Annotated in this window: 108 protein-coding genes and 1 pseudogene (1 of these 109 cut by a window edge); 63 read left to right on the forward strand and 46 right to left on the reverse strand. The window is 70.7% G+C overall.

Annotation, left to right across the window (positions count from 1 at the left end; all coding sequences use genetic code 11):
• Positions 1-254: the 5' end (the start) of a helix-turn-helix domain-containing protein gene (locus AB0L91_RS27265; protein ID WP_357349873.1), read on the reverse strand. The gene continues 295 nt to the left of window position 1, outside the view; only the first 254 of its 549 coding nucleotides appear in the window; its start codon is at positions 252-254; its stop codon lies off the left edge, out of view.
• 200 nt (positions 255-454) lie between these two features.
• Here AB0L91_RS27265 and AB0L91_RS27270 point away from each other — a divergent pair, with 200 nt between their 5' ends.
• The 4 genes from AB0L91_RS27270 to AB0L91_RS27285 all read left to right on the forward strand — a co-directional run bounded on the left by AB0L91_RS27270 (position 455) and on the right by AB0L91_RS27285 (position 4,603).
• Complete coding sequence (locus AB0L91_RS27270; protein WP_365014872.1) at positions 455-1,693, forward strand: cytochrome P450; 1,239 nt, start codon at positions 455-457, stop codon at positions 1,691-1,693.
• 440 nt (positions 1,694-2,133) lie between these two features.
• A complete protein-coding gene (locus tag AB0L91_RS27275) occupies positions 2,134-2,850 on the forward strand; it encodes an N-acetylmuramoyl-L-alanine amidase (protein WP_365014875.1) in 717 nt (238 codons plus the stop codon).
• A gap of 445 nt (positions 2,851-3,295) precedes the next feature.
• A complete protein-coding gene (locus AB0L91_RS27280; RefSeq protein WP_365014878.1) occupies positions 3,296-4,090 on the forward strand; it encodes a carbohydrate-binding protein in 795 nt (264 codons plus the stop codon).
• 120 nt (positions 4,091-4,210) lie between these two features.
• Positions 4,211-4,603: a hypothetical protein gene (locus AB0L91_RS27285; protein ID WP_365014881.1), complete on the forward strand. Its 393-nt coding sequence runs from the start codon at positions 4,211-4,213 to the stop codon at positions 4,601-4,603.
• A gap of 54 nt (positions 4,604-4,657) precedes the next feature.
• On the opposite strand, the gene AB0L91_RS27290 is transcribed toward AB0L91_RS27285, so the two are convergent.
• Entirely contained in the window at positions 4,658-7,240 is a 2,583-nt protein-coding gene (locus AB0L91_RS27290) for an ATP-dependent Clp protease ATP-binding subunit (protein ID WP_365014884.1), read from the reverse strand.
• Between the two features lie 312 nt (positions 7,241-7,552).
• Between AB0L91_RS27290 and AB0L91_RS27295 the strand changes: the two genes are divergently transcribed.
• The gene (locus AB0L91_RS27295; RefSeq protein WP_365014886.1) at positions 7,553-9,619 is read left to right on the forward strand and encodes an AMP-binding protein; all 2,067 of its coding nucleotides are present in this window, start codon (positions 7,553-7,555) and stop codon (positions 9,617-9,619) included.
• On the opposite strand, the gene AB0L91_RS27300 is transcribed toward AB0L91_RS27295, so the two are convergent.
• The 4 genes from AB0L91_RS27300 to pruA all read right to left on the reverse strand — a co-directional run bounded on the left by AB0L91_RS27300 (position 9,602) and on the right by pruA (position 14,359).
• Entirely contained in the window at positions 9,602-10,213 is a 612-nt protein-coding gene (locus tag AB0L91_RS27300; RefSeq protein WP_365014888.1) for a helix-turn-helix domain-containing protein, read from the reverse strand. The genes AB0L91_RS27295 and AB0L91_RS27300 overlap by 18 nt on opposite strands.
• A gap of 34 nt (positions 10,214-10,247) precedes the next feature.
• Positions 10,248-11,675 carry an amino acid permease gene (locus AB0L91_RS27305; protein WP_357349855.1) on the reverse strand — a complete coding sequence of 476 codons (1,428 nt, stop codon included), beginning with the start codon at positions 11,673-11,675 and terminating at the stop codon, positions 10,248-10,250.
• A gap of 72 nt (positions 11,676-11,747) precedes the next feature.
• On the reverse strand, positions 11,748-12,707 hold the full coding sequence (locus AB0L91_RS27310; RefSeq protein ID WP_365014891.1) for a proline dehydrogenase family protein: 960 nt from the start codon (positions 12,705-12,707) through the stop codon (positions 11,748-11,750).
• Entirely contained in the window at positions 12,707-14,359 is a 1,653-nt protein-coding gene (pruA, locus tag AB0L91_RS27315; protein ID WP_365014893.1) for an L-glutamate gamma-semialdehyde dehydrogenase, read from the reverse strand. Before pruA ends, AB0L91_RS27310 begins: the two co-directional genes overlap by 1 nt.
• A gap of 132 nt (positions 14,360-14,491) precedes the next feature.
• Here pruA and AB0L91_RS27320 point away from each other — a divergent pair, with 132 nt between their 5' ends.
• Together AB0L91_RS27320 and AB0L91_RS27325 are read left to right on the forward strand one after the other, a co-directional pair.
• Positions 14,492-16,114 carry a helix-turn-helix domain-containing protein gene (locus AB0L91_RS27320; protein ID WP_365014895.1) on the forward strand — a complete coding sequence of 541 codons (1,623 nt, stop codon included), beginning with the start codon at positions 14,492-14,494 and terminating at the stop codon, positions 16,112-16,114.
• 225 nt (positions 16,115-16,339) lie between these two features.
• Complete coding sequence (locus tag AB0L91_RS27325; protein ID WP_365015296.1) at positions 16,340-18,241, forward strand: alkyl sulfatase dimerization domain-containing protein; 1,902 nt, start codon at positions 16,340-16,342, stop codon at positions 18,239-18,241.
• A 4-nt stretch (positions 18,242-18,245) separates the two neighbouring features.
• On the opposite strand, the gene AB0L91_RS27330 is transcribed toward AB0L91_RS27325, so the two are convergent.
• Positions 18,246-18,608: a cupin domain-containing protein gene (locus AB0L91_RS27330; RefSeq protein WP_355281977.1), complete on the reverse strand. Its 363-nt coding sequence runs from the start codon at positions 18,606-18,608 to the stop codon at positions 18,246-18,248.
• A gap of 216 nt (positions 18,609-18,824) precedes the next feature.
• Between AB0L91_RS27330 and AB0L91_RS27335 the strand changes: the two genes are divergently transcribed.
• Complete coding sequence (locus tag AB0L91_RS27335) at positions 18,825-20,243, forward strand: O-antigen ligase family protein (RefSeq protein WP_365014897.1); 1,419 nt, start codon at positions 18,825-18,827, stop codon at positions 20,241-20,243.
• Between the two features lie 33 nt (positions 20,244-20,276).
• On the opposite strand, the gene AB0L91_RS27340 is transcribed toward AB0L91_RS27335, so the two are convergent.
• Positions 20,277-21,077 carry a VOC family protein gene (locus AB0L91_RS27340; protein WP_365014899.1) on the reverse strand — a complete coding sequence of 267 codons (801 nt, stop codon included), beginning with the start codon at positions 21,075-21,077 and terminating at the stop codon, positions 20,277-20,279.
• A gap of 254 nt (positions 21,078-21,331) precedes the next feature.
• Between AB0L91_RS27340 and AB0L91_RS27345 the strand changes: the two genes are divergently transcribed.
• Positions 21,332-23,371, forward strand: a complete 2,040-nt coding sequence (locus tag AB0L91_RS27345; RefSeq protein ID WP_365014902.1) for a CocE/NonD family hydrolase — start codon at positions 21,332-21,334, stop codon at positions 23,369-23,371.
• A gap of 122 nt (positions 23,372-23,493) precedes the next feature.
• On the forward strand, positions 23,494-23,976 hold the full coding sequence (locus tag AB0L91_RS27350; RefSeq protein ID WP_365015298.1) for a gluconokinase: 483 nt from the start codon (positions 23,494-23,496) through the stop codon (positions 23,974-23,976).
• On the opposite strand, the gene AB0L91_RS27355 is transcribed toward AB0L91_RS27350, so the two are convergent.
• Both AB0L91_RS27355 and AB0L91_RS27360 read right to left on the reverse strand, forming a co-directional pair.
• Positions 23,967-24,713, reverse strand: coding sequence for a M50 family metallopeptidase (locus tag AB0L91_RS27355; RefSeq protein ID WP_357349841.1), 747 nt, complete (start codon positions 24,711-24,713; stop codon positions 23,967-23,969). The two genes, AB0L91_RS27350 and AB0L91_RS27355, sit on opposite strands and share 10 nt — an antisense overlap.
• A 9-nt stretch (positions 24,714-24,722) precedes the next feature.
• The gene (locus tag AB0L91_RS27360) at positions 24,723-25,328 is read right to left on the reverse strand and encodes a pyridoxamine 5'-phosphate oxidase family protein (RefSeq protein WP_365014907.1); all 606 of its coding nucleotides are present in this window, start codon (positions 25,326-25,328) and stop codon (positions 24,723-24,725) included.
• Between the two features lie 133 nt (positions 25,329-25,461).
• Between AB0L91_RS27360 and AB0L91_RS27365 the strand changes: the two genes are divergently transcribed.
• A complete protein-coding gene (locus tag AB0L91_RS27365) occupies positions 25,462-26,289 on the forward strand; it encodes an NADPH-dependent oxidoreductase (RefSeq protein ID WP_365014909.1) in 828 nt (275 codons plus the stop codon).
• 12 nt (positions 26,290-26,301) lie between these two features.
• Here the strand turns inward: AB0L91_RS27365 and AB0L91_RS27370 are convergent, their stop codons facing one another.
• Positions 26,302-27,294, reverse strand: a complete 993-nt coding sequence (locus AB0L91_RS27370) for an LLM class flavin-dependent oxidoreductase (RefSeq protein ID WP_365014910.1) — start codon at positions 27,292-27,294, stop codon at positions 26,302-26,304.
• 146 nt (positions 27,295-27,440) lie between these two features.
• Between AB0L91_RS27370 and AB0L91_RS27375 the strand changes: the two genes are divergently transcribed.
• Positions 27,441-28,856, forward strand: coding sequence for an amino acid permease (locus AB0L91_RS27375; RefSeq protein WP_365014912.1), 1,416 nt, complete (start codon positions 27,441-27,443; stop codon positions 28,854-28,856).
• A 134-nt stretch (positions 28,857-28,990) separates the two neighbouring features.
• Positions 28,991-29,998, forward strand: coding sequence for a hypothetical protein (locus AB0L91_RS27380; protein ID WP_365014914.1), 1,008 nt, complete (start codon positions 28,991-28,993; stop codon positions 29,996-29,998).
• 4 nt (positions 29,999-30,002) lie between these two features.
• Here AB0L91_RS27380 and AB0L91_RS27385 read toward each other — a convergent pair whose 3' ends face one another.
• The 3 genes from AB0L91_RS27385 to AB0L91_RS27395 form a co-directional block, all read right to left on the reverse strand.
• On the reverse strand, positions 30,003-30,794 hold the full coding sequence (locus AB0L91_RS27385) for a class I SAM-dependent methyltransferase (RefSeq protein WP_365014917.1): 792 nt from the start codon (positions 30,792-30,794) through the stop codon (positions 30,003-30,005).
• A gap of 194 nt (positions 30,795-30,988) precedes the next feature.
• Positions 30,989-32,422 carry an MDR family MFS transporter gene (locus AB0L91_RS27390; protein WP_365015300.1) on the reverse strand — a complete coding sequence of 478 codons (1,434 nt, stop codon included), beginning with the start codon at positions 32,420-32,422 and terminating at the stop codon, positions 30,989-30,991.
• Between the two features lie 88 nt (positions 32,423-32,510).
• A complete protein-coding gene (locus AB0L91_RS27395) occupies positions 32,511-33,260 on the reverse strand; it encodes an IclR family transcriptional regulator (RefSeq protein ID WP_355282009.1) in 750 nt (249 codons plus the stop codon).
• A 215-nt stretch (positions 33,261-33,475) separates the two neighbouring features.
• On the opposite strand from AB0L91_RS27395, the gene AB0L91_RS27400 reads away from it, so the two are divergent.
• Genes AB0L91_RS27400 through AB0L91_RS27435 form a run of 8 tightly spaced genes read left to right on the forward strand, consistent with a single transcriptional unit; the run spans position 33,476 to position 41,053 of the window.
• Complete coding sequence (locus AB0L91_RS27400; RefSeq protein ID WP_365014920.1) at positions 33,476-34,513, forward strand: NrtA/SsuA/CpmA family ABC transporter substrate-binding protein; 1,038 nt, start codon at positions 33,476-33,478, stop codon at positions 34,511-34,513.
• Position 34,514: 1 nt separating this feature from the next.
• Positions 34,515-35,330 carry an ABC transporter permease gene (locus tag AB0L91_RS27405; RefSeq protein WP_355282015.1) on the forward strand — a complete coding sequence of 272 codons (816 nt, stop codon included), beginning with the start codon at positions 34,515-34,517 and terminating at the stop codon, positions 35,328-35,330.
• Positions 35,327-36,091, forward strand: coding sequence for an ATP-binding cassette domain-containing protein (locus AB0L91_RS27410; protein ID WP_357349825.1), 765 nt, complete (start codon positions 35,327-35,329; stop codon positions 36,089-36,091). The genes AB0L91_RS27405 and AB0L91_RS27410 overlap by 4 nt, the downstream gene beginning before the upstream one ends.
• Positions 36,088-37,113: an ABC transporter substrate-binding protein gene (locus AB0L91_RS27415; RefSeq protein ID WP_365014924.1), complete on the forward strand. Its 1,026-nt coding sequence runs from the start codon at positions 36,088-36,090 to the stop codon at positions 37,111-37,113. Before AB0L91_RS27410 ends, AB0L91_RS27415 begins: the two co-directional genes overlap by 4 nt.
• Entirely contained in the window at positions 37,110-38,210 is a 1,101-nt protein-coding gene (locus AB0L91_RS27420; RefSeq protein WP_365014927.1) for an LLM class flavin-dependent oxidoreductase, read from the forward strand. Before AB0L91_RS27415 ends, AB0L91_RS27420 begins: the two co-directional genes overlap by 4 nt.
• Positions 38,207-39,376 carry an LLM class flavin-dependent oxidoreductase gene (locus tag AB0L91_RS27425; RefSeq protein WP_365014930.1) on the forward strand — a complete coding sequence of 390 codons (1,170 nt, stop codon included), beginning with the start codon at positions 38,207-38,209 and terminating at the stop codon, positions 39,374-39,376. The genes AB0L91_RS27420 and AB0L91_RS27425 overlap by 4 nt, the downstream gene beginning before the upstream one ends.
• Before the next feature lie 16 nt (positions 39,377-39,392).
• The gene (locus AB0L91_RS27430) at positions 39,393-40,112 is read left to right on the forward strand and encodes a class II aldolase/adducin family protein (protein WP_365014933.1); all 720 of its coding nucleotides are present in this window, start codon (positions 39,393-39,395) and stop codon (positions 40,110-40,112) included.
• Positions 40,109-41,053, forward strand: coding sequence for an ABC transporter substrate-binding protein (locus AB0L91_RS27435; protein WP_365014935.1), 945 nt, complete (start codon positions 40,109-40,111; stop codon positions 41,051-41,053). The genes AB0L91_RS27430 and AB0L91_RS27435 overlap by 4 nt, the downstream gene beginning before the upstream one ends.
• Positions 41,054-41,109: 56 nt before the next feature.
• Here AB0L91_RS27435 and AB0L91_RS27440 read toward each other — a convergent pair whose 3' ends face one another.
• Positions 41,110-41,658: a hypothetical protein gene (locus tag AB0L91_RS27440; RefSeq protein WP_365014937.1), complete on the reverse strand. Its 549-nt coding sequence runs from the start codon at positions 41,656-41,658 to the stop codon at positions 41,110-41,112.
• Positions 41,659-41,766: 108 nt separating this feature from the next.
• Here AB0L91_RS27440 and AB0L91_RS27445 point away from each other — a divergent pair, with 108 nt between their 5' ends.
• Positions 41,767-42,915: a histidine kinase gene (locus AB0L91_RS27445; RefSeq protein WP_365014940.1), complete on the forward strand. Its 1,149-nt coding sequence runs from the start codon at positions 41,767-41,769 to the stop codon at positions 42,913-42,915.
• Positions 42,912-43,556, forward strand: a complete 645-nt coding sequence (locus tag AB0L91_RS27450; protein WP_365014942.1) for a response regulator transcription factor — start codon at positions 42,912-42,914, stop codon at positions 43,554-43,556. The genes AB0L91_RS27445 and AB0L91_RS27450 overlap by 4 nt, the downstream gene beginning before the upstream one ends.
• Before the next feature lie 65 nt (positions 43,557-43,621).
• On the opposite strand, the gene AB0L91_RS27455 is transcribed toward AB0L91_RS27450, so the two are convergent.
• Positions 43,622-43,768: a hypothetical protein gene (locus AB0L91_RS27455; RefSeq protein ID WP_365014945.1), complete on the reverse strand. Its 147-nt coding sequence runs from the start codon at positions 43,766-43,768 to the stop codon at positions 43,622-43,624.
• A gap of 278 nt (positions 43,769-44,046) precedes the next feature.
• On the opposite strand from AB0L91_RS27455, the gene AB0L91_RS27460 reads away from it, so the two are divergent.
• The 6 genes from AB0L91_RS27460 to AB0L91_RS27485 all read left to right on the forward strand — a co-directional run bounded on the left by AB0L91_RS27460 (position 44,047) and on the right by AB0L91_RS27485 (position 47,613).
• Complete coding sequence (locus AB0L91_RS27460) at positions 44,047-44,328, forward strand: hypothetical protein (protein ID WP_218717450.1); 282 nt, start codon at positions 44,047-44,049, stop codon at positions 44,326-44,328.
• A 41-nt stretch (positions 44,329-44,369) separates the two neighbouring features.
• Positions 44,370-44,966, forward strand: a complete 597-nt coding sequence (locus AB0L91_RS27465) for an NAD-dependent epimerase/dehydratase family protein (protein ID WP_365014948.1) — start codon at positions 44,370-44,372, stop codon at positions 44,964-44,966.
• Positions 44,967-45,019: 53 nt separating this feature from the next.
• A complete protein-coding gene (gene cynR, locus AB0L91_RS27470) occupies positions 45,020-45,904 on the forward strand; it encodes a transcriptional regulator CynR (RefSeq protein ID WP_365014953.1) in 885 nt (294 codons plus the stop codon).
• A 111-nt stretch (positions 45,905-46,015) separates the two neighbouring features.
• Positions 46,016-46,609: a carbonic anhydrase gene (locus AB0L91_RS27475; RefSeq protein ID WP_365014956.1), complete on the forward strand. Its 594-nt coding sequence runs from the start codon at positions 46,016-46,018 to the stop codon at positions 46,607-46,609.
• Positions 46,610-46,634: 25 nt separating this feature from the next.
• Entirely contained in the window at positions 46,635-47,105 is a 471-nt protein-coding gene (gene cynS, locus AB0L91_RS27480; protein ID WP_365014957.1) for a cyanase, read from the forward strand.
• Positions 47,106-47,112: 7 nt separating this feature from the next.
• The gene (locus tag AB0L91_RS27485) at positions 47,113-47,613 is read left to right on the forward strand and encodes a nucleoside deaminase (RefSeq protein WP_365014960.1); all 501 of its coding nucleotides are present in this window, start codon (positions 47,113-47,115) and stop codon (positions 47,611-47,613) included.
• On the opposite strand, the gene AB0L91_RS27490 is transcribed toward AB0L91_RS27485, so the two are convergent.
• Positions 47,614-48,159: an ester cyclase gene (locus tag AB0L91_RS27490; protein WP_365014962.1), complete on the reverse strand. Its 546-nt coding sequence runs from the start codon at positions 48,157-48,159 to the stop codon at positions 47,614-47,616.
• Positions 48,160-48,230: 71 nt separating this feature from the next.
• Here AB0L91_RS27490 and AB0L91_RS27495 point away from each other — a divergent pair, with 71 nt between their 5' ends.
• Positions 48,231-48,866 (forward strand): helix-turn-helix domain-containing protein, encoded by a 636-nt coding sequence (locus AB0L91_RS27495; protein ID WP_365014963.1) that lies wholly within the window; start codon positions 48,231-48,233, stop codon positions 48,864-48,866.
• Here the strand turns inward: AB0L91_RS27495 and AB0L91_RS27500 are convergent.
• From AB0L91_RS27500 to AB0L91_RS27535, 8 genes are all read right to left on the reverse strand, one after another.
• Positions 48,859-50,112: a serine hydrolase gene (locus AB0L91_RS27500; RefSeq protein WP_365014966.1), complete on the reverse strand. Its 1,254-nt coding sequence runs from the start codon at positions 50,110-50,112 to the stop codon at positions 48,859-48,861. The genes AB0L91_RS27495 and AB0L91_RS27500 overlap by 8 nt on opposite strands.
• 270 nt (positions 50,113-50,382) lie before the next feature.
• Positions 50,383-53,115 (reverse strand): fumarate reductase/succinate dehydrogenase flavoprotein subunit, encoded by a 2,733-nt coding sequence (locus AB0L91_RS27505; protein ID WP_365014968.1) that lies wholly within the window; start codon positions 53,113-53,115, stop codon positions 50,383-50,385.
• A complete protein-coding gene (locus AB0L91_RS27510) occupies positions 53,112-53,855 on the reverse strand; it encodes an ABC transporter ATP-binding protein (RefSeq protein ID WP_365014970.1) in 744 nt (247 codons plus the stop codon). The genes AB0L91_RS27505 and AB0L91_RS27510 overlap by 4 nt, the downstream gene beginning before the upstream one ends.
• Positions 53,852-54,721, reverse strand: coding sequence for an ABC transporter permease (locus AB0L91_RS27515; protein WP_365014973.1), 870 nt, complete (start codon positions 54,719-54,721; stop codon positions 53,852-53,854). Before AB0L91_RS27515 ends, AB0L91_RS27510 begins: the two co-directional genes overlap by 4 nt.
• Entirely contained in the window at positions 54,718-56,148 is a 1,431-nt protein-coding gene (locus AB0L91_RS27520) for an ABC transporter substrate-binding protein (RefSeq protein ID WP_365014976.1), read from the reverse strand. The genes AB0L91_RS27515 and AB0L91_RS27520 overlap by 4 nt, the downstream gene beginning before the upstream one ends.
• A gap of 17 nt (positions 56,149-56,165) precedes the next feature.
• Positions 56,166-56,393 carry a ferredoxin family protein gene (locus AB0L91_RS27525; RefSeq protein ID WP_019046727.1) on the reverse strand — a complete coding sequence of 76 codons (228 nt, stop codon included), beginning with the start codon at positions 56,391-56,393 and terminating at the stop codon, positions 56,166-56,168.
• Complete coding sequence (locus AB0L91_RS27530; protein WP_365014979.1) at positions 56,394-57,170, reverse strand: GntR family transcriptional regulator; 777 nt, start codon at positions 57,168-57,170, stop codon at positions 56,394-56,396.
• 198 nt (positions 57,171-57,368) lie between these two features.
• On the reverse strand, positions 57,369-58,043 hold the full coding sequence (locus tag AB0L91_RS27535) for a PaaI family thioesterase (protein ID WP_355282074.1): 675 nt from the start codon (positions 58,041-58,043) through the stop codon (positions 57,369-57,371).
• Between the two features lie 192 nt (positions 58,044-58,235).
• Here AB0L91_RS27535 and AB0L91_RS27540 point away from each other — a divergent pair, with 192 nt between their 5' ends.
• On the forward strand, positions 58,236-58,892 hold the full coding sequence (locus AB0L91_RS27540) for an HAD family phosphatase (protein WP_365014983.1): 657 nt from the start codon (positions 58,236-58,238) through the stop codon (positions 58,890-58,892).
• 6 nt (positions 58,893-58,898) lie between these two features.
• On the opposite strand, the gene AB0L91_RS27545 is transcribed toward AB0L91_RS27540, so the two are convergent.
• Positions 58,899-59,423, reverse strand: a complete 525-nt coding sequence (locus tag AB0L91_RS27545) for a DinB family protein (protein ID WP_365014986.1) — start codon at positions 59,421-59,423, stop codon at positions 58,899-58,901.
• A 111-nt stretch (positions 59,424-59,534) separates the two neighbouring features.
• On the opposite strand from AB0L91_RS27545, the gene AB0L91_RS27550 reads away from it, so the two are divergent.
• Entirely contained in the window at positions 59,535-60,008 is a 474-nt protein-coding gene (locus tag AB0L91_RS27550; RefSeq protein WP_355282081.1) for a hypothetical protein, read from the forward strand.
• Here AB0L91_RS27550 and AB0L91_RS27555 read toward each other — a convergent pair.
• The 3 genes from AB0L91_RS27555 to AB0L91_RS27565 form a co-directional block, all read right to left on the reverse strand.
• A complete protein-coding gene (locus tag AB0L91_RS27555) occupies positions 60,005-60,265 on the reverse strand; it encodes a hypothetical protein (RefSeq protein WP_365014989.1) in 261 nt (86 codons plus the stop codon). The genes AB0L91_RS27550 and AB0L91_RS27555 overlap by 4 nt on opposite strands.
• Positions 60,266-60,326: 61 nt before the next feature.
• A complete protein-coding gene (locus AB0L91_RS27560; RefSeq protein WP_365014991.1) occupies positions 60,327-61,112 on the reverse strand; it encodes an ATP-binding cassette domain-containing protein in 786 nt (261 codons plus the stop codon).
• A complete protein-coding gene (locus AB0L91_RS27565; protein WP_365014993.1) occupies positions 61,109-61,780 on the reverse strand; it encodes an FCD domain-containing protein in 672 nt (223 codons plus the stop codon). The genes AB0L91_RS27560 and AB0L91_RS27565 overlap by 4 nt, the downstream gene beginning before the upstream one ends.
• A gap of 177 nt (positions 61,781-61,957) precedes the next feature.
• Between AB0L91_RS27565 and AB0L91_RS27570 the strand changes: the two genes are divergently transcribed.
• Entirely contained in the window at positions 61,958-63,703 is a 1,746-nt protein-coding gene (locus AB0L91_RS27570) for a 2-isopropylmalate synthase (protein ID WP_365014996.1), read from the forward strand.
• Between the two features lie 46 nt (positions 63,704-63,749).
• Here the strand turns inward: AB0L91_RS27570 and AB0L91_RS27575 are convergent, their stop codons facing one another.
• Complete coding sequence (locus AB0L91_RS27575; protein WP_365014999.1) at positions 63,750-64,757, reverse strand: putative sulfate exporter family transporter; 1,008 nt, start codon at positions 64,755-64,757, stop codon at positions 63,750-63,752.
• Between the two features lie 96 nt (positions 64,758-64,853).
• On the opposite strand from AB0L91_RS27575, the gene AB0L91_RS27580 reads away from it, so the two are divergent.
• The 12 genes and pseudogenes from AB0L91_RS27580 to AB0L91_RS27635 all read left to right on the forward strand — a co-directional run bounded on the left by AB0L91_RS27580 (position 64,854) and on the right by AB0L91_RS27635 (position 76,813).
• Positions 64,854-65,459, forward strand: coding sequence for a YdcF family protein (locus AB0L91_RS27580; protein ID WP_365015002.1), 606 nt, complete (start codon positions 64,854-64,856; stop codon positions 65,457-65,459).
• A 36-nt stretch (positions 65,460-65,495) separates the two neighbouring features.
• Positions 65,496-66,479 carry a LysR substrate-binding domain-containing protein gene (locus AB0L91_RS27585; RefSeq protein ID WP_365015005.1) on the forward strand — a complete coding sequence of 328 codons (984 nt, stop codon included), beginning with the start codon at positions 65,496-65,498 and terminating at the stop codon, positions 66,477-66,479.
• Between the two features lie 66 nt (positions 66,480-66,545).
• On the forward strand, positions 66,546-67,361 hold the full coding sequence (locus AB0L91_RS27590; protein WP_365015009.1) for a GntR family transcriptional regulator: 816 nt from the start codon (positions 66,546-66,548) through the stop codon (positions 67,359-67,361).
• 5 nt (positions 67,362-67,366) lie between these two features.
• Positions 67,367-70,032 (forward strand): annotated as a pseudogene (locus AB0L91_RS27595) (fumarate reductase/succinate dehydrogenase flavoprotein subunit).
• Complete coding sequence (locus AB0L91_RS27600; protein WP_355282102.1) at positions 70,032-70,259, forward strand: ferredoxin family protein; 228 nt, start codon at positions 70,032-70,034, stop codon at positions 70,257-70,259. The pseudogene AB0L91_RS27595 and the gene AB0L91_RS27600 overlap by 1 nt, the downstream one beginning before the upstream one ends.
• Positions 70,260-70,279: 20 nt before the next feature.
• Entirely contained in the window at positions 70,280-71,701 is a 1,422-nt protein-coding gene (locus AB0L91_RS27605) for an ABC transporter substrate-binding protein (protein ID WP_365015012.1), read from the forward strand.
• A gap of 29 nt (positions 71,702-71,730) precedes the next feature.
• A complete protein-coding gene (locus AB0L91_RS27610) occupies positions 71,731-72,594 on the forward strand; it encodes an ABC transporter permease (protein WP_365015015.1) in 864 nt (287 codons plus the stop codon).
• The gene (locus AB0L91_RS27615; RefSeq protein ID WP_365015017.1) at positions 72,591-73,346 is read left to right on the forward strand and encodes an ABC transporter ATP-binding protein; all 756 of its coding nucleotides are present in this window, start codon (positions 72,591-72,593) and stop codon (positions 73,344-73,346) included. Before AB0L91_RS27610 ends, AB0L91_RS27615 begins: the two co-directional genes overlap by 4 nt.
• Positions 73,343-73,678, forward strand: coding sequence for a ferredoxin (fdxA, locus tag AB0L91_RS27620; RefSeq protein WP_355282112.1), 336 nt, complete (start codon positions 73,343-73,345; stop codon positions 73,676-73,678). The genes AB0L91_RS27615 and fdxA overlap by 4 nt, the downstream gene beginning before the upstream one ends.
• Positions 73,675-75,030 (forward strand): FAD-dependent oxidoreductase, encoded by a 1,356-nt coding sequence (locus AB0L91_RS27625; RefSeq protein ID WP_365015020.1) that lies wholly within the window; start codon positions 73,675-73,677, stop codon positions 75,028-75,030. The genes fdxA and AB0L91_RS27625 overlap by 4 nt, the downstream gene beginning before the upstream one ends.
• Complete coding sequence (locus AB0L91_RS27630) at positions 75,027-75,875, forward strand: Mrp/NBP35 family ATP-binding protein (protein ID WP_365015022.1); 849 nt, start codon at positions 75,027-75,029, stop codon at positions 75,873-75,875. The genes AB0L91_RS27625 and AB0L91_RS27630 overlap by 4 nt, the downstream gene beginning before the upstream one ends.
• A 104-nt stretch (positions 75,876-75,979) precedes the next feature.
• Positions 75,980-76,813 (forward strand): IclR family transcriptional regulator, encoded by an 834-nt coding sequence (locus tag AB0L91_RS27635; protein WP_355284814.1) that lies wholly within the window; start codon positions 75,980-75,982, stop codon positions 76,811-76,813.
• A gap of 7 nt (positions 76,814-76,820) precedes the next feature.
• Here the strand turns inward: AB0L91_RS27635 and AB0L91_RS27640 are convergent, their stop codons facing one another.
• The gene (locus AB0L91_RS27640; RefSeq protein ID WP_365015025.1) at positions 76,821-78,506 is read right to left on the reverse strand and encodes an FAD-binding dehydrogenase; all 1,686 of its coding nucleotides are present in this window, start codon (positions 78,504-78,506) and stop codon (positions 76,821-76,823) included.
• 95 nt (positions 78,507-78,601) lie between these two features.
• On the opposite strand from AB0L91_RS27640, the gene AB0L91_RS27645 reads away from it, so the two are divergent.
• A complete protein-coding gene (locus tag AB0L91_RS27645) occupies positions 78,602-78,817 on the forward strand; it encodes a hypothetical protein (RefSeq protein ID WP_218716198.1) in 216 nt (71 codons plus the stop codon).
• Positions 78,818-79,088: 271 nt separating this feature from the next.
• The gene (locus AB0L91_RS27650; protein ID WP_355284819.1) at positions 79,089-79,661 is read left to right on the forward strand and encodes a cutinase family protein; all 573 of its coding nucleotides are present in this window, start codon (positions 79,089-79,091) and stop codon (positions 79,659-79,661) included.
• Positions 79,662-79,680: 19 nt separating this feature from the next.
• Here AB0L91_RS27650 and AB0L91_RS27655 read toward each other — a convergent pair whose 3' ends face one another.
• Positions 79,681-80,283 (reverse strand): TetR family transcriptional regulator, encoded by a 603-nt coding sequence (locus AB0L91_RS27655; protein ID WP_365015029.1) that lies wholly within the window; start codon positions 80,281-80,283, stop codon positions 79,681-79,683.
• A gap of 142 nt (positions 80,284-80,425) precedes the next feature.
• Here AB0L91_RS27655 and AB0L91_RS27660 point away from each other — a divergent pair, with 142 nt between their 5' ends.
• The 4 genes from AB0L91_RS27660 to AB0L91_RS27675 are packed head-to-tail and all read left to right on the forward strand — an operon-like array spanning position 80,426 to position 83,188.
• Entirely contained in the window at positions 80,426-81,652 is a 1,227-nt protein-coding gene (locus tag AB0L91_RS27660) for an alkane 1-monooxygenase (protein ID WP_365015032.1), read from the forward strand.
• Complete coding sequence (locus AB0L91_RS27665; RefSeq protein ID WP_355284827.1) at positions 81,652-81,828, forward strand: rubredoxin; 177 nt, start codon at positions 81,652-81,654, stop codon at positions 81,826-81,828. Before AB0L91_RS27660 ends, AB0L91_RS27665 begins: the two co-directional genes overlap by 1 nt.
• Positions 81,825-82,007, forward strand: coding sequence for a rubredoxin (locus AB0L91_RS27670; RefSeq protein WP_019046747.1), 183 nt, complete (start codon positions 81,825-81,827; stop codon positions 82,005-82,007). Before AB0L91_RS27665 ends, AB0L91_RS27670 begins: the two co-directional genes overlap by 4 nt.
• Positions 82,004-83,188, forward strand: a complete 1,185-nt coding sequence (locus tag AB0L91_RS27675; protein ID WP_365015037.1) for an FAD-dependent oxidoreductase — start codon at positions 82,004-82,006, stop codon at positions 83,186-83,188. The genes AB0L91_RS27670 and AB0L91_RS27675 overlap by 4 nt, the downstream gene beginning before the upstream one ends.
• A gap of 77 nt (positions 83,189-83,265) precedes the next feature.
• Here AB0L91_RS27675 and AB0L91_RS27680 read toward each other — a convergent pair whose 3' ends face one another.
• From AB0L91_RS27680 to AB0L91_RS27695, 4 genes are all read right to left on the reverse strand, one after another.
• A complete protein-coding gene (locus AB0L91_RS27680) occupies positions 83,266-85,290 on the reverse strand; it encodes an SDR family oxidoreductase (RefSeq protein WP_365015040.1) in 2,025 nt (674 codons plus the stop codon).
• 278 nt (positions 85,291-85,568) lie between these two features.
• Entirely contained in the window at positions 85,569-86,672 is a 1,104-nt protein-coding gene (locus tag AB0L91_RS27685) for a glycosyltransferase (RefSeq protein ID WP_365015042.1), read from the reverse strand.
• Positions 86,669-88,000, reverse strand: coding sequence for a glutamate-1-semialdehyde 2,1-aminomutase (locus AB0L91_RS27690; RefSeq protein WP_365015044.1), 1,332 nt, complete (start codon positions 87,998-88,000; stop codon positions 86,669-86,671). Before AB0L91_RS27690 ends, AB0L91_RS27685 begins: the two co-directional genes overlap by 4 nt.
• Positions 88,001-88,057: 57 nt before the next feature.
• A complete protein-coding gene (locus tag AB0L91_RS27695; RefSeq protein WP_365015047.1) occupies positions 88,058-89,050 on the reverse strand; it encodes a hypothetical protein in 993 nt (330 codons plus the stop codon).
• Between the two features lie 302 nt (positions 89,051-89,352).
• On the opposite strand from AB0L91_RS27695, the gene AB0L91_RS27700 reads away from it, so the two are divergent.
• From AB0L91_RS27700 to AB0L91_RS27725, 6 genes are read left to right on the forward strand one after another with little or no spacing between them, the layout of a single operon-like run.
• Positions 89,353-90,198, forward strand: coding sequence for a glycosyltransferase (locus tag AB0L91_RS27700; protein WP_365015049.1), 846 nt, complete (start codon positions 89,353-89,355; stop codon positions 90,196-90,198).
• Between the two features lie 4 nt (positions 90,199-90,202).
• Complete coding sequence (locus tag AB0L91_RS27705) at positions 90,203-91,561, forward strand: O-antigen ligase family protein (RefSeq protein ID WP_365015052.1); 1,359 nt, start codon at positions 90,203-90,205, stop codon at positions 91,559-91,561.
• Entirely contained in the window at positions 91,558-92,628 is a 1,071-nt protein-coding gene (locus AB0L91_RS27710) for a glycosyltransferase family 1 protein (protein ID WP_365015055.1), read from the forward strand. The genes AB0L91_RS27705 and AB0L91_RS27710 overlap by 4 nt, the downstream gene beginning before the upstream one ends.
• Positions 92,625-94,223: an oligosaccharide flippase family protein gene (locus tag AB0L91_RS27715; RefSeq protein WP_365015057.1), complete on the forward strand. Its 1,599-nt coding sequence runs from the start codon at positions 92,625-92,627 to the stop codon at positions 94,221-94,223. Before AB0L91_RS27710 ends, AB0L91_RS27715 begins: the two co-directional genes overlap by 4 nt.
• On the forward strand, positions 94,207-95,202 hold the full coding sequence (locus AB0L91_RS27720) for a beta-xylosidase (protein ID WP_365015060.1): 996 nt from the start codon (positions 94,207-94,209) through the stop codon (positions 95,200-95,202). The genes AB0L91_RS27715 and AB0L91_RS27720 overlap by 17 nt, the downstream gene beginning before the upstream one ends.
• Positions 95,189-96,307, forward strand: coding sequence for a glycosyltransferase family 4 protein (locus AB0L91_RS27725; protein WP_365015063.1), 1,119 nt, complete (start codon positions 95,189-95,191; stop codon positions 96,305-96,307). Before AB0L91_RS27720 ends, AB0L91_RS27725 begins: the two co-directional genes overlap by 14 nt.
• Here AB0L91_RS27725 and AB0L91_RS27730 read toward each other — a convergent pair.
• Together AB0L91_RS27730 and AB0L91_RS27735 are read right to left on the reverse strand one after the other, a co-directional pair.
• A complete protein-coding gene (locus AB0L91_RS27730) occupies positions 96,283-96,903 on the reverse strand; it encodes an MspA family porin (RefSeq protein ID WP_365015066.1) in 621 nt (206 codons plus the stop codon). The genes AB0L91_RS27725 and AB0L91_RS27730 overlap by 25 nt on opposite strands.
• Positions 96,904-97,068: 165 nt before the next feature.
• Positions 97,069-98,187, reverse strand: a complete 1,119-nt coding sequence (locus tag AB0L91_RS27735; protein WP_365015068.1) for a methyltransferase domain-containing protein — start codon at positions 98,185-98,187, stop codon at positions 97,069-97,071.
• A 14-nt stretch (positions 98,188-98,201) separates the two neighbouring features.
• Here AB0L91_RS27735 and rfbC point away from each other — a divergent pair, with 14 nt between their 5' ends.
• The gene (rfbC, locus tag AB0L91_RS27740; RefSeq protein ID WP_365015070.1) at positions 98,202-98,765 is read left to right on the forward strand and encodes a dTDP-4-dehydrorhamnose 3,5-epimerase; all 564 of its coding nucleotides are present in this window, start codon (positions 98,202-98,204) and stop codon (positions 98,763-98,765) included.
• On the opposite strand, the gene AB0L91_RS27745 is transcribed toward rfbC, so the two are convergent.
• The 4 genes from AB0L91_RS27745 to AB0L91_RS27760 are packed head-to-tail and all read right to left on the reverse strand — an operon-like array spanning position 98,743 to position 102,441.
• Entirely contained in the window at positions 98,743-99,777 is a 1,035-nt protein-coding gene (locus tag AB0L91_RS27745) for an SDR family oxidoreductase (RefSeq protein WP_365015302.1), read from the reverse strand. The genes rfbC and AB0L91_RS27745 overlap by 23 nt on opposite strands.
• Positions 99,778-99,779: 2 nt before the next feature.
• Positions 99,780-100,430, reverse strand: coding sequence for a PIG-L family deacetylase (locus tag AB0L91_RS27750; RefSeq protein ID WP_357350737.1), 651 nt, complete (start codon positions 100,428-100,430; stop codon positions 99,780-99,782).
• Positions 100,427-101,203 (reverse strand): glucose-1-phosphate cytidylyltransferase, encoded by a 777-nt coding sequence (locus AB0L91_RS27755; protein WP_365015074.1) that lies wholly within the window; start codon positions 101,201-101,203, stop codon positions 100,427-100,429. The genes AB0L91_RS27750 and AB0L91_RS27755 overlap by 4 nt, the downstream gene beginning before the upstream one ends.
• The gene (locus AB0L91_RS27760; protein ID WP_365015077.1) at positions 101,200-102,441 is read right to left on the reverse strand and encodes a class I SAM-dependent methyltransferase; all 1,242 of its coding nucleotides are present in this window, start codon (positions 102,439-102,441) and stop codon (positions 101,200-101,202) included. The genes AB0L91_RS27755 and AB0L91_RS27760 overlap by 4 nt, the downstream gene beginning before the upstream one ends.
• 480 nt (positions 102,442-102,921) lie before the next feature.
• Between AB0L91_RS27760 and AB0L91_RS27765 the strand changes: the two genes are divergently transcribed.
• Positions 102,922-104,415 (forward strand): sugar transferase, encoded by a 1,494-nt coding sequence (locus AB0L91_RS27765; RefSeq protein ID WP_357350731.1) that lies wholly within the window; start codon positions 102,922-102,924, stop codon positions 104,413-104,415.
• Positions 104,416-104,457: 42 nt separating this feature from the next.
• Here the strand turns inward: AB0L91_RS27765 and AB0L91_RS27770 are convergent, their stop codons facing one another.
• Genes AB0L91_RS27770 through AB0L91_RS27780 form a run of 3 tightly spaced genes read right to left on the reverse strand, consistent with a single transcriptional unit; the run spans position 104,458 to position 107,675 of the window.
• Entirely contained in the window at positions 104,458-106,089 is a 1,632-nt protein-coding gene (locus AB0L91_RS27770) for an ABC transporter permease (protein WP_365015080.1), read from the reverse strand.
• On the reverse strand, positions 106,086-107,024 hold the full coding sequence (locus AB0L91_RS27775; protein WP_365015083.1) for an ABC transporter ATP-binding protein: 939 nt from the start codon (positions 107,022-107,024) through the stop codon (positions 106,086-106,088). Before AB0L91_RS27775 ends, AB0L91_RS27770 begins: the two co-directional genes overlap by 4 nt.
• Before the next feature lie 3 nt (positions 107,025-107,027).
• On the reverse strand, positions 107,028-107,675 hold the full coding sequence (locus tag AB0L91_RS27780) for a TetR family transcriptional regulator (protein WP_357350725.1): 648 nt from the start codon (positions 107,673-107,675) through the stop codon (positions 107,028-107,030).
• Positions 107,676-107,793: 118 nt separating this feature from the next.
• Between AB0L91_RS27780 and AB0L91_RS27785 the strand changes: the two genes are divergently transcribed.
• The 4 genes from AB0L91_RS27785 to AB0L91_RS27800 all read left to right on the forward strand — a co-directional run bounded on the left by AB0L91_RS27785 (position 107,794) and on the right by AB0L91_RS27800 (position 112,528).
• Entirely contained in the window at positions 107,794-108,375 is a 582-nt protein-coding gene (locus AB0L91_RS27785; RefSeq protein ID WP_357350723.1) for a TetR family transcriptional regulator, read from the forward strand.
• Positions 108,372-109,550, forward strand: coding sequence for an NADH:flavin oxidoreductase (locus AB0L91_RS27790; RefSeq protein WP_357350721.1), 1,179 nt, complete (start codon positions 108,372-108,374; stop codon positions 109,548-109,550). Before AB0L91_RS27785 ends, AB0L91_RS27790 begins: the two co-directional genes overlap by 4 nt.
• Complete coding sequence (locus AB0L91_RS27795) at positions 109,547-110,521, forward strand: NAD-dependent epimerase/dehydratase family protein (protein WP_365015086.1); 975 nt, start codon at positions 109,547-109,549, stop codon at positions 110,519-110,521. Before AB0L91_RS27790 ends, AB0L91_RS27795 begins: the two co-directional genes overlap by 4 nt.
• 75 nt (positions 110,522-110,596) lie before the next feature.
• Complete coding sequence (locus tag AB0L91_RS27800) at positions 110,597-112,528, forward strand: acyl-CoA dehydrogenase (RefSeq protein ID WP_365015089.1); 1,932 nt, start codon at positions 110,597-110,599, stop codon at positions 112,526-112,528.
• Here the strand turns inward: AB0L91_RS27800 and AB0L91_RS27805 are convergent.
• Entirely contained in the window at positions 112,525-113,130 is a 606-nt protein-coding gene (locus AB0L91_RS27805) for a phosphatase PAP2 family protein (RefSeq protein WP_365015092.1), read from the reverse strand. The genes AB0L91_RS27800 and AB0L91_RS27805 overlap by 4 nt on opposite strands.
• Position 113,131 lies beyond the last annotated feature (1 nt).

Here is a 113,131-nt window from a genome sequence, read left to right on the forward strand (position 1 = left end):
GGGACCTGAGCGACCGCGGCCTCGACGCGCGCGGCGACGGTGCCCGCCGCCCGGACCATGACCGCGCGGACCAGGCGTGGCTTCCCGCCGACGTGGCGGTACATCGTGGCGCGCGAGCAGCCCGCCGCCGCGGCGATGTCGTCGGCGGTGACCGCGTCGATGCCGCGGTCGAGGAACAGGGTGAGCGCGGCACGTTCGATCCGGTCGATCGCGACCGCGCGGCGGTCGCCGCCCGCCAGCCAGTCGGTGCTCATCCTGGTCTCCTTCGGCGTCTCGATGTGAGACGGTTTCGGCAATCTGTCTACCTCATTCCTCCCAGGCAGAACCTCATTTTCGGGAATCGTCTGCTGCTCGGCTCTTGAGACCATCTGTCTCATCACGAGACGGTTGTTGACCCTCTCGTCACCCCGGGGGACCGTGAGCGCCGACAACCTGATCAGGAAAGGCGGCGACGATGACCACGGACCTCGGGGCGATCGATCTCTTCGACGCGGCAGTACTCGACGACCCGTACCCGCTCTACGCGGCGCTGCGCGAGCACGCGCCGGTGTATCGGGTGCCCGGCACCGACTTCTTCCTGGTCGCGTCGTGGGCCGCCGTCACCGAGGCGACCGCGCGGACCCAGGACTTCTCCTCGCATCTGACCGCCGTGCTCGTCGCCCAGCCGGGCGCGGCGCCGGTCACCTTCGACCTCGATGCCACCGGGCAGGCCGTGCACGTGCTCGCGACCGCGGACGGCGCGGTGCATGCCGCGCATCGCGGCGTCGTCGGCCCCGCCCTGGCCAAGCGGGTCCGGACGCTGGGGCCGGTGGTCACCGAGCTCACCGAACAGCTGTGGGCGGAGGAACTCGACGGTGACCGGATCGACTGGGCGAGCGGCATGGCCGACCGGCTGCCACTGGCGCTGATCGCCGAACTCGTCGGATTCCCCCGCGCCGACGTGCCGCGATTGCTGGCCTTGGCCTACGACTCCACCGAGATGCTGGGCGGCGTCGTCGCCGACGGCCGAATGACCGACCTCGTCACCTCGGCCGCCGAACTGGCCCACTACGCCTACCTCGCGGTGAACGCGGCGATCGCACGGGCCGACGCGCCGGAGGTTCCGGAGGCGCTGATCGATGTGCTCGCCGCAGCCGTGGCGGCGGGCCGGATCGACGAACAGCAGGCCGTGCTGATCGTGGTCCAGCTGATCGGTGCGGGCGGCGAGTCGACCGCGGGCCTGATCGCCTCGGCGGCCCGCCTGCTGGCCACCGACCTGGACCTGCAGGACACCCTGCGCGACCGCCCCGGGCTGATCCCCGCCTTCCTGGACGAGGCCCTGCGGGTGGAATCGCCCTTCCGCGGACACCATCGGCACGTCGTCGCCGACACCGAACTGGCGGGAGTGGCCCTGCCCGCGGGCAGCCACCTGCTCCTGCTGTGGGGCGCAGCCAATCGCGATCCGGCCATGTTCGCGACGCCGGACGTCGTCGACCCGGCCCGCCCACGCGGCCGCGCGCACGCGGCCTTCGGCGCGGGCGCGCACTTCTGCATCGGCTCCGCCCTGGCCCGGCTCGAAGCCACCGCCGCCATCACCCTGCTGCTCGAACGCACCGAACGGTTCACCCTGGTCGAGGGCGCGCCACCACGCTGGGTACCGAGCCTGTTCGTCCGCCGACACGCGAGCTTGCCGCTGCGGGTGGTCCTCCGCTGATGGACCGGTCACCCGTAGCGGGTGATCCAGTGCAGCACCCGCCCGGACGCACGGCGACGGCCGGGCACTACGCCGGGTCCCTGCAGCGGAGGGCGGGCATGACGCCGGGTGCCCGGCGTGGCGGCGGCTGGGTGGGTGTCCGGGCCGGCTGTCGCCGTGGCGGGCGGGCGGGTGCTGCGCTGGATAGCCCTGCGACGGTGGGTGGGCCGGGTGTGCCGTGATGGGCGGGCGGGGCTGCGCCGGATGCCCCGCAACAGAGGGCGGGTGCAACGCCGGATGTCCGTGGTGGAGGTGACCGGTGTCCGGCGATAGCGGTGTGGCACGGTGGCGGGGTGCGCACCACGCTTCTCCTGCCTGTCTGCCTGCTCCCTGCCACCATGCTGTTCGCCGGGTGCACCACCACCCCGGGGCCCACGGCTGCTCCGGCGACAGTGGAGTCCGTGACGAAATCCGTCTCCGCTCAGGCGGTTCCATCCGCCTCGCCGGTGTCGTCGGTCGTACCGCCGGTCGCGGGCCGGACGGTCGTCCTCGATCCCGGGCACAACGGCGGCAATGCCGCGCACCTCGCGCAGATCGACGCGCGGGTGCCCGATGGTCGGGGTGGTGTCAAGGCGTGCAACACCACCGGGACCGCTGCGGCGAGTGGGTACACCGAGCACGAGTTCACCTGGGATGTCACCCAGCGGGTGCGCGACGCGCTCGTCGCCCGGGGCGTGCGGGTGATCCTGACCCGCGACGACGACACCGGCGTCGGACCGTGTGTCGACCGGCGCGCGGCGATCGGTAACGACGCGGTGGCCGACGCGGTGGTCTCCATCCACGCCGACGGCAATACCGGCGCGGGCGCGCACGGTTTCCACATCGCCTACTCGGACCCGCCGCTGAATCCGGTGCAGGCCGACGCGGGCGTGCGACTGGCGACCGCCCTGCGGGACGCGATGGTGCGCGGTGGCGCGGTGCCGTCCACCTATGTCGGCGCGGCCGGGCTCGACCCGCGGGCCGACCTCGCCGGTCTCAATCTCGCGCAGCGTCCGTCCGCCCTGGTCGAATGCGGCAACATGCGCTCCGATATCGACGCCGAACTCATCGAGACACCGGCGGGCCGGGCCCGCTACGCCGAACTCATCACCGCCGGGATCCTGGCCTTCCTCGGCTGAGCCGGACGAATTTCGAGGAAGTCGCGCAACGTTCGCCGGTCCCGTTCGGCGGTGCAGCGTGCTGCTCTCGGTAAGCGTCCTTGTTGTCAACTGGATGTCATTCCGGCAACATTCGGCAAACATCCGGAAACCCCGGAGCTGGACTGTTAGCCGACTGCTTGCCGCTGATGCGAACCGGTTGGTTCGAAACTCGGAACATTCGTCGTATTCGCACCGTGTGAACAACGGTGGCGAATACCGGTGAGTAGCCGTATTTTTCGCTATTCCGATGCTTGACGGGTGATCTTCGCCGCCCTACTGTCCCTGTCACAGTTCGATATCGAAGTGTTCGTGACATCGCTCGAAATGTTTCCCCCCGGATGGCACGCCGGCCCCTGCCGTCCTCCGTGTGCGTTTCCTAGGAGTATTGATAGTGCGAAGCCGAATTCTGTCCGTCGCCGGAGCCATGGCCCTGACACCCCTCGTCACCCTGCTGGTCCCCGCCGTGAACGCCGAAGCCCACGGCTGGGTCGCCGGACCGGCCAGCAGGCAGGAACAATGTGCCCGCGGACTCGTTTCCTGCGGTGCGGTGAAATACGAACCGCAGAGTGTCGAAGGTCCGAAAGGGCTGAAGAATTGCAGCGCGAACAAATATCCCGAACTCGACGACGACAGTCTCGGCTGGGTTCCCCAGAAAGTCTCCGGGCGCACCACCTTCACCTGGAAGAACACCGCCAATCACCGCACCCTGAATTGGGAATACTTCCTCGGAGACACCCGGATCGCGGTGATCGACGGCCGCAACGAGCAGCCGCCCATGGAGGTCAGCCACACCCTCGACCTGTCGCAGTATTCCGGCCGCCAGAAATTGCGCGCGGTCTGGAATATCGGTGATACCGCGGCCGCCTTCTACAGCTGCGTCGACCTCGAGATCGGCGGCGGTGGTGGCGGAACGCCGACCACGACCACCCCGAAACCGACCACGACCACGCCGCCCGCCACCACGACGAAACCCCCGACGACGACCCCGCCCGCCACGACGACCACACCCCCGGCCACCACGACACCGCCCGCTACGACCACCCATCAGCACCCGACCACCACGGCCCCGGCCGCGTCGGCGTGGCGGCAGGGCGCCACCTACGCGATCGGTGACAAGGTCACCTACCAGGGCGTCACCTACAGCTGCAGGCAGGCGCACACCGTGCACGACCCGAATTGGACGCCGCCGAACACCCCCGCGCTCTGGTCGCGCATATAGCGGCCCGGGCCGGGAAACGTTTCGTGTGTTCTCCCACCATCGGTCACGCGATGGGGTGAGGATTGACCTCGACTCGCCGGCCTCGCGTTCGGCCGGCCCCGCAGCACAAGGACGTGAGATATGAGTGACAGGAAATTAGCCTTCGCCATCGCGGCCACCGGGACAGCGTTGCTGGCCATGACGGTCGGTTCCCCGTCCGCCTCGGCGGTGGTCTCGCAATTGACGGTCGATCCCGGACTCAGCTTCGGGCTGGCAACCAATTACGGCACCGGCTGCACCCATCATCTGGTGGCCCGGCTCAGCGTCGACCTCGAACCTGTCTCCTTCTACGACAACGGCGTGCTGCTGGCCGTGGTCGTTCCGCTCGACGGCACCGCCAGCATCGACTGGATCCCGGCCGGCGGCGGTCCGCACAGCCTGGCGGCCCTGCAGGGCGGGGTCGGCCGCGGCGCCGACGTGCACGTCGGCAAGGGCTACCGCTTCGGGGAATCCTGCGTGGTCACCGGCGGCTGACCCGCGACACCGACGATGGCCCGGTCCGCACGGACCGGGCCATCGTCGTCTCCGCTACTTCTTCGACGAGGCGAGCTTCTTGTCCCCGCCCTTCTTCGCCGACTTCTTGGCGGGCTTCGCGGCCTGCTGCTTCGGGGCCGATCCGTTGGTATCCGCGGTGTTCGCCGGGGCCTGGGCGGTGACGACGAGATCGTCACCGGCGGTGTCGACCAGCACCGTCGCCCCCGGATCCATCCCGCCGTCGAGCAGCAGCCGCGAGATCCGGTTGTCGAGCTCCTTCTGCACCGTGCGCCGCAGCGGCCGGGCGCCGAACTCGGGCTGGAACCCGCGATCGCCCAGCCAGTCCACCGCCGAGTCGCTGATCTCGAGCCCGATGTCCTGGGCCGCGAGCATGCGCCGGGTCTTGTCCAGGATCAGGTTCACGATCCGTTCCAGCTGCGTCTTGTCCAGCCGATGGAACACGATCTGCTCGTCGATGCGGTTGAGGAACTCGGGCCGGAAGTGCCCGCGCAGCCGCTCTTCGAGCTCGGGCACGATCGAATCCAGATCGCCCTTGGGTGCCTTCAGGATCAGGTCGGAGCCGATGTTGGAGGTCATGATCACGATGGTGTTCTTGAAATCGACGGTGCGGCCCTTGGAATCGGTGACCCGGCCGTCGTCGAGCAGTTGCAGCAGCACGTTGAACACATCGGGGTGCGCCTTCTCGACCTCGTCGAACAGGATCACCGAGTACGGCTGCCTGCGCACCTTGTCGGTGAGCTGGGCGGCGTCGTCGTAGCCGACGTATCCGGGCGGCGCGCCGACGAGCCGGGAGACCGTGTGCTTCTCCTGGAACTCGCTCATGTCGAACCGGATCAGCCGGTCCTCGTCGCCGAAGACGGCCTCCGCCAGGGCTTTCGCGAGTTCGGTCTTGCCGACACCGGTCGGGCCGAGGAACAGGAACGAGCCGATCGGCCGGTTCGGATCCTTGAGCCCGGCCCTGGCCCGGCGCACCGCCTCGGCCACCGCGACGATCGCCTCGTCCTGCCCGATCACCCGCTTGTGCAGGACGTCCTCGAGCTGGAGCAGGCGCTGCTTCTCCTCGGCGGTCAGGTCGGCGACGGGGATGCCGGTCTGCCGGGAGATCACCTCGGCGATGTCGACGACCGCCACCTCGGGCTCGCCGGAGCGGACCCCGGATTCCTCGAGCTCCTCCTCCTTGGCCGCGATATCGGCCTTGATGGCGTTGGCCTTCTCGTAGTCCTCGTTGTCGACGGCGGCGTCCTTCTCCCGGTACAGCCGCGCGATCGCCTCGTCCCTGGCCTTCACCTCCGGATCGGGGGTGCCCGAGCGCAGCCGGACCCGCGCGCCCGCCTGGTCGATCAGATCGATCGCCTTGTCGGGCATGAACCGATCGGTGATGTAGCGGTCGGAGAGCTGGGCCGCCGCGACCAGCGACTCGTCGGAGTAGCGCACCTGGTGGTGCTCCTCGTAGACGTCGGCCAGGCCGCGCAGGATCTCGATGGTGTCCTCGACCGAGGGCTCCGACACCATCACCGGCTGGAACCGGCGCTCCAGCGCCGCGTCCTTCTCGATGTACTTGCGGTATTCGTCGATGGTGGTCGCGCCAACGACGTGCAGTTCACCGCGGGCGAGCGCTGGCTTGAGCAGATTGCCCGCGTCCATCGAGCCCTCGCCGCCGCCACCGGCGCCGACGATGGTGTGCAGTTCGTCGATGAAGACGATCAGTTCGTCCTTGTGCGCGCGGACCTCGTCGAGGATCTTGGTGAGCCGCTCCTCGAACTCGCCGCGATACTTGCTGCCCGCCACCAGCGTCCCGACATCGAGCGCGATGACCCGGCGGTCGGCGAGCGTGGACGGCACATCGTTGTTGACGATCCGCTGCGCCAGGCCCTCCACGATGGCGGTCTTGCCGACACCGGGGTCACCGATCAGCACCGGATTGTTCTTGCGCCGCCGCGAGAGGATCTCGATCGTCTGCTCGATCTCCTCGGCCCGCCCGACCACCGGGTCGACGAGACCTTCGCGGGCCTCCGCGGTGAGATCGCGGCCGTACTCGTCCAGCGTCGGCGTGTCGGTCTGCTGCTGCCGCTTGGTGGGCGCGCCCGTGGTGGCTGGACCCGAGGAGTTGCCGCTCTGGGTGGCGGCGATGCCAGCCATCAGCGCCTGCGCGGCCACCGAGTCCGGAAGCGAGGCGATACCGAGCAGGATGTGCTCGGGGCCGATGTAGCTGCTGCCGGACTGGGCGGCCTGGCGCTGGGCGGCGCGCAGCGCCATCTTGGTGCCGGGGCTCAGGGTGATGTCGGCGAGTTCGTTCTCGCTGGGCGAACCGGTGTCGAGGAAGTCCTGCATCTGCTCGGCAACCTGGTCGGGGTCGAGGCTGAGCTCGGCGACGATGCTGCGGCCCGGCTCGGATTCGGTGGCGGCGTAGAGCAGATGCTCGGGCGTGATCTCCGGATTGCCCCATTCCTGGGCCGCCTCGCGCGCCGAACCGATGAGCAACTTGGCATTGTCGGTCATCAGTCTGCCCAGGTCGATGCGCTGCACGGGGGGCTTGGCCGACATCCCGGGGCCGAAGAATCGCTGGAAGATGTCATCGAACGAGTTCATCGAACTACCTGGCCAGCTGGCTGTCATGTCCACACCTCTTCGCTCGTCGTGCCGCTCGCGCGGCGACTCATGCAGATCGGGTCGGTACTGCTAGCAATACTTCGGCATCCTCGGATGGGGTGCAAGCGATTGGACAGTTTCACATCTGCAATGTCGTGGGGTGTGGCGCGCAAACCAAAGTCCGGCCGAAGCGGCCCGAAACCACCGGTTTTGTCTGATTCTTGATCGAGGAACGGCACGGGCGGGTAGCGTGGCGACCCGCGCGGCGGTATCGACCGTGGCGCCCATTTTTGCCCGCCGACCGACTGGTCGAACAGGCCGACGGGAAGAGCACGGAGTTTGGTCACCGACGTCATCGATGTCACCGCGGATTTCACGATCTCGCGTCAATCACTGTGGGACGTCCTGCTGGACCCCCAGAGCTATCCGCGGATGTTCACCGGCATCGGCAGCTGCGAACGGGTCGAGCGCCCCGACGGTTCGGTGGTCTGGCAGGTGCGGGTCGGCTCGGCGAGCGCGGGGATCGAGACCCACGAGTTCGTGCTCGAGATCGGGCGCTGGTACGAGAGTTTCGAGCTGCGCAGCTCCGCGCTGGGCAGTTTCGCCGCGATCCGCCTGCGCGGTGACGAGCAGCGCACCCGCCTCGACATCACCCTGTTCGCCGCGGCCAGGGTGCACCCGATGCTCGGCGCGCGCAGCAACTCCGCGGTCACCGACTGGGTGAAGGCCGGACTGCGCCGCACCGCCGACATCATCGCGGGCACCAGATCCTCGATCGTGATCAACGCCGAGCGCTCGGTGGTGCGCCGCAATACCGGGGTGGTGCGCAGCATCGCGGCCACCGGGCTGATGCGCCCGGAACCCGTCTCGATCGTGAAACAGCTTCGCTCCCTGGCGAAGTGGGGCTTCAACCTGGCCGGCGGCTACGCCGCGGGCGCCGCGCACACGCCGACGCGCCTCGCGGTGATCGGTCCGCACGGCACACGCACCTTCGCCGAGGTCGACGAAAGGTCCACCGCGCTGGCCGGGGCGATGTACTCCCTCGGCCTGCGCGCGGGTGACGCGATCGGCCTGCTCGCGCGCAATCACGCGGGCATGGTCGAAACCATGGTCGCGGCGGGCAAACTCGGTGTCGACGTGGCCCTGCTCAACGCCGGGCTGTCGGGGCGGCGGATCGAGGAGATCGTGCAGCGGCACCGCCTCAGCGCGGTCTACGTCGACGGGCAGCTGGAGACCCTGATCCGCTACCTGCACAGCGACGTGCCCCGGTTCACCACCGACGACCAGCCGCCGGACCCGGAACGCACCACCATCGACGGCCTGATCACCTTGGCGCAGAACGATTTTCCGGTGCCCGCCCATCCCGGCAGGCTGATCGTGCTCACTTCCGGAACCAGCGGCTCACCGAAGGGCGCGCGCCGCCCGCACCCCAAGGGCTTCGGCACCATCGCGGCCCTGCTCTCGCGGATCCCGATGCGGGTCGAGGAGGTCGTACTCATCCCGGCGCCGCTGTTCCACACCTGGGGCCTGGCCGGGTTGCAGCTGAGCACGGCCCTGCGCGCGACCGTGGTGCTGACCGACGGCTTCGACGCGCTCGCCTGCCTGCGCGCGATCGTCGAGCACCGGATCACCACGCTGATCGTCGTCCCGACGATGGTCGAGCGGCTGCTCGACGTGCCCGACGAGGTGCGCGCGAGCTTCGATCTGTCCAGCCTGCGTCACGTCGTCAGCTGCGGCGCGCCGCTGGCCGGGGCCACCGTGCTGCGCTTCCTCGACACCTTCGGCGACGTGCTCTACAACGTGTACGGCTCGACCGAGGTGTCCTGGGCCAGCGTCGCCACGCCCGCCGACCTGCGGGTCTCGCCGACCACGGCGGGCCGCCCGCCGCTGGGCACCCGGGTGGCCGTGCTCGGTCCCGACCTGCGCCCGGTGCCGGTCGGCGCGACCGGGCACATCTTCGTCGCCAACCACATGCTCTTCGACGGCTATGTCAACGCCGCGCCGCCGGAGGAGGCCGACGGCATGCTCGACACCGGCGATCTCGGCTATCTCGACGCCGCGGGCCGGTTGTTCGTCGCGGGCCGCGACGACGAGATGATCATCTCCGGTGGCGAGAACGTCTTCCCGCGGCCGGTCGAGGAGGCGCTGGCCCATCTGCCGCAGATCACCGAGGTGGCCGTGGTCGGCGTGCCCGATCGGGAGTTCGGGCAGCGGCTGGCCGCGTTCGTGGTGAAACGCGAAGGGGCGGGCCTGGATTCGGACATGGTCCGGACCTACATCCGCAACCGGCTCAGCCGCTTCTCGGTCCCGCGCGATGTCACCTTCCTGTCCGCGCTGCCGCGCGGGGAGACCGGCAAGATCCTCAAGCGGGTGCTGGTGCGCCCGGAGTCAGCCCTGAGCGAGTAGCCGCCGCAGCGCCCGCTCGATCGCGGCCGCGGCCTGTTCGCGCGAGCGGCCGCGCCGATCCCGCAGGTGGTGGTGGGCGGGCCAGGCCAGCGCGCCCTCGACCAGGTCGAGCAGTTCGTCGTCACCGGCCAGTTCGGGAGCGAACAGGGCCGCCAGGGTGTCGCGGATACGGTCGTCGGTGCGCCGCATCCGCGCGTCGATCTCGGCGACGGAGCGGGATTCCTGCAGACCGGGCAGGCGCGGGGACCGCTGGAGGTCGAAGACGGCCGAGCTCTGCCGGACCGCCAGGGTGATCCGCTCCGCCAGCGGCAGGGTGGGATCGGGGGTGACCAGGCAGGCCTCGACCGTCGCCGACTGGCGCTCGACCGCGGCGACGAGCAGGGCCTCCCGATCGGCGAAGTGCACGAAGATACTGCGCTCGGAGGTGCCTGCCCTGGCGGCGATCGTGCGCGTGGTCGGCGCGAAATCGCCGTCGGTGAGGGCGGCGAGGAGCCCGTCGATGATGGCCTCGCGGGTCTTCTCCGGATCGCGGCGCCGTCGCGGCGGGCGCGCGGTGTGCTCGCCCGTCGCCGCGGTCTCGTGCCCTGAACTCATCGGCCCATCACAGCACAGACCGCCCGCCCCCGGGTCACTCGCTCGGCGGCACCGCCGTCCGGTTCATCACCGAATGCGTGCGCGAGTAGCCGAAGTAGACGATCAGACCCACCACCAGCCACGCCAGGAACCGCAGCCAGGTCTCCCACGGCAGCGAGTAGATCAGGTAGGCCGAGAACCCGATGCCGACCAGCGGGATCACCGGCATGAACGGCAGCCGGAACGAGCGCGGCGCGTCGGGCCTGGTGCGGCGCAACACGATCACCGCGACGCACACCACGATGAAGGCCATCAGGATGCCGATGTTGGTGAGCTCGGCGACGGTGTTGATCGGCAGCACGCCGGCCAGGATCGCCGCGCCGACGCCGACGATCCAGGTCACCCTGGTCGGCACCTTGCGGGTCGGGTGGGTCTTGGCGAACCACGCGGGCAGCAGCCCGTCGCGGCTCATCGCGAACCACACCCGGGTGACGCCGAGCATGAACGTCAGCACCACGGTGACGATGCCGACGATCGCGCCGACGGCGATGATGTTGGCGACGCCCGGCATCCCGACCGCCTCGAACGCGGTGGAGAACCCGCTGGTCGGGCTGATCTCGGTGTACTTCTGCATACCGGTGAGCACCAGTGTGGCCAGCACGTAGAGCACCATGGCGATGGCCAGGGAGTAGATGATCGCCTTGGGCAGGTGCTTGCGCCCGTCGACGGATTCCTCGGCCGCGGTGCTCATGGCGTCGTAGCCGAACACGGCGAAGAACACCGTCGCGGCGCCCGTCCACACCGCGCCGACGCCGAACGGGAAGTACGGGTCGTAGTTGGCGCTGTCGATGTGGAACACGCCGAGCACGACGATGAGCACCACCAGCGCGACCTTGATCCCGACCGCGACGGTCTCGAACCGGCCGACGCTGCCGATCCCGCGCGAGAGCACCCACGCGGTGCCCAGGCAGAACAGCACGGCGAACAGGTCGACGACCCGCCCGTCGCCGGTGTCGGGCGCGCCGAGCATCCACTCGGGCAGGGTCAGGCCGATCTGGTCGAGCAGGAACCCGAAGTAGCCGGACACACCGATCGCGACCACCGCCGCCACGGCGATGTACTCCAGCAGCAGGTCCCAGCCGATGAACCAGCCCGCCAGCTCACCGAGCGAGACGTAGCCGTAGGTGTAGGCCGATCCCGCCTTGGGCACCATTCCCGCGAACTCGGCGTAACACAGCGCCGCCGCCGCGCTGGCCACACCGGCGATCAGGAACGAGATCAAGACCGCGGGACCGGTGACCGAGTGGGCGACCGACCCGGCCAGGGTGAAGATGCCCGCGCCGATGATGCCGCCGACGCCGATCGCGGTCAGCTGCCACAGCCCGAGCGATTTGGCGAGCCGCTCGTCGCTCGGGATCTCGTCCTCGACCTCGACGAGGGGTTTGCGGCGCAGCATCTGGGCGCGCAACTCTGCGAAAGACATTCGCGTTCCTTCCGTCGACGCACACCAGTACACCGCCACGTCGGGGCCGCGGGCGCCGAGAGTGAATATTGTTCAGCGCCCGCCGACCAGCGCGCGCAGGAAGAACCCCAGGTTGGCGGGCCGTTCGGCCAGCCTGCGCATGAAATATCCGTACCACTGGTCACCGTAGGGGACATAGACCCGAACGTGGTTGCCCGCGTCGGCGAGTCGCTGCTGTTCGTCGGCGCGGATGCCGAACAGCATCTGGAACTCGTACTCCTCGGTCTTGCGTTGCGCCGACTGCACCGCGACCCCGGCGGCGGCGAGCACCGCCGGGTCGTGCGAGGCGATCATCGGGTACCCCGCGCCCGCGGTCAGGATCGCCAGGCAGCGCAGATAGGAGGCGTCGACCTCGGCGCGGTCGCGGAAGGCCACCGACTCGGGTTCGTCGTAGGCGCCCTTGCACAACCGGATCCGCGAGCCGGGACCGGCCAGCGCGCGGCAGTCGTCCTCGGTGCGGCGCAGGTAGGCCTGCAGGACGGTGCCGAGCCACGGGTAGTCGGCGCGCAGCTCGCGCACGATCTCGAGGGTCGAGTCGGTGGTGGTGTGGTCCTCGGCGTCGACGGTGACCCACAGGCCCGCGGCCTCGGCGGCCGCGCAGATCCGGTGCGCGTGCTCGCGGGCGATGGCGTGTCCGTCGCGGGGCAGGGCCTGGCCCAGCGCCGACAGTTTCACCGACACCTCCAGCGGCCGCACGGCGCCCGCCGCCACCTCGGCCTGGGGGAGCCGGCCGAGCGCGGCGACGAGTGTGCGGTACTGGGCGACGGTCGATTCCGCGCTCGCCAGATCGGTGGTGTCCTCGCCGAGATAGTCGACGCTGACGAAACGGCCGGAGCGCAGCAGGGTTTCGGCCGCGCGCACCGCCTGGTCGACGGTGGTGCCCGCGACGAAGCGGGCCACCACGTCCCGGCTGACCGGCAGCCGGGTGATGGCGCGTTCCAGTCGCGGCGAGCGGGCGGCGGCGAGCAGGGTCGAGCGCAGGACGGCGGACATCAGCGGACCTCCGGGTCGGGTGCCTGATGGGGATAGCGGTGCTCGGTCGGCGGGGTGAAGGTTTCCTTGATGGTGCGCGCGGAGGTCCAGCGCAGCAGATTCTGCGCCGAGCCCGCCTTGTCGTTGGTGCCCGAGGCGCGCCCGCCGCCGAACGGCTGCTGGCCGACGACGGCGCCGGACGGTTTGTCGTTGATGTAGAAGTTGCCCGCGGCGAAGGTGAGCCGGTCGGTGGCGGCGGTGATCGCGGCCCGGTCCTCGGCGATGATGGAGCCGGTCAGACCGTAGGCGCTGCCCCGGTCGACGAGATCCATGGCGGCGGTGAAAGCGTCGGGGACGCGGTCGTCGTAGACGTGCACGGCCAGGATCGGGCCGAAGTACTCGGTGCGGAAGATCTCGTCGGCGGGATCGTCACCGACGACGACGGTCGGTTCGACGAACCAGCCGACGCTGTCGTCGCTGTGGCCCCCGGCCACCACGGTCAGCCCGGGCGTCGCCTTGGCCCGCTCCAGCGCGGCGGTGTTGCGGTCGAAGGCGCGTCGATCGATCAGTGCCCCACCGAAATTGGTGAAGTCGGCGACGTCGCCGTAGCGCAGCGCGGCGGTCCGCTCGATCAGGTCCTCCGACATCGCCGCCCACACCGAGCGCGGGACGAACGCGCGCGAGGTGGCCGAGCACTTCTGCCCCTGGTAGTCGAACGCGCCGCGCAGCAGGGCGGTGGTGAGGACCGCGGGGTCGGCCGAGGGGTGGGCCAGCACGAAGTCCTTGCCGCCGGTCTCACCGACGAGCCGCGGGTAGGTGCGGTACCGGTCGATCCGCTGCGCCACCTCGCGCCACAGGTGCTGGAAGGTGGCCGTCGAGCCGGTGAAGTGCACGCCCGCCAGTCGTGGATCGGCGAGGACGACCTCCGAGATCGCCGGTCCCGCACCGTGGACGAGATTGATCACCCCGGCGGGCAGTCCCGCCGCCTCGAGCAGCCGCATCGTCAGGTAGGCGGCGACGGCCTGGGTGCGCGCGGGTTTCCACACCACGGTGTTGCCCATCAGCGCGGGCGCGGTCGGCAGGTTGCCCGCGATGGCGGTGAAGTTGAACGGCGTGACCGCGTAGACGAAACCCTCCAGCGACCGGTACTGCATCCGGTTCCACACCCCGGGCGCGGAGATCGGCTGTTCGGCCAGGATGCGGCGGGCGAAGGAGACATTGAAGCGCCAGAAATCGACGAGTTCGCACGGCGCGTCGATCTCGGCCTGGTAGGCGGACTTGGACTGGCCGAGCATGGTCGCGGCCGCGATCGTCTCGCGCCAGGGTCCCGCCAGCAGATCCGCGGCGCGCAGGAAGATCGCGGCGCGATCGTCGAACGACATCGCCTGCCAGGCCGGTGCCGCCGCGGTGGCCGCCTCGACCGCGGCGGTGGCCTCGGCGGCGGTCGCGTCGTGCAGGGTGCCGAGGACGGCGGCGTGCCGGTGCGGCTGGACGACGTCGACGGCCGGGCCGTCGCCGGGCACGTGGCGGCCGCCGATGACGTGCTGGATGTCGGTGGGTGTCGCGGACAGATCGGCGAGGGCGGTGCGCAGCCGGGCACGCTCCGGGGTCCCCGGGGCGAAGCTGCCGACCGGTTCGTTGACCGGCGGCGGAGTGGTCGCGATGGCGTCCATGAGGGCGGCTCCTGCGTCGAGTGGTGGCGGGATGTGACGTAGTCAACACCGGGTGTCACGCGGCATAATCGGCTGATCGGACGAAGAACAGCGCAAGGGTTCATCCGATCGGACAAAGCCGGGAGGTCTGTGATGCCGGACGACGCCACGACGCTGGGCGAGCTGATCGCCGCCCTCGACCACACCGTCGCCACGCTGGTCGACGCGCCGGCGGGGGAGTCGGTGCCGCTGCGCTCGGTCGCGCTCGCCGAGCCCGCCGACCTGCCCGACCAGCTCGAGACCGAGGGGGCGCTGCCGACGGTGTATCTGCTGGTCGGTGTCGATGCCGAGGCGACCGTGCGCTGGCTGCGGGGCGTGGGCGCCCGCGATCCCGGCCAGCGCCCTCGCGTGCTGATGACCAAGAGCGCCAACGACTCGCCCGCCGTGCGGGCCGCGGCGTCGGCGGCCGGGCTGGCGCTGGTGCACGTGCACCGGCAGGCCCGCTGGGACCAGGTGTTCGCGCTGGTGCGCCGGATGCTGGCACGCTCGCCCGGCCAGCGCGCCGCGGCCGACGAGCACGACCTGCTCGCCCCCGACACCGACCTGTTCGGCCTCGCGCAGGTGGTCGCCAAGGAGACCGGCGGCATGGTGTCCATCGAGGACCCGCAGTCGCATGTGCTGGCCTACTCCGCCTCCGACGCCTCCGCCGACCAGTTGCGCATCCGGTCCATCCTCGGTCGCGAAGGACCGGGCGACTACCTGCGGATCCTGCGTGACTGGGGGGTCTTCGACCGGGTGTGGCGCAGCGACGAGGTCGTCGACGTGCCCGAACATCCCGAACTCGACATCCGGCGCAGGCTGGTGGTCGGCATCCGGCGCGGTACCCCCGAGCGGGTGCTCGGCACCATCTGGCTCCAGCAGGGCGATCGCCCGCTGCGGCCGGACGCGGCGCAGGTGCTGCGTGGCGCGTCGGCGGTCGCGGCGCGGATCATCGCGCGCGGGCTGGACGCGCCGTCGACCGAGGCCCTGCTGGTGCGCCGGTTGTTCGGCGCCCACGGCGACGGTGTCGACGTTCCGTCCGTCGCCGCCGCGCTACACCTGCCGACCGCGGGTCCCGCCGCGGTGATCGGCTTCGCCCCGGTCGGCCCGGTCGCCGACCTCACCGCCTCCAGCGGCCTGATCCGCTTGCACGCCAGCGCCTTTCGCGACGACTCGGTGACCGAGGCGATCGGTGACCGGGTGTACGTGCTGCTGCCGTCCTATCACTCCGAGCGTGGCGTCGGCTCCTGGCTGCGCAAGCTCGTCGCGCAGCTGGAACAGGCGCGCGGGCTGGTGGTGCGCGCGGCCGTCGCGGCGCCGGTGGCGGGGCTGACGGCCGTCGCGGGTGCCCGCGCCGAAGTCGATCGTGTGCTGGACAGCCCGGCGGCCGCGGCGTCGGGCAGCCGGGTCGCCACCCTGGCCGAGGCCAGGACGGCCGTGCTGCTGGCCGAGATCGTCGAGCTGGTCCGGGACCGGCCGCATCTGCACGATCCCCGGCTGGCCGTGCTCGACGCCTACGACCGCGAACACGCCGCCGAGCTGCGCGGCTCGGTGCTGGCCTATCTGCGGGCGCACGGTGAGGTGAGCGCCGCGGCGGCCGCGCTGCGCGTGCATCCGAACACGCTGCGCTACCGGCTGCGCCGGGCCGAGGCCGTGCTCGGGATCGACCTGGCCGACCCCGCCGACCGGCTGCTGCTCGAGATCCAGCTGGCCGCTGTGCCGATTGCTCAGTCGTAACTCAGTTATTGCAGTTATGCTGCAATAGCGACGCCGGTCGCACCGCTCGTGCGGCGGGGAAGTGATCACCTGAGTGAGGATGTAGTGGTGGACGGGACGAACACGGATCGGTTCGAGGTGTCGCGCCGCGGCATGCTCGGCGTCGGAGCCGGGGCGGCCGCCGCGCTGGCCGTCGGCCTCACCGTCACCGGCTGTGGCGACGACAGCGGCGAGGTCAGCCCGTCGATGACGCAGACCGACCCGACGAAGTCCGTCGCCGACGCCAATCGCGCGCTGACCGACACCCTGCCCTTCGGCGACACCGCCGATTTCGCCGACGCCGATCGCGGCTGGATCGCCTCGCTCGAGCCGGGCAAGGTCACCGACGCGGCGGGAAAGGTGGTGTGGGACAACGACTCCTACGAGTTCCTCGCCGGTGCCTGTCCGCAATCGGTGAACCCGAGCCTGTGGCGGCAGTCCCAGCTCACCGTCAAGCAGGGGCTCTACGAGATCGCGCCCGGCTATTACCAGATCCGCGGCCTCGACCTGTCGAACATGACCCTGATCGAGGGCGACACCGGCGTCGTGGTGATCGACCCGCTCGTCTCCGCCGAAACCGCGGCGGCGGGCCTGGCGCTGTATCGCAAGCACCGCGGTGACCGGCCGGTGACCGGCCTGATCTACACGCACTCCCACGTCGACCACTTCGGCGGCAGCTACGGCGTCCTCGCCCCGCAGGACGTCGCGGCGGGGCGCTGCCCGGTGCTCGCGCCGGCCGGCTTCCTGGAACACGCGGTCGCCGAGAACATCTACACCGGTACGGCGATGGCCCGCCGCGCCGCCTACATGTACGGCGCCGCCCTACCGCGCGGACCGAAGGGCCAGATCGGCTCGGGTCTGGGCCAGACCACCTCGACCGGAACGGTCAGCCTCATCCCGCCCACCCGCGACATCACCCACACCGATCAGACCGAGACGGTCGACGGCGTGCGGATGGTCTTCCAGCTCACGCCGGGCACCGAGGCACCCGCGGAGATGAACCTCTACTTCCCCGACCGCCGCATCCTGTGCATGGCCGAGAACGCCACGCACACCATGCACAACATCGTCACCCTGCGCGGCGCGCTGGTCCGTGACCCGCACGTCTGGGCGAAGTACCTCACCGATTCGATCAACCGCTACGGCCGCCGCAGCGAGCTGGTGTTCTCCTCGCACCACTGGCCGATCTGGGGCACCGACCGGATCGTGGAATTCCTGTCCCTGCAACGCGATCTGTACGCCTACCTCAACGATCAGACGCTGCGGCTGCTGAACAAGGGCTACGTCGGCGCCGAGATCGCCGAGATGATGACGATGCCGCCCGCGCTCACCGCCGCCTGGTCGACGCACGGCTACTACGGCTCGGTCAGCCACAACGTGAAGGCCGTCTACCAGCGCTACATGGGCTGGTTCGACGGCAACCCGGCCCACCTCTGGGAGCATCCGCCGGTGGAGAACGCCCGCCGTCACGTCGACGCCATGGGCGGCACCGCCGCGGTGCTCCAGCAGGCGCAGCGGGCCTACGACGCCGCGGACTTCCGCTGGGCGGTGCAGCTGCTGAACTACGCGATCTTCGCCGATCCCGACAACGGCACCGCGAAAGCCCTGCAGGCGAGCGCGTTCGAACAGCTGGCCTACGGCGCCGAGAACGCCACCTGGCGCAATTTCTACCTCAGCGGCGCCTACGAACTGCGCAACGGCTCCTTCGGCACCCCGACCGCGGCGAATTCGGCGGCGCTGGCGGCGGCGCTGAGCGTGGAGCAGGTGTTCGACGCGATGGCGCTGCGCATCGACGGGCCCAAGGCCTGGGACGTCCGGACCACCAGCGACTGGCGGATCAGCGACGAGGGCAACCGGACCCACCGCGTGGAACTGCGCAACGGCGTGCTCGTGCACTACGACCGGTTCCCCGGCGACGACCTGCCCGCGCCGGATGCCACCCTCACCCTGACCAGGCCCGTGCTGATCCGCAGCCTGGCCGGCGGCGGCGATCTGAAGAAGGAAGTGCTCAGCGGCGACATCATCATCGAGGGCGACATCACCGCGCTGGCGAAGCTGCCCGGCCTGATCGACAAGCCGGACCCGAACTTCGCCATCGTGACGCCGTAAGCGGTTACCGCTTGGCGTAGTCGGCGACGCCCTGCCAATCGAGCATCACGCAGGCTTCGTCGCCGACCACCCAGGCGTCGTGACCGGGCGGCACCACCATCAGGTCGCCCGGCCCGAACTCCTGCTGCTCGCCGTCGTCCATCACCACCACCATCCGCCCCGACAGGCAGTAGCCCATGTGCGGTGCCTGACAGCTCTCGGTCCCCGCGATCGGCTTGACGTGCAGCGACCAGCGCCAGCCCGGTTCGAACACGGCCCGGCCCACCGGTCCGCTGTCGAGATTCACGAGATCGAGCTTGCCCTTGTCCTGCTCGAAGGGCCTGGTTTCCTCGGGTGCGTCGAAATTCTTGCGCGTCAGGGCGGACATCATCGGCTCCTGGGTCGTCGGAGGTGGCCGACGGGTCGGGTCCACCGGGCGCGTGTGCGCGCTCGGCCCACGACGGCAGCCACCGCACAGTCAATGGTTCGCCGGTGGGGGACCGTTCGCAAGCGAAACGTCGGTTCAGCTGACCCGGCGTCAACTGTCATCCGGACAACGCCTGTCCGTGGCCGTCCCGAAACTCCGGTGCGGGACACCTGACGGATGAGTTATCCCCGCGCCGCGGCCGACGTCGCGCGGCCCGCCCCGCGCGCGGCCCCGCACGTCGTCGCCGCGCGCGCGACCGCGCTGCTGTGCCTGGCGGCGATCGCACTCGAATGCGTCGCCGACATCCTGCCCGACGAACCGATCACCTGGATCGTGACCCCGACCCGGCTGGTCGTCCTCGTCGGGCTGCTGGCGGTGGCGCTGACCGGCGAATCCCGGTTCCGCACCGCGTTCGACCTGCCGATCGCGCTGCTGCTCGTCGCCTCGGCGGTGGCCAATCAGCTGGCGGGACAACCGTGGTCGTCGTGGCGCGGCCTGCTCACCGTGGTGGCGGTCTACTACCTGGCGGTCGGTGTGCGCCGGGTGGTGCCCGACTCCTGGCCCGCGATCGCCCTGCTCGCGCTGGCCTGCACCACGATCGCGAGCATCGTCGCGTTGCAGCAGATCGTGCAGGAGACCCCGACGGGCTTCTGTCGTGGCGCGATCGACGGATCCGCCGACATCTGCGGTCCCGACACCATGATCCGCGCGGTCGGCACCTTCGCGAACCCGAATCTGCTGGCCGCCTACCTGGTGCTGCTGCTGCCGGTGGCCGCCGCGGGCGCCGCCTCGCTGGCGGACATGCGGTCGCGGCTGGTCGCCGGCGGATTGGTCGTGCTGGGGTACCTGGGGGTGCTGCTCACCGGATCGCGTGGCGGGGTGATCGCGGCGATCGCGGGGCTGGCGGTGTACGTCTTCCTGCGGCGGTTGCGGCCCGGCAGGCACGCGACGACCGATCGCTGGGTTCCGTGGATGATCCCGCTCGGCGCCGCGCTCGTCGCCGGGCCGGTCCTGGTCGCCCTCGTGACCCGCGGGAAGGTCGGCGTGCGGGCGGACGTGTGGACGGCCGCGGCGCGGCTGGCCGCCGACCGTCCGCAGGGTGTCGGACCGGCCCGCGCCGGCGCCCACCTCACCGCGGCGGTCGACAGCACGGAGCAGTTCCAGCACGCGCACAACCTGTGGTTGAACTTCGCGGTCGAGGCCGGCGTCGGCGGGCTGCTGGCGATGCTGGCGATCACCGTCGTCGGTACCTGGACGGCCGTGACGGCGAGCGCCGCCGGATCGATGACGGCGCCCGCCACGGCGGCCGGACTGTGCGGTTTCCTGGTGATCAGCCTCGGCGACCATCCCGCCAACACCCAGCGGATCGCGTTCGCGGCGGCCGCGATCGCCGCCGTCCTCGTCACCGACGAGACCCGGCGACGACAGGCGCAACCGGCGATCGACGCGCAGCCCTGGCGCGCGGTGTCGCTGTTCGACGAGACGATGCCGCTGCCCCGCGACATCACCCGGACACTGCCGAGAGCCCGTGCGCCCGAACCGAACCGGGGACGCGCGGGCCCGGGGTTCGTGCCCACTCCCCGTGGCACCTGGTGACCACGGCGGGCGACGCGGTCCCGGTCTCCGGCCTCAGGAACCGGTGGGGACCTCACCCACGGCCTCGGCGGGATCGATGACGCCGAACACCTCGCCCTGGGGTGCCTGCACGATGCCCATCCGCCCGAACGGGCTGTCGTCGGGGCCCATGATCACCTTCGCGCCCAGCTCGGTGGCCTTGGCCAGGGCGGCGTCGGCACCGTCGACCTGGATCCAGGTGAGCCAGTAGGTGGGAGTGCCCAGCGCGGACGCGTCCATCACTCCACCGATGGTGTGCGTCTCGCCGGGCAGCGCGAAGGTGGAGTAGACGAAGTTCTCGCCGTCACCGATCTCGGTGTAGTGCCAGCCGAACACCGTGTTGTAGAAGTCGTGCGCCTGGTCGTAGCCGCCGGTGTGCAGTTCGTTCCAGCAGTAGGCGCCGTGCTGGTTGTAGACCCCGGCGCCGGTGTGCGCCTTGGCTTCCCAGACGCCGAACACCCCGCCGGTCGGATCGGCGCCGATGAACATGCGGCCCACGTCGAGCACGTCGAACGGCGGCATGAACACCTGCCCACCCGCCTTGCTCACCTTCTCGGCGATCTCGTCGGCGCGCGCGGCCGCGAAATAGGTGGTCCACGCCGAGGGCATCGGCATCCCGTCGGGCTTCGGTCCGATCCCGGCGGCGGGCCTGCCGTCGAGCATGGCCATCAGATACCCGCCCGCCTCCGCCGGGCTGTCCTGGATGTCCCAGCCGAACAGCGCGCTGTAGAAGTCGCGGGCGGCGGTGGTGTCGTCGACCTGACAGTCGATCCAGCAGGGCGTGCCCTGCGGCCAAGCTTCGTCACGTGTGGGCATGTCGAACGTCCTCCTCGGCGATGGATGGAAGCCGGCCGGATCCGCGCCGGCGGGTGTCAGTCAACCACCGGCCACCGACAGTCGCGAGGACCCCGCGGCGCGCTGAACTGGAACAACACGTCTTCACTGCGACAGTCCGAGCGGGCCGACGCTGGCCGCCTCAGGTCGTTACCCCTGTTACAGTTTCCGCGCTCGATCGTGCGGCGGCTAGGTCAACAGTGGAGACGAACGAACCGGTCGGGGAGCGACACACAATGGCAGTGAGAGGTTCCGAACGCGGGCTCGTCCGGATGCTGGTGACGATCCTCGCGGTGACGGTCGTGCTCGGATGTGGCGGCGGACCGGCGGCGGGTGAGCCGGCCGAACCGCCCGCGGCGCGCTGGACGGCCCTGCACGACGGGCCTGCCGCCTACCCGGAGGTGCGGGTGGAGCGCGGCACGCAGATCACCATGAGCGACGGTGTCGTGCTCAAGGCCGACATCTACCGGCCCGCGAACGCGGCGGGCGAGATCGAACAGCGGCCGCTGCCCACGATCGTCAGCCTGACGCCCTACTCGAAGTTGATGACGGGCCTGATCGAATCCGCCGCCGCCATCCCCGGCCTGCAGACCACCGCCGTCGACATCGTGCGCAGGCTGAACCTGTCAGCCACCCCGATCAGCGGGTTCGGCGACCTGATGCAGGCGCTCGACGGCGGCATGATCCAGACCATGCTCGGTGTCGACCGCAAGCTGATCAGCAGCGGATACACCGTCGTCGTCGCGGACGTGCGCGGAACCGGGCTGTCGCAAGGCAAATGGGACACCCTCGGCGCGCGCGAACAACTCGACACCCGCGAGGTGATCGACTGGGCGGCGCAGCAGCCGTGGTCGAACGGGCGGATCGGCATGAGCGGCGGCTCCTACTCCGGCATCAACCAGCTGCGCGCGGCCGAGAACGCGCCCGCCGCGCTGCAGGCCATCTTCCCGGTGGAACCGGGCAGCGACCTGATGCGCGATGTGGTCGCGCCCGGCGGCGGCGTCGGCACCACCTTCCTGCCGCTGTGGCTGAACTCGGTGAACCAGCTCAAGCTCGTGCCGGATGTGGCCTCGATGGCCGACGGCACCTTCGACTGGACCTGGTTCCACGATCGCCTCGCCGATCCGACCACCAATTTCGACCTGCTCGCCCAGTCGCTGCTCACCCCGTCGCTGTCGAACATGCCGCCCGCGCTCGACGGCGCCCTCGACGACACCTCCGCGTTCCGCGAGGCGATCATGGGGCATCCGGAGCAGGTCACCGTGCCGACGTTCGTCTACGGCGGCTGGCACGACATCTTCGCCAACAGCGCGACCAAACTCTACGAGCAGATCCCGCTGCCCGCGGGCCGCAAGCAGCTCGTCGTCGGCGACACCTATCACGCCAATCCCGGTGCGGGAACCGGTGTTCCGGGTGCGCCGCCGCGCTTGGACGTGCTGCAGCGGGCATGGTTCGACAAGTGGCTCAAGGACATCGACAGCGGCGTGGACGGTTTCGGCCCGGTGACGGTGAAACAGCAGGGCGGTAGCTGGATCACGCTGCCGGAGTTCCCGATGCCGGGCGTCACGCACCGCCGCGTCTATTTCTCGGCGGCGCCCAGCGGCAGCACCGAGGACAGCCTGCACGACGGATCGCTCAGTGCCACCGGGCCGACGGGCACCGAGAACCTCACCGTCGCACCGGGTCTGAGCACGATGTGCTCCCGCGACGCCGCCCAGGGCTCGGCCGGGATGGCCGCGGCACTGGACACCTGCGCGAAGGACTCCCGGATCGCCGAACGCAACGCGCTCACCTTCACCAGTGCCCCGCTCACCGAGCAGACGGTGATCTCGGGCCCGATCAACGTGCGGCTCAACACGGTGCACGACACCACCGACGGGTTCTGGAACGTCACCGTCAACGATGTGGCGCCCGACGGCACCTCGACCGTGCTGACCACCGGCCAGCTCACCACGTCGATGCGCGCCATCGACGAACGGCGCAGCGCCCGCTCGGTCAACGGCGATCTCACCGCACCGTTCAATCCGCTCACCGTCGATCATCTGCTGCCTGTGGTGCCGGGCGCACCCACCGATCTCGACGTCGCTGTCATCCCGACCCAGGCGGTCCTGGCGCCCGGACACCGCTTGCGCATCGATGTCTACGCGGGCAACGCGCCCAAGGCGCTGCCGTTCCGGCCGATGCTGAACGCCAGCGGGATGGAACCCCAGCACCTGCGGCTGGACCCGGCCGCGCCGAGCTTCGTCAACCTGCCCACCGACCGTCCCATTCCCTGAGCCTGCGCCGGAATCGATCACCGGTTCGGCGTTTCCCTGACCCGGTTCCGGCCCGGTGTGTGAGCCTGGAGGGCAGTGGCTCGGACGAGGAGGTCGGTGTGGTGCAACCCGTCATCGTGGTGATGGGCGTGTCCGGGTGTGGCAAGACGACCGTCGGCGCGCTCACGGCCGAACGGCTGGGGGTGCCCTATGCCGAGGGTGACGACTTCCACCCCATCGCCAATATCGAGAAGATGGCGGCGGGCATCCCGCTGACCGACGAGGACCGCGCCCCGTGGCTCGATATCGTCGCGGGCTGGCTGGGCGAGCATCAGGAATCCGGTGGGGTCGCCGCGTGCTCGGCGCTGCGTCGCGCCTATCGGGACCGGCTGCGCCGTGGCGCGCCGAACACCTACTTCGTGCACCTGGCCGCGGGCCGCGAGGAACTGCTGCGCCGGATGACCGGCAGGCTCGGTCACTTCATGCCGACAGCCCTGCTCGACTCCCAGCTGGACACGCTGGAACCGCTACAGCCCGACGAAGCGGGCATCACCCTGAACGCGCTCGAACCGCCGACCCTCCTCGTCACCGAGGCCGTCGCGGCCTGGCACGCCGCTCACCGCTGAAGCAGCGGGTGCAGCTGCTGCACCGGCGCCAGCAGCAGCGCCCCGCCGACGACCAGCGCGGCCAGACACAGGACGGTGAAGAGCCCCACCCACAGCAGGGCGGGCAGATGGGTGAGCCGGGCCAGCTGGTCGGCGTCGGAGGCGGTGTGGCCGGGCTGCCTGCGGCGGCTGCGCTGCAGTTCGATCACCGGGCGGACCGCCGCGGCCAGCAGGAACCAGGCGGCCAGATACGCGAACGCGGCCTGCATCTGGTCGGTGCCGAACCAGGACACCCCGAACACCAGCGCGCCGAGCACGGCGACGGTCAGCAGTCCGTAGATGTTGCGGACCTTGATCAGGACGGCGGCCAGCATCAGCAGGGTCGCCCACAGCATCAGCGTCACCCGGCCCGAGCCGAGCAGCGCCGCGTAGCCGAGCCCGAGCAGCGCGGGCGCCGGGTAGCCCGCGGCCGCGGTGAGGATCATGCCGGGACCGGTCGGCTTCCCGCTGGACACGGTCAGGCCCGAGGTGTCGGTGTGCAGGGTGATCGCGTGCAGCCTGCGGCCGGTGAGCAGGGCGACCAGCGCGTGCCCGCCCTCGTGCGCCACGGTGACCGCGGCCCTGGTGAGCCGCCACAGCGGCCGGTAACCGACCAGGACGAGTGCGACGGCGGCGGTGGCCAGCACCAGCCACCAGGCGGGCGCGGGTTGGGTGGCGAGGAGACGGTCGAGCAGCGAGCTGGCGGATCCGGTGTTCACCGCCGCACTTTAGCCGTCCACGGCGTGCGGCGTGCGTTCCCGCGTGACCTGGGACGGCAGCGGGTGATCCGGTTCCAGCGCGGGCAGTCCGTCGATGCTGGTGGCGTTGTCACCGGCGATCCGGCGGGCGAAATCGGCGTCGGTGCGGCGCGCGTGGGCCTCGTCCAGGATGGACCGTTCCTCGACCAGTTCCAGGTAGGGCACCGACCAGCCGCACGAGTCGGCGATCCGGTCCACCGCAATCACGACGATCGCCCGGATACCCGGGTGCTCGGTGCCGAATCGTGCACGCAGTGTGTCGAATTCGGCCGAGTCGGGCCGGACGATCCGGCCGGTGCCGAACAGTCGAAGGATGCGGGCGGTGCGGGCGAACGAACAGAACATGACGGTGATCCGCCCGTTGTCGCGCAGGTGCGCGATCGTCTCCGCGCCGCTGCCGAACAGGTCCAGGTAGGCGACGGTGTGCTCGTCGAGCACGGCGAAGGTGTCGCGGTAGCCCTTGGGGGAGACGTTGACGTGGCCGCCGTCGGAGGGCGCGGTGCCGACGAAGAAGATCGGCTGCTCGCCGATGAAGGCCCGTAACCTGTCGTCGATCCGGTCGAAGATCTTGCCCATGACGCGCTCCCTCGTCCCACCCGTCGGCGGGCTCCCCCTCCCTACTGTATCGATCGGCCGTCCCGGGACCTCCGTTCGGTTCACGGTGAGGGTTACCGCAGACGCGCCGGGCCGGTGCGGCGACGATGGCGGGATGACGCAGACCGCCCCCAGCCCCGTCCACCTCGTGCAGCAGCGCTACGCCGATCCGGCGACCGAGGTTCCCGAACAGTGGAACCAGGTGCTGGAGGTGCTGCACGGCCACAAATCGGTGCGCCGGTACCTGCCAGATCCGGTGTCGCCCGCGACGATCCGGCTGCTGGTCTCGGCCGCGCAGTCCGCGGCGACCTCGTCGAACCTGCAGGTGTGGAGCGTCGTGGAGGTGCGCGATCCGGCGCGCAAGGCCCGCCTGGCCGAGATCGCGGGCGGTCAGGAGCACATCGTGCAGGCCCCGGTACTGCTGGTGTGGACGGCCGACTTCGCCCGGCTGCGTCAGCTCGCCGACGATCGCGGGGTGCCGCTCGAGGGCGCCGACTATCTCGAATCCAGCTACGTCGGTTTCGTCGACGCGGCGCTCGCGGCGCAGAACGCGGTGGTCGCCGCCGAATCCCTCGGGCTCGGCACCGTCTACATCGGCGCGCTGCGCAACGATCCCGAGCGGGTGGCCGCCGAACTGGGGCTGCCCGACCACGTCTTCGCCGTGTTCGGCCTGGTCGTCGGCCATCCCGACCCGGCGGAGGGCACCCGGGTGAAGCCGCGCCTGCCGCAGGCCGCCGTGCTGCACCAGGAGACCTACGACCTGGCCGGTCAGCGCGCGGCGATCGACGCCTACGAGGAGCGCATCGGCGAGATCTACTCCGACCAGGGTCTGCCGTTCTCGTGGACCGAACGGGTGCTGGCCCGGCTCGCCACGGTGGCCTCGCTCAACGGCCGCCACCGGCTCCGGGAGTCGTTGCGCACCAGGGGATTCCGGCTGCTCTGAGCCGATTCGGGCTCAGCCGTTGATCGCCTTGCTGCTCAGCTCGAGCGAACGGATCCTGGCGTCGATGTCGTAGACCAGGGTGTTGAGCATGAGCTCGTCGGGCGCGGTGGCGGCGAGCAGTGCGGCGGCCTGCGCGCGCACCGTGTCCGGCGAGCCCTGGAGCTGACCGGCCTTGCGCTGCTCGGCGAAGCGGCGCTCCGCGTCGCTGCCGGGGAAGGCCGCGGCCTGTTCCGGGGTCGCCAGCGCCTGCGGGCGGCCCGCGCGCAGCTGGGCGAAGGCGAGATCGCGGGGCGCGGCGAGCCGGTCGGCCTCGGCGTCGGTGTCGGCGCAGATCGCCGAGGCGGCCACGATGGTGTACGGCTCGCTCAACGTGTCCGAGGGCCGGAAGTTGTCGCGATAGAGCGCGAGGGCCGGGGCCGTGTTCTCCGGGGCGATGTGATGGGCGAACGCGAACGGCAGTCCGAGCACCGCGGCGACCTGGGCGCTGTAGCCGCTCGAGCCGAGCAGCCACACCGCCGGTTCGGCGCCGTGGCCGGGACTGGCGACGATGCCCTCGGCGTCGGCGCCGCGGAAGAACCCGATCAGCGCGGTGAGCTCGCGCGGGAACGATTCGCCACCGAGTCCCTCGGCGCTGCGGCGCAGGGCGCGCGCGGTCACCGGATCGGTGCCGGGCGCGCGGCCGATGCCCAGATCGATCCGGCCGGGATGCAATGCCTCGAGCGTGCCGAACTGCTCGGCCACCACCAGCGGCGGATGGTTGGGCAGCATCACCCCGCCCGAGCCGACCCGGATACGCGAGGTCGAGGCGGCCAGATGGGCCAGCACCACCGCGGGCGCCGAACTGGCGATGCCGGGCATGTTGTGGTGCTCGGCCACCCAGAATCGGCGAAAGCCCAGTTCCTCCGCGTGCTGGGCCAGCCGCGTCGTCGCGTGCAGGGCCTCGCCCGCGCTCACGTCGGCTTGTACCGGCGCCAGATCCAGAACCGACAGCGTGACCGCGCTCATGAGCCTCCTCGACAGTGATCCGACCCCCGCAAGAGGCAACCCGGGCGGGACGGCGGGTATTTCCGCGCCCCGGTGGTGGTGACCGGTGCCACGGTTGCCGGGCGGTAGCGTGCAGGACTGATCGACGCGACGGAAGGACACGATCCATGTCAGCTGACGGCCCCGGGCTATCCACCGCAGCCGTGCAGGCGCCCGCTCCGACGACCGAATCGGAGGGCTACGCGCGCGGCCTGAGCCCGCGCACCATCCAGATGATCGCCATCGGCGGCGCGATCGGTACCGGCCTGTTCTACGGCTCCGGCGCCGCGATCGAGCAGGCCGGGCCGTCGTTGATCCTGGCCTATCTGGCCGCGGGCCTGGCCATCTTCGTCATCATGCGCGCGCTCGGTGAGTTGCTGACCTATCGGCCGGTGTCGGGCAGCTTCGCCGAATACGCGCACGAATTCCTCGGCCGCTTCGCCGGTTTCGCGACCGGCTGGTCGTACTGGGCGGTGTGGGTGTCGACCTGCATGGCCGAGATCACCGTCGCGGGCAAATACGTGCAGTACTGGTTCGACATCCCGCAGTGGGTGACCGCGCTGGTGGTGCTGGCGGTGCTGTTCGCCGCGAACCTGATCTCGGTGCGGATCTTCGGTGAGGGCGAGTTCTGGTTCTCCGCCATCAAGGTCACCGCGATCCTGGCGATGATCCTGATCGGCATCGGCGTGCTGGTGTTCGGCTTCGGCCACGCCACGAACCCGACCGTGACCAACCTGTGGGCCGACGGCGGCGTGTTCCCGCACGGCTTCGGGCAGACCCTGCTGGTGCTGCAGATCGTCGTGTTCGCCTACGTGGGTGTCGAACTGGTGGGCGTGACGGCGGGGGAGGCCCGCGATCCGAAGGCCACGCTGCGCAAGGCGATCAACACCCTGCCGTTCCGCATCGGCCTGTTCTATGTCGGCGCGCTCGTGGTGATCATGTCGGTGGCGAGCTGGCGTACCTTCCACGCGGGCCGCAGTCCGTTCGTCGAGGTGTTCGAGCAGATCGGCATTCCCGCCGCCGCGGGCATCATCAACTTCGTGCTGCTCACCGCGGCGCTGTCGTCGTGCAACTCCGGCATCTACTCCACCGGGCGGATGCTGCGCAGCCTCGCGCTGCGGGACGAGGCGCCGGGCGGTTTCGCGAAGCTGAGCAAGCAGTCGGTGCCCTTCACCGGCATCTGCGCCTCGGCGGCGGCGATGGTGATCGGTGTCGTGGTCAACCTGGTCTCGCCGGACAAGGCGTTCGCCTACATCACCTCGGTCAGTACCGTCGGCATCATCGTGGTGTGGGGCGTGATCCTGGTGTGCCACCTGAAGTATCGCGCCAAGGTGCGGGCCGGCGAGCTGCCCGCCAGTGACTACCGGCTGCCCGGCGCGCCCGTGACCACCTGGGCCGCACTGGGCTTCCTCGGTCTGGTCGTGGTGCTGCTGCTGTGGACCGACGGCGGGCGCACCGCGCTGGTGGTCGGGGCGGTCTGGGCGGCGCTGGTGTGCCTGGGCTACTACGCCTTCGGCCGCCGCGGCGTCGCGCACACCGGCTGACCGCGACCCCCTGTTTGCTGGAAAGCCGCTGGCAGACAAGCGTTTTCTGTCATACCCCACCGGTATCGTCGAAGGGTCACACAAACGAGCCCGGGGCGAGTGTGGCCGGGCGGTGCGAGAACGGGGGCACGGGGATGAGTGACGACGACCGGGGCGATCTGCAGCCACCGAGCAGGCATGGGACCACCTGGCGGGAATCGGAATACCGGGTCCTGGCCGACGATCTGCGCGCGGGGGCCGACCTGGCGCGCACCGCGAAGACGGTGGGGCGCACCGAATCCGCGGTGCGCGCGGCCCTGCGCAACTTCGTGCCACCCGAGGACCGGGTGCCGACCGCCGAGCGGGAACGCTGGATTCGCGGTCGGCTGGTGGCCGAGCCGGAATGGGATTGGTGGGCGGTGGTGGTCGATCAGCACCGCCGCACCCGCAGTGGACTGTGGTTCACCCGCCACGAACACTGTGCCCGGATCGGCTGGCGCCGGCGCACGCCGATGACGGCGCTGGCCCAGGAACTGGGCACCTCGGAGCTGTCGGCCGCCGAACTGCTGCGCGCGCTCGGACTGGTCGCGAGCATCGAGGAGGCGGCCGATCAGCTGGGCGCGACACCGGGACTGGCCCTGGCCAAACGGGTCTCGGCCCGCCGCGACGACGCGGTCGGCGCCCGCTGGATCCTGGTGATCGACGGCGCGGCGGGCACCACCCGCTCCCGCAACGCCCCGATCCGCAGACAGGTCTCCCTGCACGAGACCCGCGCGGCCGCCGAGGCCGAACGCGACCGGGTCCTGGCCTGGCACACGCGCGTCGGCGCGGGCGAACCGGAAGCGCCGGTGTGGTGGACCATCGCCGAACGCGGGCTCGGCGCGACCACCGGGCACACCCGCTGCGGCACCTTCGACCCCGCGGCGGCCGCCGGTGGCCCGGTCCGGGCCGAGGCGCTCGCGGTCGGCGACGTCATCCGCGTCGGCGTCCCCGACGGTGGCTTCCTGCAGGACCGGATCACCGCGATCGCGCAGGCGGGCGCGGGTGCCCCGATCGTCGTCGACCTCGCGCCCGTGGCGAATTCGCGGGTGCGGCGGGTCGTCGAGTTCGCCCCGGGCGAGGTCGTCGATGTGGTGCGTGGCCTGGCGGAACGCGCGAGCTGACCGCTCAGTGCCGAGGTGATTCGCGCGGCACGGCCCGGATCACCTCGGTGCGCAACGGGAAGTCGAACTCGCCCTCCGCGGTCGCCGGGGTCACGCGCAGGTAGGCCCGGATGCGGTCGAGCAGAGCCGTTCGCTGCTCCGTCGGGATCACCACGGTGTGCGAATGGGTGCCGATGGTGGTCACCAGCGATTCCGCGGTGCGGCGCTGGCTGTGTGGGAACTCGGCTTTCTCGAACGCCGCGAACAACGGGTGCGCGGGCAGCTTCTCCTCCTCGTCGGAGGGGGTGAACGACACCTCCGAGCGGGAGACGCGCTGGAGTCCGGCCACCCACTCGGCGCTGGTGTCGTCGGTGTTCCAGAACGCCGCGAACACCCCGCCGGGTCGCAGGACCCGGGCGATCTCCGGGAACGCCCGTTCCTGGTCGAACCAGTGGAACGCCTGCCCGGCGACCACCGCGTCGACCGACGCGTCGGGCAGCGGAATCGCTTCGGCCGCACCGGAAAGCGCTGTGACCGAGGGATACCGCCGCACCAGTTCGGCGAGCATCGCCGCATCGGGTTCGACGGCGATCGCCTCGGCTCCGACCGCCAGCACGCCGTCGGTCAGCTTGCCTGTGCCCGCACCGAGGTCGAGCACGGTCACCTCCGTCCGGCCGATCGGCGCCAACGCCCACCGGATCGCGGCCGCCGGATAGTCCGGCCGATGCTCGGCATACACCGCGGCCTGTGCCCCGAACGAATTCGCCCGGTTCGCGCGCCGCGCCGCCGGATCCGCCGAATCCCCGATTCCCCACACGATCTCGACCCTACCGACACCTCAGGCGGTGCAGCACAGATCCGCCGGTGGCGGAGTGGGATCGAACCCGACCGGCCGCGATCCCGGACGAGCGGCGGTGCGCGCCGGGAAGGCGATCGGCGATGGGCCGGTGCCTGCCGTCTCGGCCGCAGGAGTTGGGCGGTACGGCCGAGTGCCCCTGCGGTGTAGCGAAATCAGTCGATCGGGGTGGTGGAAGCGGGCGCGGGGCGTGCGCCGGGCATGGTGGCCGCGGCGGCGAACAGCACGATCGACATGGCCAGCAGCGTGACGAACACCAGGTGGATCGCGTCGGCGAGTTCACCGGGATCCGGGCGGTCGACCGCGCTCACCTGCGCGTTCACGATCGCGCCGAACACGGCGACGCCGACCGCGCTGCCGATCGAGCGGGCGAACATGGTCGCCGAGGTGACGACGCCGCGTTCGGACCAGGCCGCGTCGGTCTGGGCGGCGATCAGGGTCGGATTGGCCACCAGGCCCATGCCCGCGCCGATGAGGAAACAGGCGCACGCCAGCTGCCACGGACTGGCCTGATCGCCGATCGGCAACAGCGCCACGCAGCCGACGACGGCGATCGCGCTGCCGATCAGCGCCGTCGTCCGGAAGCCGAGGCGCAGGTAGAACCGGCCCGCCTGGGACGCGGTGATCGGCCAGCCGATCGTCAAGGCGCCGACGGTGAGTCCGGCCAGGGTGGCGGTGGTGCCGAGCACGCCCTGGGCGAAGGTCGGCACGTACGAGGTGAGCCCGAGCACGATCGCGCCGATCAGCATCGAGACCGCGCTCGCCGCGACCACCACCCGGCGGGTGAAGATCCACAGCGGCAGAATCGGATTCGCGGTGCGGTGCTCGGCGAACCCGAAGACGACCAGCACCACGGCGCTGCCGACGAACAGGGCCAGGCTCGTGGGAGAGTTCCACGCCCACGCTTGACCGCCCTCGAGCAGCGCGAGGATCAGCGCGCCCGCACCGAGGGTGAGCAGGGCCGCGCCGAGGTAGTCGACCTGCCCGCGCGCCCGGCGCGGGGCCGTCTCGGTGAAGTTGCGCAGCAGCATCACCCCGGCCAGCGCCGCCAGCGGCAGGTTCACCAGGAAGATCCAGCGCCAGCTGGCGAAATCGGCGAAGGCGCCACCGACCAGCGGACCGAGCACCGCCGATCCGGCCCACACCCCGGCCAGATAGCCCTGCACCTTGGCTCGCTCGGGCAGCGTGTACAGATCGGACGCGATGACCATCGTCATCGGCTGGATCGCGCCCGCGCCGATGCCCTGGATCGCCCGGAACACGATCAGCGCCACCATGCTCGTCGCGAGCCCGCACAGCAGCGAGCCCAGCGCGAACACCACGATCCCGAACAGGATCACCGGCTTGCGCCCGACGGTATCGGCGATCTTGCCGTAGATCGGCACCGTCACGGCCTGGGTGAGCAGATAGATCGAGAACAACCAGGGGAACAGCGCGAAGCCACCCAGATCGGCGGTGATGGTCAGCACGCCGGTGGCGATGATCGTCGAATCCAGCGCGACCAGGCTCGTCGACATCATCAGCGAGGCCAGGATCGCGCCGCGGTCGGAGCGCAGCCCCACCGCGGGACGTGCGGTATCGGTCGCCACCAGGGCTCCCTTCATGAGCTCAACTAAACAAATACAAAGTATCGTCCCAGGAATTCGGGCGGACCCGAACGGGTACGGGGGAGTGGGGTCAGTCCGCGGCGGCGAAGGTGGCGGCGATATCGGCCGCGGTGACCTTGGCGAGTTCGACGAAGAACGGCACCCGCTCGTCGATCATCAGCGTGACCGGGCCGCGCAGGCCGAGCGCGAAGCGGCACCGGCCCTGCGGGTCGAGGATGGGCAGACCGATGGTGCGGAATCCCGGATCGAGCTCTCGATCGTTGAACGCGTATCCCCGTGCCCGGGTCGCGACCAGTTCCGCACGCATCTCCGCGGCGTTCGACACGGATCGCTCGGTGCCCTCTTCGTAAGGGAGGGAACGCAATTCGTCGTCATCGACCTCGGACCAGGCCAGCAGCGCCTTGCCGAGGGCGCTCGCGTGCAGCGGCAGGCGTACGCCCTGCAATTCGTGCCCGTCGCTCTCGCGCCAGCGGCTGGTGCCGAGCAGGACGGCGTGGATGCCGTGGCGGGTGGCGACCGAACCGGTGGCGCCGGTGGTCGCCGCCAGCTGCTCGAGATACGGCTCGGCGAGATAGATCTTGTGCTGGCGGTAGGCGATCTGCCCGTACTCGGCCAGCGCGCCGCCCATCCGGTAGCGGCTGGATTCGGCGTCCTTCTCCAGGAATCCGGCCTGCACCAGGGCGCCGAGCAGCCGGTGGGTGGTGCTCACCGCCAGGCCCTGGGCGCGCGCGACCTCGGAGACGCCCCGTTCCTCGCCCCCGCGGAAGCAATCGAGTACCGACAGGGCCCGGGTCACGGTCTGCACGCTGGAGGTCTCCACGGAGCCGACGGTAACACAGCGTGACGCGCGCGAACCGTGTCCGCTTTCCGTTATTCGGAAAGTGCATGCGGGTTTGTCGCGGAAAGCGGCCATAGATTGCGGGATCGGCGGCTGTCAAGCTTTCCGATCCCTGGAAAGACATACCTCGTTCGGTGCCGTGTCCGCTCCTACGCTGCGAAAGCACCACCCGCCCTTCCCCGAACACAGGAGCCCCGATGTCCCGCAGGCTGCCGGCCTTCTCGAGGATCGCGCTCGCGATCGTCCCCGTCGTCGCCCTCGTCGCGGCGTGTGGCTCCGGTTCCACGCCCGAACCGGGCGCGCAGCCCTCGTTCGTTCTCAAGGTCACCGATCCGGGCAACACCGGACCGCTCGCGGTCGGCAAGCGCGACGGCACCTTCGACGCGGCGCTGGCTCCGCTCGGCGCGAAGATCCAATGGGTCACCACCACACCGGGTTTCAGCTCCATGCTGAAACTGTTCAACACCGAGGAACTCGACGTCTCCGGTGCCGCATTCAGCCCCGTCGTCGGCGCGCTGTCCAAGGACGTCGGCGTGAAGATCGTCGCCGTGGCCGACCCCGCCGGTCAGGATCAGAGCGGCATCGTCGTCACGCCCGAGTCCGGGGTGACCTCCGTGGCCGGACTGGTGGGCAAGCGGATCGCGGTGAATCCCGCGGGCAAGGGCGAGTACATCACCCTGAAAGCCCTCGCCCAGGCGGGAATCCCGGCCGACAAGGTGACCAGGGTCCCGCTGCAGCAGAAGGACGCCGCCTCGGCCTTCGCCACCGGCAAGGTCGACGCCTGGGCCTCGTTCCTGGTGCCCTACCAGGAGGCCAAGGCCGCGGGCGCGCGCGAGATCGTCACCGAGAAGGCGATCGGCTCGCACGACAACACCGTCGTTGTGTTCCGTACCGAGGTCCTCGACCAGCGGCCCGACGTCGCCGCCAAGTACCTCGAAGTCCTGCAGGGACTCACCGCGAAACAGAAGGCCGCGCCCGCCGACTTCGAGAACGTCTTCGAGAAGACCGGTCCGCGCGCGCTGACCGGCGATCGCCTCGCCGACGCCATCCGGGTCGGCGGTGAGGTCACCGTGCCGCGCCTGCCCGCCGAATCCGACGCCACCGACCTGGCCGACGTGGTGAACACCTTCGCCGACAACGGTGTGATCAGCCGCCGCATCGCCGCCGCCGACATCTTCTACGACCTGCGCTCCAAGCTCAGCCCGGAGCAGCTGGCCGCACTGAAGGAAAAGTGACATGACCACCCTCGAACTGGCGCCGCCGCGGGCCCGGGTCACCGGACAGCGCCCCCGCTGGCTGTCCCTCGGCCTGCGCGCCGCGCTGCCCGCGGCCATCGTGGCGGCCTGGTGGGGTGGCTCGGCGAGCGGCGCGATCTCACCCCGGGTGATCGCGAGCCCCGGCGCGGTCTGGGCGGCGTTTCTGGAACTGCTCGACAGCGGCCAGCTGGTCGACTTCGCACTGGCCTCCTTCGGCCGGGCCGCCGCCGGCGTCGCCATCGGCGTCTCGGTGGGCCTGGTGCTCGGGCTGCTGTCGGGGCTGTCCAGCCTCGGCGAGGAACTCGTCGACTCGACCATGCAGATCGTGCGGGCGGTGCCGTTCCTCGCGCTGGTGCCGCTGTTCATCTCCTGGTTCGGCATCGACGAGCTGTACAAGGTGCTGCTCATCGCGGTGGCGACCACGGCGCCGATGTACGCCTACACCTATCTCGGGGTGCGCAATGTCGACCGCAAGATGGTCGAGGCCGCCCGCAGTTTCGGGCTCACCGGCACCCGGCTGATCGCCGAGGTGATCGTGCCCGCCGCGCTGCCCGGCATCCTGATGGCGCTGCGGATCTGCCTGTCGATCAGCATCACCGGCCTCATCGCCGCCGAACAGGTCGGCACCCAGCAGGGCGTCGGCTATCTGGTGACGCTGGCCCAGGAATACAACCGCACCGACTACATGGTGCTGTGCGTCGTGCTCTACGCCCTGCTCGGCCTGGTGTTCGACGCGCTCGTACGGCTCGCGGAACGCTACGCGATGCCCTGGCGGAAGCAGGTGGCGATCCGATGACCACGACAGCGGCCGCGCCCGTCGAGACGACAGTCGAACCGCAGGCACCGGTGGCGGTCTCGATCACCGGACTGCGCAAGGCCTTCGGCGACAAGACGGTGCTCGACGGCGTCGACCTGACCATCCGGCGCGGCGAGTTCGTCGTGCTGCTCGGCCCGAGCGGCACCGGCAAGACCACACTGCTGCGCCTGCTCACCGGCCTGGAAGTGCCCGATGCCGGCGAGGTGCTGGTCCCGCCCCGGCGCACCACGGTCTATCAGGAACCCCGGCTGATCCCGTCGAAGCGGGTGCTGGCCAATGTGCTCGTCGGGTTGCGCCGCGGCAAGGCCCAGCGCGACGCCGGGCTGCGGGCCCTGAGCGAAGTCAACCTCGACGGCAAGGCCGGACAGTGGCCCGCCACCCTGTCCGGTGGCGAAGCCCAGCGGGCCGCCCTGGCCAGGGCACTGGTCCGGGAGCCGGAACTGCTGCTGCTCGACGAGCCGTTCGCGGCACTGGACGCGCTCACCCGGCTCCAGATGCAGGACCTGGTCGGCGATCTCGTCGCCCGGCACCGGCCCGCGGTCCTCATGGTCACCCACGATGTCGACGAGGCGATCCGGCTCGCCGACCGGGTGCTCATCCTCGACCACGGCCGCTTCGCCGTCGACGAGGTCATCGACCTGCCCCAGCCGCGTGACCACGCGGCGCCCGAAACCCTCGGTTACCGAACGCAATTCCTCGCCCATCTCGGCGTCGGACCACACACCAGGAGCCTGTCATGACCGAAACCCTGTGGTACACCCGCTGCCCCGTGCCGACCGCGAGCGGTCTCGCGCACAGCTTGGGCTGGCTCGGCGAGACCGCAGCGAGCGCAGGCCTCGACTTCGGTGTCCTGCAGGACGCGGGCCCCGAACTCGCCGGCCACCACTTCCTGCACGACCTGTCCGGCCTGATCCGTGAGGGCGGCAACGTGCCCGCGCTGGCCGCTCGTGCCCAGGGCTCGCCGACCCGGCTGATCGGCCTGACCTGGATCGACGAGTCCCAGGCGATCCTCGTCGGCCCGGAGTCGCCGGTCACCGACGCGGCGGGACTGGCCGGGCTGCGGGTCGGTGTGCCCGCGTGGGCGCAGGACCAGGCCCGCAGCTTCCCGCGGGCGATGGCGCTGCACGGGTTCGCCAACGCGCTGCGCCCGGCCGGGCTGACCCTGGCCGACGTGCGGGTCACCGAACTCGACGTCGAGCGGGATCCGCAGGTGCGCACCGCGATCCAGTCGGCCCGCCGTTCGACCACCTGGGGTGTCGAGGAGCTGCTGGCAGGCAAGGTCGACGCCATCTATGTCAAGGGCGCTCGCGCGCAGGAGGTCGCTCGAGAGCACGGGCTGCGCGTCGCGGTCGACCTGGACGCCTCGGCCACCAAGCACCTGCGCGTCAACAACGGCACCCCGCGCCCGATCACGGTGCACGCGGATCTGCTCGACGCCCGGCCCGAGGTCGTCGTCGGCTTCCTCGCGCAGAGCCTGCGCGCCGCCGACTGGGCGGCCGGTGACCTCGACGGTGTGCGCGCGGTGCTGCAGCGCGAAACACTGTCCGGCCCGGAGGGTGTCGTCGCCGCCTACGGTGACGAGTTCCATCGCGGACTGCACCCGTCGCTGAGCGAGGAACGCGTCGAGCTGCTCGGCGTGCAGAAGCAGTTCCTCTACACCCACGGTTTCCTGGCCGCGGACTTCGACCTCGAATCCTGGGTCGCCGCCGAGCCGTTGGCGCGGGCGCAGGAGCTCGTCGCCGCCGAGCGGGTGCCCGCATGACCGAGTTCGTGTGGAAGCTGCCCAGCCGCGGCGACGGTCGCCGCGCCGCACCCGCCCTGCGCGGCCGCGGCGGATTCGGACCGCGGGCGCCGCGCACCGAGGCCACCGATGTGCGTCCCGGCCGGTTCGGCCCGTTCGACGATCTCGCCCAGATCGTCGACGCCGCGGAGCTGAACGGCTTCGACGGTGTACTCGCGCCCTATGATCCGCTCGGCGAGGAATCCTGGATCGTCGCGGGCGCGGCCCTGCGCGCCACCCGGTACGCGCGGGTCACCGTCGAATTCCAGCCCGCCTTCGGCACGCCGGTGTACGCCGCCAAGATCTCGGCCACCCTGCAGCGGCATGCGCGGGGCCGGTTGAACTGGCAGCTCGCGGTCGATACCGACCAGGCGGAGGCCCAGTCGCGTGGTGACCACATCGGCGGCGACGACCGCTACCGGCGCGCCGCCGAATTCCTCACCGTCGCGCGCGGCGTCTGGAACGAAACCGAGGTCGGCGCGGCCGGATTCGCGGGTACCGGGTTCGAATACGCGGGCCAGTACTACGACGTGGTCGACGGCGGTTTCCGCGGCATCCTGTCCGGCCTGCCGTTCCCGACGGTCCACCTGAGCGGCACCTCGGCGGCGGCGCTGGAACTGTCGGCCGCGCACGGCGACGTCCATGTCCTCGGCGAGGAACCCGACGGGATCTCCCGGGTCGCCGCCGAACTGGGCGAGCGCGCCGCCGCGGCGGGCCGCCGGGTCCGGATCGCACTCGACCTGCCGATCATCGCCAGGGAGACCGAGGACGAGGCCTGGGCGCGCGTGCACCGCCAGTGGGACGAACTGGGCCGCACCGATTCCGCGGCCGAGCACGCCCTCGGCGACGGCCGCTGGGCCGGCTTCGACGCGCTCGGCTACGACCGGCGGATCGGCCTGGTCGGCAGCTACGAGCAGGTGGCCCGCCAGCTCTCGGTGTACGAGATCGCCGGCGTGCAGACCTTCGTGCTGTCGGGGCATCCGCAGATCGAGGAGATCCACCGGGCGGGCGAACACCTGCTGTTCCTCGCCGATCCGGCAGGCCGCACCCTCACCACCGCGCAGGAGCTCACCGCATGACCATCGACGTCTACTGGCGCATCGGGATGGAAGGCGACCACGCCTCCCTGCGCACCCCGCGCCGCTACAACCGCGGCAACGCGGGCGGCTACGGTCCCGGTAATCTCGCCCCCGCCATCCGCGGCGGCGCGCTGGACGAGTACAGCTACCTCGACCACGTCGCCGCCGTGGCCAAGGCCTCCGAATCGGCGGGCTTCCTCGGCGGGCTGCTCCCGTCGTTCCCGGTGACCGACGATCCGTGGGCGGTGGCCGCCGCGCTGGCCGCCGAGACCACCACCTACCGCTTCATGGTTGCCTTCCAGCCCGGTTTCCTGCACCCGGTGCAGGCCGCCAGGATGTCGGCGAGCCTGCAGCGCGCCACCGGCGGCAGGCTGGTCTACAACATCATCAGCGGCGGCGGGGGACCGGCCCAATTGTGGTGGGGCGACAAGGTCGCCCACGACGACCGCTACGCCCGCACGAGTGAATTCCTCGACGTCCTGCGCGGGGTGTGGGACGGCGAACCGTTCGACCACGACGGCCGCTTCTTCCGCGCCGAGGGCGCCGCGCTACCGCCCGGCCTGGCCGGTCAGCCGTTCCCCGAGGTGTACTTCTCGGGGTCCTCCGGCGCCGCGGTGGCCGCCGCGGGCCGCCATGCCGACTACTACCTGTCCTGGCTCGAGCCGTTCGCCGACCTGCGCGCCAAGTTCGACGGGGTCCGGCGCAACGCCGAAACCCTCGGTCGCACACCAAAGTTCGCGGTCCGCATCGACATCGTCGCCCGGCACACCGAGGAAGCGGCCTGGGCCGAGATCGAGAAGGGCTGGGCCTTCGTCGACCGCGACGCCGCCAACCGGGCCGCCCAGGGCGACTCGGTCGGCGCGGCCAGGATCGCCGGCTGGGTGCCCGAAACCATCACCGGCTACCGCGATCTGGAAGTCCAGCCCAATGTGTGGTGCGGCTTCAGCCTGATCCGCGGCGGACCCGCCTTCGGCCTCGTCGGCAGCTACGAGCAGGTCGCCCAGCGGCTCGACGAACTCGTCGACCTCGGCGTCGACGCCTTCATCCTCGCGGGCAATCCGCACCTGGAGGAGGCCTACCGCGTCGGCGAGGAAGTCCTGCCCCTGCTCGGCCGCTCCCGGCTCACCACCCCGTCCACCGACACCGTCCTCGCGACGGCCCGATAACCCCAGGAGTCCTTCGATGACCACCACCGAAACCCGTCTGCCGGAGGCCGTCACGGCCTTCGTCGCGGCGGTGACCCGCGACGCCGAGACCGCGTTCCGGGTGTTCCGCGAGACCGGCACCGTCACCGGCAACGGCACCGTCAACTTCGTCGAGCGGGTGCCCGGCGAGGAGATCGCCGTCGCGCTCAACGCGCCGGGCCCCTGGGCGGCCGAGCGCACGGTCGAGCCCGTCGTCGCCACCTTCGACGGAGAAGTGCTGTCCGGCACGGGTTCCGCCGGTTTCGTCACCGGTTACGCGAAGGTGTTCCGCACGCACCCGGAGATCACCTCCGTCGTGCACATCCACACCCCGTGGCTGGGCGGCTGGGCGCAGACCCACCGCACCCTGCCGATCCGCTACGCCGCCTCGCAGCGCCTGACCCTGTCGCGGGAGATCCCGCCGCACATCGACCGCACCATCGGCGCGGGCGATTTCATCCTGAGCAAGCTCGAGACCGACCCGCACCTGGTCGCGATCTTCGAGGCCAACGGTGGCGCCAATGTGCTCGGCCGGGCCGGGCTGCTGGAACTGGCCAAGTTCGTGGTCCTGCTGGAGGAGGGCGCGCAGTACCAGGCCATCGCCGAAACCCTCGGCGGCTCGGTCGAATTCGATCCGTCCAACCTGGCGGTGCAGTGGAGCCGCAGCGGCCTGGCCGACGAGGCCCGCCGCCTCGGCCTGATCGGCGATGCCCGATGAGCCTGCGCGTCGGGTACTTCCCGCACAACAACTCGCTGTTCGTCCTGCGCCATCGCGGCATTCTCGAGCGCGCGATCCCCGACGTCGAATGGGTCGACCTGCGCGCCCTGCCGCAGGCCGAGCGCGTCGACCCGAAGACCGCTCTGCCGGGCGAACATTCGGACTGGCTGTTCACCGAGGGCGGCTACGACATCATCGGCACCGGCTTCACCCCGCCGCTGACCGCGCTCGCCAACCAGCGCGACATCGTCTACCTCGGCATCTCCGGGCCGCGCGTGGAGAACGGCAGGCTGGTGGCGACGGCCGCGAGCGGCATCACCTCCGCCGCCGACCTGCGGGGCAAGCGGGTCGGCATCGCGCACGGGTCGTGGCAGACGACGCTGCTGCTGTTCGCCCTCGATCAGGTGGGACTGACCTGGGCCGATGTCGAACCGGTCGACGTCGACGTACGCGGTGGCGGCGCCGCTCTGCTGTCCGGTGAGCTCGACGCCTGGGTCGGCACCTACCCCGGCCTGCGGGAGGTCGAGGCCGCCACGGAGCTGATCACCCTGGTCGACACCGCCGCGGTGTTCAGCCATCCGTCGCTGTGGTTCACCCGCCGCGACCTCGCCGAGAACAACCGGGCCGCGGTCGAGGCGGTCCTGGCCGCGCTGCGGGAGTCCGACGCCTGGATCGTCGCCAACCCGCGCGCGGCGGCCCAGTACTTCGTCGACGACGCGCAGGCGCGCGGCCTGCCCGCCGACCTGGACGCCTGGGAAGCCGCGCTGCGCGGCCGCCCGTTCGGCGTGCGCCCGGTCAGCGAGGACTTCCTCGACGAACAGCAGCGCGCCGCCGATCTGCTCGCCGACAACGGTCTGCTCCCGCGCACCGTCGACGTGCGGGCGGCGGTGCTGCCGTGGATCGGGACACTGCTCACCGAGCAGACGCCCGCCGCGGTCTGAGCCCCGCACCACGATGCCCCGGTACCGCATCGGTGCCGGGGCATCGCTCGTGTGCGTCAGCTCCGCTTCGACCCGGTGACCCACACGGGCCCGGTGAGCAGCCAGATCACGGTGATCACCCCCAGCGAGCCGAACACACCCATGAGCTGTTCGCGTTGCTGCGCATCGGCCACCGTGTAGCTCAGCGCCAGGGTGAGCGCGCCGGCGATGGCCGCGGCGCCGAGCCAGCGCGCGAAGTCGGCCCACTCCTTGCGGGCGCGTTCCGGACCGTCCTTCGGCACCTTCACCGGTGCCGGTCCACCCGCGAAGCGATAGGCGAAACGCGTGTCGAGCCATTCGATCATCCGGTGCCCGAACATGACCGTGCAGCCGAGGTAGATGCCGGCCAGCCGGTGCGCGAAACCCACCTCGCCGCCCCGGTGCAGATCGATGGCCACCGCGACCACCAGGACCACGTCCAGCACCGGGACCAGCGCCAGCGTCACCAGGCCCGCGCGGCGCAGCCGCACGACATAGCGCAGCAGCAGACCGCCCACCACGAGCACCCAGAAACCGACCTCGCACGCGGCGATGGTCAGCAGTACGGGGTTGTTCATTGCGTCCATTTCCCCACTGTGCCGGGCGCACCCGGGCGCCGTCGTCCCGCTGACGGCGCGCCCGCGGTCCCCCTTTCGGGGGACCCGGGACCCGGTCCGGGTGTGCTGAAATGAGGCATGCCCCCGTCCCCCACGCTCCTGTCCCGGCTCGTGGCGGTGTACGACAGCGCGACGGCGGCCGCCGTCGGCGTGTTCCTGGTCGGGTTGCTGCTGTGGGCCGTCGGCGGCTGGCCGGTGGTCGTCGACCGCGATCTGTACCCCCCGGTGGCGAAGCTGGCACTGCTGTGCGCGGCCTTCGCGATCCAGCTGACCGCCCAGCACCGGCCGGGGCTCGCCTTCGGGCTGATGGTTCTCCTGCTGGCCGGTGACTTCGTCCTCGGGCCGTCGCTGCCGCTGTGGATCGCCCTGTCCGACGTCATCTACCTGGCCGTCAGCGCCGGTTCGGACCGGCTCGGCGCGGTGGTCGCCGGGTTCGCGGTCGCGGTGACCGTGGGCGGTGCGCTGCTGGCGCTGACCGTGCTCGGGCTCCGGGTGGCGATCTACACCGCGCTGATCGGGGTCGCGATCACCTGGTCACCGCTGGGCTACGCGCGCGCGGTGCGGGCCTCGCGCCGCATGGTCGGGGTGGAGCGCAGCGCGGCCAGGGCCGAACTCGCCGCCCGCGACGCCGAGCGCTCGGCCGCACTCGGCGACGAGCGCAGGCGGGTCGCCCGGGACCTGCACGACACGGTGGCCGGTCACCTGTCCGCGGTCGCGATCCTGGCCGAGGTGGCGCAGAAGAACCCCGGCGACACCGCCGTCCTGCAATCGATCCGGGCAGGCAGCCTGGCCGCGCTCGACGAGATGCGCGCGACCATCGACCTGCTGACCTCCCCCGACGACACCGCCGTCACGGCCCGCCTGTCCTCCCTGGACGGCCTGATCGATGCCGCCGAGGCCGCCGGGGGCACGGTGACCCTGCGCCGGCAGTCCGATCTGCCGCTGTCCACCGCGGTGGAAGCGGTGCTCACGCGCATCCTGGGTGAGACGATCGCGAACGCGACCAAGCACGCACCGGGCGCGCCGCTGGTGATCGACGTGCGCCGCGACGCCGGCAGGCTGGTCATGACGGCATCGAACCCGATCCCGCCGGGGCGGCCCGAGGGGGAAGGAAACGGATTGCGCAACATGATCTTTCGCGCCGAATCGATCGACGGCACGCTCACCGCGGGTGCCGAGGACGGTACCTGGCGCGTGCGCGCGCGGATTCCGCTGGGGGAGCGATGACGGTCACGGTGGTGGTGGCCGACGATCACGCCACGATCCGGGCGGGGATCACCATGCTGCTCGAGTCGTCCGGGCAGATCCGGGTCGTCGGCGAAGCGGGCGACGGGGTCGCCGCCGTGCGGCAGACCCGCGCGCTGAATCCCGACGTGGTGCTGATGGACGTGCGCATGCCGCGCGTCGACGGGCTGGAGGCCACCGCGGCGGTGGTCGCCGAGACGACCGCGAAAGTGCTGGTGCTCACCACCTTCGCCATCGACGACTACGTCCTCGGGGCGCTCGCGGCGGGAGCGAGCGGGTTCCTGCTCAAGTCCGTCGGTGGCGACGAACTGGTGCGTGCGGTCCTCGCCGTGGCCGACGGTGACGCGGTGCTCGACCCGAAGGTGACCCGCGCGGTGATCGCCGCACTGCCCCGGGCGGCTGCCCAGGCGCCGCCGCCCGACCTGTCCGCCCTCACCGATCGCGAACGGCAGGTCCTCGCCGGTCTCGGCGCCGGACTGTCGAATCAGCAGATCGGCAGCCGCCTGCACATCGGCGAGGCCACCGTGAAGACCCACGTCTCCCGGGTGCTCACCAAACTCGGCGTACAGTCGCGGGTGCAGGCGGCCGTGATCGCCACCCAGGCGGGGCTGGAACCGTACTGACCACGCGACGGCGATGCCCCGGGACCGAGTGCGGTCACCGGGGCATCGAGTCGGCGGGGCGGTGTTCAGCGTGCGGGTTGGGGGTCCGTCCGATCGTGACGGATCCGTCGTGATTCAAACCAATAGGTCAGGGAAACGGTGGCGTAGGAAGCCACTACCACTGCTGCGGTCACCAGAAGAAACGCGACGATCAAGGAAATCAGGAAAGCCATGTGCCCTCCTCGCGGTACGGTAGACAGGCGATGAAGGTGGTGGTCAGCGCCTCGTCGCGCCGATTCCGGACAAGCCCCGCGCTCTCGATAGTAGGGGCCCGGCGCGACAGTGGCACGGCCCGACGGGTGTGACGGCGGTCATGGTCGTCGCGGAGTGTCGGCTACGCCATCGAAGCGGCCTGAGGTTGAATGTTCAATGGATCTGGGGTTCTACCGCGTCACGAGTTCTCGACATCGGCTTCACCACGAACATCCGACGAAGGAGCACGATCGTGAGCATGATCCTGGCTGTGTTGGACGGCGCTGTTCTCGCGCAGGTCGGCAACCCCACGCCGGAAGCCCCGCCGATGGCGGAGAAGATCTTGCAGTTGGGCCGGTACTTCACCTGGATGATCCTGCTGTCCGGCGTCACCGCCATCACCTACGGCGGTGGCCGGTTCGCCTGGGAGAAGTGGAGCGGCGGCGGTCTGCAGTCGCCGAAGATGATCGCCAGCGCCATGGCGGGCGGCGCCGTGGCGACCAGTGCGGGCACGATCATGAACGCGGTGATCGGAGCCTGACCTCCGGTCCCGTGGCGCGCGGCCCCGGCTAAGGTCGGGGCGTGCGTATCTTCCTCGCCGGCGCCACGGGCGTCATCGGAACGCGATTGCTGCCGTTGCTGATCGGCGCGGGCCACGAGGTAGCCGGCCTGACGCGCTCCCCGGGCAAGGCGGCAGCGATCCGCGCCGCCGGAGCCCACCCGATCGTGCACGACGTCTACGACGCGCCCGGCCTCGCCGCGGCGGTCACCGACTTCGCGCCCGACCTGGTGCTGCACCAGCTCACCGACCTCCCCGACGATGTCGCCGAGCTGGCGACCTCCGGCGAGGCGAACGCGCGCATCCGCACCGAGGGCACCGCCAATCTGCTGGCCGCGGCCGACGCCGCAGGCGCGGAACGCTTTCTCGCCCAGAGCATCGCCTGGCAGCCGCCCGCCGGACGCGGTGCGGTGATCGCCGCGCACGAGGCCGCGGTGCTCGCCGCCGGCGGGGTGGTGATCCGCTACGGCCAGTTCTACGGCCCGGGAACGTATTACGAGTCGACACCGCCGGAGCATCCCCGCATCCACGTCGACGCTGCGGCCGCGCGCACGGTCGAGCTGCTCGACGCGCCGACCGGCACGGTGATTGTTGTCGACCCGGTGGATGATCCGCGATAGGCCACATGCTGGGGCAAGCCGTGGTTCGATAGTGGCTATCTATCATGATGGCCATGGAGCTGCGTCATATCCGGTACCTGCTCGCCGTCGCCGACCACGGGAACTTCACCCGGGCCGCCGAGTCGCTGCACATCTCCCAGCCGACGCTGTCCCAGCAGATCAAACAGCTCGAGCGGCTGCTCGGCGTGCAGTTGCTCGACCGCTCCGGCCGGACCGTGCGGCTAACCGACCCCGGTCGGGTCTACGCCGAACACGCGCGTAACGCGTTGCGCGACCTCGCCGCCGGGGAGCGCGCGGTCCACGATGTGCAGGATCTGACCAGGGGACACCTGCGGGTCGCGATGACGCCCACGATCACCGCCTATCTCATCGGCCCGCTGATGGATCGGTTCCATCGCGCGCACCCGAATGTCACCGTGGCGGTCACCGAGACCACCCAGGATCGGCTGGAGGAGGACCTGCTCGCCGACGCCATCGATCTCGGTATCGCCTTCAGCGGCACCCATGCCGCGGGCATCGACAGCACGGCCCTGTTCACCGAGGACCTGAGTGTGGTGGTCGGAGCGGACCATGCCCTCGCCGCGCACGCCGGGCCGCTGCCGATCGTGGATCTCGCCGCCGTGCCCCTGGCGCTGCTCAGCCGCGATTTCGCGACCCGCACCCACATCGACGCCTACCTCGCCGGCCACGAGGTGGCGCCGCGCATCGCGATCGAGGCGAACTCGATCAGCGCGCTGGTCGAATTCACCCGGCGCGGCACGCTCGGCACCGTCCTGCCCGACGCCATCGCCCGCGCCCACCCGGACTTGCGCCCGGTCCCGCTCGAACCCGCGCTGCCGAGCCGGACGGTGGAACTGCTGCGCCGCGGCACCGCCTATCACTCGGCCGCTGCCCGTGCCTTCGCCGCGATCGCCCGGGACACCGCCGCCGATTCATAGATGCCAACAATAGGAACTGTAAGAACTGCATATTGGACGCTATAGCTCCCGACGGGCAGGCTGGATCTCGATCAGCAACACCGAGCCGGCACCCACCGAAGGGAGCGATCCATGACCGACCTCGCGGACGGCGTCACGCACTTCCAGCACGACGTCTTCCCTGGCAAGGCAGCGCTTTTCGCCGATCTGGCGACCACCCACACGCCCCACACGCTGTTCATCGGCTGCTCCGACGCGCGCGTCGTGCCGGAGCTGATCACCAGCAGTGAGCCCGGCGAGCTCTTCGTGATCCGCACCGCGGGCAACCTCGTGCCCGCCTACGCGCCGGGCGGCGACGGGATCGCCGCCAGTATCGAATACGCGGTCGCGGTGCTCGGGGTGTCGCGGGTCGTCGTCTGTGGCCATTCCGGCTGCGGCGCGATGACCGCGGTCGCCGAGCGCCACGATCTGAGCGCGATGCCGACCATCGCCCAGTGGCTGCGGTACACCGATGCCGCGGCGGCCCGGCTCGGACCGGCCGGCGCGGTCGATCTGCCGAGGCTCGTGCGCGCCAATGTTGTTGCGCAGCTGTCGAACCTGGCCACCCACCCGTCCGTGTCCCGCGCGCTCGGCACGGGTGCGCTCATCGCCGAGGGCTGGGTGTTCGACATCGGCTCCGGCACGGTGACGGTCGTCGACGGCACCGAGCACACTCCCGCCGCCTGAACCCCTCCAGGAAAGGAACCATCCCATGATCCACGCACAGTTCGATCCCACCGCCCGCCAATCCCTGGCCGTCACCGCGGTCGCCGCGAAGACGGCGAAAGACCTGAGTTGGCAGGAGATCGCGGACGCCGCCGGTCTGTCGGTCGCGTTCGTCACCGCCGCCGTGCTCGGTCAGCACGCCCTGCCCGAGGCGTCCGCGGTGGCCGTCGCCGAGCTGCTCGGCCTCGACGCCGACGCGGCGGTCCTGCTGCAGGCCATCCCCACCCGCGGCTCGATCCCCGGCGGCATCCCGACCGATCCGACGATCTACCGCTTCTACGAGATGCTGCAGGTCTACGGCACCACGCTGAAAGCGCTCGTGCACGAACAGTTCGGCGACGGCATCATCAGCGCGATCAACTTCACGCTCGACGTGCGCAAGGTCGCCGACCCCGAGGGCGGCGAGCGCGCCGTGATCACCCTCGACGGCAAGTACCTGCCCACCAAGCCGTTCTGAGGTCGTCATGGATTTCGCACAGCACACCATCGACCTGGCCCGCCGCAATGTGGAGGCGGGCGGGCGCCCGTTCGCGACAGTGATCGTGCGCGACGGCGAGATTCTGGCCGAGAGTCCGAATCTGGTCGCCCAGACCAGCGACCCCACTGCGCACGCCGAGATCCTCGCCATCCGGGCGGCCTGTACGACGCTGGGCACCGAGCATCTGGTCGGGACGACGATCTACATTCTCGCGCTGCCGTGCCCGATGTGCCTGGGCGCGCTGTACTACTGCTCACCCGACGAGGTCGTCTTCCTCACCACGCGCGACGCCTACGCACCGCACTACGTCGACGACCGGAAGTACTTCGAGTTCAACACCTTCTACGACGAATTCGCGACCCCGTGGGATCAGCGTCGGCTGCCCCTGCGGCACGAACCGCGTGCTGATGCCGTCGAGGTGTACCGCCGCTGGCAGGAACGCAACGGTGGTGACCGCCGGGTGAGTGGCGCTCCGACCGCCGGATGATCAGCGGCCCGCGCGGACTTCGCGGACCGCGCGGCGCTTGAGTTGCACCGACCGCAGCAGATACACCGGCGAGGGCGGCAGCCAGCCGAGCTGGCGGGCCATGCCCAGGTCGTCGCGGTTGGCCCAGTGCTCGAAGATCTTGCCGTCGCGCATGCGGAACCAGTGCGATTCGGTCATCGCGAAGGTCTTGCCGGTCGGCGGGAAGGCGTTGTCCACGGCGCCGGACTCGGTGTAGAAGACCAGCGGGCCGATCTGGCGGCCGTGCATCGTCGCGTAGACGGTCACCAGATCGCCCTCGACCGCCGTGGTGTGGATGTCGTAGGACATGTCGGTGAACGCCTCGCGCAGCCACTCGGCGAGCGCGTGGATTCCGGCCGGGCCGGTGCCGCGCGCCCAGGGCGGCGCGGCCCGGCGTTCGCGGGTGATGCCGTCGGGATGGGTGACCTCGGCGAGGTCGGCGACGCTGCCGTCCACCATGAGATGGATGCCGCGGATCGCCACGGACGTCAGGTCGCCTGCCACGACCTGTGGGCTGATGGTGTTCATGATGACGCTCCGTCTGTGATAGAACTCCAATTGGGTAAAGTCGGACTGTATCTAAAAGTATTGGACCCCTCATGACCGAAGTCAAGAGGCGCTACGACGCGTCGGGGCGGCGCGCGCGAGCCAAGGCGCGGCGCCATGCGATGGTGGCCGCGGCCCAGGAGCTGTTCGAGCGCGACGGGTTCCGGCCGACGACCATCGCGGCGATCGCCGAGCGCGCGGGCGTCTCGGCGGAGAGTGTGTACAAGGCGTTCGGCACGAAGGCGGCGCTGGCCAAGGCCGTGTTCGACGTGGTCATCGCGGGCGACGACGAGGACGTCCCGGTCTATCAGCGCCCCGAGCAGCAGGCGATGCTGGCCGAACCGGACGTGCGCCGCAAGATCGCGATGTTCGTCCGCGGGCTGGCCCGGCGACAGGCCCGGTCGGCCACGGTCCAGTTCCTGATCCGCGACGGCCGCCACGTCGACGATTCGCTCACCCCGGTGTGGGACAAGCTGGCCGAGGAGGGCCTGGTCGGGATGACCATGCTGGGTGGGCACCTGCTCGACACGGGGCAGCTGCGGCCCGGGATCGAGCTCGACGAGGTCCGCGACGTGCTGTGGAACTACCTCGCCATCGACACCTACGAGCGGCTGGTCCTCGCCAGGGGCTGGTCGGTGGACCGCTACGCGGACTGGGTCGCGCGCACGATCATCGCCGCGCTCACCTGAGGCTCAGCCACGCGGGTGCGCGGTCCAGCCGCGGCAGGGTCTCGGACACCTGGGACACCAGCTGCCAGGGGCGATTCGTGTCGGTCCCGGCCTTGCCGCTGGTGAGGATCGCGCCCGCGAGTCCGCGCTCGGGATCGGCCCACCCGTATTGCGTCGTCAGCCCGCTGCGGCCGAAGTGGAATCGGGTGTCGCGGCCGAATTTCGAACGTCGCCCGCCCAGTTCGAATCCCGCGCGGCTGACCCGTCCCGCCGCGCCGGGCATCCGGTCGGCGGGCCGGATCGCATCGAACAGCGTGGTGGGTTCGATGATCCGGATGCCGTCGAGTTCACCACCGTGGGTGAGGATTTCGTAGAAGCGCGACAGCTCGGCAGCGGTGGTCACCAGGTTGCCGGACGGTAGTTCGGCGGTGAGGAACGCGTCGTTGTCGGCCTTGGACGCCTTGTCCATCCGCCCGCCGAGCGCCTTGCGCGCCAGGAACAGCGACAGCCGCGACGGCGGCGGCCCGGTCTTCACGCTCGGCACGACCCGGTCGAGATCGGCCGGGTCGACGCCGAAGTTGTTCCAGCGGAATCCGAACGGCACCAGTACCTGCTCGGCGAGGTGCTCGCGCATCCGCTTGCCGGTCGCCCGCTGCACGAGCAGGCGCTGGATCAGCCCGCTGGTCAGGGCGTGATAGACACGGAACCGGCCGGGCGGCCAGCTCGGCACGAGATCGGCGAGCGCCGCGACGGCCAGATCCTCGTCGGGAACGACCTCGCTGCCCTTGTACGGCGGGGTGATGAACGGGACGCCCGCCGAATGCGACAGTACGTCGCCGATGGTGATCCGGTCCTTGCGATGCGAGGAGAACTCCGGAATGTATTCGCACACACGGTCGTCCAGTGCGAAGGCACCCTGCTCGACGAGCATGGACATCACCGTCGCGGCCACGCCCTTCGCGGTCGAGAAGCCGCAGAACGGGGTGTCCGGGGTCGCCAGGATCTTCTCGGCATCGGGCGAATCCCTGGGTGCATTACCCCACCCGTGGCCGATGGTCCGGTTCAGCACGACCTTGCCGTTGCGCCGCAGGCACACCTGGATCGCCGGCGAGGTACCCATCGCGTACCAGTCGCGCACGGAGTCCCACAGCCGAGCGACGGCCTCGGCCGATGTACCGGCCTCGACGGGGTCGTCCTCGTGGCCGACCGTCGTCACCGTGTCCAGGTCCTCGGCGACCGTCACCAACGTGCCCGAGAGTGCGCTCATGCGACCCAGCCTATCGACGCCGCGGATCACCGACACTGTGACGCGGGCATCTCGAGGCTGTGACCTGGGGAGATATCGGGGAGATCCGATCGAGAGGAACCGCAGGTGGACCGCCGTCGGGCTCGGTGGTCCTCGGCGCGGATGCTGTCGGCCGAACCGCATCGCGCGCCGTCCGGCCGCCGTGGTCGATCCGGCGCCTGAACTGGGTTGTGCGCCGTCGCCCGGACCGTGTCGCTGCGGCGCTACGGCACGGTCCCGATGCGGCGCCGGTCACGCGTGCGCTTCGGTGAGCACGGCGGCCTGGGCCGGGTCGCCCGGGGTGCGGCCCGCCGCGACGACGGCACGCCGGGCGTAGGCGCGGACATCGGCGTCCGGGTCGGCGATCGCGGTCTCGAGCGCGTTCACGGCGGCGGTGTCGGTCGGCCAGGTCGCCAGGGCGAGGACCGCGGCCTTGCGGACGTCGAGATGCCGGTCGGTGAGGGCGTCTGCCAGGGGCGCCACGGCCGCTTCGGGGGCGGCACCGGCGAGGCCACGGGCCGCACCTACCCGGACCTGCCAGGCCGAATGCCGCAGTGCGGCAGCCAGTCCCGTGACATCGTCGGCGCCGGGACCCAGCGCGGCGTAGGCCGTCAGCGCGGCGGCCCGCACCAGCGGATCGAGATCGGCGCCGAGTACCCGGATGACCTCGACCCCGCCCGCCCCGATCGACGCCAGCCCCTGGGCGACGGCGATGCGCACCTCACGGTTGGTGTCACCGGCGATGGAGGCCACCGCCGCGGCGTCGTCGAGCGAGACCAGCGCCCGCACCGCCTCGATCCGCACCCGATGATCGGTATCACCCAGCGCCGCACGGTAGTCCGCCGCCGATCCGGCCCGCAACGCCCGCAGCAGGTCGACCACGGTCGCCCGGACCAGCGGATCGGGCGAGCCCAGGTGCTCGGCCAGCGCACCCGCGCCCGGGAGCACCTCCACCAGTTCGCGCAGGCTCTCGGTCGCGGCCCGGCGCACCGAGGCCGCGTCGTCGCCGAGCGCGCGCACCAGCTCGGTGGCGAACCCGTCGGGCGTGTTCTCGGTGAGCACCGACAGCGCCGCCACCCGGACGACGGGATCGGGATCGGTCAGGTAGCTCGACACCTCGTCGACGCCAGGGGAATCCAGCGCGAGCAGGGTCACCAGCCGGGGGGAGGACGGCGAGGTCGCGACCGGTCGTTCGCGTACCGGGGCCTCCTGTGGTGCCCGTGTCCCGACGAGCGCGGGCTGGGCGATCACCTCGACGATCGGTTCGGCCGACGGCACATCGTCGAGTCCGGGAACCGGAACCAGATACGGTGCGACCGAACGCTTCACGAACTCCATCTCGCCCGTCGCGGTCTTGCGCAGGTTCAGATGAAAGTTCCACGACTCGTCATCGCGCTCGGGCAGATCGGCCCGGTCGTGATAGAGCCCCCACCGGGATTCGGTGCGGGTCAGCGAACTCCGCGCCGCCATCTCCGCGCAGTCGCGGATGAACGAGACCTCCGCGGCCCGCATCAGCTCGTGCGGGGTGCGCGCCCCGATGCCCTCGACCTCCCCGCGCATTCGCTCGAAGGTCTCGACCGCGATCGACAGCTTGGCCGCGGTCTTCGGCGGCGCCACATAGTCGTTCACGAATCGCCGCAGCTTGTACTCGACCTGCGGCTGCGGCGGGCCCTCCGGCTGGCGCAGCGGCCGGTAGATGAGCTCGTGCGCGTCGGCCAGCTGGTCCTCGGGCAGCTCGGCGGGGGCCGCGACCTCGGTCAGTGTCGAGGCCGCGTGCGCGCCGGCCAGATCGCCGTAGACGAACGCGCCGATCATGTAGTTGTGCGGCACGCAGGCCAGATCGCCCGCCGCGTACAGGCCGGGGACCGTGGTGCGCGCGTTCTCGTCCACCCAGACACCGGACGCGGAATGCCCACCGCACAAACCGATCTCGGAGATGTGCATCTCGATGTCGTGGGTGCGGTAGTCGTGGCCGCGATTGGCGTGGAAGGTGCCGCGGGTGGGCCGCTCGGTGGTGTGCAGGATCGACTCGAGCGTGGACAGCGTCTCGTCCGGCAGGTGCGAGACCTTCAGGTAGATGGGCCCGCGCGCGGACTCGATCTCCTGCTTCACCTCGGCCATCATCTGCCCCGACCAGTAGTCGGAGTCGACGAACCGCTCACCCTCGGCATTGACCTGGTAGCCGCCGAACGGGTTCGCGACGTAGGCGCAGGCGGGTCCGTTGTAGTCCTTGATGAGCGGGTTGATCTGGAAGCATTCGATCCCCGAGAGCTCGGCGCCCGCGTGGTAGGCCATCGCGTAGCCGTCGCCGGCGTTGGTGGGGTTCTCGTAGGTGCCGTAGAGGTAGCCCGAGGCGGGCAGCCCGAGGCGGCCGCACGGACCGGTCGCCAGGATCACCGCTTTCGCGCCGACCGCGACGAACTCACCGGTGCGCGTGTTCAACGCGGCCGCGCCCACCGCCCGCCCGTTCTCGGTGAGCACCCGCACGGGCATCAGCCGGTTCTCGATGCGGATCTTCTCGCGCATCGTGCGCTGGCGCAGGACGCGATACAGCGCCTTCTTCACGTCCTTGCCCTCGGGCATCGGCAGCACGTAGGACCCCGACCGGTGCACCCGGCGCACCGCGTACTCGCCGTACTCGTCCTTCTCGAACTTCACGCCGTAGCGTTCGAGCCGCTGCACCATCGCGAAGCCCCGGGTCGCGGTCTGATACACGGTGCGCTGGTCGACGATGCCGTCGTTGGCGCGGGTGATCTCGGCGACGTAGTCCTCCGGCTCGGCCTTGCCGGGGATGACGGCGTTGTTCACGCCGTCCATGCCCATGGCGAGCGCGCCGGAGTGCCGCACGTGCGCCTTCTCCAGCAGCAGCACGGTCGCCCCGGACTCCGCGGCGGTGAGGGCGGCCATGGTGCCCGCGGTGCCGCCGCCGATGACCAGGACGTCGCAGTCGAGGCGGACGCGGTCGGACAGGTCGGGAATGTTCACAGTGACTCCAGGATTCGGTCCCGTAGCGCCTGCCGGTCCACCGGCTCACGCGGGTCGGGCACCTCCACGAGCGCGCGCAGCGCACCGTCGCCGAGGACGGCGATCCGATCGCCGAGCAGCAGCGCTTCGTCGAGGTCGTGGGTGACGAAAACGATGGTGGTGGGATGTGCGCGCCAGGTGTCGACGAGCAGGCGCTGCATCTCCGCGCGGGTCTGGCTGTCGAGCGCGCCGAACGGCTCGTCCATCAGGACCGCGCGCGGCGACCCGGCCAGGCTGCGGGCCAGCTGCACCCGCTGGCGCATGCCACCGGACAGATCGCGCGGCAGATAGTCGGCGTAGCCGGTCAGCCCGACCTCGTCGAGCCAGCGCTGCGAGGTCCGCGCCCGCTCGCCGCGCGGTACACCGCGAAGCCGCAGGGCCAGCTCGACATTGGCGCGCGCGGTGCGCCACGGCAGCAGCGCGTCGTCCTGGAACACCAGCGCGCGATCGGCCGACGGACCGGTCACGGTGTCCTCGTCGGCCCGGATGATCCCGCCGCTCGGGCGGCGCAGCCCGGCGAGCGCGCGCAGCAGCGTCGACTTGCCGCAGCCGGATTTGCCCACCAGGACCAGGATCTCGCCGGGCGCGATGTCGAGGTCGACGCCGCGCACGACGGTCTTGGCGCCGTAGCTGATCCGTACCGATTCCAGGCGCAGCCGCATGCCGACCGAGACGGCGGGCGCGGCGGTGGTCGTGGTCATGACGCGACCTCTCTCGGCAGCCAGCGGGTGACCCGGCGGCCTGCCAGTTCGACGATTCCGGAGGTGAGGAAGCCGAGCACGCCGATGGTAATCATGCCGACGAACACGGCGGGGTAGTCGACGATGGTGTAGGACTGCCAGGTGCGGTAGCCGATGCCGAGCCGCCCGGAGATCATCTCGGCGGAGATGAGGCAGATCCAGGCCACGCCCATGCCCACCGAGAGCCCGCTGAACACCCCGGGCAGGATGCCGGGGACGACCACCCTGGTCAGCACCTCGCGCCGGGACGCGCCGAGCGTGCGGATCGCGTCCTCCCAGATGGTCGGCAGCGCCCTGGTGGCGTGCCGGGTGCTCACCAGCACCGGGAACAGCGACGCGGTGAAGGTGATGAACACGATGCCGGACTCGTCGCTGGGGAACAGCAGGATCGCCACCGGCACCAGCGCGATCGCCGGGATCGGGCGGACCAGCTCGGCCAGCGGACCGAACACGTCGGCCAGCAGCCGGGACCGGCCCAGGCCGATGCCCGCCAGCACACCGACGATCGCGGCCAGGCCGAACCCGGTCACGATCCGGATCAGCGACTGCGCCACATCGAGGTAGTACTGCCCGGTGCCCAGATGCTCGCCGAACTCGGCGACGATCTCGGTCACCGTCGGCAGTGTGTCGAAGCGCAGGCCCGCGCGCACATCGCCCGCGGTGAGCAGCTGCCACAGCCCGACCGCGGCCAGCACCGAGGCGACCCGGATCGACCGCGAGATCCACACCGACCGGCCGGTGTCGCTGTCGACGGCGTCGGGGTGCCGGGCCGCCGCGCCGGTGTCGTCCACGGCGGCCGCGGTGCGCGGACCGGAAACCGTACTCATCCGCGGACTTCCGTCACGGCCTGGTCGTAGGCGATCGGCGTGGCGGCGGGATGGGCGGCGCGGTAGCGGTCGGCGGCGGCCTGCGTGGTGAACGGCAGGTAGCGGTCGGCGTCGCGCAGCCAGATCGCCTTGTCGGCGAACCAGCGGGTGCCCAGCTCTGCGTCGGGGAGGTAGACCGCGCGGATCGTCTTGCCCTGCGCCTTGGCGGCCTGGACCGCCCGCAGCAGGCAGGCCGGGTTCGCGGCGGGCTGCGGCTTGTCGGCGCCGTCGACCCAGATCTCGCCCGCCAGCGCCGGATCGGTCACGGGCACCGCGCAGATCGGATCGGTTCCGGTGACCTTGCTGGGGTTCACCCGCGCGGCCAGCGCGGTGTCGTAGTCGCCGCGCCCGGTCTCGGCGAAGGCCTGGCGCAGCGGGCCGTCCTGCACGAACGCGTCGATGTCGAGGTCGGCGAAGTCGCCGATCGACTTCAGGTAGGTCACATCGTCTTTGAACGCGGCGATCAGGTTCGCTTTGAGGGTGGTATCGAAGCTGGTGCCGCCGGGGCCGTTGTAGAGGTAGACGACCTCCTGCGGCAGGCCGGAGCCCTTGGCGACGAGATCGGCTGCCTCGAACGGCTTCTCGTTGAGGAACGCGGTCGCGTCCAGCTGCGCGGCCAGGAACGCCTGCAGCACTTCGGGATGGTCGGCGGCGTAGGCGCGGCGGGCGACCACGCCGTGGAAGGTCGGCACGTTCAGCTCGGCGCCGTCGTAGAGCAGCTTGGCCTTGTTCTGCTGCACCAGCAGACCCGGCCAGGCCACGAACTGCGAGAGTGCGCTCACCTGATGCGATTCCAGCGCGGTCGCGCCGACCTGCGGCTGCTGGTTGAGCACCTCCACGCCCTCGGCCGGGTCGATGCCCGCCCGGCTCAGCGCCTGCACGAGCGTGCCGTGGCCCGCCGAACCGACACTGGCCGAGATCTTCTGGCCCGCCAGATCGGTGAGCGAGCGCGCGGGCGAATCATTGGGCACCACCACCATGTTCAGCGCGCCCTTGGGGTTGTAGCCGGTGATCGACACCAGCTCGGTGCGGGCGCGCTCGTTGGCCTGGGTGCGGGAACCGTTGATGAGCAACGGGTAATCGCCCATCGAGCCGATATCGATCTTCTCAGCCACCATCTGCGCGGTGATCGGCGCGCCGGTGTCGTAGTCCTGCCACTCCACCTGGTACTTCGCGCCGCCGGCGTCGGTGATCCGCTGCAGCCGCTGCTCCAGGTAACCCTGCGCCTTGAGCAGGGTGCCCGCGGTGACGGTGTTGATGGTCTTGGACTGGTAGCCGATGACGACCTTGACGGTGCCCGCCGGCGCGGCGTCGGTGCTGTCGAGCGAGCAGCCCGCCGCGGTGAGCGCGAGGGCGAGCACGGCGGGGACGAGACGAGTGAGCTTCATGCGTGGATTTCCCGGGTTCAGCGGAGCAGATAGGGCATGTTGACGGTGACGGCGCCGGTGGGGCAGCGGGCGGCGCACGGCCCGCAGTACCAGCACTCGTCGACGTGCATGTAGGCCTTGCCCGAATCCTCGTGGATGGCAAGGGAATCGAGCGGACACATGTCGACGCACAGGGTGCAGCCGGTGATGCACAGCGATTCGTCGATCGTCACGGGGACGTCGGCACGCTGGGGGACGAGCGCCATCTAGAGGACCTTCCATTCGGGTGCGCTGCGGGTGAGGCTGCCGCGCATGGTGATGCGGTCACCGCGCATGCGGATGTATTCGAGATCGACGGGCCTGCCGTCGTCGAGGTGGGTGAGGCGCTCCAGCATCAGCAGCGGAGCACCCGCCGGAGTGTCGAGGGTCGTGGCGGTGTGCGGATCGGCCGCCACCGCTTCGAGGGCGAGTTCGGCAGCGCCGAGGGACTGCCCGGTGACCTGCTCGAGCAGGACGAACACGTCCGTGGTCTCGAGATCGTTGGCCAGCACGGCGTCGCCGACATCGGGCGCGAGGTAGGTGAGATCCAGGCTCAGCGGCAGGTCGGCGAGGAAACGCAGTCGCTCGATGTAGACGACGCGGTCGCCGGGGGCCAGGCCGAGCCTGCGCGCGACGGCCGGGGGCGCGGTGATGTGGGTGGCCGCGCGCACCTCGTTGCGGACGGTGCCGTGTTCCTTGAGCGTCTCCTGCAGGCCGAGCAGGGCGTCGAGGCCGTGGTCGTACTTGCGGGCGGCGACGCGGGTGCCGACCTTGGGCGCGCGATCGATGAGGCCCTCGTCGCGCAGCAGCGCCAGCGCCTCGCGGACGGTGTTACGGGAGGTGTCGTGCTCGGCGGCGAGCTCCTGCTCGCCGGGCAACGCGCCCTGGACCGCGCCGGCCAGGATCTGGTGGCGCAGGATATCGGCCACCCGGCGCGCCCGATCGGCGCGCTGGCCTCGGATCGGAGTGGGATCGGCGGCTGCCGTTTTCTCGCTGACCTGCATGAACAGCGACGATAGCGGCCGTTATGCGGCCCCGAGCCCGACGCGAATCGGGCCCGGATTCAGGGGATGTTTCTGCGCCGGGTGACCGTCGCCGGGACCTGCGGCGATCGGCGTCGGCGGCGGTATTGCGCCACCCCGGCCGGTGCGGGCGACATTCGGATCACGTCGATCGCAATGTCGCCCGGCGGCCGGGACCGATCAGGGCTGACCGGGCTTGAGGAGGATGAACAGCCCGTTCGCCTCGGCGCACAGGCGCTCGCCGTCGTGCATCGTGGCCCGCAGGTACACCTTGCGGCCGTCGGTCCGCTCCACCCACGCGCGGACCGTGAGCTTCTTGTTGAGCGGGGTGATCGAGCGGTAGTCGATCGTCAGCGACGCGGTCCGGGTGACGGCCTTGGTGTGCACCGCGGCGGTCATGCCGAGGATGTCGTCGAACGCGACGCCGATCTGGCCGCCGTGCGCGGCGTTGTTGCCGCCCAGGTGGAAGGTGCGGAAGGTCAGCTCGGCGGTGACACCGTCGACGTCGGCGCTGGACACCGTGTACGGCGGCAGCGTGATGTTGCCGCGCGAGGGCAGGTCGGTGCGGGTCCAGCTCGGCGCCGACCACTCGTCCACGACCGCGGCGTCCAGGCGCGCGTTGAGCTGCTCGAGCGTCGCGATGGTCTCCTTGGCCAGCTCGTCGGACGGGTTGAGCAGGCGCGCCCGGTCCATCAGCTCGCGCACCTGTTCGATCAGTTCGCCGTAGTGCGGGCCACCGATGGTCTGGTCCTGCATCGCCTGCCTGCGCTGCTGGATCAGCTCGGCGACCGGCCGGAACCCGCCCTCGTGGTGCTCTGCGTCCGGCAGCGAGTTGCCGACCTGTGTATCGTCCATATGCAACACGTTATCGCTGCGGAGCTGGATGTTCGCGTCCGGTGTCCCACTTGTGTACGCGCTCGTGACACGGCTCACCGCCGCAGGCGCTCCTCTATTAGGCTGGTCGGCGATCACCGAGCAGGTCTGTACGTATCGAGAGTCGGCGCGCCCGCGGGGTGCCCGGCGGATGAACGGCGAAAGGCTGAGCGCATGGGTATCGCGGCGGTTGTGTTCGACATGGACGGCGTGCTGATCGATTCCGAGCCCCTCTGGGAACAGGTCCGGCACGACTACGTCGACCTCAAAGGTGGCCGGTGGCAACCGGATTCGCAGCGCAAGATGATGGGCATGAGCACCCAGGAATGGGCCGCGTACATGAGCGACGACCTCGGCGTCGCCATGCCGCTCGACGACCTCTCGACGAAGATCATCGATCTGATGGCCGACAAGTACGCCCACCACGTGCCGTTGCTGCCGGGCGCTGTCGAGGCGGTGCAACGCTGCGCGAGCCAGTGGAAACTCGGGCTGGCCAGTTCGTCGCCGCGCTCCCTGATCGACCTGGTGCTGGCGAAGTCCGGGCTGCTCGAGTACTTCTCCGCGATCCTGTCGACCGAGGAGGTCGGGCGCGGCAAGCCCGCGCCCGACGTCTACCTCACCATCGCCCAGCGCCTGGGCGTCGAGCCGGACAGCTGTACCGCCGTGGAGGATTCGACCAACGGCCTGCGCTCCGCGCACGCGGCGGGCATGCGGGTGATCGCCGACCCCCGTCCGGAGTTTCCGCCGGTGCCCGACGCGCTGGCGCTGGCCGCCGTGGTGATCGACGATCTCGATCAGCTGACCACCGAGGTGATCACCGGGACCGCCTGAGCCGGGTCAGAAACTGCCGGTGACGCCGTCGATCCGCTCCCGCAGCAGGTCGGCGTGGCCGTTGTGCCGGGCGTACTCCTCGATCATGTGCAGGTACACCCAGCGCAGGCTGTAGCCGTCGGACCGCCACGGGACATGGAAGACGTGGTCGAGCGGCAGGTCGGCCACCGCCGCGTCGCAGGCGGCGACCTCGGCGTGGAAGAGCGCGAACGCCTCCTCGGCGGGCACCGAGGTGAGGTCGTCGAAGTCGGCGTCCGGTTCCGTCTCGGACCCGTAGACCGGGTCGACGGGCTCCCCGGCGGCCGAGACCCGGAACCAGCCGCGCTCGACCTCGGTGAGGTGGCGGACCAGCCCGAGCAGCGAGAGCGTGGACGGGGGGACCGACCGGGTGGCGAGTTGATCGCGGTCGAGGCCGCCGCATTTGTTCAGCAGGCTCTGGCGATGGAAGTCCAACCAGGACTGCAACATCGGGCGTTCCGCTACCCCGACCAGCGTGCGGGTCGGGATGACTTCGGGCGCTGTCCACGTCATCGGGCCGACGGTACCGCCCGCCGCCGCGCCGCGCAGTCCGATTACCGTCGCCCGGCACCGATTCACCGAGACCCCTGGTCCCGTCCGCCCTCGATCCGGCACACTGACCGGATGGGTGCGCAGCGTGACGAATCGCCGGCGGTCGTGGTCCACCTCGGCGACGGTTCCGGCGCGCCACGGGCCGTCGACCCGGCCGATCCCGGCACCGCGGCCACCGACCCCGCCCCCGACCACCCGTTCCTGCTGCTGACCCGCACCGCCACCGAGCGGATCCAGGCCAGGTTCCTCGACGACGGCACCTACGAGCTCGAGCACACCGACGGCGGCGACCGCCGCCAGCTGTTCACCACCGACGCCCTGCTCGTGCGCGATGTCGTCTGGTCCTGGGTCCAGCAGGACCGCTGGTGGCGCGACACCGTCGCCTGGACCACCGTCGATCCAGCGATCGCCGAACTCGACGCCCTGCGCGCCGAACTGTCCGAGATGCTCGACGGCATCTCGGTCCTGGACGCCGTCACCGACGACCTCGACCGAGCGCTGGCCAGGGCCGACGAACTCCTGGCGGCCGACCCCGACCCGGATTAGTCCGCGTCGCCCTCGCACCAGTCGTCGAAGGCGTCGAACGCGGGCTGGGCGTAGGCCGGGACGGAATCCTCGACGGCGTCCTCGATCGGGTCCCAGATCCGGTCACACCCCGCAGGCGCAGGTGGCCACGACTCGATGAACCCGACCAGGGGATCTTTCGGTGGTGTGGCTTCCTCGGCGGCCGCGATGCCCGCGCCTGCCGCGAGCAGTGCCACGGTGGCGCCCGCGGCGGCGACGATCCGGTACCCGATCCTCATGACATCCTCCTGTCGATTCCCGACATGCGATGTCCCGCGATCGTAGCCGCCGGGCGGGGCGTCAGCGGGCGCGGGCGCTCCAGCGGCCGTCGTCGTAGCGCACCTCGATGGGGTGGGCGAAGGCGGTGGAGACATGGTCGGTGGTGATGACCTCGGCGGCCGGGCCGGTGGCGACGGTGCGGCCGTCGGCGATGAGCAGGGCGTGGGTGGTGCTGCTGGGCAGCTCCTCGAGATGGTGGGTGACCAGCACCGAGGCGACCTCGGGGTGGGTGCGGTCGAGGGAGTCGATGGTGGTGAGGAGTTGTTCGCGGGCGGCCAGGTCCAGGCCGGTGGACGGCTCGTCGAGCAGCAGCACGCGGGGGCCGCTGATCAGGGCGCGGGCGATCAGAGTCCGGCCGCGCTCGCCCTGCGACAGGGTCGGCCAGATGTCGGCGGCCCTCCCGGTCAGGCCGAGGGTGTCGATGATCGCGTCGGCGCGGGCCAGGTCGTCGGCGGTGGGGGACCAGCGCATCGGCGTGTCGATCGTGCCCGTGATGCCGGTCAGCACGACCTCGCGAACGGTGAGCGCGTAGCGCAGCGGATGGCGCGGATTGACGTGGCCGATGGAGCGGCGCAGCCGGGCCAGCTCCACCCGGCCGAACTGCTCGCCGAGCACCCGCACCGCGCCGGTGGTGGGGAAGGTGACCGCGCCGCAGAAGCCCAGCAGGGTGCTCTTGCCCGCGCCGTTGGGGCCGAGCAGCGCCCAGTGCTCCCCGGCCCGCACGGTCAGCGAGATGCCGTTGATGATCTTCTTGCCCTCCCGCCGGAAGGTCACCTCGTCGAGTTCGATCACGGGCGCGCCGGTCATGCGAAGGCCTCCTTCAGGGCGGACAGGTGGGTGCGGCTGAACGCGGCCGCCGCCGTGGGGTTCCGGTCGGCGACGGCCTGGGTGAGCTGTTCGTGCGCGGTGTGGTCGGCCTGCTCGGAGGCGACCGGGCGCAGATCCAGCATGTCGATCATGGCCAGGCGCAGGCGCGGCAGGAAGCTGTCGAACAGCTGGGTCAGCACGTCGTTGTGGGCGGCGACGATCACCGCGCGATGGAAGGCCATATCGGCGTCGACGTGCTCGGCCACGGTCTGGCCGTCGGCGCGGCGCCCGGCCAGCGCGCGGCGGATGGCGCGCAGGTCGGCCGGTGTGCGGCGCTGTGCCGCCAGTGCCGCCGCCTCGGCCTCGATCGCGATGCGGGCCTCGATCACCGCCGCGATGGTCGCCCCGCGCAGCACGACGTCCCAGTCCTCGCTGACATCGAGCGCGGTGACGAACACGCCCGCGCCCTGCCTGCTGTCGAGCACGCCCTTGCCCGCCAGCTCCCGGATCGCCTCCCGCAGCGTCGACCGGCCCACGCCGAGCTGGGCGGCGAGCAGCGTCTCGCCCGGTAATCGGTGGCCCAGCGGCCACTCGCCGGCGCGGATCCGCGCGAGCAGGAGTTCGGCCGCCTGAGCGGCCAGCGGCTGACGCCTGACCTGTGCAACCACCGGAGAACCTCTCTACTTGTCTGAGGAGTTGTGGTAGAAGTGTACCCATCATGACGCACACCGCGCTGCTCCTCCGCCGCCACGGCGGGGCCTGACCGACCGGCCGCCCCGCCGTGGGGCTCTGTCGTGGCCGGTCGCCGTCGTCTCGTGGCCGTTCGGCCAGAAAGCAGCACCGTCATGACCCCTTTTCCCACCCTGACCACTCCGAGCGGCGCGGTCGGCGCTGGCGCACCCGCCTGGAATCGGCAGCGGCACTCGGCCATGCCATCGCACCGCTATCGCGATGTCCATCGGCGCGTGGAAGTACCCGCCGGACACCGGGAGTGGCCGAATGCCCGGATCACCACCGCCCCGCTGTGGGTGCCCGTCGACCTGCGCGACGGCAATCAGGCGCTGGCCGAACCGATGGACCCCGACCGCAAACGCCGGTTCTTCGAACTGCTGATCGCCATGGGGTACAAGGAGATCGAGGTCGGCTATCCGTCCGCCTCGCAGACCGACTTCGATTTCGTCCGCCTGCTGGCGCGCACCCCGATCGCGCCGCCGGACGTGACGGTCGTCGTGTTCACCCCGGCCCGGCGCGATCTGATCGAGCGGACCGTCGAGTCGGTGCGTGGCCTCATCAACGAGGTGGTGATCCACCTGTACACGGCCACCGCGCCGGTCTGGCGGGAGGTGGTGCTCGGCAGGTCTCGCGAGCAGCTGCGGGAGCTGATCCTGGCCGGGGCACGCGATGTGCTCGACACGGCGGGCGACCTGCCGAATGTGCGCTTCCAGTTCTCGCCGGAGGTCTTCAACCTGACCGAACCGGACTTCGCGCTGGAGATCTGCGACGCGGTGAGTGAGCTGTGGCAGGCCTGCCCGCAGCGGCCGGTGACGCTGAATCTGCCCGCGACGGTGGAGGTCGCGACGCCGAACGTCTACGCCGACCAGATCGAGTACATGCACCGGAACCTGGCCCGGCGCGCCGGGGTGATCCTGTCGGTGCACCCGCACAACGACCGGGGCACCGGCATCGCCTGCGCCGAACTGGCCGTGCTGGCCGGTGCGCAGCGGGTGGAGGGCTGCGTCTTCGGCAACGGCGAGCGCACCGGCAATGTCGACATCGCGACCCTGGCACTCAACCTGCACGCCCAGGGCGTCGACCCGATGATCGACTTCTCCGACATCGACGAGATCCGTCGCACGGTCGAGTACTGCACCCGGCTGCCCGTGCACGAGCGGCATCCCTATGTCGGCGATCTCGTGCACACCGCCTTCTCCGGCACCCATCAGGACGCGATCCGCAAGGGGCTGGCGCATCATCGCGCGACGGCGGCGTCGGCCGGGCTCGCCGAGCGCGAATCACCGTGGCAGGTGCCGTATCTGCCGATCGACCCCGCCGATATCGGTCGCTCCTACGACGCGGTGATCCGGGTGAACTCGCAGTCCGGCAAGGGTGGCATCGCCTACCTGCTGCAGACCGGGTACGGCTTGGACCTGCCCCGTCGTCTGCAGATCGACCTGGCCCGGCGGGTGCAGCGGCACACCGACGGTACCGGCGCCGAAGTCACCGCGAAGGACCTGTTCACGTTGTTCGAGCAGGCCTACACGGTCGCCGATCCGCGGATCGTGCTGGCGCGGTGGCAGATCACCGACGCGAGCACCGAGATCGTGCTCGCCGTCGACGGTCGCGAGGTGCGCTCGGTGCGGCACGGCATCGGACCGGTCGACGCGGTCGTCGAGGCACTCGCCGCCGTCGGCCATTCGATCGAGATCCTGGGCCTGACCCAGCATTCCGTGGACGACGACGTGGACAGTGGCGCCGTCAGCTACCTGGAGTACCGGGCGGAAGGGCGCACCGGCTGGGCCTTCGGGCGCGGCACCTCGGTGCTCGCGGCGTCCCTGGCGGCGGTGCTCAACGCGGTGAACGCGACCACCTAGCCGACGATCTCGTGGGGCGGCCCTGGCCCGCCCCACGAGAGACCGGTCAGCACCAGCCGGTGAGGTACATCAGGCCGAGGCTGGCGATACCGAGGATCAGGCCGAGCGCGCCGCCGAGGACCAGCGGCCGCACCCCCGCGCTGCGCAGCCGCTCGACACTCAACGAGGTGCCGATGGCGGCCAGGACCGCGGCGATGAGCCAGCCGCTGGTGGTGGCCAGCGGGGCGGTGACCGCGCCGGGCAGGATGCCCAGCCCGGCGATGATCGACGCGGCCAGGAACAACACGACGAACAGCGGGAACACCTGACGCAGCGAGCCCGCGGGGGCACCGGTCTCCGCGGCGAGACGACGGCGGCCGACATGCAGGCCGATACACAGCGGGACGATCGCCAGGCTGCGCACCAGCTTCACGATCACCGCGAAATGCGCGGCACCGGCGCCGAAGATGACACCGGCTGCCAGCACCGAGGAGGTGTCGTTGATCGCGGTGCCCACCCACAGCCCGAACGCCTCCTGCGAGAGCCCGAGCGCCCGGCCGAGCGGCGGATACACCAGGACCGCGGCGACATTGAAGACGAAGATGGTGCCGAGCGCGTAGGCGACGCGCTGCTTGTCCGGCCGCAGGACCGCGGTGGCGGCGGCGATCGCGGACGCGCCGCAGATCGTGGTGCCCACCGCCACCAGCGTCGCCGACTCCCGGTCGACCGCCAGCATCCGGCCGACGAAGAACGCCGCCACCGCGCCGACGAGCAGCGTGCCGAGCAGGACGACGGCGGTCTCCTTGCCCACGCTCATCACCGAGCCCAGCGGCAGGCCGAGCCCGAGCAGCACGATCGCCGCACCCAGCAACCGCTGCCGGGCGACGTCGAGGCCGGGACCGAACGTCGCACCCGTCGCGTCCCGGCGACGCAGCACCATTCCGGCGACGGCGCCCGCGGCCAGCGCCAGCACGGGCGCGCCGATCATCGGCAGGGCCTTGCCGAACGGCATGGCCACGGTGGCCAGGAGCGCGGCGAGGGCCAGGCCGGGAGCGAAGGTGCGTACTCGGTTCACTCCTTCACCTTCGCCGCGCCGCAGACTTCCAGGTAGAGGCCGGTTTCCTGGGTGCCCATAAGACTGACTTATGGGTGGGTGTGGTTTCCTGGAAGAGTGCGGACACGAACCCGGCTCGCGCTGACCGCCGCAATCGCAGTGATGCTGTGGGGCGAGTGGGCGAACTGGCACGCCTCCCGTCGGCGCGTCGGCTCGGCGGGCCCCGGGGCCGAGGCGGTCGTTGTGCTCGGCTATCGGGACGCGGGTCCGCGGGCCAACGCGATGAACCGGTGGCGGGTGCGCGCGGGCCTGCGCTCGATCGACCCGTCGGCCACCGAATCCCGGCTGGTCCTGTGTGGCGGCGCGTGCGCGGGACCGGTCTCCGAGGCGGCGCTGATGGCCGACTACGCCACGGGGGATCGGGGCTATCACGGCGACCTCGTGCTCGAGGAGTCGAGCCGATCCACCTGGGAGAACATCGCTTTCGCGATTCCGTTCCTGAAGGACGCCGACCGGATCAAGATCGTCTCCCTGCCCACGCACGCCGCGACCGGGCGCGACTATCTCTGGGAGCAGAGCCCGGAACTGGCCGTGCGGCTGGTGCGGAGCGGGGAGTACCGCTTCGGTGAATGGATGCCGCTGAAACCGGTGGTCGCGCTCTACGGGGTGATCCGGAATCTGCGCGGCCGATACCGGGCCGAACACGACGACGAGAGTGCCTGATGCGGCGCGCCCGCGCGCGTCGCCCATAATCGGCGCATGACCCTGCCACCCGGAACCCCCGACCTGGAGGTCCTCGACCTCCTCGTGTCGGTGGCCGAGCTGGGCAGTCTGGGCGCGGCCGCCCGCCGCCACGGCATCAGCCAGCCCGCCGCGAGCATGCGGATCCGCGCCCTGGAACGACGGATGCGGGTCAAGCTGCTCGACCGCGGACCCACCGGCTCCGCGCTGACCGACGCGGGACACGCCGTGGTCGAGCACGCGCGGATCGTGCTCTCCGCCGTGCGCGATCTCGTCGACGACGTCGACCGGCTGCGCGCCGCGGCCGCGCCACGGTTGCGCATCGCGGCCTCGAAAACGATTGCCGACCACCGTATTCCGCACTGGCTGGCCGCGCTGCGCACCGACCATCCCGAGGTGCTGATCTCGCTGGAGGTGGAGAACTCGACCCAGGTCGCCGCGCTCGTGCGCGACGGCGTCGCCGATCTGGGCTTCGTCGAGGGCCCGCATCCGCCCGCCGGGCTCGGCAGCCGCGTGCTCGGCACCGACGACCTGGTCGTCGTGGTCGCGCCCGACCATCCCTGGGCGCGCCGGACCACCCCGGTCGCGCTCGCCGAACTCGCCGGTACCGCCCTGCTGTGGCGCGAACCCGGCTCGGGCACCCGTGACACCGTCTGGGACCTGCTCAGCACCGCCGCGACGCCCGCGGGCCCGGCCGCCGAACTCGGCTCGGCCGCCGCCATCGTGGCGGCGGCCCGCACCGGCATGGCCCCCGCCGTCCTGAGCCGCCTGATCGCCGCGCCGGATCTGGCGACCGGCGCGCTGGTGGCGGTGCCGTGCGCCGACGCCGCCCGGCTGACCCGCAAATTCCGGGCCATCTGGCGCCGCACCACCCCGCCCTCGGGGCCCGGCGAACTGCTCGTCGACCGGGCCGCGCAACTCGAGATCGCCCGCTCGCCGGTGGTGGGACTCCCGAACGAGGGTGCATCGCCGCAGGTAGAGGGCGTGGAGCCGCAGCGCTAACTGGCGTAACTGTCCGGTAATTGCCCGAAACGTCCGCCGTAACGCGGCGTTCGGAGCATGTGCCGCATGACAGCCACTCCCTTTTCCTCGGCCCGGCCCCGGCCCCCCGATCCGGGCGCGGGCCGCCGCAGCGCACCGGCCCGTCGCATCCGTGACGTCCTGCGCGCCCGCATCCGCAGCGGCGTCTACGGCACCCGGCCGCTGCCCGCCGAGGCCCAGCTCGCCGCCGACTTCGCCACCAGCCGCAATATCGTCCGCGACGCGCTCACCCTGCTCCGCGACGAAGGCCTGATCGACCGGGTGCCGGGCGCCGGCACGTTCGTCGTCGCCGAGAAGGCGGTGCAGGGCCTGGACCGCCTGCGCGGCCTGGCCGAGACCTTCGAGACCCGCAGCGACCGGGTGGTGAACCGGGTCCTGCTCGCCGAGGTCGTGCCCGCCACGCCGCTGGTCGCCGAGCGGCTCGAACTGGAGGCGGGCGACCCGGTCGTCGCGCTGGAACGGGTGCGCTACCTCGACGGCGCCCCGCTGTCGCTGGACGCCAGCTATCTGACCGCCGACGTCGGCATCCCGCTGCTCGACAAGGACCTCACCGGCTGTGACGTGTTCGGCCTGCTCGAAGCCGAACTCGGGTTACCGCTGGGCTCGGCCGCGGTCGCGATCGAGGCGGTCGCCGCCGATCCGACGGTCGCCGGGCTGCTGCAGGTCCGGGCGGGCTCCCCGCTGCTGTTCCTTGAGCGGCTCACCTCCACCGATTCCGGCAGGCCCGTCGATCTCGAATACATCCGCTATCGCGGTGACCGGTTCTCCCTGTCCGGGCGGCTGGACCGCGTCCCGGTGACCCCGCGACGCACCGTCACCCGCGATTCCCACGAAAGGGGTTGATCCTCATGCAGATCCCACCGCTCACCGACCGGCGCGAGCTCGTCTGCGACGTTCTGATCGTCGGCGGCGGCACCGCGGGAACGATGGCCGCGCTCACCGCGGCCCGGCACGGCGCGAACGTGCTGCTGCTGGAGAAGGCGCACGTGCGGCACTCCGGCGCGCTCGCCATGGGCATGGACGGCGTGAACAACGCCGTGGTGCCCGGCAAGGCCAGCCCCGAGGACTACGTCGCCGACATCACCGTCGCCAACGACGGCATCGTCAACCAGCGCACCGTCTACGAGACGGCCACGCGCGGTTTCGAGATGGTGCAGCGCCTCGAGGGATACGGCGTCAAGTTCGAGAAGGACGAACACGGCGAATACGCGGTGCGCAAGGTGCACCGATCCGGCTCGTACGTGCTGCCGATGCCCGAGGGCCGCGACGTGAAGAAGGTGCTCTACCGCACCCTGCGGGCCCGCGACGTGCGCGCCAAGGTGACGATCTCCAACCGGGTGATGCCGGTACGGGTGCTCACCGTCGACGGGCGCGCGGTCGGCGCCGTCGGATTCGACACGCGCACCGGGGAATTCGTCACCATCTCGGCGGGCGCGGTGATCCTCGCCGCGGGCGCGTGCGGCCGCCTCGGGCTGCCCGCCTCGGGCTACCTCTACGGCACCTACGAGAACCCCACCAACGCCGGGGACGGCTACGCGATGGCCTACCACGCAGGCGCGGAGCTTTCGGGGATCGAGTGCTTCCAGATCAATCCGCTGATCAAGGACTACAACGGTCCGGCGTGCGCCTACGTCGCGAACCCGTTCGGCGGCTACCAGGTCAACTCCGAGGGCAATCGGTTCGTCGACTGCGACTACTGGTCCGGGCAGATGATGGCCGAGGTCAAACGCGAACTCGACAGCGCGCGCGGGCCGATCTACCTCAAACTGAGCCATCTGCCCGACGCCACGATCCGCGAGATCGAAGGCATCCTGCACACCACCGAGCGCCCCACCCGCGGCACCTTCCACGAGGGGCGCGGCACCGACTACCGCACCGGCGACATCGAGATGCACATCTCCGAGATCGGTTTGTGCAGTGGGCATTCGGCGTCGGGAGTCTGGGTCGACGAGCACGCCGCGACGACCGTCCCCGGCCTGTACGCCGCCGGTGACATGGCGCTGGTGCCGCACAACTACATGATCGGCGCCTTCGTCTACGGCGACATCGCCGGCGAGCACGCGAGCGCCTTCGCCCGCGGCGCGACGCATCCGGAACTGCCCGCCGACCAGATCGAGGCCGCCCACGACCTCATCTACCGCCCGCTGGGCAATCCCGACGGCCCGCCGCAGCCGCAGGTGGAGTACAAGCTGCGCCGCTTCGTCAACGACTACCTGCAACCGCCGAAAGCGCAGTCCTACCTCGCGCTCGGTATCGCCGCCTTCGAGCGGATGCACGCCGAGATCGCCGCCATGGGTGGGCAGACGCCGCACGAACTGATGCGCTGTGCCGAGGTGAGCTTCATCCGCGACTGCGCCGAGATGGCGGCCCGGGCCTCCCTGCGCCGGACCGAAAGCCGGTGGGGGCTCTACCATCAGCGCGCCGACTGGCCCGCCCGCGACGACGCGGAATGGTTCTGCCACCTCAATCTCTATCGCGGCGCGAGCGGGTCGATGGAGTTCCGCACCCGCCCGGTCGCCCCGTACATCGTGCCGGTTCCCGGTTTCGTCCGGCCCGACGGCGTCGCCGATGTCGCCGCGCCCGATCTCGTCGGCGCGTGGGGTGCCCGATGAGCGCGCGCCTGCTGACCCTGCTCGACCTGGCCGACGAGTGCCCGGAACTCGACGAGCTCACGCCGTATCTCACCGACCCCGACCCCGAGGTCCGGCGCACCGCCCTGTCGGTGCTCAGCGAGACCACCGAGGACTGGGCCGCTGCGGCGCCGATCATCGCGGGCGCCCTCGCCGATGGCGACGTCGACGTGCGCCACACCGCGATCGGACTGCTCACCGAACTGCTCGAAGTGCTGGTCCCCGGATCGGAATTCGACGCGGCGCTGCGGGATTGCGTCACCGCGCCGGAACCGGCGGTGCGCTCGGCCGCGATCGAGGCGCTGTGGCGGCACCGCCGGGTGACCGCCGGGGAACTCCTCGGCTGGCTGGCCGACCCGAATGTGGCGGTCCGGCGCACCGTCGTCGGCGGACTCACCTCGGTCGACGCCATCGATGGACTGGCCATCGCGGCGGTCGACGAGGACCAGAACGTCCGCATCGGAGTCGCGAAAGGCCTTGCCGCCGTGGGTGATCCACGCGGCGCCGTCACGCTGCTGACGCTGGCCGGCGACCCGGAACCGCTGGTCCGGGCCGCCGCGCTGGCGAGCCTGGCCGGCACCGGGTGCGACGACCAGGCCGCCGCCGTCGCCACCGCGGCGATGACGGATCCGGCCTGGCAGGTCCGGCAGGCCGCGGCGGTCGCGCTGGCCGCGGCCGATCCCGAGCTCGCGGCGGCGCCACTGCTGTCGGCCGTCTCCGACCCCAACCTCGACGTCCGTAAGGCGGCGGTGCGCGCACTGGCCGAACGGATCGCCGAACGCCGTGACATCACCACGGCGTTGCAGCGGGCACTCGACGACCCGGACGCCGACGTCCGCGCCTTCGCCCGCATCGGTATCGCCAACTCTGGAAAGGAACTCTGATGGCCCTGGTCAATGCCCGTCTCGATGTCCCCGTCTCGGTCGACGAGGCCACCTGTATCGACGGCTGCACGCTGTGCGTCGACATGTGCCCGCTCGATTCCCTCGCCATCCACCCGGAATCGGGCAAGGCCTACATGCACGTCGACGAGTGCTGGTACTGCGGGCCGTGCGCCGCGCGCTGCCCGGTCGGCGCCGTCACCGTCAACATCCCGTTCCTGTTGCGCTAGAAGAAGAACGGATCGACCCCATGAGCTCTGCCTGCTTACGCCTGACCGCGCTGCTGCTCGGCGCCGCCGCGGTCGCCACCCTGGCCACCGGCTGCGGCGCCGGTGACGACGGCAAGACCGTCACCGTGAACATCGGCTACCAGTCCAAGACCATCAACACCGTCACCGCGGGCACCCTGCTCCGCGACCGCGGCACCTTCGAGGCCGAACTCGCGGCACTGGGCAAGACCACCGGCCTGACCTACCGGGTGGAGTGGAAGGACTTCGCCGCAGGTCCGCCGCTGACCGCGCAGATGCTGGCCGGACAGGTCGACATCGGCTCGATGGGCGACGCGCCGATCCTGGTGAACGGCTCCAAGACCCGTGATCACGCGGATGTGAAGTCGGAACTGATCGCGGTCACCGGCTACAACCTGCGCGGTTCGCTCAACCAGATCGTCGTCCCGCTCGAGTCGCCCGCGGCCACCCTGGCCGATCTGCGCGGGCAGATCGTGTCGACCAGTGTCGGTTCGGCCGCGCACGGCATGCTGGCGACCGGGCTGTCGGCGGCGGGGATGACCCTCGACAACGTGAAGCTGCTCGGCCAGGATCCCGCCGTCGGCGCCTCGGCGCTACAGGGCGATCAGGTCGCCGCGCTGGCCCAATTCGTGCCGTGGCCACAGAAACTCGTGCACGACGGCAAGGCCCGGCTGCTCTACGACGGCGGCAGCGCGGGCATCCCGACCTTCCACGCGGTTGTGGCCAACGAGCGGTTCGGAACCCAGCACCCCGACGTGGTCACCGCGTTCCTCACCGCCCAGCGCAAGACCACCGACTACCTCAACCAGCAGCCGCTCGAGGCCGCGCAGCGGGTTGCCGAGATCACCGGTCTGCCCGCCGAAGTCGTCTATCTCTACAACGGCCCGAACGGCCTGGTGAGTTTCGATCCGACGATCAAGTCACGGCAGGTCGACGCGCTCGGCACCCTGCTGCCGTTCCTGAAGAGTCTGGGCGCGCTGTCCGACCTGAACCTCGGCGAGTTCGTCGACGACCGGTACGTGCGGGCGGTCTACGGCGCCGGTTACGAGACCGCACGGGACTCGGTGGCCGCGCCGTCACCACTGACCGGCACCGACAGCGTGTGCGGGGGAGTGGTCGACGGACTCGCGACCGCCTCGGAAGCCTGGTTCGCCGGTCCGGCGACGACGTCGGTCGCCCGGACCCCGACCTGTCTGCTGCGGCAGATCGCGACCACGGGCGGCACCGTACGCGCCGCCTACGTCCCCGACCACGGCACCGGGACCAGGCTGTTCGCCGCGACCGCGACCTGGGTCAGCGATCCCGGCGCCGGACCTGACGATCGGTTGCTGCCGTTCGCGATTCGCGCCGACGCGCAGCAGTACGCCGCCGCGCATCCGGGCGCCACGGTCATCGATTACCAGGCAGCACTGAAGTCCCGCTAGTTCCGTCACGTGAGACCAGGAGGCTCACCATGACCGTTTCCGCAGAACCCCTCGCCGCTCCGGTCGCGGCACCCGATCCGGCCGCGCTTCGCGCGCAGTCACCCACCCGCTTCACGATTCCGCGCCGGGCGCGCAGGACCGTCCTGACCGCCGTCCCGCTGCTGGCGCTGCTGCTCGCGTGGCATCTGCTCACCACCTATCAGGTGGTGCTGTGGCTGCGCTTCGACAAGATCCCCACGCCCGCCGCGGTCTTCGAGTCGTTCCGCACCCAGCTGGGCGCGGCGAGCTACTACCGCGACATCGTCTCCAGCACCCGGCGCATCCTGGTCGGCTTCGGCCTGGCGACGGTGTCCGGTGTCCTGATCGGGATGGCGGTCGGCCGCTCGGCCGTCGTCAGCGCCCTGATCCGGCCGGTGCTCGAGGTCTTCCGCCCGATCCCCGCGATCGCGCTGGTGCCGCTGGCGATCCTGCTGTTCCCGACCGGCGAGCAGGGCATCGTGTTCATCACCTTCTTCGCCGCCTTCTTCCCGGTGGCGGTGAGCACCATCCACGCCATGCACGCGCTGCCCCGGGTGTGGGAGGAGGCGGCGCACACCCTCGGCGCGCGCCGGCGCGACATCCTCTTCCAGATCGCGCTGCCCGGCGCGCTGCCCGGCATCTTCTCCGGCCTGTCCGTCGCGATGGGCGTGGCCTGGATCTGCGTGATCAGCGCCGAGATGATCTCGGGGCAGTTCGGGATCGGTTATTTCACCTGGCAGTCCTACGGCCTGCTGGACTATCCCGGCGTGATCGTCGGCATGCTCACCATCGGGCTGCTCGGCTGGTTCACCGCCTGGCTGGTGGAACTGGCGGGGCGCCGGGTGAACCGGTGGCTGCCGAGGGCACAGCGATGAGCGCCGGCGCCGCGGTGCGGCTGGCCGGTCTGCGCATCGCCTATGGTGCGAGTCTCGCGGCCGAAGTGGATCTCGACATCGATGCCGGACAGATCGTCGTTCTGCTCGGTCCCTCGGGCTGCGGCAAATCCACGGTGCTGCGCGCGATGGCCGGCCTGCTGCCACCGGTCGGCGGCACGGTCTCGGTCGACGGCGGGCCCGCGGCGCAGCACTGCTCGATGGTGTTCCAGGAGGACGCGCTGCTGCCGTGGCGCACCGCCCGGCGCAATGTCGAGTTCGCGTTGAAGCTGCGCGGCGTCGCCCGCCGGGACCGCCGCGCCGAGGCGCAGGAGCTGCTGAATCTGGTGGGGCTCACCGACTTCGGCGATCATCTGCCCGGCGCGCTGTCGGGCGGCATGCGCCAGCGGGTGCAATTGGCGCGGACGCTGGCGGCCCGACCGCGGGTGCTGCTGATGGACGAACCGTTCGGCGCGCTGGACGCGCAGACCCGCGCCGATATGCAGCGCCTGCTCATCTCGGTGTGGCAGCAGCGGCGGACCACGGTCCTGTTCGTCACCCATGACGTCGACGAGGCGCTGCTGCTGGCCGACCGCATCGTGCTGCTCACCCCGCGCCCGGCCCGCATCCAGCGGGTGATCGAGATCGACGCGCCCCGCGCGCCGGGCGCCCGATTCGAGCCCGAATTCGCCCGTCTGCGTTACGAAATCCTCGCCGCGCTCGGCGAGCCGAACGAGAAGGAACTACAGCCATGAGCTTCGTCGTCGGAGCCGCCTGCGTGGACGTGCTCGACCGCGCCTGTGTGGAGGAATGCCCGGTCGACTGCATCTACACCGGTGACCGGATGGCCTACATCCATCCCACCGAGTGCGTGGACTGCGGTGCGTGCGAGCCGGTCTGCCCGGTCGAGGCGATCTCGCTCGCCGAGGACGTCCCGGCGGGACAGGAGGGCTTCGTCGCGGCGAATGCCGCCTTCTTCGACCTGCCGCTGCCCGGTCGCGACGCCGCGCTCGGATCGCCGGGCAGCGCCGCCGCGGTGGGTGATCTCGGCGTGGACACGCCCTTCGTCGCGGAGTACCGGAAATGACGGCCGCGCGTCATCCATTGCGCGTGGCGATCATCGGGGCGGGACCGGCCGGTATCTACGCCGCCGACGCATTGATGAAGTCCGATGCCGACGTCAGCATCGACCTCTACGAGCGCATGCCCGCGCCCTTCGGCCTGATCCGCTACGGCGTCGCCCCCGACCACCCGCGCATCAAGGGCATCATCACCGCCCTGCACAAGGTCCTCGACAAGGACCAGGTGCGCCTGCTCGGCAACATCGACTACGGCACCGACATCACCCTCGACGACCTGCGTCAGTTCTACGACGCGGTCATCTTCTCCACCGGCGCCAACGCCGACCGCGCCCTGCCCATCCCCGGTATCGACCTCGACGGCTCCTACGGTGCCGCCGACTTCGTGTCCTGGTACGACGGGCACCCCGACGTGCCGCGCTCGTGGCCGCTGGAGGCGGAGAAGGTCGCCGTGCTCGGTGTCGGCAACGTCGCCCTCGACGTGGCCCGCGTGCTGGCCAAGACCGGTGACGAGCTGCTGCCGACGGAGATCCCGCCGAACGTCTACAAGGGCCTGAAGGCCAACAAGGCCGTCGAGGTCCACGTCTTCGGCCGTCGTGGTCCCGCCCAGGCCAAGTTCACCCCGCTCGAGCTGCGCGAACTCGACCACTCGCCGACGATCGAGGTCATCGTCGACCCCGAGGACATCGACTACGACGAGGGCTCCGAGGCCGCGCGCCGCAACTCCAAGCAGGTCGACATGGTCGCCAACACCCTCGAGCAGTGGGCGATCCGCGATCAGGGCAACCGCCCGCACAAGCTGTTCCTGCACTTCTTCGAGTCCCCGGCCGAGGTCATCGGCGAAGACGGCAAGGTCGTCGGTCTCGAGACCGAGCGCACCCAGCTCGACGGCACCGGCAACGTCAAGGGCACCGGCGAGTTCAAGCAGTGGGACGTGCAGGCCGTCTACCGCGCCGTCGGCTATCGCTCCGGCGCGGTGGCCGACATCCCGTTCGACGAGGCCACCGGCACCGTCCCCCACGCGGCGGGCCGGGTGCTCGCCGACGACGGGCCGCTGCCCGGTGTGTACGTGACCGGCTGGATCAAGCGCGGCCCGGTCGGCCTCATCGGCCACACCAAGGGCGACGCCAACGAGACCGTCGCCTGCCTGCTCGACGACCGGCCCGCCCTGGCTCGACCCGCCCGTCCTGATCCCGGCGCCGTACTCGAATTCCTCACCGGCGCGGGCATTCCGTTCACCACGTGGACCGGCTGGTACCGCCTCGACGCGCACGAACGCGCGCTGGGCGTGCCCGAGGGTCGGGAGCGGGTCAAAGTCGTCGAACGCGCGGAGATGCTGCGCGCCAGTCTCGGCCGATGAAGGGCACACCCATGCGCTTGCTCCATTCTCCGACCGCGGGAACGGGCAGCACCGCCCTCACCGCCCCGGACTCCCCGACAACGGTGTACTGCGTCGTCTCCGGGAAGGGCGGCGTCGGAAAGTCCAGTGTCACGGTGAATCTGGCGGTAGCCCTCGCCGGGCGCGGCCTGCGCGTCGGCCTCATGGACGCCGATGTGCACGGGCACTCCATCCCGGCGATGCTCGGCATCACCACCGGACCGACGCTGGTGGAGCGAAGGATGGTGCCACCCACCGTCTTCGGTATCCGGGTGCTCTCGGTCGGGATGTTCGCCGAGGACAACGCCCCGATCGTGTGGCGGGGCCCGATGCTGCATCACGCGCTGCGGCAGTTGGTGCACGACGTCGACTGGGGCGAGCTCGACGTCCTGCTGATCGATATGCCGCCCGGCACCGGTGACATCGCGATCTCCCTCGCCCAGCTGCTGCCCGCCGCGCAACTCCTGGTCGTCACCACGCCCCAGCGCACCGCGGCCCGGATCGCCGAGCGGGCGGGGGCCGTCGCTGCCAAGACCGGGCAGCGGGTCGCGGGCATCATCGAGAACATGTCCTGGTACGACACCCCCGACGGCACCAGGCACACCCTGTTCGGCGCGGGCGGTGCCACCGCCGTCAGCCGGGCGCTGAGCGGACTCCTCGACACCTACTGTCCCGTGCTCGGCCGGATCCCGTTCGACCCCGGTGTGTGCGCGGCGGGTGACGACGGCGCCCCGTTCACCCACACGGCCCCGGAGTCCGCGGCCGCCCGCGCGGTCGCCGAGATCGCCGCGACCCTGGCCGCCACCCGCTCGCCCCACTCCGGCTGACCGCGGGCCGAGACCCCGATGAACCGCTCGGTACAGCGAAATGGTGCGTAAGCGACACGGACGGCTCTAGTCTGTATCCGCTACACACTGTGGAGGTTGGATCAATGACGGTCGAGATCGTGACCGAGCCGGCGCCGGAGGACCTGTGGACCGGATCGGGCCGGGCCGCCGGTGCGCCGCCGACGTCGATGATCGAGCGGATGACGCTGATCCTCGACGCGTTCGACGCGACCACCCCCACGCTCACGCTGCTCGGCCTGGCCGAGCGCACCGGACTACCGCGCTCCACGGTGCACCGCATCCTCGACCAGATGATCCGGCTGCGCTGGCTCGCGCACACCCCCGGCGGCTACCGGCTCGGGCTGCGCGTGCTGGAACTGGGTGGGCTGGCCGCCGAGCACAACGAGCTGCGCGAGGTCGTCGGCCCGCTGCTCTACGACCTGAGCCAGCGCACCGGCCTGATCGGGCATCTCGCCGTGCTGGACGGGCGTGAGGTGCTGTTCCTGGACCGGGCGGGCGGCCGCAGCCAGGTCGCCATCCCCACCCGCGTCGGCGGGCGGTTGCCCGCGCACTGTACGGCGGTCGGCAAGGCGCTGCTGGCCACGCTCGAACCGGGCATCGCGGAGGCCTCGCTGCGCGGGGTCACCACGCCGCGCACCGCCAGGACCATCATCGATCGCGCCGAACTGCACCGGGAACTGGCCCGCATCCGCAACCGGCAGGGCGTGGCCGTCGACTCCGAGGAATCGCTGCCCGGTGTCGGCTGCGTCGCGGTGCCGATCCGCGGCCGCGGTGTCGCACTGGCCGCGATCTCGTTGTCGGGCACGGTGCAGGGCGACCGCAGCGCCCTCGACACCGCGCGGCTCGCCCGCGCGCTGGCCGAGGTGGCCAAGGAAGCGGCGCGTGCCCTGGGACCCCGGCACGGCCGCCCCCTCTGACCGGATCTCAGCCCCGCGCCATCGCGCGGCCCGCCGCGCGGCCGGAGAAGATGCACCCGCCGAGGAATGTGCCCTCGAGCGCGTTGTAGCCGTGCACGCCGCCACCGCCGAAACCGGCGACCTCACCGGCGGCGAACAGCCCGGGGAACACCTCGCCGTCCGGACGCAGCACCCGGGAGTCCAGATCGGTCTGCAAGCCGCCCAGCGTCTTGCGGGTCAGGGTGTTCAGCCGCACCGCGATGAGCGGGCCGTGCGCCGGATCGAGAATCCGGTGCGGCTTGACCACGCGCCCCGCCTTGTCACCGAAGTACTTGCGCGCGTTGTTGATCGCGGACACCTGCGCGTCCTTGGTGTACGGATTGGTGACCTCGCGATCCCTGGCGACGATCTGGCGTTCCAGCACGGCAGCGTCCAGCTTCGGTCCGCGGGCGATCGCGTTCATCCCGTCGACGAGCTCGGTCAGCGAGTTCGCGACCACGAAGTCCACGCCGTGCTGCTTGAACGCCTCCACCGGCCCCGGCGCGCCCTTGGCGACCCGGCTGCGCAGGGTGAGCTTGAGGTCCTTGCCGGTGATGTCGGGATTCTGCTCCGAGCCCGAGAGCGCGAACTCCTTCTCGATGATCGTCTGATCGAGCACGAACCAGGAGTAGTCGTGGCCGGTCGCCAGGATCCGGCGCATGGTCTCGTTGGTGTCGAAACCGGGGAAACACGGTGCGGGCATGCGGATTCCGTCGGCGTCGAACCACATCGACGACGGGCCGGGAATGATCCGGATCGCGTGATCGGGCCAGACCGGGTCCCAGTTGTTGATGCCCTCGGTGTAGTGCCACATCCGGTCCCGGTTCACCAGCGCGGCGCCCGCCTGCTCGGAGATGCCGAGCATCCGGCCGTCGACGTAGGCGGGCACCCCGGAGATCAGTGTCTCCGGGCAGGGGCCGAGCCGGTCGGTGGGCCAGTTGCGGCGGATCAGCTCGTGCGCGTGCCCGATGCCGCCCGAACTCACCAGCACCGCCGGTGCATGGAAGGTGAACTCGCCCACCGTGTCCCGGTTCGAGGCCACTCCGCGTTCGGTGTCGCTCGGGGCGAGCACGCTGCCCGTGATCCCGGTGACGGCGCCGTCGGCGACGATCAGCTCGTCGACCCGGTGCCGGAACGCGAAGCGCACCAAACCGCGGGCCTCACCGGCGAGCACGGGCTCGAGGAAGACCCGCAGCACCTCGGGGCCGGTGCCCCAGGTCAGATGGAACCGGGGGACCGAGTTGCCGTGCCCGTCGGCCAGCCCGCCGCCCCGCTCGGCCCAGCCGACCAGCGGGGTGACCCGAAGACCCAAGGCGTGCAGGTAATCCCGCTTCTCGTCGGTGGCGAACCGGACGTAGGCCTGCGCCCACTGCCGCGCCATCCGGTCCTCGTCCTCGCGGTCGAAACCGGCCGAGCCGAGCCAATCCTGCAGCGCCAGTTCATAGGAATCCTTGATACCGAGCCTGCGCTGCTCGGGGCTGTCGACGAAGAACAACCCGCCCAGCGACCAGAATGCCTGGCCACCGAGGTTGGCGCGGTTCTCCTGCTCGACGACCAGGACCTTGCGGCCGGCCAGGACCAGCTCGTGCGTGGCGACCAGGCCGGCGAGGCCTGCGCCGACGACGATCGCGTCGGGGGTGAAGTCGTCGGTGGGCTCTGACACTGTGCTCGACATCCACGGAACGTAGCATTGGTGCGTCGGTGGCCGGGGGTAAGTATTGGAAAATGCCCTGACCAGCGGCGTTTCGTTCGAGAGAGGTCTGGGAATCCATGAAAGTCCGAACCCGTACCGGTGCCGCGCTGCTGGTGTTCACGGTGCTCGCCGGTCTCGGCGCCACCTCCTGCTCGCGGTCGGAGCGGTGGTGCGAGCGTGACCAGGGCGATGTCCTCGTCGAGAACTCCTACTGCGAGCGCGGCGTCCCCGGCTACGAATGGGAGCCCGACCACGACAAGCCCAAGAAGAAGAAAAAGCCGAAGAAGCACTGATTCGCCTGCGGCCCTGTGCCGCAGGATGATCCGAGACCCGACCGTGGCGCAAGAGATGCCGACTTCGGATCGAGTCGATGCAGGTCAGCGGGTATCCCACCCCTGAGCGCACCGAATACCGTTGTGGTGGACGGTGATCGCTCATCTCTATTTCTCACAACGGCGTGAGTGGGTGGGTGCCATGACCAATCGGAAGGTAATTCGTAACGTCGCACGACGGACAGCCCGAGTGCTGTCGGTGTTGCTACTGGCCGCGGGGATCGGGACAGCGATGTCACCGGGACTGACGGCGTTCGCGCAGAGTTGCGCCACGCTCGACGTCGTAGTCGCCCGTGGCACACAGGAACCCGGCTATCTCGGCGCCGTGGTCGGCGATCCGCTCTACGCGGTGCTGAGTGCGCAGCTACCGGTCGACACCACCGCCCACCGGGTCGAATACCCCGCGGATCTGCTGGTGCCCTCCTCGGTCAGCGACGGCACCCGGGCGATGACGACGCACGTGCTCGCCCAGGCTGCGGCCTGCCCCGATCAGCGGTTCGTGCTCGTCGGTTACTCGCAGGGCGCGGCGGTCGCGCACGGTGTGCTCGGTTCGCCGGCCATGATGATCCTGCCCGGGATGTGGGTGCTGCCCCCGGAGGTGTCCTCGCGGGTGGTGGCGGTGCTGCTGTTCGGTGACCCGCTGCGGCTCGTCGGCGGCACGGTCGCACCGTTGTACGCCGATCGCACCGCGAACTATTGCACCGCGGGCGATCCCGTGTGCGCGGGCGGGGTGTTCCCCACGGCGCACGGCGCCTACAGCTGGGCCTTCGCGAACGCCACCGGTCAGGTGAACGCGCGGCTGTGAGGCCCGCTGCCCGTCGTCGTCAGGCGACGGGCAGTACCCCGGCCAGGACGGCGCCGATCTGCGCCACCGCGCGGTCGACGCTGCCGGTCGGCTGGAACAGATGACTCAACGTCAGCCGGACCATGATCTCGACGAACGAGGTCAGCTCGTCGTCGGAGAGTTCGTCGAGCCGGTAGTGCTGGCGGACGGTCCCGGTGAGCGTGGCGACCGCGCGGCCGAGGACCGGCTCGGGGTCGCTCATCAGCGCGGGCAGCAGGGCGGTGTCACCGTCGGTCCGCGCCGCGAGCACGGCCTTGATCAGGGTGTTGTCCCCGGCGTTGCGCAGCGCGTAGTCCGCGGCGGCGGTCATGCCCGCGATGGGGTCGGTCGGATGGTCGGCCAGTGTCTCGGCGATGCCGGCCAGATAGACGCCCAGTTCGCGCTCGATCAGCGCGTCGGCCAGCGCCTGCTTGGTGCCGATCTCCTTGTACAGGACCGGCCTGCTGATGCCGACCTCCTTGGCCACGCGCGACATGTTGACCGCGCCCCACCCTTCGGTGACGACCATGGTGCGGGCGGCATCGAGCATGCGGTCACGCAACAGCAGACGCATCTCGGCGTGGAAGTTCGGCGATTCGGCCACTCGATCATCGTACATGTGCTATCGAATCTGCTCGTTCATTGACAAATACTCCAACAGTGTATTCACTGAGAACACATTGCGCTATGTTGTAAACGAAGACGGCAACAACCGAGCCTGTGTCTCGGCGATCAGGAGAATGACAATGACGACATCTCGTATCGACGACCACGAAGGGTCGACGGCGGTCCTGCACTGGCGTGACCCCAAGCGTTACCTCTGGCTGTTCGGCCTGATCGCGCCCAGCGCGACACTGCTGGCCGTCGGCTTCGTGTGGACGTTCAACCAGCTGGGCTGGACCGCGGTCGCGCCGGTCTGGTGGTGGCTCGGGCCGCTGCTGGTCTACGTGCTGCTGCCGATCCTGGATCGCTTCTTCGGCCCCGACGGGAAGAACCCGCCGGAGGAGATGATGGAGCGGCTGGAGAACGACAAGTACTACCGGTACTGCACCTACGCCTACATCCCGCTGCAGCTGGTCAGCCTGGTGTTCGCCTGCTACCTGTGGTCGGCGCAGAACCTGTCCTGGCTCGGCGTCGAGGGTGGTCTCGGCCTGGTATCCAAGATCGGCTTGGCCTTCACCATCGGCGCGATGGGTGGCATCGGCATCAATACCGCGCACGAGCTCGGGCACAAGAAGGACGAGCTGGAGCGCTGGCTGTCGAAGATCACCCTCGCGCAGACCGGGTACGGCCACTTCTACATCGAGCACAATCGTGGTCACCACGTGCGGGTGTCCACCCCGGAGGACCCGGCCAGCGCCCGCTTCGGTGAGTCGTTCTGGACCTTCCTGCCACGCAGCGTGTGGGGTAGCCTGCGCTCGGCCTGGGAGCTCGAGCGCACCCGCCTCGAACGACTCGGCAAGAGCCCGTTCAGCATCCACAACGACGTGCTCAACGCCTGGCTGATGACGGTGGTGCTGTGGGTGGCGCTGGTCGCGGTGTTCGGCCCGGTGATCCTGCCGTTCCTGCTGATCCAGGCCGTGTACGGCTTCTCGCTGCTGGAGACGGTGAACTACCTCGAGCACTACGGCCTGCTCCGGCAGAAGACCGCCTCGGGCCGCTACGAGCGCTGCACCCCCGAGCACAGCTGGAACTCCGACCACATCGTCACCAACATCTTCCTGTACCACCTGCAGCGGCACAGCGATCACCACGCCAACCCGACCCGGCGCTACCAGACGCTGCGGCACATGGACGGCGCGCCCGAGCTGCCCAGCGGCTACGCCAGCCTGATCGGCCTGGCCTACCTGACGCCGCTGTGGCGCAAGGTGATGGACCCGCGGGTGCTCGCGCACTACGACGGTGACATCACCCGGGTGAACATCCAGCCCGCCAAGCGGGACAAGGTCCTGGCGAAGTACGGAGCGCGCTGATGGCTGCCTACACCTGTCCGGTCTGCGACTACCGCTACGACGAGAGCGCCGGCGCGCCCCGCGAGGGTTTCCCGGCGGGCACCGCCTGGTCGGCCATCCCCGACGACTGGTGCTGCCCGGACTGCGGGGTCCGCGAGAAGCTCGACTTCGCCCCGAGCGAGGAGGTGTCGCGATGAGCGACTACAAGCTGTTCCGTTGCGTGCAATGCGGTTTCGAATACGACGAGGCGCTGGGCTGGCCCGAGGACGGCATCGAGCCGGGCACCCGCTGGGACGACATCCCCGATGACTGGTCGTGCCCGGACTGCGGCGCCGCCAAGGCCGACTTCGAGATGCTCGAGGTGAGTCGCGGATGAGCGGGCGGATCGTCATCGTCGGCACCGGCATCGCCGGTGCCACCGCGGCCAAGACGCTGCGGCGCGAGGGCTACGCGGGGGAGATCGTCCTGGTCGGCGACGAGCCCGACCTGCCCTATCGCAGGCCCGCGGTATCGAAGGAACTGCTGGCGGGCACCGGCTCGTTCGATCGCACGGTGCTCGAGCCGGTGAAGTTCTGGGTCGACAACCGGATCGATCTGCGTCCCGCGTTCGGCGTCGAGTCCGTCGACACCGACCGTGCGACCGTGCGACTGGGCACCGGCGAGGTGCTCGGCTACGACAGCCTGCTGCTGGCTACCGGCGCCCGCGCGCGGGCGATCGACACCGCGTCGACCCGGGTGCACACGCTGCGCACCCGCGCCGACATCGCCGCGCTCCAGGCGGCGATCACCGCGGGCGGCTCGCTGCTGATCATCGGTGGTGGGCTGATCGGCTGCGAGGTCGCCGCCACCGTCCGAGGCCTGGGCGCCCGGGTGACCCTGCTCAATGCCGGTCCCGCGCTGATGGACCGGGTGGTCCCGGCGGTGGTGTCGGACCTGATGCGGCGGACCCACGAGGAACACGGTGTCGTGGTGGTGAACGACGTGCTCACCACCCAGCTGGTCGACGCCGGTGACGGCGTCACCGCCACCGCCGCCGACGGGCGCACCTGGTCGGCCGCCGCCGCGCTCGTCGCCGTCGGCTCGGTCCCGGAGACGGCACTGGCCGAGGCCGCCGGGATCGCCGTCAACGACGGCATCGTCATCGACCAGCACTACCGCACCTCGGCGGCGGGGGTGTTCGCCGCGGGCGACGCCACCACCGGATTCCATCCGCTGCGTGGCGAATTCGAACGCGGCCAGCACTGGAACTCCGCGATGACCGCCGGTGCGGCCGCCGCGCTGTCGATCCTCGGTCATCCGGCCACGCCCGCGGAGGTCCCGTGGGGCTGGACCGATCAGCACGGGGTCTCGATGCAGTTCGCCGGATGGTTGCATCCGCACGACGAGCTGATCGTCGACGGCGACCTCGACGGCAAGGACTTCCTCGCCGTGGCCCTGCGTGATCGACGGCCGGTGGGAGCCGTCGCGCTGCGCAGGCCCCGCGAGCTGCGGGCGATCCGTCCGCTGATCGCGGCGGGGGAGCCGTGGCAGTCGGCGGAGCCGGTCGCCGCGCACTGATCGGACACCGGCCGCCACCACGCACCGGGCCGCTCCCGAGGTGATCTCGGCAGCGGCCCGGTGTCGTCACATGGTGCCTACCAGTGCACGCCGGGCAGCATCCGGCTCACCCGGGCGGCCGGGCTCGGCATCACCATCAGCGGGGTGAGCACCGGCGCCAGGACGGTGAGCGCGTTGCGGCTGGGCTCGGCCGGTTCGGCGGGCTCGGGCGCGGGCTCGGCGAGCACCGGCTTGCCCTGGGCGGCAGTGGATTCGCCGAACAGGCGGAAACCGGTGTGCATGATGGTCCGCTTGAGCGAGGGCAGGAACATCTCCACGGCCTGCGAGAAGGTGCCGACCGGGGTGTCGATCCGGTCGGGCCGTTCCAGCATGGCACGCACCACGATCCGGGCGGCCCGCTCGGGATCGGGCAGCGGCAGGGCCCGGTAGAGATCGGTGGGCGCGATCATCGGGGTCCGCACCAGCGGCATCCGGATGGACGTGAAAGTGACACCGTCGCCGCGGTTCTCGACGGCGGCGATATCGCTGAAGTTGTCCAGCGCCGACTTGCTGGCGGCATAGGCGGCGAAGCGGGGAACCTTGGTCTGCACCGCGATCGAGGAGATGTTGACGATGTGGCCGAAGTGCCGCTCGCGCATCGACGGCAGCAGCGCCAGGATCAGCCGCACGGCGCCGAAGTAGTTCACCGCCATGGTCCGCTCGAAGTCGTGCATGCGGTCCACCGAGTTGGCCACCGAGCGACGGATCGACCGGCCCGCGTTGTTGATCAGGTAATCCACATGGCCGTGCTCGCTCAGCAGCTGCTGCACCAGGCTGTCGACGGCCGCGGCGTCGGTGATGTCGCACGGGTAGGCGAACGCGGTGCCGCCGTCGGCCCGCACGGATTCCGCTGCGGCGGTGAGGTCTTCGACGCCGCGCGCCACCATGAGCACGGTGGCGCCGCGCTGGGCGACCGCGTGCGCGGTGGCCAGCCCGATGCCCGAGGACGCGCCGGTGATCAGCACGATCCGGCCCGCGAGCCGATCGGCGTCGGCCGGGACCCGCCCGCGCTGCGGGTCGAGGTTGGCGCGCCAGTAGTCCCACAGCCGCTGGGCGTAGGTGTCGAAGGCGGGCACCGTCAGCCCGGGCAGCTGCGCCCGGGTCGACTCGGCGACGAACTCGGCGGTGAACCCGACGTGCGGGGCGACCTCGGCGGGAATGCCCGCCTGCTCGAACAGGAAGTCGCGCACGGCATGGGCGCCGGGCACATGACCGAGACCGGCCAGCGCGCGGGCACTGCCCGGGACGGTGCCGATTCCCACCGGGCCGCCCGCGGCGCCGGCCAGGGCGCGGTAGATCTCGCCGAAGGGCTGCGGTTCCGGGTTGACCAGGTGGAACGTGCGGCCGTCGAGCCCGTCCTTGCGCGCCAGCCGGACCATCGCCTCAGCGACGTAGTCGACCGGGACCACGTTGGTCGCGCCCAGGTCGGGCAGCGGCAGCGGCAGATCGGCGGGCAGCGCGGACAGCGCGTCGATCGCGGCGAAGAAGTAGTACGGGCCGTCGATCTTGTCCATCTCACCGGTGCGCGAATCGCCGACCACGATGGCCGGGCGGTACACCCGCCAGCGCAGATCGGTGGCCTCGCGGACCAGCTTCTCGGCGGCGAACTTGGTGCGGTGGTACGGCGAGGTCAGATTCTGGCCGAGGTCGAAGTCCTCCTCGAAGAACTTGCCGCGGTGATCGCCCGCCACGGCCACCGAGGACACGTGGTGCAGCACGGCGTCGAGCCGGCGCGCCAGCTCGATCACCGAGCGGGTGCCCGCGACATTGGCCGCGTGCGCGGTCTCCTCGTCGGCGGTCATGTCGTAGACCGCGCCCAGATGCAGCACGTGGTCGGCGCGCGGCGGCTCGTCGCCCAGGCCGAGGCCCTCGGCGGTCAGGTCGCCGACCAGCGCGAACACCCGATCACCGTCGGGATGCTGCGCGGTCAGCGCGGTGAACTTGGCCAGCGACTCGGCACGCACCAGCACGTGCACGATCGCCGTGGGATCGGCGGCGAGCAGCCCCCGCACCACTCGCCGACCGAGAAACCCGGTACCGCCCGTCACGATGTAGGAAACCATCGCCCCTCCTGAAATTCTCGAAACACGGTGTCGTGCAACAGTGATCCGGCATGCGGCGGTGGATGCGGGCATCAGATGTGCGGATATCCAGCAGCAGGTGGCTGGAGAGAAACCGGGCACATCGTCGTCCCGGCAGGCCCTAACCGTACTCGTCGGTAACCTAGCCGGGCAAGCTCGTGGCGCCCGGTCACCGTGTGGGAATTGTCACCGATCGTCGCAGGTCAAACGATGTGTGTGACAGCTGATTTCAGTAACTGAAAGTTTCGGACAACTTGTCGCTACCGTCCGGCGAGGACGTCGTCGACGACGCCGCGCATCCGCGCGCGGAACACCTCGGGGGCGAAGGTGAGCGCGTGATCGCGGATCTTCGCCGGATCGTAGGCGGCCGAATCGAACTCGCCCATCAGCTCGGCCAGCGCCGCGACGACCTCGTCGTCGGCACCGGCGGGCACGTACTCGCCGCTGACCCCCGGGCGCACCGTATCGAGCGCGCCGCCCGACCCGACGGCGAGCACGGGCGCCCCGCACGCCATCGCCTCGACGGGGACGATGCCGAAGTCCTCGATGCCCGGCATGAGCAGCGCCCGGCAGCGCCGGTACATGTCCTGCAACTGCTCGGCGGAGGTGGCGCCGAGGAAGGTCGTCTCCGGGCCCGCGATCGCCTCGAGCTGGGCGCGGAAGCGGCCATCGCCGAGCACGACCAGGCGCACCCCGGCCCGCTGCGCGGCGCGAATGGCCAGGTCGGCGCGCTTGTAGGGCACCAGGCGGCCCGCGCACAGGTAGAAGTCCTCGCGGGCGACGGCCGGGTCGGGAGTGAACCGCGCGACCTGGACCGGCGGGTTGACCACCGAGGCGGGCAGGCCCCACCAGTCGGTGACCCGCTGCGCGACCGCGTGCGAATTGGCGACGACGTGGGTGAGCCGGGGCGCGGCGCGCAGTTCCCCGCGCCGGGCCAGGGTGCCCAGGGCGGCGAGGGCGAGCTGACCGGCGCGCCCTCCCGCCTCCTGGGCGCGGAATTCGCGATCCCAGGCCCAGCGGGCCGGGCTGTGCACGTAGGCGACCACGGGTGCGGCGGTGGCGAGGGCGGCCTGGGTGGCGAAGGCGTGATGGCTGATCACCACCACGTCGTGGTCGCGCAGCGGCAGGCGGCGCAGCACCCGCGGCACCAGCGGCAGCAGGGGAGCGTGCCTGCCGCCGGTCAGGGAGTGGGCCCGGCTGAGCCAGCTGTCGTGGACCGCGCCGACCGGTGCGCGGACGCCGCCGGGCGCGACGATCGGTGCGAAAACCTGCGCGTCCGGCCAGGTTTCGACGAATTCGCCGACCACCGCCTCGGATCCGCCGAACTCGGTGAAACGTTCGTGCACGAGGGCGACACGGGTCATCGGGAGGTGCTCGCTTCGATCTGTCGGGGAGCCGCGGTGCGGCGCAGCGCGGGGGCGACGGGTCTGCCGCGCAGCAGGCCGTCGACGGTGCCGTGCTCGATCGCGCGGCGATAGATCACGGCCGCCTCGGCGCAGGCGGCGATGGTGGCGCGCACCGCGTCGGCGTCGTGGGCGGCGGAGACGACGAAGGACTGGCCGAGCACGCCGCGCTCGAGGAGTTCCTGGAGGAACAGGGTCCGAAAGGCTTGGGATGGAACACCTTCCGCGTCGAGGGTGCGGAAGATCAGGCAGGACGGGCGGCCCAGGACCTGGAGGTGGTCGGCGAGGCCGAGCGCGGCGGCGGCCTCGTTCACGCCGTCGGCCAGGTCGCGACCGGCCCGCTCCATCCGGGCGATCGGGTCCTCGGTGCGGTAGGCGTGCACGACCGCGCGGAACGCGGCCAGCGCCGAGGTCTCCGGGCCGTGCGTGGTCGAGAGCAGGAACACCCGGTCCTGGTCGGTACGCAGGCCGCCGCGCTCCATGTACTCGCGCTTGCCCGCGAGCGCGGAGATGGGGAACCCGTTGCCCATCGCCTTGCCCCAGCACGACAGATCCGGCGTGACGCCGTAGACGGCCTGCGCGCCACCCGCCGCCCAGCGGAAGCCGGTGATCATCTCGTCGAACGCCAGCAGCGTGCCGTACCGATCACACAGTGCGCGAACGCTTTCCAGGTATCCGGGCAGCGGCTCGGCCAGTGCGGTCGCCGCCTCGAGGAACACCGCGGCCACGTCGCAGGCGGCCAGCGTGGCCGCCAGCGCGTCGAGGTCGTTGTACGGGAATTTCACCGTGTCGACGGCGGGGATACCACCCGCCATGTCGGTGGTGCCGATGAACCAGTCGTCGACGGAGAAGAACGGCTGATCGCAGACGGCGATCCGGGTCCGGCCGGTCACCGCCCTGGCGAGGCGGACCGCGGCGGTGGTGGCGTCGGAGCCGTTCTTGGCGAACTTGACCATGTCGGCGCCGGGGACCAGCGACAAGAAGTCCTCGGCGGCGAGCAGTTCCAGCTCGGTCGGCCGGGAGAAGCTCAGGCCGTCGGCGGCGGCGAGTGCGGCGGCCGTGCACACCGGCTCGTAGCCGTGGCCGAGCGTGACCGAGCGCAGGCCCATGCCGTACTCCACGAACTCGTTGCCGTCGACATCCCAGACCCGAGCTCCCTTGCCGCGCACCAGCACCGGTGCCATGCCCTCGGGGTACTGGTCGCTGCCGCGCGCGTAGGTGTGCGCGCCGCCGGGAACCAGCTCGTGCAGCCGGGCCTGGACGGCCGTGCTGTGTTCGAAGCTGCGCATCAGCATTCCTCTCGGCTCGTGCGGGTCCTCGGCGACCGGGTCCGAGCGGTTGCCTGCCTACGAGCTGGGCGTCGCGTTCTTGCTCGCGGTCTTCACCGGCGCGGCCCGCGGCGGCCACTGCCGGGGCAGGACCGTGGTCTCGGGGTCGTACGCGCCGGGTGCCGTCGCCGAGGCGACCGCATCGGCACGGGCGGACACGGCCGCGGAGGCACTCGCCGGCGCGGGCGTATCGGCGGTCGCGGCGGCGGGTTCCGGCTCGGCGGTGGGGCGCTTGCGGCCGGCGCGCCGTTCGAGCACACCCCGCGCGAGGACCAGGCCCTCGGCGGCGATGATCAACGTCGCCAGCGCGGCGAACAGGCCCTCCTGCACCGGGTGCGGGGCGACCAGTTCCGTGCGCGGGTTGCTGATCACGGTCAGCCGGGCCATGCCGAGCACCTGGCGGAACTCGATCTCGCGGGCGACGTCCCTGGCGTCGAAGCTCAGCTCCGGGCGCAGCGGATCGTCGACGAGCCGCTTGGAGAAGGTGTCCTCGACGGCCCGGCGGTGATCCTCCAGGTCGGCCGCCGAGCGGGCTATCGCCTCGGTGCGCATCTGGGAACCGACCCGGTCCAGCGACTGCTGCACCGCGAGGACGAGTTTGGCGGCCTGCTCGGGCGTGCCCGCCTGCGCCTTGATGATCAGCAGCGACGGGGCGGGCCCGGTCATGGCCGAGACCCGGGGCCGCAGATCGTCTTCGGAGGGGGCGAGCCCGTTCTTCACCACGTCCGAGAGCACCCGGCTCTCGGTGACCAGCACGATGTAGGGCTGGGTGAGTTCGTTGAACACCGCGCCGATCGACTGCTGGGAGATCTGCGCGGTCAGGCTCGCCTCGTAGGTCCGGTCGCTGCGATCGCGCACCAGCCAGACGCCCGCGCCGACCAGCACCGCGATCACCAGGGCGATCGGCAGCACCCGGATCAGCTGGCGGGCGTGCCCGGCGAGGTCGACGCCGGACATCGACGCACCCGCCGAGCGGGACTCACCCGTCGCCGCCGTCCCCGTCTCGCTCACACTTCCCCCACATTCCGCCGGTAGTGGTGGCGATGTTAGCTGGGGTTCCGAGGTGTCGCGAGCGCGGCGAGACGCCGCCGCGAGACGGTTACCCGCCGGGCCGGCTCGGCAAACGTGTCGCCGGATCGGAAACGTCGACGCCGTCGCGTTCGATACGCATGTGGTGCGGCGTGTCCGGCAACCGTTCAGCGGCTCGGCGTGGTGGAAATCGCCAGATGAGCGCGGGCACGGGGAGATCGGTACGCTGAGCCGGTTCGTGCCGGCCCCCAGCGGGCACGACGGATCGGTGAGTGACGGAAATCATGGAGGATCGAACAGTGGTGGGGGTTCGGGTGTCGGTGTGTGTCCCGGCATTCAACGCGGCGCGCACGATCGTCGAGACCATCGGGTCGATCCTGGAGCAGGACTTCGCGGACTTCGAGATCGTCGTGGTCGACAACGCGAGCGCCGACGGCACGGGCGACCTGGTGCGGTCGTTCGACGACGACCGGATTCGGCTGTACACCAACGACGCCGTCCTGCCGATGGCCGAGAACTGGGACCGGACGATCGGGCTGGCCTCCGGCGAGCTGGTCAAGCTCGTCTGCGCCGACGACCTGATCACCCCGAATTGCCTGTCGGCGCAGGTCGATGCGCTGCGCGATCCGGCGATCGCCGTCACCGGGGCCAGGTTCGACGTCATCGACGACGCGGGGACGCTGCTGGCCCGATCGCGCGGGCTGACGGGCCTGCTCGGCCGCTGCTCCTCGCGTACCACCCTGCGGGCCTTCGTCCGCAAGCTCCCCGACGAGCTGTGCCCGACGGCCGCGTTCATGTTCCGCCGCAGCGATCTCGCCACGACCAGCGGATTCCGCACCGATTTCCTCTACGCGATGGACATCGACCTCGTCGCGCAACTGGTCGAGCGCGGCGGGTTCTACGGTGACAGCCGGGTGCTGGCGGTCAACCGCGCCTCGGCGTTCAACCATTCGTCCACCACGTCGACCCTGAGCAAGCTGTCCGACGTGCTCCGGTTCAACCACCACTACCGCCGCAGACATCGCGATCAGATCCGCGCCGTCGATCTGCTCGTCGGTGACGGCAAGGTGGTGCGGCAGGCGCTGGTCCGGCTGTGCGCGCGGGTCAAACGCGCGATCGGGAAGGACTGAGCGCGTGGGCCCGCTGCTGTACCTGCTCGCCGTCCCGGTCGCCTGGGTGTTCCTGCGCTGGATCCGGCATCGGCCGCAGCGTGGGCTGTTGCTGGTCGCCGCGCTGGTGCCGTTCAACGGTCTGCTCCTGATCGCGCCCGGGTGGATGCAGGTCGACGGGTGGAAGGAGGCGCTGCTGCTGCTCACCCTCGGGGTGGCCGTCTTCGTCCCGCAGCGCGAACCCGAACCGCGCCCGGTGATTCCGTGGTGGTCGCTCGGCGCGGCCCTGGTCGTGTTCGGGGTCGTGTCGGCGTTCGTGACGGCGGGCTCGCTCGGCCTGTTCGCGATCAAGATCACGTTCTTCTACTTCGTCGTGGTCCCGCTGATCCTGTACCTGCGACCGTTCAGCGCGCGCGACCGCGATCTGCTGGTGACCATCATGATGGTGGAGTCGGTCGCCATCGCGGTGTTCGGCCTGGCCCAGCAGGCGATCGGCGCGGCCGGCCTGGCGCAGATGGGGTACGAGTACAACGAGACCATCCGGTTCTCCGGGGGCATCCTGCGCTCGTTCAGCACCTTCAATCAGCCGTTCCCGTTCGGCTTCTACCTGGTGACGGTCCTGCTCGTCGGCGGATCGGTCGCGCTGGCCGCGCCCCGGCGCCCGCGCAACCGGATCTTCCTGCTGGCGACGCCGATCCTGGTCGCGGGGATCGCGGCGAGCGTGGTGCGGGCCGCGCTGGCCGGTCTGCTGGTGGGGGCGTTGGTGCTGGCGGTGGTGCGGTACCGGCGGCAGCTGAAATCGGTGATCATCGGCGGGGTCGTGCTGATCGTGCTCGGCAGTGTCGCGGTGTCCGCGCAGGCCCGCAGTTCGCTGTTCTCCTCGTCGAGCCTGGCCGACCGGGGGACCGGGTGGAACACCGTGCTCCGGTCGATGGGCAGTCATCCGTTCGGGGACGGCCTCGGCTCCACCGGGGCCGCGAAGGCGCGTCAGCTGGTCGAGGAACTCGGCCCGATGGCGGAGAAGCTGCCGTACGCCACCGGCGAGGTGCAGATCTACGGCCGTCCGTACCAGCCCGACAACTACTACGTGAAGCTCTTGATCGAACTCGGGCCGATCGGGGTGTGGTTGTTCGCGGCGATCATGGTGGTGATCTACCTGATGTCGATTCGCGCGGCCCGCACCCTGCGCGGGAACGACGCGGCCCTGGCCCTCGGGGTCGCGGCCGCCGTGCTGGCCAGTGCGGTGGCCGCGGTCGCCTCGAGCTACTTCGAGATCTTCCCGAGTGATTTCTACTTCTGGTTGCTGGCCGCCGTCGTCGGCTGTGCGATCACCCAGCAGTCCCCGACCGTCGAGCGCAGCTCCGTCCCCGAGCAGGTGACATGAATATCGAGGCACGTGAGAATTCAGGTGGCGCACTACGTTTCGGTGCGCTCGCCTGCCGCCCGCACGGGGCGGGGGTGTCGACGTATCAGCGTGAGCTGCTGGCCCGGATGCCCGCGCTGCTGGCGGGCACGACCCTGTCGGCCGTGGTCCAGGCCGATGCCGCGGCGACCCTGCCCCCGGGCATCACCCCGGTGCCGCGTCCGGTCGCGGCCGGAGCGCGGCGCGCCTGGCACGGCATCGCCCCGCTGCGCGGCGTCGATGTGTTCCACGGGCTCGACGTCGACGTTCCGGTCATCGGACCGCGCGCCACTGTCAGCACCGTGCACGACCTGTCGGTGTTCGACGTGCCGTGGGCGTTCAGCCGCTACCGGGCGCGGGGCGAACAGCTGCTGGTCCGGATGTCGCTGGCCCGTGCCGATCTGCTCGTCGCGGTCTCGGAGTTCACCGCCGAGCGGATCGCGGACCGGTTCGGCCGGGACGCGGTCGTCGTTTCGCTCGCGCCCGCCGGGTGGGCGCGGGTACCCGCGGACCACGAGGTCGCGCGGGTGCGCGCGCGCTACGACCTGCCGCCGCGATTCGTGCTGCAGGTCGGCACCGTCGAACCGCGCAAACAGGTCGCGATGCTGGCCGAGGCGGCCGGTCTGCTCGACATCCCGCTGGTGCTGGCCGGCGCCGGGTCCGACGGCCCGCAGGCGCCGAGCACGGCGCTCGGGCTCGGCTACGTCGACACCGCGGACCTGCCCGCGCTGTACGCGGCCGCGACGGTGGTCGCCTACTGCTCGCAGTACGAGGGATTCGGACTGCCGCCGGTCGAGGCCATGGCCTGCGGTGGCGCGGTGGTCGCGAGCGCGGTCGGCGCGCTGCCCCAGGTCTGCGGGGACGGCGCGGTGCTGGTGGCGCGGACGACCGCCGAGGATTGGGCGCAGGCCCTGCGTCCGCTGGTGCACGACGCGGCCGCCAACCAGGACCTGCGCGAGCGCGGCCGCGCCGCGGCGGCCGAGCTGAGCTGGCAGCGGACGGCGGCGGCGACCGTCGCCGCCTACCGCGCGGCCGGGCTGCTGTCGTGACCGACGAAGCCACCGCGGCCGTCTCCCGCGACGATCCCGCGCACGGTGGCCGTGCTCGATCCGGCCGGGCCGCGGCGAGCAACACCGCGGCGATGCTGGCCAGCCGGATCTTCGCCGCGGCGCTGGGATTGCTGGGCACCACGCTGATCGCGCGCATGCTGCCCGCGGTCGAATGGGGTTACTTCTCCTTCGTGTTCGGGCTGCTCGGCATGCTCGCGATCGTCACCGATCTCGGTGTCGGACGCGCGGTCATCGGGAAGCTGGTCCACGGTGAACCCGCCGAGGCCGCCGAGATCGCCAGCTCGTTCATCGTGTTGCGGACGGTGCTCGGGCTCGTCGGCTACAGCCTGGCGCTCGGGTACGTGCTGGTCCTGCGGTGCCCGCCGGAGGTCGTCACCGCCACCGCGGTCGCGGGGCTGGTGGTGGTCGTGGCCACGCCGAGTCACGCGCTGACCGTGCTGTTCCAGTCGACGATGCGGCTGACCCTGGTCGCCGCCGCCGAAGCGCTGGCCCGCACCGTGCAGCTGGCGCTGACGGTCCTGGCGGTGCTGTGGTCGCCGACCCTGCTCGTGGTCGTGGTGCCCGCCGTCGTGTACGAGATCGTCGCGCTCGTGGTGAAGATCGTCGGGATCGGACGCGGGCTGGGCGGGCCGATCCCCGCGCGACGCATCGAATTGCGCTGGTGGGGCGGCATGCTGCGGGAAGCGCTGCCGCTGAGCATCGGTCTCGCCCTGATCATCGTGTTGCAGAAGGTCGGGCTGCTGCTACTCGGGCACTTCGACAGCTACGAGTCCGTCGGGCTCTACGCCGTCGGCATGAAGTTCGCCGACCTGCTCGACACCGCGGCGCTCGCGGTGGTCGCCCCGCTGACCACGCTGCTGATCGCGCTGTGGCCGGACGATCCGGCACGCTTTCGCCGCTACTTCCGCCAGGCGACCATCGCGCTGACCGCGCTCGGGCTGGCCGCGCTGGTGGCCTTCTGGCCGGTCGCCACCGACAGTGTCCGGCTGCTGTTCGGCGCGGAGTTGGACGCGGCGGCGGACGCCGCCCGGATCCAGATCCTCGGCGGCCTGCTGGGGGCGCTGGCGCACCTGGGCCTGGTGGCGCTGATGGCCGTCGGCCGCAATGTGGTCATCCCCTGGATCGCCGCGGTCGCCCTGCTGGTCGACCTCGCGCTGGCCTGGCCGCTGATCTCGCGCTGGTCCTATACGGGCGCGGCCGTCGCCGGATTGGCGGCGCAGCTGGTGCTGCTGGTCGCGGTCTGGGTCGCGCTGGCCGCCGCGGTCCGGGTGCGCCGGCTGGTGCCGCTGGCCACGGTGACCGCCGTCGCCGGGGTGGCCGCCGCGGTGATCGCCGCGGCGAACACGATCGACCGGCACTGGGCACCTCCGTGGATCGTCACCGCGATCACGGCCTGCCTGATATACCTGTTCCTCGCCGGCTGCATCGTGCGACGGACCGACGGATTGACGATACGAACCTTGCGGGGGCCGAAACCTGATGACACTGTGGCGAATCGCCCGGGGGATGCTCACCACAGCAGTCGTCACGGTGACGATGCTGGGATGCGCGACGACCGTGCCGATCACCACTGACACCGCCGCCCCCGCCACCGGTCTCGGTGTGTCCGGTGGCCACGCCTGGCTGGAATCCGATGCGGCGGAACTGGATCGGCAGATGGCCGTCGTCGCCGCCAGCGGTGCCACCTGGGTCCGGATCGACCTCGACTGGTCGGTGATCGAACCGCAGCGCGGCCGCCAGGACTGGTCGGCGACCGACCGCGCCGTCGGCGCGGCGCGGGCCCACGACCTGTCCGTGCTGGCGATCCTGACCTACGCGCCCGCCTGGGCCGGGCTGCACGAGGGTGTCGAGACCAGTAAGGCGGTGCCGCAGCCGGTGCTGTTCGGCCGGTTCGTCGGCGACGCGGTCGATCGGTACCGCGACCAGATCTCGCACTGGGAGATCTGGAACGAACCCAATGTCACCGCCTTCTTCGCGCCGCGGCCGGACATCGGCGTCTACGCGCATCTGCTGCGCCAGGCCGCGCTGTCGGTCCGGGCGCGGCAGCCGCACGGCCAGGTCCTCGTCGGCGGCCTGGCACCGGCGACGAACAACGGCCAGGACATCGCGCCGACCTCGTTCGTGGAGCTGCTCTACGAACTCGGGGCCGCGGCCGACTTCGACGGAATCGCTGTGCACCCCTACTCCTATCCGGAGCTGCCCGCGTCGCCGGCCTGGTACAACGCGTTCGGCAATCTGATGGCCATCCGGCGCATCATGGACGCGAACAACGACACCTCGGTCCTGTTGTGGCCGACCGAATTCGGGGCGCCGACGGGCACCGGCGCGCGCGCTGTCAGCGAGGCGGTGCAGGCCGAGATCCTCGATCAGGGACTCGGTCTGATCGCCACGATGCACGATATCGGGCCGGTATTCGTCTACTCCCTCGTCGACGCCGGGGACGACCGCGACGATCTCGAGGACAACTTCGGCATGCTCCGCCGCGACTACACCGAGAAACCCGCGCTGGCCGTGCTGCGCGCCCACGCGCAGGCCCGCCGTGCCGGCCGCTAGCGACGCTCGGGAGCTGGTGTTCGTCGCGCATTCCAGCCGGGCCTCGGGCGCCGAGAAGATCATGCTGGCCCTCGCCGAACTGGCGGTGCGACAGGGCAGGCGGGTCCGGGTGGTCTGTCCCGACGGACCGCTGCGGAATCTGCTGCCCGCCGCGGTCGGTCATGTCGCGATCCCGGAACTCGGGTTGGCCGGTCAGCGGGGCGGACAGCGGCTGCGCGCCGCCGCCGTCCTCGTGTGGCGGTGGTGGCTGGCCGCCCGCGTGCTCCGGCGGGTCGCGCGCACCGGCGAGGTCCGGCTGGTGGTGAACTCGACGATGGCGCTGCCCGCGGTGGCGCTGGCGCTGCCGCGACGGCGGTCGACGGTCTGGCTGGTGCACGATGTGGTGGTCAGCCGACGGCAGCTCGCGGTCGCGCGGGCGGGGCGCCGCGCGGTCGGTCGCGCGGTCGCGGTATCCGAGCGAGCCGCGATTCCGTTGCGCGCGTTGGGATTCGACGTCGAGGTCGCCCGGCAGGGCGTGGGCTGGCCGGTCGATCCCGCCCCGGTTGTCGAGCGCGAGCCCCTGGTGGCCGGGATCCTGGGCGTGGTGACCGAGTGGAAGGGCCAGCACGTGCTGCTGGCGGCTGCCGCCGAGCTCCCCGAGCTCCGGATCGAGATCGCCGGCTCCGCGCATCCGGGTGACGAACCGTATCTGGCCGCGCTGCGGGAACGGGCTCAGCGGGCCGACCTGGCCGGCCGCGTCCGGTTCCTCGGCAATGTCGACCCGCTGCCGACGATCCGCGGCTGGGATGTGCTGGTGTCGGCGAGTGTGCTGCCCGAGGCGGGCCCGCTGGTGGTGCTGGAAGCGATGAGCGTGGGTGTGCCGGTCGTCGCGACCGATCACGGCGGTAATGCCACCGGCGACACGGCACTGTGCGTCGCGCCCGACGATCCGATCGCCTTGCGCGACGCACTGCGGCGGCTCGGCCGGGACCCGGCGCTGCGCGCCCGGCTGCGGGACGGCGGCCGCGACGCGATCGCGGCCGACCACGATCTCGCCGTGACGCTGCCCCGCATGCTGGACGCGCTGCTCGCGACCTCGGATCAGATCGAAAAGGTCCGGCCGTAGGTGACGACGGTGTCGCCGGTGGCGGTGACGATCTTCACGAACGGGCGGACATTGGTCTGGCCGAGTACCCCGGTCACGGTGCCGTGGAACCCGGAAAGCCGCAGCACGCCGTCGGTTCCGGCGATGTCGCCACCGGCGACCTCGACCTCGCGGATACCCGGGCCGAACCCCACCGCCAGCTCGACGCCGGCGCGGGGGATCAGGCCGTCCAGCTTCACGGTCGGACCGCTGCCGCCGACCTCGACGCCGAGGCTGGGCGTCGACCACTCGAACTTCAGTCGTCCGTCGAGGGTGGCGGGATAGCCGACCTGGTAGCCGATGGTGAGACGCCCGGTCCAGTCGGCGGCGTCCGGGCCGGTGACCAGGTAGGACGCCTCGCCGCTGTGGAACCACTCGCGGGTCAGCGGATTGCCGTCCAGCGGTGCGACGAAGTCGATCCTGGTATGTGACTGGACCGCCTCGACGGTGCGGTTGTGCCCGTCGAGGACGGAGTTGCTGCTGTCGACGGCGGCACCGGCCGAGCCGGTGCCCATGGTGAGACCGATGACGACGGCCGAGGCCGCCGCGATCCTGCGCAGCGCGCGCGGACGAAACACGATGATGCCCCTCGGATTTGTTCCCCTGAACCTTTACCCGCCGAACAACGTGTTCGACGTCGCCTCCCCACGATCTGGGCTCAGCCGGTGCGGCACTGCACCTGGCGCGACGTTGGGCACATCGAGTATCCCACGGTGTCCGTTCCTCCGCCGATCAGCGAAAGATCAGCTGCGCCACAGTGATCCGGGCACGGCATCGAGCGCGCGGGCCCGTGGTCCGGCCGGATCGTCGACGAACCAGCGGCCGTCGAGGGCGGGCAGGAGCGCGGTGACCTCGTCGTACAGGTCGGGCAGCGTCAGCAGGACGGCGTCCGGGTCGGCCGCGACGAGGTCGGCGGGGGAGACGATCGGGACATCGGTGCCCGGCATCCGGCCGCCCTGTTTAGCGGGCGAGGCATCGGCGACCCCGGCGAGCACGCCGCGGTGCGCGCCCGCCATCGCCAGCAGCGCGACGGCGCGCGAGGCCGCGCCATAGGCGTACACCCGGTCTCCACGGGCGGCCCGGTGCTCGAGCCAGGCCCGCAGGGCGCCGACGTGCTGATCGACCACCCGCTGCAGGGTGTCGACGGCCGGGGCGGCGGCCTCGGCGGCGCGGATCGCCGCGACGGTGTGATCGGCGGGGTCGACGCCGTGGCGGGCGGCCAGCAGCACGGTGCCGCCGTAGAGCTCGAACCGCCATCCGGCGACCACACTCATCCCGGCCGCACGCAGCAGGGTGTCCAGCGTGGCGAGGGAGTAGTAGGCGAAATGCCCGTGCCGCAACGCGTTCCACTGCCCCTGCGCGAGGATCGCGGCCAGTGAGTGGTACTGCACCAGCAGGACGCCGCCGGGTGCGGTGGCGGCCGCGCGGGCCGCGAAGGCCGCGCGCTGGTCGGGTTCGTGCATGATGCCGAAGCAATCCAGGACCACGTCGGCGGGCCCGTCGGTCGTGGTGAAGCCGCGATCGGTGAGCAGCGGCAGCCAGGTGCCGCCGTGCGGGCTGCCGAACTCGGTCACCGTCGTCCCCCGCAGCAGCCCCGCCGCGTCGGTGAGCCGAACCGCCTCGGCGGCTTGCTCACGCAGGGCCAGCGGCTCGATGCCGCGGGGTTCCGCGGTGACGGTGTCGTCGTCGGCGAGCTGCGCCAGCCCACAGCCCGCGCAGCGATCCATCCGCAGGGGATGCCCGGACTCGGCGGCATCGACCGGGGTGTCGTGCGGCGGGAAGTGATCGGCGGCGGGCACCGAACCCAGGTCGAGCACGGTGGTGAGGGCGGTACTTCCGCAGCCGCGGCACCGGCGGGTCATGACAGGATGTCCTCGTGCGTATCGAGCGGACCGAGCTGGCCGACGTAGTGGTACTGGTTCCCGAACCGTTCCGGGACGAGCGCGGACTGTTCACCCGCACCTTCGACGCCGCGGAGTTCGACGCGCATCTCGGCGTCGACGGTGCCGCGGCGAGCTTCGTGCAGGACTCGCAGTCGCGGTCCCGGCGCGGGGTGATCCGCGGCATGCACGGGCGCGGCGGCCGCGGCGAGGCGAAACTGGTCCGTTGCGCGCACGGCGCCGTGCACGACGTCCTCGTCGACATCCGGCCCGGCTCGCCCACTTTCGGCGCGCAGCAGGCGTTCCGGCTCGACGACGCGGACTTCCACCACCTGTACGTGCCGCCCGGCTTCCTGCACGGCTTCCAGGCGCTGACCGACATCGCCGACGTCTGCTACCGCATCGACCGGCCCCACGACCCGGCCGAGGACCTCGGTGTCGCCTACGACGATCCGGACCTGGCCATCGACTGGCCGCTGCCCGTCGGCGTGGTCTCCGCGCGCGACGCGCAGGCGGGCAGCTGGTCGCGGCTGCTGGCTACGCTGGGGTCGTCGCACTGATCCGGCGCAGCCGCGCGTCGAGTTCGCCGGTGTCGCACAGCTTGCGCAGGTGCGGCAGCCGGGTGAACCGCTGGAAGAAGTCGTCGGCGGTCAGGCCGCGAGCGGTGTACTCGTGGTAGAGCTCCGCGGCGCCCGCGGGCACCGTCCACCGCGCCTCGAAACCGAGCACCGTCCGCGCGGCGGAGAAGTCGACCCGATAGGACCGGGGGTCCGCGCCGTTCTCCCCGGTGATCAGCAGCCGCGACCCCGGCACCGCGTCGACGACGGCGGCCGCGATCTCGGCCACGGTCAGATTGTTGACCTCGGTGCCGATATTGAAGGCGCGGCACGAGATGTCGGCCGCCGGTGCGGTCAGGCAGGTCGCGAACGCGGTCGCGATGTCCTCGGCGTGTACCAGCGGCCGCCACGGCGTCCCGTCGGAGAGCACCTTGACCTCGCCGGTGAGCACCGCGTAGCCGACCAGGTTGTTGAGCACGATGTCGGCGCGCAGCCGGGGCGAGAAGCCGAACGCCGTCGCGTTGCGCAGGAAGACGGGCGTGAAGTCGGCGTCGGCGAGGGCGGCGACATCGTCCTCGACCCGCACCTTGCTCTGCGCGTACGGGGTGATCGGGCGCAGCGGGGCGTCCTCGGTGACCAGATCGGCACCGGCCGCGCCGTACACCGAACAGGTGGAGGCGTACAGGAAACGTGCCACCCCCGCCTCTTTCGCCAGTCGCGCCAGCCGCACCGACGCGTGGTGATTGATGTCGTAGGTGATCTCCGGGGCCAGCGCGCCCAGCGGATCGTTCGACAGCGCCGCCAGATGGATCACCGCGTCGAAGCCGCGCAGCTGGTCGACGGTGACCTCGCGCAGATCCACGGCCACCTCGTCGGGATCACCGGCGAAGTCGCCGAGCAGGCAGTCGGCGAAGTAGCCGATGTCCAGACCGGTGACGCTGTGTCCCGCCGCCCGCAGCACCGGCACCATCACGGTGCCGAGATAGCCCTGGTGCCCGGTGACCAGTACCCGCATGTTCACGTCCGTTCCCATCTGATGATCGCCTTGTCCAGCACGAACGCCTCGGCGTAGGGCGCGTGGCACTGCACGCCACGCATCCGGGCCAGACCGAGGAAGGCCTCTTCGTCGAACCAGTCGCGGCCGGTCTGCGACGGATAGTGCTCGTGCAGCAGCCGCGACTTCTCCCGCACGAGTTCCCGGGTCAGCGGGTGGTACAGGGTGGGTGCGGGAGTGTCGGTCTCCCATTTGAGGATCTCGTAACCGAGGGTCAGGTGGTCGCGGAACTCGGTGGGCACCAGCTCGGCCAGCAGCCGGTGGTCCTGGTGGGCGTCACCGCGCTGCGGCGCGAACACCACGTCGGGTTCGCCCGCGCGCCGGAAGCGGGCCAGCGCGTCCTTGATCCGGTCCCAGTGCGCCGGTGCGCGGCCGTCGGGAATGTCGAGTACGTCGAGTTCGGGCTTCGTGCCGGAGCAGAACGCGGTCAGCGCCGCGCGTTCCTCGTCCTCGCGCGCGGTGCCGCCACCGGACAGCACCAGGGCCCTGACCTCGAGCTCCGGGTCGGCGCCGGTGAGGGCGAGCAGCGTCGCGCCCAGTCCGATCGCGATGTCGTCACAGTGCGCGCCGAGCAGCGCGATCCGGCGCGGCGGACGGGGGAACAGCCCGATCACCCCTGCTCCCACACCATCCACGGCCGCGAGCCGTTGCGGTAGGCGTCGTCGAGTTCGGCGCGTTCCTTGAACGTGTCGGCCGGCTTCCAGAAGCCCAGATGCTGATAGCCGAACAAGCGGCCCTGCCCGGCCAGCGCGCCGCACGCGTCGGCGACCAGATCGCCGCCGGGCGGGAGCAGATCGAAGATCTGCTGGCTGAGGACGAAGTAGCCGCCGTTCTCCCACAGCGGCATCCGGGCCACCGGCATGATCTCCTTCACTTCACCGGCCGGGGTGATGTCGACACAGTGGAACGAGGACTGCGGCGGGACCACCATCATCGATGCCGCCGCGCCCGAGGCGTGGAAGCTCTCGATCATGGTGTCCAGTGGGGCGTCGGTGAGCACGTCGGCGTAGTTCGCCAGGAAGTACTCGTCGCCGTCGAGATGCTGCCGGACCCGGCGCAACCGCTCGCCGATCGCCGACTCCACCCCGGTGTCGACGAAGGTGATCGACCAGTCGCCGATATCGCTGCCCAGCAGCTCCACCTGCCCGTTGCGGATGACGAAGTCGTTGGACGCCGACTCCTGATAGGTCAGGAAGAAGTTCTTGATGTGCTCGGCGCCGTAGCCCAGGCACAGGATGAACTCCTTGTGCCCGTAGTGCGCGTAGTAGCGCATCACGTGCCACAGCAGCGGCCGCGGCCCGACCAGCTGCATCGGCTTCGGGACGATGTCGTCGGAGCCGCCGCGCATGCGCATGCCGTATCCGCCGCAGAACAACACGACCTTCATCGGTTCACCTTCGTTTCCGTGCCCGCGCGGTGCAGCACCGGCAGCGGATAGACCAGTTCGCCGCCCCAGTCGCCGACATGGCGGAGCTGGGCGGTGATCTCGGTTTCGAGATTCCACGGCAGGACCAGCACCACGTCGGGCCGGTCGGCATCGATGCGCTCGGGGGGATGGATCGGAATCCGGGTCCCCGGCGTGAATCGCCCGTGCTTGTAGGGATTGCGGTCCACGGTGTACTCGAGCAGGTCGGGCCGGATGCCGCAGTAGTTCAGCAGGGTGTTGCCCTTGCCGGGCGCACCGTAGCCGACGACCCGCCTGCCCTGCTCCCGGCAGTCGAGCAGGAAGCGCAGCAGCTCGAGCCGGACCCGCTCGGCCCGGACGCCGAGTTCGGCATAGCCGGCCGGGACGTGTAGGTCCGCGGCCCGCTCGAGCACGAGGACCTCGGCCACGCGCGCGGTCGGCACCGCGACCGGGTCGGGGCGGGCCCACACGCGGATCGACCCACCGTGGGTCTCCAGCAGTTCCACATCGACCACGGTCAGCCCGGCGACCGCCAGCGCGCGCTGGGCCGAATGCACGGTGTAGTACTGGAAGTGCTCGTGATAGACCGTGTCGAACTGGCCCAACCGCACCAGGTTGAGCGCGTGGTGCACCTCGATGCTGAGCCAGCCGTCGTCGGCGAGCAGGGTACGCAGCGCGTGGGTGAAACCGCGCAGGTCGGGGACGTGCGCGTAGACATTGTTCGCGACCACCAGATCGGCGGGCCCGTGCTCGGCCCGCACCCGCGCGGCCGACTCCGCGTCGAGGAACGCGGTCTCGGTGGGGACGCCCGCCGCCCTGGCCGCCGCGCCGACATTGACCGACGGCTCGATGCCGAGGCACGGGATGTCCCGGGCCACCGCATGGCGCAACAGGTAACCGTCGTTGCTGGCGACCTCGACGACGAACGAGTCGCTGCCCAGTCCCAGCCGCTCGGTCGCGGTGGCGACGAACCGCTCGGCGTGGTCGACCCAGCTGCGCGAGTACGAGGAGAAGTACGCGTACTCGGTGAAGGTCTCCTCGGGGGTGATCAGCGCGGGGATCTGCAACAGCAGGCAGTCCCGGCACAGCCGCAGGTGCAGCGGATAGGTCGCTTCCGGCAGGTCGAGCTGGGCCTCGGACAGGAAACTCTCGCACGGTGGGGTCGCGCCCAGATCGAGCACGCTCACGAGCCGATCGGAATCGCAGAGACGACACTGCACGCGGGGTCCACCTTCTAGCTGTTCGATCATCGCGGCCGCTGCCGGACATGCCGGACGTCGGCGCGGCGAGCTCAGACGTTACAACCGGGGGGCGCGGGGGGCCATTCGAAACCGCTGGGAGCGAAACCGATTCGTGGTATGTTTCGAGGTTGGGGCTGTTCGCGGGCATTTCGGCAAATTGTCGGCGACAACAGCGAGACCTCGGGAAATTGTGACTCGTCCCACCGGGGAAATCAAATGTCCTGCAATCATGTTTGATAGCCATGATTATCCGTGTGATAGCCATGTGATTGCCGTCATACTCGGCAACCATATGGAATGCACTGTGGCACATACCCTTCGGGAAGAAGTCCACTCGAGACTCTGTAACAATCATCGGACGGGTATCGAATCGACGGGCAGAGCGGCCGAGCAGGGGCAGCTTTTTCGGTCGACGGCGACCGGAAATTGATTCGTCTCCCGAGGGGGAGGTGTGGGTTCATGAGCTTCGAGCTCGCCGGTGGCAGCGATGTCGATGTGGTCAACGGTGTCCGAGTGCTGCGCCGAACGCAGCGCGAGAATTGGCAGGCGGCGTACCTACAACGCCTGGCCGCCACCGATGTCGTGGCCGTGTTCGCGGCCGTCGTCGCCGCCCAGATCCTGCGCTTCGACGGCCCCGCCGCGCCGCCGCTGGCCTGGCCGCTGCCCTACGAGATCGGCTACTCGGTGGTGTCGCTGGCACTGGCCGCGGGCTGGCTGGCCCTGCTGCACGGGACCCGCACACCGCAGGTGATCGGCTCCGGCAGCGAGGAGTTCCGGCGGCTGGTCTCGGCGACGATGCGCTTGTTCGGGGTGCTGGCCATCCTCGCGCTGCTGCTCCGGGTCGAGGTGGCGCGCGGCTACCTCGCCATCGCGCTACCGGCCGGGTTGTTCGCCCTGATCGTGGGCCGGGTGGTGTGGCGACTGCGGCTGCGGCGCTGGCGCGCCCAGGGGCGCTGTCACACCGCGGTGCTCGTGGTCGGATCGCCGGAGGCCGCGCAGGCGATGGCCGGCGCCTTCACCGACGACCCCGGCTCCGGCTACCGGATCGTGGGTGTCTGTGTGCCCGCCGGCACCGGGGACGGGCGCTTCGCCACCGTCGACGGGCCCTCGGTCCTCGGCGACGATCGGTCGGTGCTCGAGGCGGTGCGCCGCAGCGGCGCCGACTCGGTGGCCGTCGCGGCGACCGAGCACCTCGGCCCGGTCGAATTGCGCCGCATGGCCTGGGAGCTGGACCCGCTCGGCGTCGACCTGATCGTGGCGCCGGGCGTGGTCGACATCGCCGGTGTCCGGCTCACCAACCGGATCGTCGCGGGCATGCCCATGCTGCACATCGACGGGCCGCGCTACGACCACGCCAAGTCCAGCCGCAAAGCACTGTTCGACTTCTGCTTCGCCGCCACCGTGCTGCTGCTCATCGCGCCCATGCTGGCGGCCATCGCGATCGCGGTGCGCACGACGAGCGCGGGACCGGTCTTCTACCTGTCCGAACGGATCGGCCGCGACGGCATCCCGTTCCGGATGATCAAGTTCCGCAGCATGCTGGTCGGCGCCGACCGCGCGGTGGACGCGCTGATCGAGAGCAACGGCGGCAACCCGGTCTTCTTCAAGGTGAAGGACGACCCGCGCGTCACCCCGGTGGGCCGCTTCCTGCGCAAGTACAGCCTCGACGAGCTGCCGCAGTTCTTCAATGTGCTGCGCGGGGACATGAGCGTGGTCGGGCCGCGTCCGCAGGTCCAGCGCGAGGTCGACAGCTACGACGGCGAGATGCGCCGCCGGCTGCTGGTGAAGCCCGGCGTCACCGGGCTGTGGCAGGTGAGCGGGCGTTCGGATCTGTCCCCGGAGGATTCGGTACGTCTGGACCTGTCCTATGTCGAGAACTGGTCGATGGTCCTCGACCTGGTGCTGATCGGCCGCACCATCGGCGCGGTCACCCGCGGCGACGGCGCGTACTGACCACCGGGGTGGTGCGCGACGCACACCACCCCGGCTTCCGGCTCAGCGCAGGTCGCGCCGTCGGAAAGCGGTGAGCCCCACGGTGATTCCCGCCACGGCGATGAGCAGCAGCCATCCGATCGGGACGATGTCGAACGCCGCGCCCGGCAGCTTCGGCGGATGCACGAACGGCACCAGATCCATCAGCCACTGCGGGAAGGTCCCCAGCGCGCCGAGCAGGACCACGACGATCATCGCGCTGAGCACCGCCCAGGCCAGCGACGCGTATTTCGGGACCACCCCGAACAGCAGCAGCGCGATGGCGGTGACCACCCACACCGCGGGCAGTTGCACGGCGACCGCGCTCAGCGATTCACCGAGCTTGCCGACGACGTCGCCGTCGGTGGCGCCCCAGACGACACCGATGCCCAGACCCGCCACCAGCAGGGTGACGGCCGGACCGGCAAGCGCGAACAGCAGGTGGCTCGACGCGTAGCGCACCCGGCCCACCGCCGCCGCGAGCACGCTCTCGGCGCGGCCGGAGTTCTCCTCCTCGTGCAGGCGCAGCACCGCCGACACCGAGTACGCGGCGGCGGCCGCGGCGAGCATGGTGATGGCGTAGGCGATGAACGACTTCTCGAGGTCGGTCGATCCGCCCATCGAGGTGACCACGTCCCGCAGGGTGCCACTGTCGTCGAGCATCCCGCCGATGCTGTTCACCGCGCCGCCGATCAGCAGACCGTACAGGCCGAAACCGACCGTCCAGGCCAGCATCGACCCCCGCTGCAACCGCCACGCCAGCCCGACCGGACCCGACAGCGCGGCACCCGCGACGGCCGGACCGGGGCGTTCGGCCAGCAGGCCGGCACCGAGATCGCGGGTCCGCAGCAGCTGGTAGGCGAGCAGCGTCGCGCCGGTGGCGACGACGGCCAGCGGCACCAGCACCCACCAGCGTTCCTCCGCGTACGGCCGGATCTGCAGGCACCAGCCCAGCGGCGAGAACCACGACAGCACACCGTTTCCGGCGTCGCCGACCGCGCGGATCGCGAACGCGGCACCCAGGGTGCCCAGCGCGACGCCGCGCGCGATCCGCGCGCCGTTGCTCAACTGCGCGGCGACCGCGGCCACCGCGGCCCAGACGACGCCCGACGCGGCCAGCGCCGCACCCCAGGCCACCGACCCCGCGACCGGCAGATCGGTCGCGAGCAGCGACGCGGTACAGGCGATGCCGGCCACCGCCGACGCGCCGAAGGTGAGCAGCAGCGCCCCGGTGAGCCCGGCGAAACGGCCGATGCTGGTGGCGCCGACCAGTTCGGCGCGCCCGGTCTCCTCCTCGACCCTGGTGTGCCGGATGACCGTCAGCACGGCGGCGATCGCGATCATCGAATACATCGCCCCGGCCTTCCAGGTGCCGATGCTGCCGAGCGAGGAGTTGAACACGGGACCGTACATGGCCAGCAGCGCCGGGCTCGCCGCGGTGGTCGCGGCGAAGCTGTCGAGCTGCTGCTGGGTGGTGTAGAGATCCTTGATCGAGACGATCTGCAGGGCCGGCATCAGCCCGATCAGCAGCGACCACAGCGGGGCGATGATCCGGTCGCGGCGCAGAGACAGCCGCAGCATCTGCGCGGTGCCCGCGAATTCGCCTGCGGTGCGGGTGGTTCCGAGGAACCCGGGGGAGGCGGCGATGGTGGTCATGCCCGCACCTTCTCCCCGGTGGCGGCCGCGCCGTCGGCCTCGACGTGGTAGTGCCGCAGGAACAGGTCCTCGAGGGTCGGCGGTGCGCTGGTGAGGCTGCGCACGCCCGCGTCACCCAGGACCCGGATGAGCCGGCCGAGGTGGTCGGCGTCGACCTGGCAGCGCAGGGTCGAGCCGTCGCGTTCGACGTCCTCGACGCCGGGCAGCGCGCCGACATCGCCTGGGTCACCGATCAATTCGGCCGTGATCGCCGTGCGGCTCAGGTGCCGCAGCTGGTCGAGCGAGCCGGTTTCGACCGTGCGGCCCGCGCGGATGATCGTCACCCGATCGCAGAGATGCTCCACCTCGGACAGGATGTGGCTCGACAGCAGCACCGTCGCCCCGCGGGCGGCGGCCTCGCGCACACAGTCCTGGAAGATCCGCTCCATCAGCGGGTCCAGGCCCGAGGTCGGCTCGTCGAGGATCAGCAGATCGGCGTTCGCCGAAAAGGCCGACACCAGGGCGACTTTCTGCCGGTTGCCCTTGGAATAGGTGCGGGCCTTCTTGGTCGGGTCCAGCTCGAACCGCTCGATCAGCTCGGTGCGCCGGGCTTCGTCGAGTCCGCCGCGCATCCGGGCGAGCAGGTCGATGGTCTCGCCGCCGGACAGCGACGGCCAGAGCGTGACATCACCTGGCACATAGGCGATTCGGTGATGCAGGGCGACCGCGTCGGTCCACGGGTCGCGGCCGAACAGCGCCGCGTCGCCACCGGAGGCGCGCAGGACTCCGAGCAGAACGCGGATCGTCGTGGACTTGCCTGCGCCGTTGGGTCCGAGGAAACCGTGGATCTCGCCGGGGCCGACCAGCAGGTCGAGTCCGTCGAGCGCGGTGAATCGGCCGAAAGTCTTACGCAGGTCATGGACTTCGATGACCCGATCGGTGGTGGGGGAGGGCATCGTCTACTCCTCGATGAGGCTGTCGAGCAGAGTCGAATCGGTCAGCATGCCTTGGGTGTAGAGCTCGAGCGCCGGGAAGGTGGTCAGATCCGAGAGGTCCCGGATCGCCTTGCGGTAGTCGAGCTTTCCCTCGCGCTGCATTCGCATCTGCAGATAGAGGTTGGTGGCTCCGACGTGGCAGAGCACGATGTATCTGGCCCGGGCCGCGGGGTCGCGGCTGGGTTTGAGCTGGCCCGCCTCGACGGCGGCCTGCATGTAGTCCTGCGCGTCGTCGACCATGTGCTCGAGCAGGGACTCGGCCAGGGCGCCGCCGGCTTGGAAGCTGCGCAGCATGTAGGCGAGCAGCGGGGCGTACATCTCGATCTCGGCCAGGGCGGTGAGCATTCCGGCGGCACCCTGCGAGCGGATGACGCGGAGCTTCTCGTCCCGGATGAGCTCGAGTACGCGGTCGTCGCAGGCGGCGCGCAGGCCGTCCTTGGAACCGAAGTGATGGTTCACCAGGCCGGGGGAGACTCCGGCCGCCGCGGCGATCGCCCGGACACCGACACCGAAACCCTGTTCACCGAACAGGTCGATCGCGGTATCGCGAATGCGGGCCATGGTCGTCAGATCGGCGGTGGATCCTTGCGGTACGGGCTGTTGGCTGAACACATGTTCAATATACTAAACACACGTTCAATCCGCGAGCAAGAGTTTACGGCGAACCAGTTGTCAATCAATGTTTGAAATAGTGATTGAAACAACGATGGAAATCTGGTTGGCTGACGGTATGGGATCAATCGGTACGAAGCCCCGCGACGCGCGGTCGGTGGAGACGCGGGAGCGGCTGCTCGCGGCGGCGGAGGAACTCCTGCTGACACAGCCGTCGGCGGAGGTCTCGGTGCGGGCGGTGTGCGTCGCCGCCGAGACCAATCCGGCCGCCGTCCACTATCACTTCGGCAGCAAGGACGCACTGGTCGCGGCGCTGCTCGAGGACCGGCTCGCGCCGCTGTGGGCCGAACAGCTCGGTGCGGCGGCCCAGCGGGAGGCCGAGCTCGCCGAGGTGGTGGACGCGGTGATCGGCCCGCTGGCGGAACTGGCCGCGGATCCGCGCGGCCGCCTGTACCTGCGGTTGCTCGCCGAACTGGTGCTGGGCCGCCGCGAAGTGGGCTGGACCGGGGACTGGTTCCAGCTCGACTCCTGGGTGCGCTTCCTGCCCGACCTGGACCCCGCCGAGGCGCAGCGGCGGTGGCTGCTCGCCTTCGAGGTGCTGATCATGCGCTTCGGCGCGGGCCACGCGCCGTCGGCGGGCAGCGTCGCCACGCTGCGCGATTTCGTGCTGGCCGGACTCGCGGGACCGGGTGCGCGATGACCGATATCTTCGCCCCGGCCACCCTCGGCCCGATCACCCTGCGCAACCGTGTGATCAAGGCCGCCACCTTCGAGGGCCGCACCCCGGACGCCCTGGTCACCGACGAGCTGATCGAATTCCATCGCCGCATCGCCGCGGGCGGTGTCGGCTTGTCGACCGTCGCCTATTGCGCGGTCGCGCCCGAGGGCCGCACCGACCGGCACCAGATCTGGATGCGCCCCGACGCGGTACCCGGCTTGCGGCGGCTCACCGACGCCATCCACGCCGAGGGCGCCGCGGCCTCGGCGCAGATCGGGCACGCCGGGCCGGTGGCCAACGCCGCGTCCAATCGCGTGCCCGCGCTGTCGCCGAGCAGGCTGTTCTCCCCGCTCGGGATGAGCATGACCCGGCGCCCCGACGCCGACGGCATCGCGGAGCTGGTCGCCGCGCATGTGCGCAGCGCCCTGCTGGCCGAGGAGGCCGGGTTCGACGCGGTGGAAATCCATTTCGGCCACAACTACCTGGTGAGCGCCTTCCTGAGCCCGCTGCTCAACCGGCGCCGCGACGGCTACGGCGGCAGCCTGGCCAACCGGGCGAGGCTGGCCAGGGAGATCGCCGAAGGGGTGGCACGTGCCGTCGGCGGCCGGCTGGCCGTGCTGGCCAAGCTCAATATGGACGACGGTGTCGCCGGTGGTCTGCGCCCGGCCGAATCCGTGCAGGTCGCGCAGATGCTCGAGGCCGACGGGACTCTCGACGCGCTCGAACTGACCGCGGGCAGCTCGCTGCTCAACCCCATGCTGTACTTCCACGGCGACGCACCACGGCGGTCCTTCGCCCGCACCTTCGGGCCGCCGCTGAGCTGGGGCCTGCGCGTGGCCGGACCGATGTTCCTGCGCGAATACCCCTACCGCAGCGCCTATCTGCTCGAGCGCGCCCAGCTGTTCCGCGCGGCACTGCGCATGCCGCTCGTGTTGCTCGGCGGCATCACCGACTACGACGGCATGCGGCTCGCCCGCACCGAGGGCTTCGAGTTCGTCGCGATGGGCCGGGCGCTGCTGTGCGAACCCGACCTGCCGCGCCGGATCGCGGCCGAGACCACGACCACCGCCGCCTGCACCCACTGCAACGAGTGCATGCCGACCATCTTCACCGGCACCCGCTGTGTGCTGCCGATCGCCGAAGGAAACCTGTCGTGAGAATCGCCGTCACCGGGGGCACCGGCTATCTCGGTGCGCCCACGGTCGCCGCCCTGCTCGCCGATGGTCACGAGATCCGGCTGCTGGTCCACCCCGGCGAATCGCTGGACCGGTGGTGGCCGGAGTTCGCGCACGACCGCGTCCGCATCACCGTCGTGCGCGGCGACCTGCGCGACAGCGACACGATCACCGCGCTGCTCGACGGCTGCGCGGCCGTGCTGCACGCGGCCGGTGTGGTCGCCACCGACGACCGCCGCGAACCGCTGATGTGGCAGGTCAATGTCGACGCCACCGCCGAACTCCTGTGCCGCGCGGCCCTGGCCGGCCTCGACCCCATCGTGCACGTGGCCAGCTACAGCGCGCTGTTCCCGTGCCCGGACCCGGTGATGACCCCGGACAGCCCCACCGCGACGGGCCGCAGCGCCTACGGCCGCACCAAATCCGCCGCCGACCGGGTCGCCCGGGCACTGCAGCGCAGCGGCGCGCCGGTGGTGATCACCTATCCCTCCAGCGTGATCGGACCGGGTCTGGCCGGCACCCGCGGCATCACCGAGCGCGGCTGGAACACCATGCTGCGCAGCGGATTCGCGCCCCGGCTCGACGGCGGGATGGCGATGATCGACGTCCGCGACGTGGCCGAACTGCACGCGGCGGTGATGGTTCCCGGCCAGGGGCCGCGCCGGTATCTGTGTGGCGGCCACCAGGTCCCGTTCGACACCGCCATCGACCTGCTCGCCACCGCCTCCGGCCGCCGGATCCGCCGGATTCCGGTGCGCCCCGGCATGTTCCGGGCGCTGGGCCGCGCCGCGGATGTCGCGTCGCGGTTCGTCGAGGTCGACGCCGCGTTCGGCTACGAGGCGGCGTGGCTGCTCACCTCCGACACCCCGACCGACGATTCGGCCGCGCTGACCGAGCTCGGGCTGACCTGGCGGCCCACCGAGAGGTCCATGCGGGACATGTTCGCCGCCTGAGCACGCGGCGTCGGCACGATGTGAGGGAGAACGCGAATCCGCCGCCGGGCCGCGTGCACGGATTATGGTCGAAGTATGGCTACCGGCAACTCGACGACGGCAGAACATCTCCGCGCAGCGCTGGACGGACCGTGGCGCGCGGTCCGGGACCAGGCACGAGTCCAACTCGCCGACGACCGCTTCACCGGCGATCCCGAACTCGACATCCACGCCGCCAGGGCGCGCGTCCTCGACCAGATGCGGGTCATCGCGACCATGGGGTATCCCGAGCGCGGCTTCCGCTCCGAGAACGGCGGGACCGGCGACCCCGGCGGCGCGGTGACGGGCCTGGAGATGCTGGCCTACGCCGACCTGTCGCTGTGGGTGAAATCCGGTGTGCAGTGGGGCCTGTTCGGCGGCGCCGTGGAGAATCTCGGCACCGAACGGCACCGCGACTACATCAAGCGGCTGATCTCCCTCGACCTGCTCGGCTGCTTCGCGATGACCGAGTCCGGCCACGGCAGCGACGTCGCCAACCTGGAGACCACGGCCACCTACGACCCGGCCACCCAGGAATTCGTGATCAACACCCCGACCCCGTCGGCGCGCAAGGACTACATCGGCGGTGCGGCGGCGCACGCCCGCATGGCCGCCGTGTTCGCCCAGCTGATCACCGGCGGCGAGAACCAGGGCGTGCACTGCCTGCTGGTCCCCATCCGCGACGAGCTCGGCGCCGACCTGCCCGGCGTGACCACCTACGACGACGGCCTCAAGGGCGGGCTGCCCGGCGTCGACAACGGCCGGATCGTGTTCGACCAGGTTCGGGTGCCCCGGGAGAACCTGCTCAACCGCTATGCCGACGTCGAGCCCGACGGCACGTACTCCTCGGAGATCGAGAACCCGAGCCGCCGCTTCTTCACCACGCTGGGCACGCTGGTGCGCGGCCGGGTGAGCGTCGGCGGCGCGGCCGCGGCGGGCGCGCGGGTGGCGCTGAGCATCGCGGTGCGCTACGCGCTGGCCCGGCGCCAGTTCGCCGACCCCGACACCGGCGCGGAAACGCTGCTGCTGGACTACCGCAGCCACCAGCGCAGGCTGCTGCCGCTGGTCGCCAAGTCCTTCGCGCTGGCCTTCGCCCAGAACGACCTGGTCCGCCGGATGGACCTCATCCAGAGCGGCCGCGACACCGAACCGGGCGCCCAGCGCGCGCTGGAGAAGCGCGCCGCCGGTTTCAAGGTCGCCCAGACCCGGCACGCCACCAGGGCCATCCAGGAATGTCGCGAAGCCTGCGGCGGTGCGGGATATCTCACCGAGAACCGCCTCGTCACGCTCAAGGCCGACACCGACGTGTTCACCACCTTCGAAGGCGACAACGTCGTCCTCACCCAGCTCGTCGCCAAGGAACTGCTCACCGCCTACTCCGACGAGGTCCGCGATCTCGACGCGCTGGGCTGGGTGAAGTTCGCCGCCACCATGGCCGGTGACGTGGTGCGCAAGCGCTCCGGGGTGCGTCAGCTGATCCAGACCCTGCGCGATCGTTCCGACGAATCCGTCGACGAGGGCGACCTGTCCAAGCGCTCGGTGCAGCTGCAGCTGTTCGCCGACCGCGAGGACTACCTGCTGCGGACCGCCGCGCACCGGCTGCGGGCCAGGGCCGCCGACACCGGCCCGTTCGAAGCGTTCAACAACGCCCAGGACCACATCCTCGCCGCCGGCGCCGCGCACATCGACCGGCTGGTGCTCGAGGAGTTCGTCGACGGGATCGCCGCCATCGACGACCCCGACGCCAAGGCGCTCGCCGAAACCGTCTGCGACCTCTACGTGTACGCCACGCTGGAGGAGAACCTGTCCTGGTACATCATGCACCGGTTCATGTCGGTGGAGCGGGCCAAGGCGGTGCGCCGCGGCGTGAACGAACTCGTCGACCGGTTGCGCCCGGACGCGCTGACGCTGGTCGAGGCGATGGGCGTGCCGGAGACCATGCTGCGCGCCGAAATGCTGCACGACGCCGGCGTTTTCGACCGGAGCTAGCGCGTTCCGGGGCGCAGTCGCTCCGCGAACAGGCACAGGGCAAGGGCCAGCGACGCCGCCGCTGCCGCCCCACCGAGCACATCGGTGGGGCGGTGGTAGCCGAGCACGACCATGCCGGGCACGATCGCGGCGAGCGCGAGCACGGTGAGCGTTGCGATCACGACCCGCGCTGTGAGAGTGGTCACCAGGCACGCGAAAGTCGTTGCGACAGCAACCATATGGACCGTGTGGCCGCTCGGGTAGGCGAGGTAGTCGTGCATCCGCCTGTCCCACAGCGGTTTCAGCACCACGGTGTTGATCACCAGCGCGAGCTCGGGGACCACGAGCATGGTGACCGCCGCCCACCATCGGCGCCGCACCGCGAACCAGCCCACCGCCGCCAGCAGCAGCACCAGCACGACCGGCGCGTTGCTCGGCGCGACCAGCACCTGTGCCAGGCCGGGGGAGACCGCCGCGGTGATCGGGTCGGCGACGGCCGCGTCCAGTCCGGACGGTCCGCCGTCGGCGGGGAAGGTCAGCGGCAGCGCGGCGGTGAGCGCCGCGCCTGCCCCGATGGCCGTCGCGCGGACGACGGTGCTGCGCGGGGGAACGTGGTCGATCACC

Origin of the sequence: Nocardia sp. NPDC051833, assembly GCF_040681225.1 — a bacterium.
In the GTDB taxonomy this organism is placed as follows: domain Bacteria; phylum Actinomycetota; class Actinomycetes; order Mycobacteriales; family Mycobacteriaceae; genus Nocardia.

Coding starts and splice junctions, on each gene's coding strand:
- AB0L91_RS27270 (WP_365014872.1), top strand. CDS start 455: ATGACCACGGACCTCGGGGCGATCGATCTCTTCGACGCGGCAGTACTC.
- AB0L91_RS27280 (WP_365014878.1), top strand. CDS start 3,296: ATGGCCCTGACACCCCTCGTCACCCTGCTGGTCCCCGCCGTGAACGCC.
- AB0L91_RS27285 (WP_365014881.1), top strand. CDS start 4,211: ATGAGTGACAGGAAATTAGCCTTCGCCATCGCGGCCACCGGGACAGCG.
- AB0L91_RS27290 (WP_365014884.1), bottom strand. CDS start 7,240: ATGACAGCCAGCTGGCCAGGTAGTTCGATGAACTCGTTCGATGACATC.
- AB0L91_RS27300 (WP_365014888.1), bottom strand. CDS start 10,213: ATGAGTTCAGGGCACGAGACCGCGGCGACGGGCGAGCACACCGCGCGC.
- AB0L91_RS27305 (WP_357349855.1), bottom strand. CDS start 11,675: ATGTCTTTCGCAGAGTTGCGCGCCCAGATGCTGCGCCGCAAACCCCTC.
- AB0L91_RS27310 (WP_365014891.1), bottom strand. CDS start 12,707: ATGTCCGCCGTCCTGCGCTCGACCCTGCTCGCCGCCGCCCGCTCGCCG.
- pruA (WP_365014893.1), bottom strand. CDS start 14,359: ATGGACGCCATCGCGACCACTCCGCCGCCGGTCAACGAACCGGTCGGC.
- AB0L91_RS27320 (WP_365014895.1), top strand. CDS start 14,492: ATGCCGGACGACGCCACGACGCTGGGCGAGCTGATCGCCGCCCTCGAC.
- AB0L91_RS27325 (WP_365015296.1), top strand. CDS start 16,340: ATGACGCAGACCGACCCGACGAAGTCCGTCGCCGACGCCAATCGCGCG.
- AB0L91_RS27330 (WP_355281977.1), bottom strand. CDS start 18,608: ATGTCCGCCCTGACGCGCAAGAATTTCGACGCACCCGAGGAAACCAGG.
- AB0L91_RS27335 (WP_365014897.1), top strand. CDS start 18,825: ATGAGTTATCCCCGCGCCGCGGCCGACGTCGCGCGGCCCGCCCCGCGC.
- AB0L91_RS27340 (WP_365014899.1), bottom strand. CDS start 21,077: ATGCCCACACGTGACGAAGCTTGGCCGCAGGGCACGCCCTGCTGGATC.
- AB0L91_RS27345 (WP_365014902.1), top strand. CDS start 21,332: ATGGCAGTGAGAGGTTCCGAACGCGGGCTCGTCCGGATGCTGGTGACG.
- AB0L91_RS27350 (WP_365015298.1), top strand. CDS start 23,494: ATGGGCGTGTCCGGGTGTGGCAAGACGACCGTCGGCGCGCTCACGGCC.
- AB0L91_RS27360 (WP_365014907.1), bottom strand. CDS start 25,328: ATGGGCAAGATCTTCGACCGGATCGACGACAGGTTACGGGCCTTCATC.
- AB0L91_RS27365 (WP_365014909.1), top strand. CDS start 25,462: ATGACGCAGACCGCCCCCAGCCCCGTCCACCTCGTGCAGCAGCGCTAC.
- AB0L91_RS27370 (WP_365014910.1), bottom strand. CDS start 27,294: ATGAGCGCGGTCACGCTGTCGGTTCTGGATCTGGCGCCGGTACAAGCC.
- AB0L91_RS27375 (WP_365014912.1), top strand. CDS start 27,441: ATGTCAGCTGACGGCCCCGGGCTATCCACCGCAGCCGTGCAGGCGCCC.
- AB0L91_RS27380 (WP_365014914.1), top strand. CDS start 28,991: ATGAGTGACGACGACCGGGGCGATCTGCAGCCACCGAGCAGGCATGGG.
- AB0L91_RS27400 (WP_365014920.1), top strand. CDS start 33,476: ATGTCCCGCAGGCTGCCGGCCTTCTCGAGGATCGCGCTCGCGATCGTC.
- AB0L91_RS27405 (WP_355282015.1), top strand. CDS start 34,515: ATGACCACCCTCGAACTGGCGCCGCCGCGGGCCCGGGTCACCGGACAG.
- AB0L91_RS27410 (WP_357349825.1), top strand. CDS start 35,327: ATGACCACGACAGCGGCCGCGCCCGTCGAGACGACAGTCGAACCGCAG.
- AB0L91_RS27415 (WP_365014924.1), top strand. CDS start 36,088: ATGACCGAAACCCTGTGGTACACCCGCTGCCCCGTGCCGACCGCGAGC.
- AB0L91_RS27420 (WP_365014927.1), top strand. CDS start 37,110: ATGACCGAGTTCGTGTGGAAGCTGCCCAGCCGCGGCGACGGTCGCCGC.
- AB0L91_RS27425 (WP_365014930.1), top strand. CDS start 38,207: ATGACCATCGACGTCTACTGGCGCATCGGGATGGAAGGCGACCACGCC.
- AB0L91_RS27430 (WP_365014933.1), top strand. CDS start 39,393: ATGACCACCACCGAAACCCGTCTGCCGGAGGCCGTCACGGCCTTCGTC.
- AB0L91_RS27435 (WP_365014935.1), top strand. CDS start 40,109: ATGAGCCTGCGCGTCGGGTACTTCCCGCACAACAACTCGCTGTTCGTC.
- AB0L91_RS27440 (WP_365014937.1), bottom strand. CDS start 41,658: ATGGACGCAATGAACAACCCCGTACTGCTGACCATCGCCGCGTGCGAG.
- AB0L91_RS27445 (WP_365014940.1), top strand. CDS start 41,767: ATGCCCCCGTCCCCCACGCTCCTGTCCCGGCTCGTGGCGGTGTACGAC.
- AB0L91_RS27450 (WP_365014942.1), top strand. CDS start 42,912: ATGACGGTCACGGTGGTGGTGGCCGACGATCACGCCACGATCCGGGCG.
- AB0L91_RS27455 (WP_365014945.1), bottom strand. CDS start 43,768: ATGGCTTTCCTGATTTCCTTGATCGTCGCGTTTCTTCTGGTGACCGCA.
- AB0L91_RS27460 (WP_218717450.1), top strand. CDS start 44,047: ATGATCCTGGCTGTGTTGGACGGCGCTGTTCTCGCGCAGGTCGGCAAC.
- cynR (WP_365014953.1), top strand. CDS start 45,020: ATGGAGCTGCGTCATATCCGGTACCTGCTCGCCGTCGCCGACCACGGG.
- AB0L91_RS27475 (WP_365014956.1), top strand. CDS start 46,016: ATGACCGACCTCGCGGACGGCGTCACGCACTTCCAGCACGACGTCTTC.
- cynS (WP_365014957.1), top strand. CDS start 46,635: ATGATCCACGCACAGTTCGATCCCACCGCCCGCCAATCCCTGGCCGTC.
- AB0L91_RS27485 (WP_365014960.1), top strand. CDS start 47,113: ATGGATTTCGCACAGCACACCATCGACCTGGCCCGCCGCAATGTGGAG.
- AB0L91_RS27490 (WP_365014962.1), bottom strand. CDS start 48,159: ATGAACACCATCAGCCCACAGGTCGTGGCAGGCGACCTGACGTCCGTG.
- AB0L91_RS27495 (WP_365014963.1), top strand. CDS start 48,231: ATGACCGAAGTCAAGAGGCGCTACGACGCGTCGGGGCGGCGCGCGCGA.
- AB0L91_RS27500 (WP_365014966.1), bottom strand. CDS start 50,112: ATGAGCGCACTCTCGGGCACGTTGGTGACGGTCGCCGAGGACCTGGAC.
- AB0L91_RS27510 (WP_365014970.1), bottom strand. CDS start 53,855: ATGACCACGACCACCGCCGCGCCCGCCGTCTCGGTCGGCATGCGGCTG.
- AB0L91_RS27515 (WP_365014973.1), bottom strand. CDS start 54,721: ATGAGTACGGTTTCCGGTCCGCGCACCGCGGCCGCCGTGGACGACACC.
- AB0L91_RS27520 (WP_365014976.1), bottom strand. CDS start 56,148: ATGAAGCTCACTCGTCTCGTCCCCGCCGTGCTCGCCCTCGCGCTCACC.
- AB0L91_RS27525 (WP_019046727.1), bottom strand. CDS start 56,393: ATGGCGCTCGTCCCCCAGCGTGCCGACGTCCCCGTGACGATCGACGAA.
- AB0L91_RS27530 (WP_365014979.1), bottom strand. CDS start 57,170: ATGCAGGTCAGCGAGAAAACGGCAGCCGCCGATCCCACTCCGATCCGA.
- AB0L91_RS27535 (WP_355282074.1), bottom strand. CDS start 58,043: ATGGACGATACACAGGTCGGCAACTCGCTGCCGGACGCAGAGCACCAC.
- AB0L91_RS27540 (WP_365014983.1), top strand. CDS start 58,236: ATGGGTATCGCGGCGGTTGTGTTCGACATGGACGGCGTGCTGATCGAT.
- AB0L91_RS27545 (WP_365014986.1), bottom strand. CDS start 59,423: ATGACGTGGACAGCGCCCGAAGTCATCCCGACCCGCACGCTGGTCGGG.
- AB0L91_RS27550 (WP_355282081.1), top strand. CDS start 59,535: ATGGGTGCGCAGCGTGACGAATCGCCGGCGGTCGTGGTCCACCTCGGC.
- AB0L91_RS27555 (WP_365014989.1), bottom strand. CDS start 60,265: ATGAGGATCGGGTACCGGATCGTCGCCGCCGCGGGCGCCACCGTGGCA.
- AB0L91_RS27560 (WP_365014991.1), bottom strand. CDS start 61,112: ATGACCGGCGCGCCCGTGATCGAACTCGACGAGGTGACCTTCCGGCGG.
- AB0L91_RS27570 (WP_365014996.1), top strand. CDS start 61,958: ATGACCCCTTTTCCCACCCTGACCACTCCGAGCGGCGCGGTCGGCGCT.
- AB0L91_RS27585 (WP_365015005.1), top strand. CDS start 65,496: ATGACCCTGCCACCCGGAACCCCCGACCTGGAGGTCCTCGACCTCCTC.
- AB0L91_RS27590 (WP_365015009.1), top strand. CDS start 66,546: ATGACAGCCACTCCCTTTTCCTCGGCCCGGCCCCGGCCCCCCGATCCG.
- AB0L91_RS27600 (WP_355282102.1), top strand. CDS start 70,032: ATGGCCCTGGTCAATGCCCGTCTCGATGTCCCCGTCTCGGTCGACGAG.
- AB0L91_RS27605 (WP_365015012.1), top strand. CDS start 70,280: ATGAGCTCTGCCTGCTTACGCCTGACCGCGCTGCTGCTCGGCGCCGCC.
- AB0L91_RS27610 (WP_365015015.1), top strand. CDS start 71,731: ATGACCGTTTCCGCAGAACCCCTCGCCGCTCCGGTCGCGGCACCCGAT.
- AB0L91_RS27615 (WP_365015017.1), top strand. CDS start 72,591: ATGAGCGCCGGCGCCGCGGTGCGGCTGGCCGGTCTGCGCATCGCCTAT.
- fdxA (WP_355282112.1), top strand. CDS start 73,343: ATGAGCTTCGTCGTCGGAGCCGCCTGCGTGGACGTGCTCGACCGCGCC.
- AB0L91_RS27625 (WP_365015020.1), top strand. CDS start 73,675: ATGACGGCCGCGCGTCATCCATTGCGCGTGGCGATCATCGGGGCGGGA.
- AB0L91_RS27630 (WP_365015022.1), top strand. CDS start 75,027: ATGAAGGGCACACCCATGCGCTTGCTCCATTCTCCGACCGCGGGAACG.
- AB0L91_RS27635 (WP_355284814.1), top strand. CDS start 75,980: ATGACGGTCGAGATCGTGACCGAGCCGGCGCCGGAGGACCTGTGGACC.
- AB0L91_RS27640 (WP_365015025.1), bottom strand. CDS start 78,506: ATGTCGAGCACAGTGTCAGAGCCCACCGACGACTTCACCCCCGACGCG.
- AB0L91_RS27645 (WP_218716198.1), top strand. CDS start 78,602: ATGAAAGTCCGAACCCGTACCGGTGCCGCGCTGCTGGTGTTCACGGTG.
- AB0L91_RS27650 (WP_355284819.1), top strand. CDS start 79,089: ATGTCACCGGGACTGACGGCGTTCGCGCAGAGTTGCGCCACGCTCGAC.
- AB0L91_RS27660 (WP_365015032.1), top strand. CDS start 80,426: ATGACGACATCTCGTATCGACGACCACGAAGGGTCGACGGCGGTCCTG.
- AB0L91_RS27665 (WP_355284827.1), top strand. CDS start 81,652: ATGGCTGCCTACACCTGTCCGGTCTGCGACTACCGCTACGACGAGAGC.
- AB0L91_RS27670 (WP_019046747.1), top strand. CDS start 81,825: ATGAGCGACTACAAGCTGTTCCGTTGCGTGCAATGCGGTTTCGAATAC.
- AB0L91_RS27675 (WP_365015037.1), top strand. CDS start 82,004: ATGAGCGGGCGGATCGTCATCGTCGGCACCGGCATCGCCGGTGCCACC.
- AB0L91_RS27680 (WP_365015040.1), bottom strand. CDS start 85,290: ATGGTTTCCTACATCGTGACGGGCGGTACCGGGTTTCTCGGTCGGCGA.
- AB0L91_RS27685 (WP_365015042.1), bottom strand. CDS start 86,672: ATGACCCGTGTCGCCCTCGTGCACGAACGTTTCACCGAGTTCGGCGGA.
- AB0L91_RS27690 (WP_365015044.1), bottom strand. CDS start 88,000: ATGCGCAGCTTCGAACACAGCACGGCCGTCCAGGCCCGGCTGCACGAG.
- AB0L91_RS27700 (WP_365015049.1), top strand. CDS start 89,353: ATGGAGGATCGAACAGTGGTGGGGGTTCGGGTGTCGGTGTGTGTCCCG.
- AB0L91_RS27710 (WP_365015055.1), top strand. CDS start 91,558: ATGAATATCGAGGCACGTGAGAATTCAGGTGGCGCACTACGTTTCGGT.
- AB0L91_RS27735 (WP_365015068.1), bottom strand. CDS start 98,187: ATGACCCGCCGGTGCCGCGGCTGCGGAAGTACCGCCCTCACCACCGTG.
- AB0L91_RS27745 (WP_365015302.1), bottom strand. CDS start 99,777: ATGCGGGTACTGGTCACCGGGCACCAGGGCTATCTCGGCACCGTGATG.
- AB0L91_RS27755 (WP_365015074.1), bottom strand. CDS start 101,203: ATGAAGGTCGTGTTGTTCTGCGGCGGATACGGCATGCGCATGCGCGGC.
- AB0L91_RS27765 (WP_357350731.1), top strand. CDS start 102,922: ATGAGCTTCGAGCTCGCCGGTGGCAGCGATGTCGATGTGGTCAACGGT.
- AB0L91_RS27770 (WP_365015080.1), bottom strand. CDS start 106,089: ATGACCACCATCGCCGCCTCCCCCGGGTTCCTCGGAACCACCCGCACC.
- AB0L91_RS27775 (WP_365015083.1), bottom strand. CDS start 107,024: ATGCCCTCCCCCACCACCGATCGGGTCATCGAAGTCCATGACCTGCGT.
- AB0L91_RS27785 (WP_357350723.1), top strand. CDS start 107,794: ATGGGATCAATCGGTACGAAGCCCCGCGACGCGCGGTCGGTGGAGACG.
- AB0L91_RS27790 (WP_357350721.1), top strand. CDS start 108,372: ATGACCGATATCTTCGCCCCGGCCACCCTCGGCCCGATCACCCTGCGC.
- AB0L91_RS27800 (WP_365015089.1), top strand. CDS start 110,597: ATGGCTACCGGCAACTCGACGACGGCAGAACATCTCCGCGCAGCGCTG.